The organism is Sediminicoccus sp. KRV36, from assembly GCF_023243115.1.
Classification (GTDB): Bacteria; Pseudomonadota; Alphaproteobacteria; order Acetobacterales; family Acetobacteraceae; genus Roseococcus.
This window is the reverse complement of record NZ_CP085081.1, coordinates 1,697,736-1,809,144: the sequence shown is the minus strand read 5'-3', so window position 1 is coordinate 1,809,144 and position 111,409 is coordinate 1,697,736. Positions and strand designations below refer to the sequence as shown.

General features: G+C 68.2%; 111 protein-coding genes and 1 tRNA gene (2 of these 112 only partly in view). 54 read left to right on the top strand and 58 right to left on the bottom strand.

Going from position 1 to position 111,409, the window contains the following annotated elements; all coding sequences use genetic code 11:
- From LHU95_RS08225 to LHU95_RS08210, 4 genes are all read left to right on the top strand, one after another.
- Positions 1-728, top strand: the 3' portion of a protein-coding gene (locus LHU95_RS08225) for an ABC transporter substrate-binding protein (RefSeq protein ID WP_248710884.1). It extends 313 nt beyond the left edge of the window; only the last 728 of its 1,041 coding nucleotides appear in the window; its start codon lies beyond the left edge, outside the window; its stop codon occupies positions 726-728.
- Between the two features lie 73 nt (positions 729-801).
- Positions 802-1,650, top strand: a complete 849-nt coding sequence (locus tag LHU95_RS08220; RefSeq protein WP_248710883.1) for an ABC transporter permease — start codon at positions 802-804, stop codon at positions 1,648-1,650.
- Positions 1,647-2,441, top strand: coding sequence for an ABC transporter permease (locus LHU95_RS08215; protein ID WP_248710882.1), 795 nt, complete (start codon positions 1,647-1,649; stop codon positions 2,439-2,441). Before LHU95_RS08220 ends, LHU95_RS08215 begins: the two co-directional genes overlap by 4 nt.
- A gap of 34 nt (positions 2,442-2,475) precedes the next feature.
- A complete protein-coding gene (locus tag LHU95_RS08210) occupies positions 2,476-3,516 on the top strand; it encodes an ABC transporter ATP-binding protein (RefSeq protein ID WP_248710881.1) in 1,041 nt (346 codons plus the stop codon).
- 101 nt (positions 3,517-3,617) lie between these two features.
- Here the strand turns inward: LHU95_RS08210 and LHU95_RS08205 are convergent, their stop codons facing one another.
- Both LHU95_RS08205 and LHU95_RS08200 read right to left on the bottom strand, forming a co-directional pair.
- Entirely contained in the window at positions 3,618-4,271 is a 654-nt protein-coding gene (locus tag LHU95_RS08205; protein ID WP_248710880.1) for a DUF1028 domain-containing protein, read from the bottom strand.
- A gap of 9 nt (positions 4,272-4,280) precedes the next feature.
- On the bottom strand, positions 4,281-6,575 hold the full coding sequence (locus LHU95_RS08200) for a penicillin acylase family protein (RefSeq protein ID WP_248710879.1): 2,295 nt from the start codon (positions 6,573-6,575) through the stop codon (positions 4,281-4,283).
- Between the two features lie 83 nt (positions 6,576-6,658).
- On the opposite strand from LHU95_RS08200, the gene LHU95_RS08195 reads away from it, so the two are divergent.
- From LHU95_RS08195 to LHU95_RS08185, 3 genes are read left to right on the top strand one after another with little or no spacing between them, the layout of a single operon-like run.
- Complete coding sequence (locus tag LHU95_RS08195) at positions 6,659-8,209, top strand: ABC transporter substrate-binding protein (protein WP_248710878.1); 1,551 nt, start codon at positions 6,659-6,661, stop codon at positions 8,207-8,209.
- Entirely contained in the window at positions 8,206-9,507 is a 1,302-nt protein-coding gene (locus LHU95_RS08190; RefSeq protein WP_248710877.1) for an aminotransferase class III-fold pyridoxal phosphate-dependent enzyme, read from the top strand. The genes LHU95_RS08195 and LHU95_RS08190 overlap by 4 nt, the downstream gene beginning before the upstream one ends.
- Complete coding sequence (locus LHU95_RS08185; protein WP_248710876.1) at positions 9,508-9,927, top strand: DUF1772 domain-containing protein; 420 nt, start codon at positions 9,508-9,510, stop codon at positions 9,925-9,927. It abuts the gene before it with no gap.
- Positions 9,928-9,934: 7 nt separating this feature from the next.
- Here the strand turns inward: LHU95_RS08185 and LHU95_RS08180 are convergent, their stop codons facing one another.
- A complete protein-coding gene (locus LHU95_RS08180) occupies positions 9,935-10,348 on the bottom strand; it encodes a RidA family protein (RefSeq protein ID WP_248710875.1) in 414 nt (137 codons plus the stop codon).
- The gene (locus tag LHU95_RS08175) at positions 10,332-11,048 is read right to left on the bottom strand and encodes a GntR family transcriptional regulator (RefSeq protein ID WP_248710874.1); all 717 of its coding nucleotides are present in this window, start codon (positions 11,046-11,048) and stop codon (positions 10,332-10,334) included. The genes LHU95_RS08180 and LHU95_RS08175 overlap by 17 nt, the downstream gene beginning before the upstream one ends.
- Before the next feature lie 177 nt (positions 11,049-11,225).
- On the opposite strand from LHU95_RS08175, the gene LHU95_RS08170 reads away from it, so the two are divergent.
- From LHU95_RS08170 to LHU95_RS08155, 4 genes are all read left to right on the top strand, one after another.
- Positions 11,226-12,017 (top strand): ABC transporter substrate-binding protein, encoded by a 792-nt coding sequence (locus tag LHU95_RS08170; protein ID WP_248710873.1) that lies wholly within the window; start codon positions 11,226-11,228, stop codon positions 12,015-12,017.
- A complete protein-coding gene (locus tag LHU95_RS08165) occupies positions 12,017-12,703 on the top strand; it encodes an amino acid ABC transporter permease (protein WP_248710872.1) in 687 nt (228 codons plus the stop codon). Before LHU95_RS08170 ends, LHU95_RS08165 begins: the two co-directional genes overlap by 1 nt.
- Before the next feature lie 118 nt (positions 12,704-12,821).
- Entirely contained in the window at positions 12,822-13,907 is a 1,086-nt protein-coding gene (locus tag LHU95_RS08160) for a radical SAM protein (protein ID WP_248710871.1), read from the top strand.
- A gap of 403 nt (positions 13,908-14,310) precedes the next feature.
- On the top strand, positions 14,311-15,012 hold the full coding sequence (locus tag LHU95_RS08155) for a hypothetical protein (RefSeq protein ID WP_248710870.1): 702 nt from the start codon (positions 14,311-14,313) through the stop codon (positions 15,010-15,012).
- On the opposite strand, the gene LHU95_RS08150 is transcribed toward LHU95_RS08155, so the two are convergent.
- Positions 14,952-15,641 (bottom strand): hypothetical protein, encoded by a 690-nt coding sequence (locus LHU95_RS08150; protein ID WP_248710869.1) that lies wholly within the window; start codon positions 15,639-15,641, stop codon positions 14,952-14,954. The two genes, LHU95_RS08155 and LHU95_RS08150, sit on opposite strands and share 61 nt — an antisense overlap.
- A gap of 363 nt (positions 15,642-16,004) precedes the next feature.
- Here LHU95_RS08150 and hpnJ point away from each other — a divergent pair, with 363 nt between their 5' ends.
- The 9 genes from hpnJ (at position 16,005) to LHU95_RS08105 (ending at position 24,482) form a co-directional block, all read left to right on the top strand.
- The gene (gene hpnJ / locus LHU95_RS08145; RefSeq protein WP_248710868.1) at positions 16,005-17,438 is read left to right on the top strand and encodes a hopanoid biosynthesis associated radical SAM protein HpnJ; all 1,434 of its coding nucleotides are present in this window, start codon (positions 16,005-16,007) and stop codon (positions 17,436-17,438) included.
- 68 nt (positions 17,439-17,506) lie between these two features.
- Entirely contained in the window at positions 17,507-18,634 is a 1,128-nt protein-coding gene (locus LHU95_RS08140; protein ID WP_248710867.1) for a kelch repeat-containing protein, read from the top strand.
- Complete coding sequence (locus tag LHU95_RS08135; RefSeq protein WP_248710866.1) at positions 18,631-19,638, top strand: alpha/beta fold hydrolase; 1,008 nt, start codon at positions 18,631-18,633, stop codon at positions 19,636-19,638. Before LHU95_RS08140 ends, LHU95_RS08135 begins: the two co-directional genes overlap by 4 nt.
- A 40-nt stretch (positions 19,639-19,678) precedes the next feature.
- Complete coding sequence (locus LHU95_RS08130; RefSeq protein ID WP_248710865.1) at positions 19,679-20,500, top strand: CoA transferase; 822 nt, start codon at positions 19,679-19,681, stop codon at positions 20,498-20,500.
- Positions 20,497-21,237 carry a CoA synthetase gene (locus LHU95_RS08125; RefSeq protein WP_248710864.1) on the top strand — a complete coding sequence of 247 codons (741 nt, stop codon included), beginning with the start codon at positions 20,497-20,499 and terminating at the stop codon, positions 21,235-21,237. Before LHU95_RS08130 ends, LHU95_RS08125 begins: the two co-directional genes overlap by 4 nt.
- Positions 21,238-21,312: 75 nt before the next feature.
- Positions 21,313-21,990, top strand: coding sequence for a nitroreductase (locus tag LHU95_RS08120; protein WP_248710863.1), 678 nt, complete (start codon positions 21,313-21,315; stop codon positions 21,988-21,990).
- Positions 21,991-22,055: 65 nt separating this feature from the next.
- On the top strand, positions 22,056-23,330 hold the full coding sequence (locus tag LHU95_RS08115; protein ID WP_248710862.1) for a CaiB/BaiF CoA-transferase family protein: 1,275 nt from the start codon (positions 22,056-22,058) through the stop codon (positions 23,328-23,330).
- Positions 23,331-23,340: 10 nt separating this feature from the next.
- Complete coding sequence (locus tag LHU95_RS08110) at positions 23,341-24,081, top strand: hypothetical protein (protein ID WP_248710861.1); 741 nt, start codon at positions 23,341-23,343, stop codon at positions 24,079-24,081.
- A 143-nt stretch (positions 24,082-24,224) separates the two neighbouring features.
- Complete coding sequence (locus tag LHU95_RS08105) at positions 24,225-24,482, top strand: hypothetical protein (protein WP_248710860.1); 258 nt, start codon at positions 24,225-24,227, stop codon at positions 24,480-24,482.
- Here LHU95_RS08105 and LHU95_RS08100 read toward each other — a convergent pair.
- The 3 genes from LHU95_RS08100 to LHU95_RS08090 are packed head-to-tail and all read right to left on the bottom strand — an operon-like array spanning position 24,466 to position 26,398.
- Positions 24,466-24,855, bottom strand: coding sequence for a hypothetical protein (locus tag LHU95_RS08100; RefSeq protein WP_248710859.1), 390 nt, complete (start codon positions 24,853-24,855; stop codon positions 24,466-24,468). The two genes, LHU95_RS08105 and LHU95_RS08100, sit on opposite strands and share 17 nt — an antisense overlap.
- Positions 24,852-25,730 carry a phosphatidylcholine/phosphatidylserine synthase gene (locus tag LHU95_RS08095; RefSeq protein WP_248710858.1) on the bottom strand — a complete coding sequence of 293 codons (879 nt, stop codon included), beginning with the start codon at positions 25,728-25,730 and terminating at the stop codon, positions 24,852-24,854. Before LHU95_RS08095 ends, LHU95_RS08100 begins: the two co-directional genes overlap by 4 nt.
- A complete protein-coding gene (locus LHU95_RS08090; RefSeq protein WP_248710857.1) occupies positions 25,727-26,398 on the bottom strand; it encodes a phosphatidylserine decarboxylase in 672 nt (223 codons plus the stop codon). Before LHU95_RS08090 ends, LHU95_RS08095 begins: the two co-directional genes overlap by 4 nt.
- Before the next feature lie 48 nt (positions 26,399-26,446).
- Between LHU95_RS08090 and LHU95_RS08085 the strand changes: the two genes are divergently transcribed.
- On the top strand, positions 26,447-26,851 hold the full coding sequence (locus tag LHU95_RS08085) for a hypothetical protein (protein ID WP_248710856.1): 405 nt from the start codon (positions 26,447-26,449) through the stop codon (positions 26,849-26,851).
- 15 nt (positions 26,852-26,866) lie between these two features.
- Here the strand turns inward: LHU95_RS08085 and cls are convergent, their stop codons facing one another.
- From cls to LHU95_RS08070, 3 genes are all read right to left on the bottom strand, one after another.
- The gene (gene cls / locus LHU95_RS08080) at positions 26,867-28,294 is read right to left on the bottom strand and encodes a cardiolipin synthase (protein ID WP_248710855.1); all 1,428 of its coding nucleotides are present in this window, start codon (positions 28,292-28,294) and stop codon (positions 26,867-26,869) included.
- Positions 28,295-28,397: 103 nt separating this feature from the next.
- Positions 28,398-29,255, bottom strand: a complete 858-nt coding sequence (locus tag LHU95_RS08075; RefSeq protein ID WP_248710854.1) for an isocitrate lyase/PEP mutase family protein — start codon at positions 29,253-29,255, stop codon at positions 28,398-28,400.
- Positions 29,256-29,306: 51 nt separating this feature from the next.
- Positions 29,307-30,278 carry a tripartite tricarboxylate transporter substrate-binding protein gene (locus LHU95_RS08070; RefSeq protein ID WP_248710853.1) on the bottom strand — a complete coding sequence of 324 codons (972 nt, stop codon included), beginning with the start codon at positions 30,276-30,278 and terminating at the stop codon, positions 29,307-29,309.
- Between the two features lie 123 nt (positions 30,279-30,401).
- On the opposite strand from LHU95_RS08070, the gene LHU95_RS08065 reads away from it, so the two are divergent.
- A complete protein-coding gene (locus LHU95_RS08065; RefSeq protein WP_248710852.1) occupies positions 30,402-31,877 on the top strand; it encodes a phospholipase D family protein in 1,476 nt (491 codons plus the stop codon).
- Positions 31,878-31,991: 114 nt separating this feature from the next.
- Positions 31,992-32,405 carry a hypothetical protein gene (locus LHU95_RS08060; protein ID WP_248710851.1) on the top strand — a complete coding sequence of 138 codons (414 nt, stop codon included), beginning with the start codon at positions 31,992-31,994 and terminating at the stop codon, positions 32,403-32,405.
- 47 nt (positions 32,406-32,452) lie between these two features.
- On the opposite strand, the gene uvrB is transcribed toward LHU95_RS08060, so the two are convergent.
- Positions 32,453-34,678, bottom strand: coding sequence for an excinuclease ABC subunit UvrB (gene uvrB / locus LHU95_RS08055; protein WP_283094297.1), 2,226 nt, complete (start codon positions 34,676-34,678; stop codon positions 32,453-32,455).
- A gap of 69 nt (positions 34,679-34,747) precedes the next feature.
- On the opposite strand from uvrB, the gene LHU95_RS08050 reads away from it, so the two are divergent.
- Both LHU95_RS08050 and LHU95_RS08045 read left to right on the top strand, forming a co-directional pair.
- Positions 34,748-34,987 (top strand): hypothetical protein, encoded by a 240-nt coding sequence (locus LHU95_RS08050; RefSeq protein WP_248710850.1) that lies wholly within the window; start codon positions 34,748-34,750, stop codon positions 34,985-34,987.
- A 2-nt stretch (positions 34,988-34,989) separates the two neighbouring features.
- Entirely contained in the window at positions 34,990-35,385 is a 396-nt protein-coding gene (locus tag LHU95_RS08045) for a carboxymuconolactone decarboxylase family protein (RefSeq protein WP_248710849.1), read from the top strand.
- Between the two features lie 29 nt (positions 35,386-35,414).
- Here LHU95_RS08045 and LHU95_RS08040 read toward each other — a convergent pair whose 3' ends face one another.
- Positions 35,415-35,774: a DUF6481 family protein gene (locus LHU95_RS08040; protein WP_248710848.1), complete on the bottom strand. Its 360-nt coding sequence runs from the start codon at positions 35,772-35,774 to the stop codon at positions 35,415-35,417.
- Between the two features lie 95 nt (positions 35,775-35,869).
- Here LHU95_RS08040 and LHU95_RS08035 point away from each other — a divergent pair, with 95 nt between their 5' ends.
- Positions 35,870-37,510, top strand: coding sequence for an NAD(P)/FAD-dependent oxidoreductase (locus LHU95_RS08035; RefSeq protein ID WP_248710847.1), 1,641 nt, complete (start codon positions 35,870-35,872; stop codon positions 37,508-37,510).
- On the opposite strand, the gene LHU95_RS08030 is transcribed toward LHU95_RS08035, so the two are convergent.
- The 5 genes from LHU95_RS08030 to LHU95_RS08010 form a co-directional block, all read right to left on the bottom strand.
- Complete coding sequence (locus LHU95_RS08030; protein WP_248710846.1) at positions 37,501-38,493, bottom strand: lysylphosphatidylglycerol synthase domain-containing protein; 993 nt, start codon at positions 38,491-38,493, stop codon at positions 37,501-37,503. The genes LHU95_RS08035 and LHU95_RS08030 overlap by 10 nt on opposite strands.
- A gap of 202 nt (positions 38,494-38,695) precedes the next feature.
- On the bottom strand, positions 38,696-39,364 hold the full coding sequence (locus tag LHU95_RS08025; protein WP_248710845.1) for a glutathione S-transferase family protein: 669 nt from the start codon (positions 39,362-39,364) through the stop codon (positions 38,696-38,698).
- 45 nt (positions 39,365-39,409) lie between these two features.
- Positions 39,410-43,936 (bottom strand): glutamate synthase large subunit, encoded by a 4,527-nt coding sequence (gene gltB / locus LHU95_RS08020; protein WP_248711523.1) that lies wholly within the window; start codon positions 43,934-43,936, stop codon positions 39,410-39,412.
- A gap of 89 nt (positions 43,937-44,025) precedes the next feature.
- Positions 44,026-45,462 (bottom strand): NAD(P)-dependent oxidoreductase, encoded by a 1,437-nt coding sequence (locus tag LHU95_RS08015; RefSeq protein WP_248710844.1) that lies wholly within the window; start codon positions 45,460-45,462, stop codon positions 44,026-44,028.
- 187 nt (positions 45,463-45,649) lie between these two features.
- Complete coding sequence (locus tag LHU95_RS08010; protein ID WP_248710843.1) at positions 45,650-46,588, bottom strand: complex I NDUFA9 subunit family protein; 939 nt, start codon at positions 46,586-46,588, stop codon at positions 45,650-45,652.
- A 121-nt stretch (positions 46,589-46,709) separates the two neighbouring features.
- Here LHU95_RS08010 and LHU95_RS08005 point away from each other — a divergent pair.
- Positions 46,710-46,797: transfer RNA gene (locus LHU95_RS08005), tRNA-Leu, on the top strand.
- Between the two features lie 53 nt (positions 46,798-46,850).
- Entirely contained in the window at positions 46,851-47,489 is a 639-nt protein-coding gene (locus tag LHU95_RS08000) for a ribonuclease D (RefSeq protein WP_248710842.1), read from the top strand.
- A gap of 133 nt (positions 47,490-47,622) precedes the next feature.
- On the opposite strand, the gene LHU95_RS07995 is transcribed toward LHU95_RS08000, so the two are convergent.
- From LHU95_RS07995 to LHU95_RS07950, 10 genes are all read right to left on the bottom strand, one after another.
- The gene (locus LHU95_RS07995; RefSeq protein WP_248710841.1) at positions 47,623-48,081 is read right to left on the bottom strand and encodes a RidA family protein; all 459 of its coding nucleotides are present in this window, start codon (positions 48,079-48,081) and stop codon (positions 47,623-47,625) included.
- A 176-nt stretch (positions 48,082-48,257) separates the two neighbouring features.
- Entirely contained in the window at positions 48,258-48,848 is a 591-nt protein-coding gene (raiA, locus tag LHU95_RS07990) for a ribosome-associated translation inhibitor RaiA (protein WP_248710840.1), read from the bottom strand.
- Between the two features lie 88 nt (positions 48,849-48,936).
- Complete coding sequence (gene rpoN / locus LHU95_RS07985; RefSeq protein ID WP_248710839.1) at positions 48,937-50,394, bottom strand: RNA polymerase factor sigma-54; 1,458 nt, start codon at positions 50,392-50,394, stop codon at positions 48,937-48,939.
- A gap of 75 nt (positions 50,395-50,469) precedes the next feature.
- Positions 50,470-51,252 (bottom strand): LPS export ABC transporter ATP-binding protein, encoded by a 783-nt coding sequence (gene lptB, locus LHU95_RS07980; RefSeq protein ID WP_248710838.1) that lies wholly within the window; start codon positions 51,250-51,252, stop codon positions 50,470-50,472.
- Entirely contained in the window at positions 51,249-52,232 is a 984-nt protein-coding gene (locus LHU95_RS07975) for an LptA/OstA family protein (RefSeq protein ID WP_248710837.1), read from the bottom strand. The genes lptB and LHU95_RS07975 overlap by 4 nt, the downstream gene beginning before the upstream one ends.
- Positions 52,229-52,909, bottom strand: coding sequence for an LPS export ABC transporter periplasmic protein LptC (gene lptC / locus LHU95_RS07970; RefSeq protein ID WP_248710836.1), 681 nt, complete (start codon positions 52,907-52,909; stop codon positions 52,229-52,231). The genes LHU95_RS07975 and lptC overlap by 4 nt, the downstream gene beginning before the upstream one ends.
- Before the next feature lie 13 nt (positions 52,910-52,922).
- Positions 52,923-53,900, bottom strand: coding sequence for a KpsF/GutQ family sugar-phosphate isomerase (locus tag LHU95_RS07965; protein WP_248710835.1), 978 nt, complete (start codon positions 53,898-53,900; stop codon positions 52,923-52,925).
- 93 nt (positions 53,901-53,993) lie between these two features.
- The gene (locus LHU95_RS07960) at positions 53,994-54,527 is read right to left on the bottom strand and encodes a demethoxyubiquinone hydroxylase family protein (RefSeq protein WP_248710834.1); all 534 of its coding nucleotides are present in this window, start codon (positions 54,525-54,527) and stop codon (positions 53,994-53,996) included.
- Positions 54,524-54,994: a disulfide bond formation protein B gene (locus LHU95_RS07955; RefSeq protein WP_248710833.1), complete on the bottom strand. Its 471-nt coding sequence runs from the start codon at positions 54,992-54,994 to the stop codon at positions 54,524-54,526. Before LHU95_RS07955 ends, LHU95_RS07960 begins: the two co-directional genes overlap by 4 nt.
- A gap of 276 nt (positions 54,995-55,270) precedes the next feature.
- Positions 55,271-56,263, bottom strand: a complete 993-nt coding sequence (locus LHU95_RS07950) for a catalase family peroxidase (RefSeq protein WP_248710832.1) — start codon at positions 56,261-56,263, stop codon at positions 55,271-55,273.
- 149 nt (positions 56,264-56,412) lie between these two features.
- Between LHU95_RS07950 and LHU95_RS07945 the strand changes: the two genes are divergently transcribed.
- The 7 genes from LHU95_RS07945 to LHU95_RS07915 all read left to right on the top strand — a co-directional run bounded on the left by LHU95_RS07945 (position 56,413) and on the right by LHU95_RS07915 (position 62,611).
- Positions 56,413-57,039, top strand: coding sequence for a glutathione S-transferase family protein (locus LHU95_RS07945; RefSeq protein ID WP_248710831.1), 627 nt, complete (start codon positions 56,413-56,415; stop codon positions 57,037-57,039).
- Complete coding sequence (locus LHU95_RS07940) at positions 57,036-57,413, top strand: cupin domain-containing protein (protein ID WP_248710830.1); 378 nt, start codon at positions 57,036-57,038, stop codon at positions 57,411-57,413. The genes LHU95_RS07945 and LHU95_RS07940 overlap by 4 nt, the downstream gene beginning before the upstream one ends.
- A 239-nt stretch (positions 57,414-57,652) precedes the next feature.
- Positions 57,653-58,441, top strand: a complete 789-nt coding sequence (locus LHU95_RS07935; RefSeq protein ID WP_248710829.1) for a transglycosylase SLT domain-containing protein — start codon at positions 57,653-57,655, stop codon at positions 58,439-58,441.
- A gap of 267 nt (positions 58,442-58,708) precedes the next feature.
- On the top strand, positions 58,709-59,740 hold the full coding sequence (locus tag LHU95_RS07930; protein WP_248710828.1) for an amino acid ABC transporter substrate-binding protein: 1,032 nt from the start codon (positions 58,709-58,711) through the stop codon (positions 59,738-59,740).
- 69 nt (positions 59,741-59,809) lie between these two features.
- Positions 59,810-60,994 (top strand): ABC transporter permease subunit, encoded by a 1,185-nt coding sequence (locus LHU95_RS07925; protein ID WP_248710827.1) that lies wholly within the window; start codon positions 59,810-59,812, stop codon positions 60,992-60,994.
- Position 60,995: 1 nt separating this feature from the next.
- On the top strand, positions 60,996-62,063 hold the full coding sequence (locus LHU95_RS07920; protein WP_248710826.1) for an amino acid ABC transporter permease: 1,068 nt from the start codon (positions 60,996-60,998) through the stop codon (positions 62,061-62,063).
- Between the two features lie 167 nt (positions 62,064-62,230).
- Positions 62,231-62,611 (top strand): hypothetical protein, encoded by a 381-nt coding sequence (locus LHU95_RS07915; RefSeq protein ID WP_248710825.1) that lies wholly within the window; start codon positions 62,231-62,233, stop codon positions 62,609-62,611.
- On the opposite strand, the gene LHU95_RS07910 is transcribed toward LHU95_RS07915, so the two are convergent.
- The 7 genes from LHU95_RS07910 to LHU95_RS07880 all read right to left on the bottom strand — a co-directional run bounded on the left by LHU95_RS07910 (position 62,589) and on the right by LHU95_RS07880 (position 70,210).
- Positions 62,589-63,770: a TIGR03862 family flavoprotein gene (locus tag LHU95_RS07910; RefSeq protein ID WP_248710824.1), complete on the bottom strand. Its 1,182-nt coding sequence runs from the start codon at positions 63,768-63,770 to the stop codon at positions 62,589-62,591. The two genes, LHU95_RS07915 and LHU95_RS07910, sit on opposite strands and share 23 nt — an antisense overlap.
- On the bottom strand, positions 63,767-64,669 hold the full coding sequence (locus tag LHU95_RS07905) for an alpha/beta hydrolase fold domain-containing protein (RefSeq protein WP_248710823.1): 903 nt from the start codon (positions 64,667-64,669) through the stop codon (positions 63,767-63,769). The genes LHU95_RS07910 and LHU95_RS07905 overlap by 4 nt, the downstream gene beginning before the upstream one ends.
- A gap of 12 nt (positions 64,670-64,681) precedes the next feature.
- Positions 64,682-66,286, bottom strand: coding sequence for an ABC transporter ATP-binding protein (locus tag LHU95_RS07900; protein WP_248710822.1), 1,605 nt, complete (start codon positions 66,284-66,286; stop codon positions 64,682-64,684).
- Positions 66,283-67,116, bottom strand: coding sequence for an ABC transporter permease (locus tag LHU95_RS07895; RefSeq protein WP_248710821.1), 834 nt, complete (start codon positions 67,114-67,116; stop codon positions 66,283-66,285). The genes LHU95_RS07900 and LHU95_RS07895 overlap by 4 nt, the downstream gene beginning before the upstream one ends.
- On the bottom strand, positions 67,113-68,081 hold the full coding sequence (locus LHU95_RS07890) for an ABC transporter permease (protein WP_248710820.1): 969 nt from the start codon (positions 68,079-68,081) through the stop codon (positions 67,113-67,115). Before LHU95_RS07890 ends, LHU95_RS07895 begins: the two co-directional genes overlap by 4 nt.
- A gap of 89 nt (positions 68,082-68,170) precedes the next feature.
- A complete protein-coding gene (locus LHU95_RS07885) occupies positions 68,171-69,769 on the bottom strand; it encodes an ABC transporter substrate-binding protein (RefSeq protein WP_248710819.1) in 1,599 nt (532 codons plus the stop codon).
- A gap of 54 nt (positions 69,770-69,823) precedes the next feature.
- The gene (locus tag LHU95_RS07880; RefSeq protein WP_248711640.1) at positions 69,824-70,210 is read right to left on the bottom strand and encodes a hypothetical protein; all 387 of its coding nucleotides are present in this window, start codon (positions 70,208-70,210) and stop codon (positions 69,824-69,826) included.
- Between the two features lie 317 nt (positions 70,211-70,527).
- Here LHU95_RS07880 and LHU95_RS07875 point away from each other — a divergent pair, with 317 nt between their 5' ends.
- The 4 genes from LHU95_RS07875 to LHU95_RS07860 all read left to right on the top strand — a co-directional run bounded on the left by LHU95_RS07875 (position 70,528) and on the right by LHU95_RS07860 (position 75,498).
- Complete coding sequence (locus LHU95_RS07875) at positions 70,528-71,778, top strand: glycosyl hydrolase family 8 (protein WP_248710818.1); 1,251 nt, start codon at positions 70,528-70,530, stop codon at positions 71,776-71,778.
- Complete coding sequence (locus LHU95_RS07870; protein ID WP_248710817.1) at positions 71,775-72,929, top strand: hypothetical protein; 1,155 nt, start codon at positions 71,775-71,777, stop codon at positions 72,927-72,929. The genes LHU95_RS07875 and LHU95_RS07870 overlap by 4 nt, the downstream gene beginning before the upstream one ends.
- Positions 72,930-73,105: 176 nt before the next feature.
- A complete protein-coding gene (locus LHU95_RS07865) occupies positions 73,106-74,347 on the top strand; it encodes a glycosyl hydrolase family 8 (protein ID WP_248710816.1) in 1,242 nt (413 codons plus the stop codon).
- Positions 74,347-75,498, top strand: a complete 1,152-nt coding sequence (locus LHU95_RS07860) for a hypothetical protein (RefSeq protein ID WP_248710815.1) — start codon at positions 74,347-74,349, stop codon at positions 75,496-75,498. Before LHU95_RS07865 ends, LHU95_RS07860 begins: the two co-directional genes overlap by 1 nt.
- A 149-nt stretch (positions 75,499-75,647) precedes the next feature.
- On the opposite strand, the gene LHU95_RS07855 is transcribed toward LHU95_RS07860, so the two are convergent.
- Positions 75,648-76,484 carry a VOC family protein gene (locus LHU95_RS07855; protein WP_248710814.1) on the bottom strand — a complete coding sequence of 279 codons (837 nt, stop codon included), beginning with the start codon at positions 76,482-76,484 and terminating at the stop codon, positions 75,648-75,650.
- Positions 76,485-76,545: 61 nt separating this feature from the next.
- Here LHU95_RS07855 and LHU95_RS07850 point away from each other — a divergent pair, with 61 nt between their 5' ends.
- The gene (locus LHU95_RS07850) at positions 76,546-77,946 is read left to right on the top strand and encodes a protein adenylyltransferase SelO (protein ID WP_248710813.1); all 1,401 of its coding nucleotides are present in this window, start codon (positions 76,546-76,548) and stop codon (positions 77,944-77,946) included.
- Between the two features lie 13 nt (positions 77,947-77,959).
- On the opposite strand, the gene LHU95_RS07845 is transcribed toward LHU95_RS07850, so the two are convergent.
- From LHU95_RS07845 to LHU95_RS07800, 10 genes are all read right to left on the bottom strand, one after another.
- A complete protein-coding gene (locus LHU95_RS07845; RefSeq protein WP_248710812.1) occupies positions 77,960-78,928 on the bottom strand; it encodes a tripartite tricarboxylate transporter substrate binding protein in 969 nt (322 codons plus the stop codon).
- A gap of 95 nt (positions 78,929-79,023) precedes the next feature.
- Complete coding sequence (locus LHU95_RS07840; RefSeq protein ID WP_248710811.1) at positions 79,024-80,715, bottom strand: putative 2-aminoethylphosphonate ABC transporter permease subunit; 1,692 nt, start codon at positions 80,713-80,715, stop codon at positions 79,024-79,026.
- Positions 80,708-81,766: an ATP-binding cassette domain-containing protein gene (locus LHU95_RS07835; RefSeq protein WP_248710810.1), complete on the bottom strand. Its 1,059-nt coding sequence runs from the start codon at positions 81,764-81,766 to the stop codon at positions 80,708-80,710. The genes LHU95_RS07840 and LHU95_RS07835 overlap by 8 nt, the downstream gene beginning before the upstream one ends.
- A 9-nt stretch (positions 81,767-81,775) precedes the next feature.
- Positions 81,776-82,804: a putative 2-aminoethylphosphonate ABC transporter substrate-binding protein gene (locus LHU95_RS07830; RefSeq protein WP_248710809.1), complete on the bottom strand. Its 1,029-nt coding sequence runs from the start codon at positions 82,802-82,804 to the stop codon at positions 81,776-81,778.
- Between the two features lie 146 nt (positions 82,805-82,950).
- Positions 82,951-84,708 carry a single-stranded-DNA-specific exonuclease RecJ gene (gene recJ / locus LHU95_RS07825; RefSeq protein WP_248710808.1) on the bottom strand — a complete coding sequence of 586 codons (1,758 nt, stop codon included), beginning with the start codon at positions 84,706-84,708 and terminating at the stop codon, positions 82,951-82,953.
- A gap of 14 nt (positions 84,709-84,722) precedes the next feature.
- Positions 84,723-85,715: a class II fructose-bisphosphatase gene (gene glpX / locus LHU95_RS07820; protein WP_248710807.1), complete on the bottom strand. Its 993-nt coding sequence runs from the start codon at positions 85,713-85,715 to the stop codon at positions 84,723-84,725.
- 79 nt (positions 85,716-85,794) lie between these two features.
- On the bottom strand, positions 85,795-86,442 hold the full coding sequence (locus tag LHU95_RS07815; protein ID WP_248710806.1) for an SIMPL domain-containing protein: 648 nt from the start codon (positions 86,440-86,442) through the stop codon (positions 85,795-85,797).
- Complete coding sequence (locus LHU95_RS07810; RefSeq protein WP_248710805.1) at positions 86,442-87,734, bottom strand: homoserine dehydrogenase; 1,293 nt, start codon at positions 87,732-87,734, stop codon at positions 86,442-86,444. Before LHU95_RS07810 ends, LHU95_RS07815 begins: the two co-directional genes overlap by 1 nt.
- Complete coding sequence (locus LHU95_RS07805) at positions 87,731-88,945, bottom strand: LL-diaminopimelate aminotransferase (protein WP_248710804.1); 1,215 nt, start codon at positions 88,943-88,945, stop codon at positions 87,731-87,733. The genes LHU95_RS07810 and LHU95_RS07805 overlap by 4 nt, the downstream gene beginning before the upstream one ends.
- An 83-nt stretch (positions 88,946-89,028) precedes the next feature.
- Positions 89,029-89,568, bottom strand: coding sequence for a hypothetical protein (locus tag LHU95_RS07800; RefSeq protein ID WP_248710803.1), 540 nt, complete (start codon positions 89,566-89,568; stop codon positions 89,029-89,031).
- Between the two features lie 191 nt (positions 89,569-89,759).
- Here LHU95_RS07800 and phaC point away from each other — a divergent pair, with 191 nt between their 5' ends.
- Positions 89,760-91,562 carry a class I poly(R)-hydroxyalkanoic acid synthase gene (gene phaC / locus LHU95_RS07795; RefSeq protein WP_248710802.1) on the top strand — a complete coding sequence of 601 codons (1,803 nt, stop codon included), beginning with the start codon at positions 89,760-89,762 and terminating at the stop codon, positions 91,560-91,562.
- 10 nt (positions 91,563-91,572) lie between these two features.
- Here phaC and LHU95_RS07790 read toward each other — a convergent pair whose 3' ends face one another.
- The 6 genes from LHU95_RS07790 to LHU95_RS07765 form a co-directional block, all read right to left on the bottom strand.
- On the bottom strand, positions 91,573-92,187 hold the full coding sequence (locus tag LHU95_RS07790) for a hypothetical protein (protein ID WP_248710801.1): 615 nt from the start codon (positions 92,185-92,187) through the stop codon (positions 91,573-91,575).
- Positions 92,188-92,195: 8 nt separating this feature from the next.
- Positions 92,196-92,744, bottom strand: a complete 549-nt coding sequence (locus tag LHU95_RS07785; RefSeq protein ID WP_248710800.1) for a hypothetical protein — start codon at positions 92,742-92,744, stop codon at positions 92,196-92,198.
- Complete coding sequence (locus LHU95_RS07780; protein WP_248710799.1) at positions 92,741-93,295, bottom strand: hypothetical protein; 555 nt, start codon at positions 93,293-93,295, stop codon at positions 92,741-92,743. Before LHU95_RS07780 ends, LHU95_RS07785 begins: the two co-directional genes overlap by 4 nt.
- 29 nt (positions 93,296-93,324) lie before the next feature.
- On the bottom strand, positions 93,325-93,882 hold the full coding sequence (locus tag LHU95_RS07775) for a hypothetical protein (RefSeq protein WP_248710798.1): 558 nt from the start codon (positions 93,880-93,882) through the stop codon (positions 93,325-93,327).
- Between the two features lie 67 nt (positions 93,883-93,949).
- Positions 93,950-94,471, bottom strand: a complete 522-nt coding sequence (locus LHU95_RS07770) for a gamma carbonic anhydrase family protein (protein ID WP_248710797.1) — start codon at positions 94,469-94,471, stop codon at positions 93,950-93,952.
- Positions 94,468-95,052 carry a transposase gene (locus LHU95_RS07765; RefSeq protein WP_248710796.1) on the bottom strand — a complete coding sequence of 195 codons (585 nt, stop codon included), beginning with the start codon at positions 95,050-95,052 and terminating at the stop codon, positions 94,468-94,470. The genes LHU95_RS07770 and LHU95_RS07765 overlap by 4 nt, the downstream gene beginning before the upstream one ends.
- Positions 95,053-95,238: 186 nt before the next feature.
- On the opposite strand from LHU95_RS07765, the gene LHU95_RS07760 reads away from it, so the two are divergent.
- On the top strand, positions 95,239-96,684 hold the full coding sequence (locus LHU95_RS07760; protein ID WP_248710795.1) for a YcjX family protein: 1,446 nt from the start codon (positions 95,239-95,241) through the stop codon (positions 96,682-96,684).
- Positions 96,681-97,595 carry a DUF697 domain-containing protein gene (locus LHU95_RS07755; RefSeq protein WP_248710794.1) on the top strand — a complete coding sequence of 305 codons (915 nt, stop codon included), beginning with the start codon at positions 96,681-96,683 and terminating at the stop codon, positions 97,593-97,595. Before LHU95_RS07760 ends, LHU95_RS07755 begins: the two co-directional genes overlap by 4 nt.
- An 85-nt stretch (positions 97,596-97,680) precedes the next feature.
- Here LHU95_RS07755 and argC read toward each other — a convergent pair whose 3' ends face one another.
- From argC to rplM, 3 genes are all read right to left on the bottom strand, one after another.
- Positions 97,681-98,622 carry an N-acetyl-gamma-glutamyl-phosphate reductase gene (gene argC, locus LHU95_RS07750; protein ID WP_248710793.1) on the bottom strand — a complete coding sequence of 314 codons (942 nt, stop codon included), beginning with the start codon at positions 98,620-98,622 and terminating at the stop codon, positions 97,681-97,683.
- A 99-nt stretch (positions 98,623-98,721) separates the two neighbouring features.
- Positions 98,722-99,225 (bottom strand): 30S ribosomal protein S9, encoded by a 504-nt coding sequence (gene rpsI, locus LHU95_RS07745; protein ID WP_248710792.1) that lies wholly within the window; start codon positions 99,223-99,225, stop codon positions 98,722-98,724.
- A 3-nt stretch (positions 99,226-99,228) separates the two neighbouring features.
- Positions 99,229-99,723: a 50S ribosomal protein L13 gene (gene rplM / locus LHU95_RS07740; protein WP_248710791.1), complete on the bottom strand. Its 495-nt coding sequence runs from the start codon at positions 99,721-99,723 to the stop codon at positions 99,229-99,231.
- 169 nt (positions 99,724-99,892) lie between these two features.
- Between rplM and LHU95_RS07735 the strand changes: the two genes are divergently transcribed.
- The 11 genes from LHU95_RS07735 to LHU95_RS07685 all read left to right on the top strand — a co-directional run bounded on the left by LHU95_RS07735 (position 99,893) and on the right by LHU95_RS07685 (position 109,716).
- A complete protein-coding gene (locus LHU95_RS07735; protein WP_248710790.1) occupies positions 99,893-100,840 on the top strand; it encodes a tripartite tricarboxylate transporter substrate binding protein in 948 nt (315 codons plus the stop codon).
- Positions 100,841-100,924: 84 nt separating this feature from the next.
- Positions 100,925-102,628 carry a dihydroxy-acid dehydratase gene (locus LHU95_RS07730; protein WP_248710789.1) on the top strand — a complete coding sequence of 568 codons (1,704 nt, stop codon included), beginning with the start codon at positions 100,925-100,927 and terminating at the stop codon, positions 102,626-102,628.
- Positions 102,629-102,632: 4 nt separating this feature from the next.
- Positions 102,633-102,992, top strand: a complete 360-nt coding sequence (locus tag LHU95_RS07725) for a hypothetical protein (protein WP_248710788.1) — start codon at positions 102,633-102,635, stop codon at positions 102,990-102,992.
- Positions 102,993-102,996: 4 nt separating this feature from the next.
- The gene (locus tag LHU95_RS07720) at positions 102,997-103,827 is read left to right on the top strand and encodes an NAD(P)H-binding protein (RefSeq protein WP_248710787.1); all 831 of its coding nucleotides are present in this window, start codon (positions 102,997-102,999) and stop codon (positions 103,825-103,827) included.
- 19 nt (positions 103,828-103,846) lie between these two features.
- On the top strand, positions 103,847-105,025 hold the full coding sequence (locus LHU95_RS07715) for a M20 aminoacylase family protein (RefSeq protein ID WP_248710786.1): 1,179 nt from the start codon (positions 103,847-103,849) through the stop codon (positions 105,023-105,025).
- A complete protein-coding gene (locus LHU95_RS07710) occupies positions 105,018-105,566 on the top strand; it encodes a chromate transporter (RefSeq protein ID WP_248710785.1) in 549 nt (182 codons plus the stop codon). Before LHU95_RS07715 ends, LHU95_RS07710 begins: the two co-directional genes overlap by 8 nt.
- Positions 105,563-106,081, top strand: a complete 519-nt coding sequence (locus LHU95_RS07705; protein WP_248710784.1) for a chromate transporter — start codon at positions 105,563-105,565, stop codon at positions 106,079-106,081. The genes LHU95_RS07710 and LHU95_RS07705 overlap by 4 nt, the downstream gene beginning before the upstream one ends.
- Positions 106,081-106,611, top strand: coding sequence for a chromate transporter (locus LHU95_RS07700; protein ID WP_248710783.1), 531 nt, complete (start codon positions 106,081-106,083; stop codon positions 106,609-106,611). Before LHU95_RS07705 ends, LHU95_RS07700 begins: the two co-directional genes overlap by 1 nt.
- Entirely contained in the window at positions 106,608-107,150 is a 543-nt protein-coding gene (locus tag LHU95_RS07695; protein ID WP_248710782.1) for a chromate transporter, read from the top strand. The genes LHU95_RS07700 and LHU95_RS07695 overlap by 4 nt, the downstream gene beginning before the upstream one ends.
- A gap of 55 nt (positions 107,151-107,205) precedes the next feature.
- Complete coding sequence (locus tag LHU95_RS07690; protein ID WP_248710781.1) at positions 107,206-108,258, top strand: alpha/beta fold hydrolase; 1,053 nt, start codon at positions 107,206-107,208, stop codon at positions 108,256-108,258.
- Positions 108,259-108,417: 159 nt separating this feature from the next.
- Complete coding sequence (locus LHU95_RS07685; RefSeq protein WP_248710780.1) at positions 108,418-109,716, top strand: pilus assembly protein N-terminal domain-containing protein; 1,299 nt, start codon at positions 108,418-108,420, stop codon at positions 109,714-109,716.
- 26 nt (positions 109,717-109,742) lie between these two features.
- Here the strand turns inward: LHU95_RS07685 and LHU95_RS07680 are convergent, their stop codons facing one another.
- From LHU95_RS07680 to LHU95_RS07670, 3 genes are all read right to left on the bottom strand, one after another.
- A complete protein-coding gene (locus LHU95_RS07680) occupies positions 109,743-110,555 on the bottom strand; it encodes an aspartate dehydrogenase (RefSeq protein ID WP_248710779.1) in 813 nt (270 codons plus the stop codon).
- A 121-nt stretch (positions 110,556-110,676) separates the two neighbouring features.
- The gene (gene cynS, locus LHU95_RS07675; RefSeq protein ID WP_248710778.1) at positions 110,677-111,159 is read right to left on the bottom strand and encodes a cyanase; all 483 of its coding nucleotides are present in this window, start codon (positions 111,157-111,159) and stop codon (positions 110,677-110,679) included.
- Positions 111,156-111,409: the final stretch of an ABC transporter ATP-binding protein gene (locus LHU95_RS07670; protein ID WP_248710777.1), read on the bottom strand. The gene runs 598 nt beyond the window's last position; only the last 254 of its 852 coding nucleotides appear in the window; its start codon lies off the right edge, out of view; the stop codon is at positions 111,156-111,158. The genes cynS and LHU95_RS07670 overlap by 4 nt, the downstream gene beginning before the upstream one ends.

The following is a 111,409-nucleotide window of genomic DNA, read 5'->3' as shown; positions in this document are numbered from 1 at the left end:
ACATGTCGAAGATCCCTAACGCCGCCAATCTGGTGGAGCAGGCGAAGATCAGCCCAGGGCATATCGGCACCTGGGCCTATGTCTACACCATCGGCTACCGGCCTGATCTGCTGCCCGGCGTGAGCTTCGGCTCCTGGGCCGATCTCTGGTCCCCCGCGCTGGTGAACAAGCTGGCGGCACCGGATTTCGACCCCTCGCACATCATGGTGGTCGCTGCCATCCTGGAAGGCGGCGATGCCGCGACCTGGGAGCGCGGCCAGGCCCGGCTGCGCGCGCTGCGCCCCAATTTCCGCGCCTTCTACACCAATGACGCGAACAGCCAGCAGCTGATCGCCTCGGGCGAGACGCCGGTGCAGGTCATCCTCTCGATGAACGCGCACCACATGGCCTCGCAAGGTGTCAATCTGCGCCTCGCGATCCCGCGTGAGGGCGCGGTGCTGGGGGTGGATTGCGTCTCCATCATGCGCGGCAGCCGCCGGCAGGAGCTGGCCTATCAATTCGTGAACACCTGCCTCGATCCGCAAATCCAGGCAGCCATCGCGGCGGACAAGAAGGGCAGCCCCACCGTGACCAATGCGGTGCTGGACCCGGCCGTGGCCGCCCTGCCCGGCGTGTTCACCACGCCCGAGCAATGGCGCACCCAGGCACTGGTGATTGACCACCGCCTGCGCGCCGAAAAGACCAATGAATGGCGCCGCTGGTTCCAGGAAAACATCATCGCGCGCTGAGGCGTCTTCACATGCGTGAAGCCGCCTCAGCCCCTATCGGGCCGGCACCTTTGCCCTTGCGCGCGATGCACGGATGAAACGCCCCTTCCTGAAGCTGTTCATCACCCCCGCCGCACTGGTTGCGGCGGGCTTCCTGCTGGCCATGGCGGCGGTGCTGCAATACGCCTTCCTGGCCTTCATCCCCGGCGAGTTGCAGCCCGGCGGCTTCTCCCTCCAGAACTTCCGCGAGATGATGAAGCCGCTCTATGCGGGCGTCTTCTACGACACGGTGAAGCTGTGTTTCCTGACCGCCGTGCTGGCGCTGCTGGCAGGCTATCCGCTGGCGCTCGCCCTGGTGCGCGCACGCAACCCTTACGTGAAATCCGCCATCCTCATCATCTCGGTGACACCGCTGTTCCTGGGCGAGGTGATCCGCACCTATGCCTGGATCATCGTGCTGGGCAATCGCGGCTTCGTGAATGGCTCTCTGATGGCACTCGGCATCATTGATGCGCCCATTCCGCTGCTGTTCACGCGGCTCGGCGTCGTGGTGGCGCTGGTGCATGTGACGCTGCCGGTGGTGGTGATCATGCTCGCCGCCGCCATCGCGCATATTGACCGGGATTTGGAGCGCGCGGCCGCCGCCCTGGGGGCCAAACCCTTCCGCGTCTTCGCCACGGTTACGCTGCCGCTTTCCATGCCCGGCATCATCGCGGGGCTGACCACGGGCTTCGCCTGGACCTTTTCGGCCTTTGCCACGCCACAGCTGATCGGCGGCGGGCGGGTGAACATGGTCTCCAACCTGGTTTACGCGCTGGGCTTTTCCTCGTTCAACTTCCCCTTCGCCGCCGCGCTCTCGGTGGCGGGACTGGTGCTGACAGCCCTGGCGCTCGCCGGCTTCCGCCTCCTGCTGCGGCCGCTGCACAAGGTCGGCCTCACGTGATCCTGGGGTTTCGGCTTCTGGTTCTGGTGCTGCTGGCCTTCGTGCTGATGCCGGCCGCCGTCGCGATCATGGCGGCCTTCGATGCGCGTTCCATCATCGCCTTCCCGCCGCAAAGCTTCTCCTGGCGGTGGTTCGAGCGCGCGCTGAATTACGAGGATTTCCAGACCGGCTTCGCGCATTCTGTCTTCGTGGCATGCATCGCCTCAACCCTTTCCGTCATCATCGGCAGCATGGCCGCCTATGCGATGGATCGCTACAGCTTCCGCGGCAAGGCCACGCTGGAGGCGCTGCTGCTGGCTCCGCTCGCCATCCCGCATTTCACCATCGGGCTGGGTGCGTTGATCCTGGCCGCACAGCTCGGCCAGTCGCGCGGCTGGCCAGTGGTGATCCTCGCGCATATCGTCCTCGTGCTGCCCTTCGTGCTGCGCAGCCTTTATGTCTCCCTGAAGAACATTGATCCGCGGCTGGAACTGGCTGCGCTTTCGCTGGGGGCGAAGCCTGGGCGCGTCATCTGGACGGTGACGCTGCCGGCCCTCGCGCCGGGCCTCGCCGGTGGCTGGCTGTTTGCCGCCATCCTCTCCTTCAACGAATTCACCGCATCGCTGTTTGTGACATCCCAGCGCACCCAAACCCTGCCGGTCGCGATGTACAACTACGTGCGCGAATACGCCGACCCATCCATGGCGGCGATCTCGGCGCTCTACATCCTGGTGACGACCATCCTGCTTGTCATCGCCAATCGCTTCCTCGGCCTTGGCCGCATTCTCGGGACTGAAGATGCCAAGCACTGAAAGAGGGGGAGCTGAAGCCCTCCGCCTGGATGGCGTGACCAAGCGCTTTGGCGCCGTCACCGCCCTGCATGAGGCCTGGCTGAAGGTCCGGGACGGTGAGTTCATCACGCTGCTCGGCCCCTCCGGCTGCGGCAAGACGACGCTGCTCAACCTCATCGCCGGCTTCCTGGAGGCCGATGCGGGCGAGATTTTCATCGGCGGCAAGCTCGTCACCACCCTGCCCGTCTGGGAGCGCGATCTGGGGATGGTGTTCCAATCCTACGCGCTGTTTCCGCACATGGATGTGGCCCGCAATGTCGGCTACGGGCTGCGTGCCCGCGGCGTTCCGAAAGCTGAGGAAGCCACCCGCGTGGCCGAGGCTTTGGGCCTGGTGCGCCTCTCAGCCCTGGCGGACCGGCGGCCGAAGCAGCTCTCCGGCGGGCAGCAGCAGCGCGTGGCACTCGCCCGCGCGCTGGTGATCCATCCGCGCCTGCTGCTGCTGGATGAGCCCTTCTCCGCGCTGGACCGCAACCTGCGCGCCGAGATGCAGCTGGAGCTGAAGGAAATCCAGCATCGGCTGGGCGTCACCACCATCTTCGTCACGCATGACCAAAGCGAGGCCATGTCCATGTCGGACCGCGTGGCCGTGATGTCGGAAGGGCGCATCCTGCAACTGGACACGCCCGAGGCGATCTACAGCCGCCCCACCCATCCCTTCGTCGCCGGCTTCATCGGCGATGCGACGGTGCTGCCCGGCCGCCTGCTGGCCCGCGATGACAGCAGCGCAGAGGTGGAGGCAGCCGGGCTGCATTTCACCGTGCCAGCCGAAACGCTGGGCGCAGCGCAGCCCGGCGCCGCCATCTCGCTCTATATCCGGCCCGAGCATGTGCAGCCGATCGAGGAAGGCCCGGGCCTCGCGGGCACCGTCGTCAGCCGCGCCTTTCTGGGTGACCGTGCGGAGCTGTTGGTGGAATGCGGCGCGGCGGGGCGGCTGCTGCTGCGCGTCCCGGGCCAGACGGCGACCTCCCGCTGGCCGGTGGGGGCGCCGGTGCGGATGGGGTTCGCGGGGGCGCAGCCGGTGGCGTTTGTCGCGTAGCGAGGGGCGCTGCCCCTCGCGCTCCCCGGCAGGAGGCGGGCCTTCTGCGCCACCATTTGTCGGGGGTGCTTGAAGCTGAGGGGGGGGGCAAAGCTCCTCTATCAAAACCCGGGCGCAGACTCCGCATCCAGCGCGCGCGCCACATAGGCCGCCTGCTGCGGCGCGTAGCGCGTCCAGAGCCGGCGCAATTCCGCCACCGGCTCCTCATGCCAATCCACGCGCAAATCCACCACGGGCCAGTCATAGCGGTCCGCCACCAGCATGCCGCCGCCGCGCTCATCATCGAACTCGCCGCCCGCTTCCAGCCCGGCTTCGAGGGCTTGCATCAGCCGTTCGGCCAGCGGTGCCCCCTCGCTGGCGGTGAAGGCTTCCACCATCGCCGCCGGCACGCTGGTATTGTCGAGGAGATTGCCCATCGAGACACAATCGCGCCCCACCGCCACGGCATGTTCCGGCATGGCCTTGGCGCCGGAAAACCAGGCGATGCCGCCCATGCGGTCCACCACCGCCACCTGCCGGTGCTCCACCCCGCGGGTGGATTTCAGCAGCGTCTCCAGCACCGCCTGCGCCCCCAGCCCCTGGCGCAGCAGCGTCAACCCCTGCGGCCCAAGTGCCGGGTCCGAGAGGTTCTGCGTGGCAACAGCCCCCAGCGGCCCGGCCCAGGCGCAGCGCGCGGCCGTAGCGATGGAGGAGGAGGTGACGATGGTCCCGAAGGCCCCCGTCACGGCGCAGCGCGCGGTCAGCGAATAGGTCATGCGCCGAGCCTAACCCCCAGCGCCCGGTCGGAGAAGCTGGCTGCGCGCGGCCACGATCCCCTCCCAGGCGTAGCGCATCGGCGTCATCTGCGCGGCGGCCCATGTCGCATGCTGGTCGCTGTAATGCGGGCTGGCGGGATGGCCGGAGGTGCCCAGAAAGACGGACCACAGGCTGTTCTCCCAGGCCCCCACATCGAAGGCATAGCGCGAGAGCGCGCCATATTGCGCGCGCGGGCCCAGCGGGGCGATCAGCCCATTGGCCATCACCGTATCGCCATCGCCGCCCAGTGCCAGGGCGGGCGGGTCCAGCACGCTGGCGGCCTCGGGGAATTGCGCGGAGAGCGGATGGGTGAAGCGTGGGCGATGCACCTCGCCCCAGGGCTGCGTCGGCAGGTCGGCGGCGACTTCCGCCAGCGCATCCCGCAACAGCGCATCCCAGCTGCCGCCGCGCAGCAGGCTCGCATCATCCTGGCGCAGCAGGGCGGGCAGCGCCCACCAGAGCTGCGTCAGCGGCGCAACGCCGGGGGCCGGCGCCAGATAGGGATGGCCCGCCAGCGCGCCCAAGCCACTCACCGCCGCGAAGCGCCGCGTCAGCGCGAGGCGGAAGGCGATATAGCGCGCGGCGGTGACCGAAGCCGCCAGCATCCGCGCATCCCAGGCGGCGATTTCCGCGCGCAGCGCCTCGGCCGCGCCCTCGCAATGCAGCACCGCCAGGCGCGCGACGAAATCCCCGGCGGGCTGGGATTGCACATCGCCATGGATGGCGGCCGCACCTTCGGGGCTGCGCATCGCGGCCTGCTCCAGCAGCGCCATGACGCGGCGGGCGCGATAGGGCGGGTGGCAATCCGTCAGCAGGTAATCGGGGTGATCCTCGGCCACGATGCGGTTATTCGCGGTGACGATGGCCCCACCCGGGGGATCATACAGCACCGGCATGTCCTCATGCGCGATCCAGCCCTGCCATTCATGCTGGCCGGTCCAGCCGGGCATGGGCAGCCAGCCATTTTCGCGGCCCCGCTTCGGCACGCGCGCGCGCAACAGCCAGCCGATGCGCTGCGTCGTATCGGCGGCCACCAGGTTGTGATCAATCAGGCCCCAGCCGCGCGTGGCCTCGAACAGGCCCTCGGCGGTGTCGGCGCGCAGCATGCGCGGCAGGCAATCAAAGGAGAGATCGGTCTCGGCGAATTGCACGGATTTGAGCGTGAGCGCATGGCCGCGCGCCGCGTCACCCGCGATCACGGGGCCGTGGCGCGTCTCGATCACCTCCACCTCGCGCGCGGCTTCGCCCCGCACGGCGATGCTCTCCATCCGGCGGCGCACCGGCTCCCAGGCATCCTGGAACAGGGCATGCGTGGCATCGGCATCGAAGCGCTCGACATAGACGTCGTGGATATCGGCGAAGCCGTGGGTGACGCACCAGGCCACGCGGCCATTATGCGCGAAATGCGGGAAGCCCGGCACGCCTGGCACCGTCAGCCCGATCACATCGAATTCCGGGCAGGCCAGATGGCCTTGCGCATACATGTTCGGCAATTCGAAGACGCGATGTGGATCACCCGCCAGCACGGGCCGCCCCGTCGTGCTGCGCGCGGCCGAAACCGCCCAGTTGTTGCTGCCGCCGCCCGTCGCATCGGGGGCCGCATCCTCCAGCAGCGCGGCCACGGCGGGGGCGAGGTCCGTGAGGCTCGCGCGCCAGCGCTGGGTGTCGGCGCCGTGCGGCATCAGCAGCATGTCGGCGCCGCCATCATCATAGCGCAGGCTGGTCACGCCCTCACCGGCCACGGGCAGGGCCGCCGCGCGCCACAGCTTGAACCAGACGGAGCCCATCAGCAGCCCCAGGCGCCGCATCACCGCGATGGTGTGCCAGCCCGCCCAGGGCTCCGGCGTCGTACCCAGCAGCTGGTATTCCAGGGCCAGCGGCGCGTCGCTGGCGATGAAAGCGTTGACACCCGCCGCATAGGCCTCGCTCATCGCGCGCGCCTCCGCACCCAATGCGGCCCAGTCGCGCTGGCTCACCCCCGCGATGTCCAGGCGGCGGGCCAGCGCATCGGCGCCAAACGCCGCTGCACCGAGCCATTCCGCGCTGCGGCCCAAGGCGCGGCGGCGGTTCAGCTCCATCTGGAACAGCCGGTCCTGCGCGTGGCAGAAGCCCTGCGCGAAAAACGCATCCGCCGTGGAGCCCGCGCGGATATGCGCGACACCAAGGCCATCCCGCCGCACCTCCACGGGGGCCGTGAGGCCGGGCACATGCAACTCGCCATCCAGCCTAGGCAGCGCCTTCTGCGCCATCTCCGCAACACTCATTCGGTCTCTCCTCCACTCGGCGCTGGACGCGCGATGGGGACAGCAAATACCCTCCGTGCCGAAACGACCAGGGAGAGACGGCGATGATGGCGATCACACGGCGAACAAGCCTCGCGGGCCTGGCCCTGCCATTCCTCGGCGGCGGCGCTCAGGCGGCCGGCACGCTGAACATCGTGCTCGAGAGTGAGGCGGTGATCCTGGACCCGCACGCCACCACCGCCGCCATCACCCGCACCTTCGCCACCCATGTGTTCGATACGCTCTACGCCATGGATGGCCAGGGCATGATCCGCCCGCAGATGGTGGAAGCCCATGAGGCCAGCGCCGATGGGCTGATCTGGAATTTTCGCCTGCGCGAGGGGCTGAAATTCCATGACGGCGCGCCCGTCACCTCCACCGATGTGGTCGCGAGCCTGGAGCGCTGGGCCCCGCGTGACAGCCTGGGCCGCATGCTCTGGGCCGCCAAGGCGGAGCTGGTGGCGACCGATGCGCGCAGCTTCCGCCTCACGCTCGCGCGCCCCTTCCCGCTTGTGCTGGATGTTCTCGGGAAACCAAATGCGCCGCTGCCCGTCATCCTGCCCGCGCGGCTCGCTGCCGTGCCAGTGGAGCAGCGCATCCGCGAGATCATCGGCAGCGGCCCCTTCCGCTTCAAGGCGGCCGATTGGCGCCCCGGCAATGTGATGGTGCTGGAGCGCTTCGCCGATTACGTGCCCCGCTCCGAGCCCGCGGATTTCCTGGCCGGCGGCAAGCGCGTGCACCTGGACGCCATCAACCTGCGCGTCATGCCAGACCAGGCGACAGGTGCCAGCGCCCTGATCGCGGGCGAGGTGGACTACATGCAGTATCTGCCCTTCGACCTGCTGCCGCGCCTCGAACGCGCGCGCGGTGTGCGCATGCTGGGCCTGGGCGGCATTCATCAGTTCCAGGGCAATTTCCGCATCAACCACGCGGCGACACCCATGGATGACGTTGGCGTGCGCCGCGTGCTGTGGCGCTGCGCCGACCAGGCGAGCATCCTGACCGCCATCGGCGTGCCGCCGCAATTCCGCGCACCGCCCTGCCCTTCCTTCTTCCTGTGCGACGCGCCGCTCGACAGCCGCGCGGGCGCCGCCGAAGCGAGCTTCGACCCGGCCGAGGCACGCCGCATGCTGGCCGCCACCAGCTATCGCGGCCAGCCGCTGACCTTCATGACCACCTCCGGCGGCATCAGCCAGACGGCGGCGCAGGTGATGATCCAGTCCATGCAGCAGGCCGGCTTCAACGTGACCGAGCAGCTGATGGATTGGGGCACGCTGCTGGCCCGCCGCGCCCGGCGCGAGGGCTGGCACCTGTTTTCCGTCTATGCGAACGGCACGGACATGTTTTCGCCGCTCACCAACTTCTACGTCTCCAACACCTGCGCCGATTATCCGGGCTGGGATTGCGAGCGGGACCAGGCGAGGCTGCTCACCGAATTCGCGCTCGCCCCGGATGCCGAGGCGCGCCGCCGCATCGCGGGCGAGATCCAGGCCATCGCCGTGCGCAACGTGCCCAGCGTGATGTGGGGGCAATTCACCATTCCCGCCGGCTATAGGGACCGGGTGCAGGACCTGCCGCGCGCCGCCTATCCGATGTTCTGGGGTGCCAGGGTTTGAGCCAGGACGCCGGGCTGCGCGCAGCCGACCATGATGGCGCGCTCCGCGCGACCAACCACGATCACGCGCTCCGCGCGACCAACCACGATGGCGCGCTCCGCGCGCGGGCGGCGAAGGTCATTCCCGGCGGCATGTGGGGGCATCTGGATGCCTCCAAGCTGCCGCAGGGCTACCCGCAATTCTTCACGCGCGGCGAAGGCGGTCATGTCTGGGACGCGGATGGGCGGCGCTTCGTGGACCTGATGTGCAGCTGGGGCCCCATCGTGCTCGGCCATCGGGACCCCGTGGTGGAGGCCGCCGCGCGGCGCCAGGCCGATCTCGGCGATTGCCTGAACGGCCCCGCGCCGGTGCTGGTGGAGCTGGCCGAACGCCTGGTGGAGCGCATCCCCGCCGCCGATTGGGCAATGTTCCAGAAGAACGGCACGGATGCCACCACCGCCTGCGTCACCATCGCTCGCGCCGCGACGGGCCGGGGCACGATCCTGATCGCCCGCGGCTCCTATCATGGGGCCGCACCCTGGTGCACGCCCGTCCCCCTCGGCACCACCAGTGCCGACCGCGCGAACCAGCTGCGCTTCGAATACAATGACGTGGCAAGCCTGGAGGCCGCCGCCAGCGCGGCGGGCACGGACCTCGCCGGCATCATCATCACCGCCTTCCGGCATGACAATGTGGTGGATCAGGAGCTGCCTTCGCTGGAATTCGCTGGGGCCGCGCGGCGGATTTGCGACCGCAAGGGGGCGGCGCTGATCGTGGATGACGTGCGCGCGGGGTTCCGCCTGCATCCGGGCGGGTCCTGGGAAGGCTTGGGCGTCCGGCCCGATCTCTCGGCCTGGAGCAAGGCCATCGCCAACGGACATGCGCTGGCCGCCGTGACCGGGCGCGATTCGCTGCGCGATGTGGCCGCGCGGATCTTCGTCACCGGCTCCTTCTGGTGTTCGGCCGTGGCGATGGCGGCGGCGGTGGCGACGCTGGCGGAGCTGGAGCGGCGGGATGTGGTGGGGCATATCGCCCGCCTCGGCCAGATGCTGCGGGACGGGCTGGCCGAGCGAGCGCGGGGGTTCCATATCGGGCTGCGGCAATCCGGGCCGCCCGCCATGCCGCTGCTGCTGTTCGAGGGCGATGTGGATTTCGCCGCCGGGCGGGCCTTCTGCGCGGCCACCCTCCAGGCCGGGGCCTATCTGCACCCGCGGCACAACATGTTCCTCTGCGCGGCGCATACCGAGGCCGATATCCAGGCCGTGCTGGACGCGGCCGAGGCGGGGTTCCGCGCCATCAAGCCCGCCCTGGTGGCCTGAATGCTCGGGCAGCTCGCGCTGGCCTGCGCCGCGCTGTTTGCCGGGGCGGCCCTCTACATCAACATCGCCGAGCAGCCGGCGCGGCTGCTGCTGGATGACGCGGCGCTGCTGGCGCAGTGGAAGCCCAGCTACGCGCGCGGCTTCGCCATGCAGGCGAGCCTGGCGGTGATCTCGGGCCTGCTGGGCCTGGCCGCGGCCTGGGCGCATGCGGATGCACGCTGGCTGGCGGGGGCGGCGCTGATCCTGGCGAACTGGCCCTATACGCTGTGGGGCATCATGCCGACCAACCACAGGCTGAACGCGATGCCCGTGGGGGATGCGGCCAGCCGCGCGCTGATCCGCCATTGGGGCTGGCTGCATGCCGGCCGCACGGCCTTGGGCGGCGGCGCGGTGATGGCCTATCTCTGGGCGATGGGCTGAGTGCGGCCTATCCGCGCAGCCCCACCACCGCCTCGATCTCCAGCTTCATGCCCGGGATGGTGAAGGCCGCGATGCCCACCAGGGTCGAGGCCGGGCGCACCGCGCCGAACCAGCGCTTGCGCACCGCGTTGATCGCCACCCGGTCCGCCACATCCGTGACGAAGACCGTCACCTTCAGCACATCCTCGAAGCGCGCGCCGGCGGCGGCCAGCACCGCGGCCATGTTCTCGAACACCTTTTCGGCCTGCACCGTCACATCGGCGCTGACCACGCGGCTCTCCTGATCCAGCGGCGATACGCCGGAGACGAAGAGGATATTCCCCCAGCGCACCGCATCCGTGTAGTGGCTCACCGGCTCATGCAGCGTCTCGACGCGGTATTCCTGGCGCAGGACCAGGCTGTGTTCAGGCGGCGTGTTCATCGCGAATCTCCGGCGCCCACAGGCGCGATGCGGCGAGCACGGCATCCCGCGTGCCCGCGATATGCGCCTCCAGCAGGGTGCAGGCCTGGGCAGCATCACGCCGCAGCGCCGCCGCCACAATCGCATCCTCCTCCGCCGTCAGCGCCTTGAGGCGGCGCGGCTGCAGCAGGGCGAGGCGGCGGTAGCGGTCGGCATGGTCATAGAGCAGGCCGCAGATCCGCAGCAGCCAGCCGGAACCGCAACCGCCGATCAGCGCCAGGTGCAGCGCGCGGTGCCGCGCCTCCCATTCCTCCCCGATCAGGGCGGCGCCGGCCGCCGCCCGGCGGGAGATGAGCGCGAATTGATGGTGGCAGCGCACCACCTCCCCCTCCCATTCATCGCCGGCGGAGAGGAGGCTGGCCCGCAGCGCCTGCGGCTCCAGCTCCCCGCGCCGGGCCATGATGTCCCGCCAATCCGCCGCCGAGACGGGGGCCACCCGAAAGCCGCGCTGGCTCTCCGCGATGACCAGCCCCGTGGCGGTGAGCGAGGCCAGCGCCTCCCGCAGGGGTGCGAGGCTGCAGCCATAGAGCTGGCAGAGCTTGCTGGTGCGCAGCGGCGCGCCGGGGGCCAGCCGCCCGGCCACGATATCGGCCCGCAGCGCGTGGCGAAGCGTATCGGCCAGGGTGGCGCCGCCGGAGGAGAATGTTTCGGGTTTGGCCATGCGCCTTTATCGGCGATCCCTGGATAATCGTCAAAGTGCAAAATTATCGATCATTTGACTGCGGGCCTGCATCGCCGCCGGGCAGCGCGAGGCGCCAATCCCCGCCACAGCCGCCCCCAGGCCCATGGCACGCGCCTTGCGTGGCCCCACGCCACACCCCCCGGAGACACCCTTGCCATGCGCCGCATCCTCATTGCCCTGATGGCCCTCGCCATCACCCCGGCCCATGGGCAACCCATCCCGGCGCCGCTGGTGACGCCGGGCACGCTGAGCTACGGCACCGCCGCCACCTACCCGCCCTTCCAGTTCCTGGACGAAGGGCGGATCATCGGTTTCAGCGTGGATTACGGCGAGGCGCTGAGCAGCCTGATGGGGCTGCGGCCGGCCATCATGAACATGGATTTCAACGGCCTGATCCCCGCCCTCCAGGCGCGGCGCTTCGACATCATCAACAGCGCCATGCGCATCACGCCCGAGCGCGCGCAGCAGGTGACGCTGATCCCCTACATGCGCATCGGCAGCAACATCGTGGTGCGGGCCGGCAATCCGCGCGGGATCAACGGGCGCGCCGATGTCTGCGGGCGCAGCATCGCCGTCGAGCTTGGCAGCACCATGGAAACCTACGCGCGGGAGGATGACGCCGCCTGCCGCGCCGGCGGCCGCCCCGGCCCCACTGTGCTGACCTTCCCCGGCCGGCAGGACGCGACCATCGCCGTGCGGCAGGGCCGGGCGGATGCGTTCTATGACACGACGCCCGCCGCCGCCCGTGCCGTGGCGCTGAACCCCGGCATCTTCGCCATCGCGGGCGAGACCTTCGGCTTCACCGAAAACGGCATCGCGCTGCGGCGGGAGGATGCGGCCCTGGCCACCGCCGTCATCGCCGCCATGCGCCAATTGGTGACCAACGGCACCTATGCCCGGCTGCTCGCCAAGTGGAACCTGCCGCCCGAGGTGAGCGTCACCCCCTGATGCCCTTCGACGCGCCGGAGCTGATTCTCCATTACCTGCTGAGCCCGCGCTTCTTCCACGCGGCGGGAATGACCCTGCTGCTCAGCCTTTGCGCGCTACTGGGCGGGATGGTGATGGGGCTGGTGCTGGCCATCCTGGCCGAGGTGCGGGCCCGGCCGCTGCGCGCCTTCGCGACCTTCTACCTCTGGCTGTTTCGCGGCACGCCGGTGCTGTTCCAGCTGCTCTTTGCGTTCAACGTGCTGCCCGGCTTCGGCATCGTGCTGCCCGGCTTTGCCTGCGCCGTGCTGGCGCTCTCGCTGAATGAGGGCGCCTATATGGCCGAGATCATCCGCTCCGGCCTGCGCGCCGTGCCGCCTGGCCAGCGCGAGGCGGCGCGCGCCCTGGGGCTGGACCGCGCGCAGACGCTGCGCCTTGTCGTGCTGCCGCAGGCGATCCGCGTCATCATCCCCTCGGTCGGGAACCAGTTCATCGGGATGCTGAAGCTTTCGGCGCTGGTTTCCGTCATCGCGGTGGAGGAGTTGCTGCTGGTCGCGAACCAGACCGCGGCCTCCAGCTTCCGCTATATGGAGGCGCTGACGGCGGCGGGGATCTATTACCTGGCCATCACCTCCCTGTTCATGGCGGGGCAATCGCTGCTGGAGCGGCGGATGGGGGCTGGCTTGCGGGTGGGGGCCGCGCAACGGTGACCTGCGCCGGATGAGCGGCGGCTTTGCTTGGCAGCGGGCCCGCTTTCGTGCAATCCGAAGGCCCGCGCCGGGCGCGATGTGACAAGGACCAGCGATGACCGCGAAACAATCAGGCCTGATGGATCTCTTGCGCCTGGTGCCGCAAGGCGGGCCGGCCATCCTCAACGCCTCCGTCACCAATCTGTGCAACGCCACCTGCGACTTCTGCAACTTCGCGCATGACAAGGGCTTCGTGACCGACCGGCGGACGATGGACGCCGACCTGTTCGCCGATGCGCTGGCGCATATGCGCCTCAAGGGCAATGTCCGCTTCGTGACGTTCATGGGGGGCGAGCCGCTGCTGCACAAGCGAATCGCCGAGATGGCGCGCACCGCCCATGAGATGGGCGTGCAGCCCACCATGGTGACCAATGGCTGGCTGCTGCCCGGGCAGCTGGAATCGCTGCGGGGGACGGGGATTTCCACGCTGTTCATCTCGATCGACAGCGAGGACGCCGCCGAGCACGAGAAGAATCGCGGCCTGAAGGGCGTGTGCGAGCGCATCAAGGAGAGCACGACCCGGATGCGGGAGATGGGGATCACGCCCATCGCCTCCGTCGCGATGACGCGGCTGGTGCGGGATTACGCGGCCCTGGGGCATTTCCTGAAGGAGCTGGGGTTTGCGGCGGTGACGTTTTCGTATCCGCGGAAGGCCGCACTCGGTTCCTCCTCGCTCGTCTATTCCGAGGATAGCGCGCTGGTGGACATGTCCGTGGCGGAGCTGATTGCGGCGTTTGACGGGGTGGAGAAGACGCGGGCGGTGATGCCGGTGTTCAACCCCAAGGAGGGCATCGCCGATATGCGGCGGCGGCTGACGGGCCAGGGCGAGCGATTCATCTGCCATGCGGGGTACAAGTATTTCTACCTCGACTGGAACTACGACCTGTGGCGCTGCGAGGATTGGAACAAGCCGATCTCCAAGGTGATGGACTACACGCCCGAGATGGCGGTGCGCGATGGCTGCCAGGCCTGCACCACGGATTGCTACCGCGATGCGAGCATCATGCTGCATTTCTCGGTGGCGCTGGGGGATAGCTTTGCGCGGCTGCGGGAGGGGAAGATTGGGGCGGCTCTGGGGGCTTTGGCGGATAAGCGGAATTTGGGGTCGTTGGGGGCGGTGATTAATCACGGGCGGCGGATCAGGGGGTTGATGGGGGCGGGGTGATCGGAACAGCGAGAACACCGCCTATGATCAATTGTTTGACCCGGGTGCTGAACCGTTAGTACATTCCAGTCAAACAATCAGGGACGTCTTTGGTGCCGGATATACCGTATCATAGGAAAGAGACACCCACGCAGACAAAGGAAATCGCTGCAAAACAGGAACAGTCTAAAGAAATATGGGGGCTTCCTGCAAGGGGCAGTTCTCTGCCGTCCGTCAAGGCGTATCCGGGAAGCTTGCCTGAAATACGAGGCATTGAGTTCACAACCAATGTGCTTCCTGGCCGCGGTAGCGCCCCGCACGAAGCTAAATGGTATCTTGAAACGTGCCCAGGCGTCGAACTCCGGACGGCCTGCGGCAAAGATTTCGCCTGTATCCCGGTTTCCACATTCAAGAATATGCAGCCATGACCGTTCGCGTATCTCAATTTGAACCCGAAAACGACATTATCGCACACGCTATTATTTGGCGCTCACTGGAGTATTGCACTCTTGTTATCCGAAACAGCGAAGATGATTTTGATAAATTCAAAGGATCTAGTTTCGTAATCGGAAATGACACGATATTTTATCTGCGAGTATACCAAGGTCATATTCAAGCTGATGTGACAGCGACTCTCTATCTATCTGACGAGATATATGATGAAGCCATTATTTCAGAGATGGTTCTGCGGATCATTCAGGAAATGCAGATACCCGAAACGGCGATAGCTTGGCGTAGAGGGCAGAAATTCCAGTTTGGAATTTTAGAGCGATCACCGCACGACCGCTTACTGGAGCGGGAAGCTCGCCTTCTAGTCCTTAAAATTGCGGCCAGCCAAAAAAGTCGCTCCATCTCTATTGCTGACTTACGTAGAGAAATCCCTAAATACTTTGATCTCTCAGCGGCCGACCGAACCCCATCACCGTCAAGGAGAAATGAAGTTGCTTGGCATATTGTCCTCCGCAACGCGACATCATCTCACAAGGACGGCCCCAAGACAATATTCGGTCAAGGTTGGGCCAAGAAGATACCAGGAGGCATTCAGGTAACTCGAATCGGCCTAGCCTACTTGAATAGCATTGGATTTTCTGATTTTGTTGCCGCCGATTTTGAAGAATTAGAATAACGCCGCTTGTATCCGAGGGGTAGCCACTTCAAACTTGTTTCGCGTGGCCTACTTTCTACGTCCCACACGAACCAAGCATAAGCAGTTGTACCGCTTCCCTTCACGACTGCACCCGCCGGATAAAAAGTAATACGTTCGCTAAATACCCATACGCGCGCCGGGGGCATATTCTGAAAGATATTTCTTTGGCGGTTGGCCCCCTCCAGAAATGCGAGGCGCAGCAGGAGGCACAGCTTTTTTGTCGATTGACGCAATCCAGCCTCCACAAACCCCTCTGCACTATTGTAGGGAGGGTTTGTGATAATGTTTTCTACGGTGTGCGACAATGCGAGAAAATCGACGCCACTCTTGCCAAAACCTCTGTCATAAAGGTCGCTCGCTTCAACAGGTAATCCGGTACAGGCGAGGACACGTGCCATGGTTCCGTCGCCGCATGCCGGCTCCCAAATCCGTCCTTCAAATCGCTCGCTGTCCACCAAAACGCGCGTCGCCCATTCAGGGGTCGGGTAAAAATCGGGGCCGTCGAGATCAGCTGACCGCTTGACCGGGGGCTTGAAGGCACCGTTGAGATTGTAGGTCGGATCCATGTTAAGAACGTAGGCGAAGCAGCCTTGGAAGGGAATCGTCATCCAACCAAAAGTCGCGCGCATGGCCAAGCTGGCTAGCTGTGCCGAGCAGAACGCCCAACCCAAGTCACTTTACCTCGACTTTTCCGGCATTTCTTCCTACCTTCTCATCCATGTGCTCTACCCTCCCCCTCCCCGTCCAAAGCTCCTCCCCGCCCCCGCCGCGCCCCCTCCGGCATTTGTCCGAAAACATCACGTCTCGCGGTAAGGGCGTAAGGCCGTAAGATGGTCAGGCCCCACCCTCGCCTGCGCACCCCAAGCGACTCCATCCGCCGCTGGACTTCCGCGGGCAAACCCGGCATCCGTTCGCTCTCCGGCCTTGGGGTTTGCCCTGGGGTCGCCTCTGACAAAAGGCTTGCTCCCGGCATGATGCGCACGCTCTTCCTCCAGGCTCCTTCCTTCGATGGCTTCGATGGGGGTGCAGGTTCGCGCTATCAGGCCCGGCGGGAGATCAAGTCCTTCTGGTTCCCCACCTGGCTGGCCCAGCCGGCGGCGTTGATCCCCGGCTCCAAGCTGGTGGATGCGCCGCCGCACAACCAGTCGCTGGCGGATGTCGCCCCCATGGCGCGGGATTATGACATGGCGGTGCTGCACACCTCCACACCCTCCTTCGCGTCCGATGTGAAGGTGGCCGAGCGGCTGAAGGCCGAAAACCCCAATATCAAGATCGGGTTGATCGGCGCCAAGGTTGCCGTCCAGGCGAATGAAAGCCTGCGCGATGCCCCGGTGGTGGATTGGGTGGCGCGCAATGAGTTCGATTTCACGGTGAAGGACGTGGCGTCGGGCATGGATCTCTCGGCCATCAAGGGGCTGAGCTTCCGTAACAGCGAAGGCGTCATCGTCCACAACCAGGACCGCGCCATGCTGGAAAACATGGATGATCTTCCCTTCGTGAGTGAGGTCTACAAGCGGGACCTGCAATACGAAAAGTATTTCATCGGCTATCTGAAGCATCCCTATGTCAGCTTCTACACAGGCCGCGGCTGCAAGAGCCGCTGCACCTTCTGCCTCTGGCCGCAGACGGTGGGCGGGCATCGCTACCGCACGCGCTCGGTCGGCCATGTGATCGAGGAGATCAAATACGTCCTCGCCAATTTCCCCGGGCTGAAGGAAATCTTCTTCGACGATGACACCTTCACGGATGATCTGCCGCGCGCGGAAGCCATCGCGAAGGAGCTGGGCAAGCTCGGCGTCACCTGGTCCTGCAATGCCAAGGCCAATGTGCCGCGCGCCTCGCTGAAGGTGATGGCGGATAATGGACTGCGCCTGCTGCTGGTGGGGTATGAGACGGGCAATCAGCAAATCCTGGTAAACATCAAGAAGGGCATGCGCATTGATGTGGCGCGGCAATTCACGAAGGATTGCCATGAGCTCGGCATCAAGATCCACGGCACCTTCATCCTCGGCCTGCCGGGCGAGACGAAGGAGACGATCCAGGAAACCATCCGCTTCGCGATCGAGACCAACCCCCACACGGTGCAGGTGAGCCTGGCGGCCCCCTATCCCGGCACCTTCCTGTGGGACCAGGCGGCGCGCGAAGGCTGGCTGGATACGGCCAATACCGAATATGTGGATGCGCATGGCGTGCAGATCGCGCCGCTCGCCTATCCGCATCTGGCGCATACGGAAATCTTCGACAGCGTGGAAACATTCTACCGGAAATTCTATTTCCGCGCGCCGAAGATCGCCTCCATCTGCGGTGAGATGATCCGTGACCGGCAGATGATGGTGCGCCGCCTGCGGGAGGGGGTGGAGTTCTTCCGCTTCCTGCGGGAGCGTGCCGGCAGCAAGGCCGCCTGAGGCCCCCTGCCACCCGGCGGCGCGGCGGGCTACAACCCGAGGCCTCACATATTGGGAGTCTTGCTTCGATGGATCGTCGTCATCTTCTCGGCGCCGGCGCGGCTCTTCTGGCGGGCCCGGCCTTGGCGCAATCGGCGCATCAGCATCATGCGCCGGCGCTGCGGCCCTTGCCCTCCTCGCCGCAGCCCTTTGCCAATGTGTTCCAGGGTGGCGCGCCGCATCACATCACGCCCCAGCAGGAGGCGCAGCGCGTCACGGCCTCACCCGCGCCAGCCGGCCCGCCGGGGCGCTGGGTGACGCGGGCCGACATGCCGATCCCGCGCAGCGAAATGGCCTGGGCCACGGCCTGGAATGGCCGCATGCATGTGGTGGGCGGCTATGGCGAGGGGCAGTTCAACCGCGCCTATCACACCGTCTATGACCCGGCTTCGGACCGCTGGTATGACGCGGCCCCGCTGCCGCGCGGCGCCAACCACGTGGCCGTGGTGGCCGATGCCGGCCGCGTCTATGCGCTGGGCGGCTTCATCGAGCAGAACCGCCTGTGTGACGACCACGCCTATGTCTATGACGTGGCGGCGGATCGCTGGCGGGAGATCGCCCGCCTGCCCCGCCCGCGCGGTGCCGCCGCCGCCACCATGCTGGAGGGCAAGCTGCACCTTATCGGCGGTGCGACGGACCCCGCGGATGAGCGCGCCAGCATCGCCTGGCACGAGGTCTATGACCCCGCGACCGATCGGTGGGAGCGCCGCCGCCCGCTGCCCGCCGGGCGCGACCATGTCGGCTGCGTCACCTATAACGGCCTGATCCATGTGATCGGCGGGCGCTTCAACACCTTCCAGTTCAACACCGACCAGCACCACGTCTATCTCCCGGCGCGGGATTTCTGGGAGGAGCGCGCGCCGCTGCCCACGCCGCGCTCCGGCCATGGCATGGTGATCTATCGCGACCGCTTCTTCTGCATGGGTGGTGAGGGCGGCATCATCGAGCGCGGTGTCGCACGCGATGCCAAGGTCTTCGGCCAGATGGAAAGCTACGACCCTGGCACCAACACCTGGCAAAGCCACGCGCCGATGCCGACACCGCGCCATGCGGTGGCGGCGGTGACCATCGGCGATGCCATCTATGTGGCGGGCGGCGGTGCCGTACTCGGCGGCATGGTGCAATCCGCGGTGCATGAGGCCTTCACCTTATCATGACCTGGCCCACGCAAACCGGCATCCATGCGCTGGGTGACATGCCCACTCTCTCGGGCGAGATGATCCGCGACGCCAAGCTGAGCTGGAAGGCGCATGGCACGCTCTCGCCCAAGCGGGACAATGTGATCCTCTATCCCACCAGCTATTCGGCGCTGCATCCGGAGCTGGAATGGCTGATCGGGCCGGATGGCATTCTCGACCCGACGCGCTGGTTCATCATCCAGCCGGACATGTTCGCCAATGGGCTGTCCTCCAGCCCTTCGAATGATGCGGCGTATCCGGCGCTCGTCACCTCCTGGGACAATGTGCAGGCGCAGCGGCGGCTGCTGACGGAGGTGTTCGGGGTGGAGCGCCTCCACTGCGTCTATGGCTGGTCCATGGGCGCGCAGCAGGCCTATCACTGGGCGGCGATCTTCCCCGGGGCGGTGGAGCGCATCATCGCCATTTGCGGCAGCGCGCGCACGGCGGTGCACAACCAGGTGTTCCTGCGCAGCCTGATGGCGGTGCTGGAAGCGGCACCCGAGCATATCGGCGGTGGGCGCTTCTCGGCCAAGCCGGTGGCCGCCTTGCGCGCCTTTGGCCGCATCTATGCGAGCTGGGCGCTGAGCCAGGATTTCTATCGCGCGGGGCGGCACCTGGCGAATGAGCCGAGCCTGGAAGCCTTCCTGGTCAACCAGTGGGAAGCCCGCTGGGGCATGCGCGATGCCGGCAATCTTTATGCCCAGGCGCGCTGCTGGGATGCTGGCGATATCAGCGCCAACCCGCTTTACGGCGGGGATCTCTCCCAGGCGCTGGCGGCGATCGAAGCGCGCGTGCTGCTGATGCCGGGCGAGACGGATCTCTATTTCCGCGTGGCCGACAATGCGCTGGAATTGCCGCATCTGCGTCATGGTGAGATGCGCGTGATCCCCAGCATCAACGGGCATCGCGCGGGCAATCCCCTGGGCCTGCCCGAGGATTTTGCCTTCCTCAAGGCTGCCACGCGGGAGTGGCTGGAAGCCTGACAACTTCCGGTCTAGCCTCGCGCCCAGGAAGGAACGCCCCATGACCCCAATGAGCCTGGACGCGATGGCCGCGAGCATCCCCGATGGGGCAATGATCGCGCTGCCGCCCGACAACTCCCTCCCCTCCGTCGCACTCGCCAAGGCGCTGATCCGCCGGGGTGCGCGCAAGCTGCGCCTGGTGGGCGTGCCGATCTCGGGCTTCGCCACCGATATCCTGATCGGCGCGGGCTGCGTGGAGGAGGTGCAGACCAGCGCGGTCACGCTGGGCGAGGCCGGCTTCGCGCCGCGCTTCTCGGCCGCACTCAAGGCCGGCACGTTGCGCATCCTGGACGCCACCTGCCCGGCCATCCACACCATGCTGCAAGCCACCGAGAAAGGCGTGCCCTTCATGCCGCTGCGCGGGTTGATCGGCAGCGACATCCTGGCCAACCGCCCGGATTGGCGGGTGGTGGAAAGCCCCTTTGGCACCGGCGAGAAAATCACGCTCCTGCCCGCGCTCAATCCGGATGTGGCCGTGTTCCACGCCGTGATGGCCGATAGCGTCGGCAATGTCTGGGTGGGGCGGCGGCGTGAATGCGCCACCATCGCCCATGCCAGCAAGCGCGCCCTCGTCACGGTGGAGCGTGTGGTGGAGGGCAACTTCCTCGAGGATGAGCGCCTCTGCCCCGGCGCCATCAACGCGACCTATATCTCGGGTGTGGCCATCGCCGAGCGTGGCGCGCAGCCGGCCGCCCTGCTGGATGAATACGGCTTCGACACCGAATACGTGCTGGCCTATGCCCGCGCCGCCAAGACCGAGGCGGGCTTCGCCGAATGGTGCGCCGAGCATGTGTTTGGCGGGCAAGCGGTGGCCGCCGAATGAGCTACCGGACCGAAGAACTTCTCGCCGTCTCCATCGCGCGGCTGATCCGTGCCGTGCCGACGGCGCATATCGCGGTGGGTGCCGCCTCGCCCATTCCGGCCGCCGCCTGCTGGCTCTGCGTGAAGCAGGGTGAGCCGCTTCGGCTTTCGCTGCTGCACAAGCGCACCGGCAATCCCTTCACCGAAGGCTCGCGCGAGTTGTTTGACCTGACGGGCCAGGGCCGCGTGGACCTGTTCTTCCTCGGCGGCGGGGAGATTGATGGTCAGGCCAATCTCAACCTCATCGGCACGGGCGATTGGCCCGGCCTGGGCGTCCGTTTCCCCGGCAGCTTCGGCTCGGCCTTCATGTATTTCATGGCCGGCCGCACCATCCTCTTCCGCGAGGAGCACAGCCCGCGCGTGCTGGTGGACCGCGTGGCCCATATCTCGGCGCCCGGCGTTTCGGAGCCGGGCGTCTACCGCCGCGGCCATGCGCAGGCGCTGGTGACCGGGCGCTGCATCTTCCACTTCCACCCGGAGCGCGGCCGCTTCTCCCTCGCCTCCATCCATGCCGGTGAAACGCTGGAGAGCATCCGCGCCATGACCGGCTTCGAATTCGATGTGGCGGAGGATGTTGGCGAAACCCCCGCACCGACCGAAGCGGAGCTCGCTTTGCTGCGCGGCGCCGTCTGTGACGAGATGCTGGAAACCTATCCGGAATTCTGCAGCCGCGTCTTCGGGCGCGCCAGGGCCGCCTGAGCCACGGAACGGCGATGCCGCGGGCATGAGGGGCAGCGCCCCTCCATGCCTCGCCCCTCAACCCGGAGACGCGCATTGGATTTCGAGACCCTCTCCCGCACCCGCCGCAGCGTGCGCGGCTACCGGGCGGACCCCGTGCCGCGCAGCGTGATCGAGGAGATCATCGAGGTCGCGAAGCGCGCCCCCTCCTCGATGAACACCCAGCCCTGGCATGTCCATGTGCTGACCGGCGCGCCGCTGGAGCGGGTTCGCCAGCGCAACATGGAAACCATGGCGGGTGGTGCGAAAGCCAATCGCGATATTGTCAGCCACGGCGAATATGCCGGCGTGCATCGCGCCCGGCAGGTGGCGGTCGCCGTCAAGCTCTTTGGCGCCATGGGCATCGCGCGCGATGACAAGGCGATGCGCCAGGATTGGGTGATGCGCGGCTTCCGCCAATTCGATGCGCCGGTCTCCCTGGTGCTGAGCTATGACCGCAGCCTCGATCCGGGGGCCGTCGTGCATTTCGACCTGGGCGCGCTCAGCTACGGCATCTGCCTCGCCGCCTGGGATCGGGGCCTCGGCACGGTGGTGAATGGGCAGGGCATCATGCGCTCCGAGATCGTGCGCGAGGAGGCCGGCATTCCCGAGGACCAGGTGATCATGACCTGCATCGCGCTCGGCTATCCGGAGGAGAGCTTTCCCGCCAATGGCGTGACCGCCGACCGCGAGCCGAACGCCAGTTTCGTTCACTTCGTGGGCTTCACGGAATAGTTCCGAGGTTCGACAAAATCGCGGCACCGGCGCATCTTGCGGCTGCGAGAGGGAGAAGAATTGCCATGGACATGCCAGCCACCACCGGGCCCGTGCCGATCGGCGCCGGCAACTCCACCGTGCCCGCAGGGGCGGGCAACGCGACCGGCCCTGGCGCGCTCTCCGGCCTGCGCGTCGTGGACCTCACCCGCGTGCTGGGCGGCCCCTATTGCACCATGATCCTGAGCGACCACGGGGCTGAGGTCATCAAGCTCGAACCGCCCCAGGGCGATGAGGTGCGCGACTGGGGCCCCCCCTTCAACGCCGATGGCGATGCCAGCTATTTCGTCGGCGTGAACCGCAACAAGCGGAGCGTCGGCCTTGATCTCAGCAAGCCCGAGGGGCGCGAGGTGCTGATGCGCCTGCTCGAAGGCGCCGATATCCTGGTCGAGAATTTCAAGCCGGGCAGCATGGAGAAATGGGGCCTGGGTTATGAGGAGGTTCTCTCCAAGCGCTTCCCGCGCCTGATCCATTGCCGCGTCTCGGGCTTTGGCGGCACCGGGCCGCTCGGCGGCTTCCCGGGCTATGACGCCATCCTGCAGGCCATGGTGGGCCTGATGTCCATCAACGGCACCGAAAATTCCGGGCCGACGCGCCTGGGCACCCCCATCGTGGATATCGCGACCGGGCTGTTCAGCGCCATAGCCATCCTGATGGCCGTGGTCGAGCGCGAGAAATCCGGCCAGGGGCAATATTGTGACATGACGCTGCATGATTGCGGCATGGCGCTGCTGCACCCGCATGCCGCCAATTACTTCCTGAACGGCAAGCGGCCCGTCGCCACCGGCAACCCGCACCCAAACCTGGCGCCCTATGCCAAGTTCACGACGAAGACCTGCGAGATTTTCGTGGGCTGCGGCAATGACCCGACCTTCCGGAAATTCTCGGAGTTCCTGGGCCTGCCGGAGCTTTGGCAGGATCCGCGCTTCAAGACCAATGGCCAGCGCGTCATCAACAAGGCGGCGCTGACCGAAATCCTGGATGCGCGCTTCGCCGGCGAGGATGGGCATGATCTCTGCCAGCGCATGCTCTCGGCCGGCCTGCCCGCCGGGCCGGTGCTGGGCGTGGATGAGGCGATGGCCGCCGCCCATACCGCGCACCGCCAGATGGTGACGGAAAAGGATGGCTTCGTCGGCCTCGGCACGCCCATCAAGCTGAGCCGGACGCCCGGCGGCACCCGCGCCGCCCCGCCCCGCTTCGGCCAGCACACGCAGGAGGTTCTGGCGAAGCTCGGCTTCTCCGGTGAGGAGATCGCCAAGCTGCACGAGGCCGGGGTGCTGGTGGAAAAGCGCCGCAAGTGAGCCGCGCGGCATGACTCTGCCGGAAATCCGGGAGGCGGATGCGCCGCCCGAAGTCGCAGCCATCTACGGCAAGCTGCGCGAGGCCTATGGCCTGCCGCTGGTGAACCTGATCTGGCGGCATTTCGCGACCCTGCCGGGCGTCCTGCCCTGGGCCTGGGCGAGTGTGGCGCCCGCCCTGCCCCTGGTACCGGCCGCCACGGCGCGGCTGGTCGCAGCACTGGAGCCGCTGCCCAGCCTTCCGCTTGGTGCTGGCGCGGCCGAACTCGCGGCACTCTACAACCGCGGCAATCTCAGCAATCTGATCGTCCTGACGGCGCTGCTGCGCGGCAAGCAGGGCCATGCCGAGGCCCCGGCCGGCCCGCCGCCCGCCATGCTGCCAGCCCCACCGCCCCTGCCCCGCCTGGATGCGCTCAGCCCCAAAGTGCTGCGTGAGGTCCTGGCCCTGGCGGGGCTGCATGGGCATGCGGGGGGCGTCATTCCCACGCTCTATCTGCATCTGGCGCATTGGCCCGAAGTGCTGGCGCCGCTCTACGCCGCCCTGTCCCCCATGATGGCGATGGGCGGCATCCAGAGCCTGCGGGACCGCGCGCTTGGCGCCGCATCGCTCGAAGCCACGGCCTTGCAGCCCTATCTCGCGCAGCCGCCCGAGCCGCCGGCCGAAGCCCTGGCCGCCGCGCGCGAGGCGCTGGCGCAATTCACCGGGCGGGTGATCGCGGAGATGGTGCCCATCGGCCTGATGCTGCGGCGATAACCCGACACCCCGCTTGGCCGGCGGCCGCGTGATGCGGCATGCTGCGCCGGATGAGGATGCTTCCTGCAACCCTGGCGCTGCTCCTGCTGCTCACCCCCGCGGCAAGCAACGCGCAACCAGGCCGGGCCTGCCTTGGGCCACGGATGCTGCAACTTCAGCCCGTGGTGGTGATCCCGGAGGCTGGGTTCTTCAGCTATCGCCTGCAGGTGTTCAATGCGGGGGCCGCGCGGCGGAATTTTTCCTACCACTTCCCGCTGCCCCTGCTGACGCCACCGCCTGGCGCGGTCTACGCCTTCGACATCCGGCCGCAGCAGAGCATCATCATCCAACTCGGCACCACGCAGCAGCGCGCCACGGAGGCGGCGCTGCAAGGCGCGCTGCGGATCACCTGCCACTCCTGAGCCAGTTGCGCGCGAATTCCTCCTGCGCCGGCGTCTCCACCGCGCGCGAATCATGTTCGGCGCGCACCCAGGCGACAGGGTCGCCCGGAACGCCGGCCTCGGCCGCGAGGCAGGCCAGGATGGTGCCGGTCCGGCCCAGCCCGGCGCGACAGCCGACATAGAAGAGACGATCCGGCTCGGCGGCCATCGCGGCGCGCAGGGCTTCCAACGTGGCGCGCAGCTCGGCCGGGTCAGGCAGGCCGAAATCCACGATATCCAGCGTCATGGCCGCCGCCGCCCGGTTCGGGGCGTGCGGGTCCAGGCAGAGGCCGAAGGCGCCCTCCGGCAGGGCGGTGAAGGGGCCGGCGGCGAACTGAACCCCGCCGATCTTCACGCGGCGGGCTGGGCCACGGGCTCCGCCGCGGCCTCCCGCATCGCTTCCGCCTCGCGCTTCAGCCGCGTGAAGGAACGCGCGGAGAAATACAGCATGCCGAAATACATCAGCCCGCCGAGCGAAAGCGCCGCCCAGGGCTCGGTCACCAGGAAGGCGATGAAGCCGCCGGTGCCCAGCAACAGCGGCAGCACCATCTGGGCCGGCACCTTGAAATTCTTGAAGGACCAGGAGGGCACGGTGCTGACCATCAGCCCGCCCACCAGGAACAGCATCACGGCGCTGAACAGCGGATGCCGCGCCGCCTGCGCGAGCCCGTCCCAGCCCCATTCGGCGAAGCCGAGCGAGGCAAAGAGCGGCAACAGCGCCAACCCCGCCCCGGCCGGCGCGGGAACGCCCGTGAAGAAGGCATGGGCATAGGCCGGCTTGACCTGGGGGATGGTCCCCGGCTCGGCAATGCTGGCCGCGTTGAACCGCGCGAGGCGCAGCGCGCTGCAAACGGCGAACATGGTGCAGGGGATGAAGCCGATCGGCCCCGCATTCTGCAGGGTCCAGAGATACAGGATCAGGCCCGGCGCCACGCCGAAACACAGGAAATCACTGAGGCTGTCGAATTCCGCGCCGAAGCGCGAGGTGCCCTTGAGCAGCCGGGCGATGCGCCCATCCAGCCCGTCGATCACCCCCGCCGCCACGATGAAGGCGGCGGCCTGGGCGAAGCGCCCTTCCAGCCCGAAGCGAATGGCGACCAGCCCGGCGCAAAGCCCCATCATGGTCAGCAGGTTCGGGATCAGCCGGTTGAAGGAGGGGCCACGATAGCGCGGCCGCTGCCGCGGCGTGTTGAAGCGGCGCAGCCGGCCGCGCAGCCCGGGCTTGCTCACGCAAGCTCCGCCAGGATGGATTCGCCGCCGATCATCGTCTGGCCCACCAGCACCAGGGGCTTCACACCGGGCGGCAGGTAGACATCGGTGCGGCTGCCGAAGCGGATGATGCCGAAGCGCTCGCCCGCCATGAGCCGGTCGCCCTCATGCGCGGAACACAGGATGCGCCGCGCGACCAGCCCCGCGATCTGCACGCAGGCCAGGTCCCGGCCATCGGGCAATTCGAAGCGCAGCGCATTGCGCTCATTCTCCTCGGAGGCCTTTTCCATGCTGGCATCCATGAACTTGCCATGGCGGTAGGAAATGCGCGTCACGCGGCCCTGCACCGGGCTGCGATTCACATGCACATCCAGCACCGAGAGGAAGATCGCGACGCGCCAGCGCGGCTCGCTGCCCATGTCCAGTTCGGCCGGTGGGATGGCGGGGCCGACGAGGACGACCTTGCCATCCGCCGGGGCCAGCACGAGGTCATGCCGCGCTGGGGGGACGCGCTTGGGATCGCGGAAGAAATACAGGCAGAAGGCGGTGAAGAAGGCGCCGATCCAGAACAGCCAGGAGCCGAGGATCAGCCCCCCCAGCAGCGCCACCCCGGCGCCGGCATAGATGAAGGGCCGCCCGGCCGGGTGCGGCGGAGCGAGGACGAGGGAGAGGCTGTTCGCGAGAGACATCGCTCGGTTTATCCTCTGTTCACCCATTCGCGGCAAGTTGTGCTTCGCATGATGACCCTTGGCCCCTTCGCCGTCGCCCGCGACGGCACGCTCTCCCCCCGCGCCCCGGGGCTCAGCCCGGCCATCCGCTTCGCCTGGCGCGGCCGGCTTTGCGAGGCCCTGATGCAGGAAGGCGGGTTGCGCCTGCGCGCCATCGCGGGCCGCATCCCCTCCACGGCGGAACCCGGCGCCGACCGCCATTCCACCATCCGCGCCCTGGCCGGCATTCCGCCCGACATGCCGCCGGGCTGGATGCTGCGCCTCACCGCGGATCACCGCCTGGCGGTCGAGACGCAGGCCCCTCACCGGGCCACCGCCGTCGCCCTCCTGGGCGAGATGGTGCGCTTCGCGCTGGCGCTGGACCCTTATCTGGACCGGCTGGAAGGCATCGGCGCCGCACCCGCCACCCCATGAGCGGGGGCTGCCAGCCTACAGAACGGGGCTGAGCACCGAGGCGATGTTGTTCCGCAACTGCCGATGCCACGGCCAGGCCGCCACATCGGCGGGCAGGACCGGGCGGCTGCGGGCGATGTAGCTCTCCTGCAGGGCGCGCATCGCGGCCGTGGCCTCGGCGTCGTACAGTAGGATGTTGTTCTCGTAGTTCAGGTCGAAGCTGCGGCGGTCCATATTGGCCGAGCCGATCAGCGTCACCTCGCCATCCAGCGTCAGGGATTTGGTGTGCAGCAGGCCGCCCTGATATTCATGGATCCGCACGCCCGCCTCCAGCAGATCGGCGTAGTAGCTCTGGCTGGCGGCGGCCACGGCGAAGTTGTCGTTGCGCGCGGGGAAGATGATGCTGGTCGCGACACCGCGATTGCCGGCCGCCCGCAAGGCCGCCTGCATGGCCTCATCCGGCACGTAATAGGGGGTGGAGATCACCAATTCCCGCCGGGCGGCGTAGATCAGGCTCTGGAACATCTCGGGCATGGCGGAGTGGCGCTCGGTCGGCCCGCTGGCCACCACCTGCGCGATGATACCGCCCGCCGCATCCGGGCCCGGCGGCTCCAGCAGGATGTCACGCAGGTCGTCATCGCCCCAGCTCATCCAGTCGCTGGCGAAGAGATGCTGGTTCTGCCGCGCGATCGGGCCTTCGAAGCGCATCACCGCATCCACCCAGGGCGCGAATTTCGCCTTGGGCAGGAATTCCGGATCGGCGCAGTTCTGGCTGCCGCACCAGGTGATGCGGTTGTCGATCACGATGATCTTGCGGTGGTTGCGCAGGTCAATCCGCCCATCCAGCGTGCGCAGGATGGGAAAGCCCAGCGGCAGCGCGCGCGCCAGCCGCACGCCGGCCGCGGCCATCGCCGCCCAATGCGGGCTGCGGATCATGGCGCGGGAGCCGATGTCATCCGCAACCGCCCGGCACGCCACGCCGCGCGCCGCGGCCCGCTTCAGCGCCTCGGCCACGCGCAGGCCATTGCCATCGGGCAGCCAGATATAGAACAGCAGATGCACATGCCGCGTCGCCGCATCGATATCGGCGACGATGGCGGTGATGGAGGCGTTGGAATCACCGATCAGCCGCGCCGTATTGCCCCCCACCGGCCCATAGCCGCTGATGGATTGGCCGACGCGGAACAACCCCTCCAGACGCTCCGGAATCGCCGGGGCCGCCGCGCCCTCGGCCAGGCCCATGCGGGCCGCTTCGGGCAATTCCGCCAGCACGCGCTGCATCCGCGCCGCCCGCCGGCGGCCGATATTGGTCTCGCCCAGCACCAGATAGGCCAGCATGCCCACCACCGGCACGGCAAGGGCCAGCACCACCCAGGCCACGCGGGAGGCTGGGTCGCGATGCGGCCGGAGCAGGACGCGGATGATGACCGCGCATTGCGCGGCCAGGTGCAGGGCCAGGATCATGCCCGCCAGCTTGCGGCGAAATCACCGGCCCCGCCAACCTCGCGGAATGGGACCCCGTGACGGCGATCTCCGCCCGGGCAGCGCCGCTGGGGCGATGGGCGCGCTACACCAGGAACGGCTTGCCCTGCACGTCATAATCCGGATAGCCGAGCGTGGTGCGCAGGACGGCCGGGCTGAGCGCGCTGGCACTCTCCGCCTCGCCCGCCAGCAGCGCGGCCAGCCCCGCCTGCATCCCCGCGATGGCAGGTGAGAGCATCGCCGTCGGGTAGGTGCCGATCTTCAGCCCCAGCGCCGCCGCCTCGGTCACCGAGGGAATGCGCCGCCCCGGCCCGGGCGAGAGCACCGCGAAGGAGGGCCTGCCCTTCGCCGCCGCCACCGCGCGGCGGAATTCCTCATCATCGGCCGGGCTGTCGAGGAACAGGATATCGGCCCCCTCCTCGACATACATCTCGATCCGCGCCACCGCCTCATCAATGCCCTGCGTCGGCCGGCAATCGGTGCGCGCCAGGATCAGGATGCCGGAATCCTTCGCGGCCTGCACAGCGGCGCGGATCTTCATGCGCGCTTCCTCACGCGGCAGGCAGGGCTTGCCGGAGGAGGTGAGCTGACGCGGCGTGATCTTGTCCTCGATGAGGATCGCGGCTGCCCCGGCGCGGCCATAGGCGCGCACGGTGCGCTGGACGTTCAGCGGGTTGCCATAGCCATGGTCGCCATCGGCCAGGATCAGCGTCTCGGGGGCGGCGCCATGCACCATGTTGAAGCTGTCGAACATCTCGCCGAAGGAAATCAGATCGAGGTCGGGGCCACCCAGCCGGCTCGCCGCCACGCAGGAGCCGGAGAGGAAGGCGGTCTTGTAGCCGGCCCCCGCGGCCAGCTTCGCGCTCAGCCCGTCCCAGACGGCGGGCATGACGACGAAGCCGGGTTCGGCAAGATGGGCGCGCAGGCGTTCGGGCGGGGTCATGGCATTCCTCAGCGTTTCTGTGGCCAAAGGCTAGGCGCTTGGCCCAACCCGTCAATCCACCGTGATGCGGCCGGTGCGCACGACGCGCTGCCACCGCGCGATCTCGCCTTCCTGGAAGGCCGCGAAAGCTGCTGGCGTGCTCGCCACGATATCAAAGCCCAGCTCACCCAGGCGCGCGGCGACGACGGGTGCGCGCAAACCCGCCACCGCCGCCGCATGCACCCGCTCGACCAGCGCGGGCGCCATGGCCGGCGGCCCGCCGAAGCCCTGCCAGGAATAGACCACGAAATCGCTGAGGCCGAGCTCCGCGCCCGTCGGCACCTGCGGCAGCAGCGGGCTGCGCGCCTCCGACGTGATCAGGATGGGGCGCACTCGCCCTTCGGCGATATGCGGCATGATCGAGCCGAGATTCTGGAAGGAAAGCTGCACCGTGCCCTGCAGCAGCGCGGTCGTCGCCGGCGCGCCGCCGCTGAAGGGGATATGCGTGATCTCCGTCCCCGTCGCCTGGCGGAACATCTCCATGGTGAGGTGATCGGAGGAGCCGGCGCCGCTGGTGGAATAGCTGGCATTGCGCCCGGGCGCCCGCAGCCAGGCCAGCACGCCCGGCAGGTCCGTCGCTGGAAGGGCGGCGCTGTTGATCACCAGCACATTGGGCGTGCGCACCGTCTGCATGATGCGGGTGAGCTGCGTGACGGGGTCATAGGCGAGGTTCGGCCGGAGGGCGACGTTGATCGCCCAGGTGCTGATCGGCGCATGCATCAGCGTATAGCCATCCGGTGCCGCGCGGATCACCTGGCGGGCCCCCACCTCACCCGTGGCGCCGGGGCGGTTTTCCACCGTGACGGGCCGGCCCAGCGCGCCCTGCATGGCATTGGCCATGGCGCGGGCGATGATGTCGGAGGAGGAGCCGGGCGCGAAGGGAACGATGATGGAGACACCCCGCGTCGGCCAATCCGCCTGGGCGAAGGCGGCGCCCGCAGGCAGCATCAGCGGCAGGGCCTGGAGCAGGTTGCGGCGGTTCATGGCGTGGTTCCCTCGGTTTTCCAAATCCTGCGACATGCGGGGCGCCACGGCCAGCCCCTGCAACCCGCGCGGTGCCGGCTGGTTTCTGCTATCCCCCCGCATGGCCTTCCCTCCAGCTGCAAGATGAGCACACCCAACCAGACCCTCCTGCAACGCAGCATCGCCGACGCAGTGCCGCATGCCGCGGGGCGCGTCAGCGGCGTGGCCCTGATGCGCGATGCCGGCGATGCCTTCGCCGTGCGGGCCGCCAGCGCGCGGGCCGCCGGCCGCAGCCTCGACCTGCAATATTACATGTGGCGCGGCGACGTGACGGGGCAGCTGCTCGCGCAGGAAGTGCTTGAGGCCGCCGATCGTGGGGTGACGGTGCGGCTGCTGCTGGATGACGTCTATGCCCTGGGCCGGGAGCGCACGCTGGCCGCCCTGGATGCGCATCCGCTGATCGAGGTGCGGCTGTTCAACGGCACGCGCTGGCGCCGCTTCGGCCGCCTCGGCTTTCTGCTGGAGCTGGCCTTTGGCGGGCGGCATCTGAACCGGCGCATGCACAATAAATCCTGGATCGCCGATGACTGCCTGGCGGTGGTGGGTGGGCGCAACCTGGGCGATGCGTATTTCGGCCTGGGCGCGCGCGGCGCCGTGCAATTCCGGGACCTCGATCTGCTGATCGCGGGGCCGGCTGCGCAGCAGGCGACGCACGTCTTCAACCGCTACTGGGCGAGCCCTCTGGCGCGGCCCGCGCGCCTCGCCGCCGCCACCGCCGAGCGCCAGGGCGGCTTGCCGGCGCTGCGCATGGTGCTGGCCTGCGCGGAGGATCGCCCGGCCGCGGATGCGCTGCTCGCCCGCCTCGGGGAGCCGGTGCTGGATGAGTTGGCCCAGGGGTCGGGGCTGCGGCTGCTGCCGCATCACGCCATCCAGGTGGTGGCCGACCCGCCGGCGAAGGCGAAGCGCGGGCTGCGGGCCCGCAAGCGCGCCCGCGCCGCTGGCGGCATCGCCGCCGAGATCGCCGATGCCTTGCGCCAGGCGCGGCAAGAGGCGCTGCTCATCTCGCCCTATTTCGTGCCGGGCCAGGCCGGGCTCAAGCTGCTGTGTGACCTGTGCGCGCGCGGGGTGCGGGTTTCCGTCGTCACCAATTCACTGGCGGCGACGGATGTGGTGGCCGTGCATGGCGGCTACGCGAAGTATCGCCAGGCCTTGCTGGCGGCGGGGGTGACGCTGTTCGAACTGAAACCCCGCTGGCCGGACGGAGAAACCAAGGGCAAGACCAGCCTGCTCGGCTCACGCGGGGCGGCGCTGCACACCAAGGCCTTTGCGGTGGATGGCGCGCTGGGCTTCGTGGGCTCCTTCAACCTCGATCCGCGCTCGGCCGCGCTGAACACGGAGATGGGCACCTTCGTGTGCGACGCCGTGATCGCCGGCGAAGTGGCGGCGGAACATGCGCGCCTCGCGGATCCGGCGGTGAGCTGGCAGGTGGTGTGGGAGGATGGGCGGATCGGCTGGCGCGATGGCGGCGTCGCGACCCTCCGGCAGGAACCAATGGCAGGCGCATGGCGGCGCGTGCTGGCCGGGCTGGTGCGGCGCCTGCCGGTGGAGGAGCAGCTGTGACAGGCCCGCGGGGTGCCGCATCGCATGATCGCCGCGCCGCGACATTTCCATGACATTCAATTTGCAGGCAGCGCAATAATCGCCTCTGATACAGATCCAACCCGGAGCATCGCCATGCGAAAGTTGATCCTTGCCTGCCTCCTTGTTGCTGGCTGCGCGGCTGGCGATGGCACGTCCAGTCCCCAGGCCACCGCCCCGACCGGCGACCCCTCTTTCGATGGCCGGTATACCGGGACGGTCTTATCCATCTCTCCGCCTGTCTGTGGTCAGCCCGGCGGCCGCATCGTGATGACAGTGGCAAATGGCGGGCTTTCGATGCGCCTCGGCGGGGGGCGCAACCTGCTGACAGCGCGTGTGAACCCGGGCGGGTCCATCTCCGATGTCACCTTCTCCGGTCCGGTCTGGGTTGGATCGTCATCGGGCAGCGGGCAAGTCACCGATGGCGAGGTCACGCTGCGTCTGTCCACGAGCGACCCTTCCTTCAGCGTCCCCTGCGCGTATCAGTACACTGCCCGCAAAGCCGCGTAGAACCAGCGCCGGACAATTGTGTCACGACGCCGATATTCTGGTCGAACTCACGGCCCCGACCGCCCGCGGCTTCCCCCGCGGGCCTTCATCTTCTTCGGGTCATAGCCCCCGCCCCCTGGCCCCATGGGCTTGGGCTTCCAGTCCTTCTTGGGCGTCGCCTCACGCAGGGAACGCCCGGCCTCATTGGGTGTCAGCGCGCTGCCCGATGGGGCGCTGCCCGGCGTGGCGATGTCCAGTTCCAGCGCCTCCAGCCGCTTGATCTCGTCGCGCAGCCGGGCCGCCGTCTCGAATTCCAGGTCGGCCGCCGCCGCGCGCATCTTCTTCTCCATCTCGGCGATGGCCGAGCGCAGGTCACGGCCGACGAATTGCGCCGTCGCATCGCCCTCCACCGCCTCCACCGTCACGTAGTCGCCCTGGCTCACATCGCGCAGCACATCGCTGATCTCCCGCTTGATGGAGGTGGGGGTGATGCCGTGCTCAGTGTTGTAGGCGATTTGCTTGTTGCGCCGCCGCTCCGTCTCCTCCAGGGCGCGCTTCATGCTGTCGGTCATGCGGTCGGCGTAGAGGATGACGCGGCCTTCGGCATTGCGGGCCGCCCGGCCGATGGTCTGGATGAGCGAGGTGGTGGAGCGCAGGAAGCCTTCCTTATCCGCGTCCAGGATGGTCACGAGGCCGCATTCGGGAATATCCAGCCCCTCGCGCAGCAGGTTGATGCCGATCAGCGCGTCGAACACGCCGCGGCGCAGGTCGCGGATGATCTCGATGCGCTCCAGCGTGTCCACATCGGAATGGAGGTAGCGCACGCGCACGCCCATTTCCGTCAGGTATTCGGTGAGTTGCTCGGCCATCTTCTTGGTCAGCACCGTGACCAGCACGCGCTCGCCCTTGGCGGCGCAGGCCTTGCACTCGGCCAGCAGGTCATCCACCTGATTTTCCACAGGGCGGATGTCGCAGACGGGGTCCACAAGGCCGGTCGGACGGATCACCTGCTCGGCGAAGACGCCGCCGGTGCGCTCCATTTCCCAGGGGCCGGGGGTGGCGCTGACGAAGACGGTCTGCGGGCGGAAACTCTCCCACTCCTCGAATTTCAGCGGGCGGTTATCTGTGCAGCTCGGCAGGCGGAAGCCGTATTCGCTGAGGATGATCTTGCGCGCATAGTCGCCCTTATACATGCCGCCGATCTGCGGCACGGTGACGTGGCTTTCATCCACCACCAGCAACGCGCCCTCGGGCAGATATTCGAACAGCGTCGGCGGCGGTTCGCCCGGATTCCGGCCGGAGAGATAGCGGGAATAATTCTCGATTCCCTTGCAGGAGCCGGTGGTCTCCATCATCTCGATATCGAAGGTGGTGCGCTGGTCCAGGCGCTGGGCTTCCAGCAGCTTGCCCTCCTTTTCCAGGATCAGCAGGTGCTCCTTCAGCTCCGCCTTGATGCGGCCGATGGCCTGCTGCATCGTCGGCCGCGGCGTCACGTAGTGGCTGTTGGCGTAGATGCTCACGCGCTCGAACTCGCCGGTGATTTCGCCGGTCAGCGGGTCGAATTCGCGCAGGGATTCGATGTCGTCGCCAAAGAGGTTGATGCGCCAGGCGCGATCCTCCAGCTGCGCGGGCCAGACATCCACGCTCTCGCCCCGCACCCGGAAGCTGCCGCGCTGGAAGGCCATGTCATTGCGGCGATATTGCTGCTCGACCAGGCCCTTCAGCAGCGCATCGCGGGAGATGCTGCCCCCCACTTCCAGCTTCACCACCATGTTGGAATAGGTCTCGACCGAGCCGATGCCGTAGATGCAGGAGACGCTGGCCACGATCACCACATCCCGCCGCTCCAGCAGGGATTGCGTGGCAGAGTGCCGCATGCGGTCAATCTGCTCGTTGATCTGGCTGTCTTTTTCGATATAGGTGTCGGTGCGCGGCACATAGGCTTCGGGCTGGTAATAGTCGTAGTAGCTGACGAAATATTCCACCGCGTTGTCGGGGAAGAAGCTCTTCATCTCGCCGTAGAGTTGCGCGGCCAGGGTCTTGTTGGGCGCCAGCACCAAGGTGGGACGCTGCACCGCCTCGATCACCTTCGCCATGGTGAAGGTCTTGCCCGAGCCCGTGACACCCAGCAGCACCTGGTCCCGCTCATTGCCCTGCACGCCGGCGATGAGTTCGCGGATGGCGGTGGGCTGGTCGCCATTCGGCTCGAAGGGGCTGACCACGCGCAACGGCTTGCCGGCGGGCGGCATGGGCTGGCGGATCGGCTGGAACGGCAGGGGGGCGATCATGTTCATGCCCCCAATATAGGATGGCGCGGCCGCCGCTGCGATGTCATATCCAGGGTCGAATCACAGGAATCCCGAATGCCCGAGGATGTGGACCCCGACGACAACTTCGTCAGCGATGACGCCTATGCGGCCGGCCGCGTGGCCTTCCAGGCGGGCGCCTCGGTGCTGGAAAACCCGATGGCCCAGACCGGCGATTGGGGAAAGGCCTGGTTCTCCGGCTGGCTGGACGCGCTGGCCGATGCCGTCACCGGCCATTCGCGCGAGCAGGGCGCCTATCGGCGGCTGCTGCGGCGCGACAGCGCGGAGCCATTCTGACCATGGACGAGAATGAAGCCCACGCCGCGCTCCGCAAGCGGGGCCGCGCCGAAATGCGGGAGATCCTGGGGGCCGCCTATACCGAGGCGCGTGACGCGACCACCACGCCCTTCAACGCGGCGATCCGGGCCCTTTCGGAGGAGATGGCCTATGCCACGCTCTGGACCCGGCCGGTGCTGGACCGCAAGCAGCGCAGCCTGATCACGCTGGGGATGCTCTGCGCGCTGAATCACCCGCATGAGCTGCGCATCCATCTGGTGGCGGCGCTGAACAATGGCTGCACGGCCGAGGAGATCAGCGAGGTCTTCACCCACGCCGTCGCCTATTGCGGCTTCCCGGCCTCGATAGACGCGCTACGCATGGCCGAGCAGGTGCTCAAGGAACAGGGCGCGCTGTAGGGCGCGCTGTCAGGCTCGCTCGGGGGGCCTCAGCGGCGCTTCTTGCGCGCCGCGTAGCGCGCGTCCCGCGCGGCCTTCTGCTCGACCAGCAATTGGGCGGCGCGGCGCTTTTCCTCGATCACCGCGCGGGCGGCTTCCTCGATGTCGCGCTGCTTCTGGGCGGCGGCCTCGGCCTTGGCGGCGGCGAGGGCGGCGGCCTTTTCATCGGCGCGGCGCTGTGCCTCGGCCTGGCGCAGCAGGCGCGCCTCACCGGCGGCCTTCTGCTCGGCCAGGCGGGCGATGACGGCGGGATCATCCGGGCCGGGCTGGGCGCGGAAGCGCTCCATCAGCTTGCGCTTGGCGTCGGCTGCGGAGGTCTGGCGATTGGCGAATGTGTCTTTGAAGCTCATCACGGGCTTCATAGCGCAGGCTTTCGCGCGCCGATATAGCCCCCTTTCGCATAGCGGACTTGACGCCAAGGCCCATCACGGCCGAGGGGAGGCGCATGCTTCGACTGACCGAAATCCGCCTGCCCCTCGATCATCCGCCTGAGGCGCTGGAAACCGCCATCCGCGCAAGGCTGGGTGGCGCCGAAATCCATGGCTTCACCATCTTCCGCCGCGGCTATGACGCGCGCAATCCACGGCGGATCATGCTGGCCTATACGCTGGATGTGGAAGCGCCGGAGGAAGCGGCGCTGTTGACCCGGGACACGGCCCTGCGCCAGGCGCCCGATACGGCCTACCGCTTCGTGGCGCGCGCGCCGGGCGGCCTGGCCGAACGCCCCGTCATCATCGGCACCGGCCCCTGCGGCCTGCTGGCAGCGCTGATCCTGGCGCAATCCGGCTTCCGGCCGATCATCCTGGAGCGCGGCAAGGTGGTGCGCGAACGCACCAAGGACACCTGGGACCTCTGGCGCCGGAACACGCTGCACCCTGAAAGCAATGTGCAATTCGGCGAGGGCGGGGCTGGCACCTTCTCGGACGGCAAGCTCTGGTCGCAGATCAAGGACCCCTTCCATTTCGGCCGCAAGGTGCTGGAGGAGTTCGTGAAGGCCGGCGCGCCGGAGGAAATCCTCTACGTCAGCAAGCCGCATATCGGCACCTTCCGCCTGGTGCAGATGGTGGAATCCATACGCGCCACGATCGAGGCGCTGGGCGGCGAATACCGCTTCGGCTGCCGGGTGGATGACCTCGACCTCGACGCGTCACGCCAGGTCCAGGGCGTGGTGCTGGAAGGCGGGGAGCGCATCGCCGCCCGGCATGTGGTGCTGGCCATCGGGCATTCGGCGCGGGACAGCTTCGCCATGCTGCATGCGCGCGGGGTTGCGATGCAGGCCAAGCCGTTTTCCATCGGTGTCAGGATCGAGCATCCGCAATCGCTGATTGATCGCAACCGCTTCGGCCCGCATGCCGGGCACCCCTTGCTGGGGGCGGCCGATTACAAGCTGGTGCATCACGCGGCCAATGGGCGCTCGGTCTACAGTTTCTGCATGTGTCCGGGGGGCACGGTGGTGGCGGCGGCGAGCGAGCCGGGGCGCCTCGTCACCAACGGGATGAGCCAGTATTCGCGCAATGAGCGCAACGCCAATGCCGGCATCGTGGTCGGCATCACGCCAGCTGATTACCCGGGTGGGCCGCTCGCCGGCATCGAATTTCAGCGCCACTGGGAGGAGGCCGCCTTCGCGGCCGGCGGCGGCACCTATGCCGCACCGGCGCAACGCGTCGAGGATTTCCTGGCCGGCCGCCCTTCCACCACGCTGGGCGATGTCATTCCCTCCTACCGCCCCGGCGTCACGCCGACCGATCTTGCCGCCTGCCTGCCGGATTTCGTGGTGGCCGCGATGCGCGAGGCGCTGCCCGCCTTTGACCGCCAGATCCCCGGCTTCGCCCTGGCCGATGCGGTGATGACGGGGGTGGAGACGCGCACCTCCTCGCCGCTGCGGATTCCGCGCGGGGTGGATTGCCAGAGCCTGAACACGCGCGGGCTGTATCCGGCGGGCGAAGGGGCGGGCTATGCGGGGGGCATCATGTCGGCCGGGGTGGATGGCATTCGCGTGGCCGAGGCGGTGGCGCTGGCCATGACCGATGGCGGGCCGGTGCGGGCCAGCGGCAGCCGGGCGGATGATGCGCTGACCTATGGCTGAGCGCGGGCGCCCCGCATCTCATCCTGCCGCCAGGCGATCAGCCCCGTGCTGCCCACCAGGATCTCCCGCGTGCGGCGCACCAGCGCGGCATTGGCGCTGGCTGCGAGCGGCACGCCCATCAGCATCCCCGCCGCGAGGATAGCCCCCTCCTGAACACCGGCCGAGCCTGGCAGCAGGAAGCCCGCATTGCGCAGCACCTGCGCGAAGCTCTCGATCACCAGCGCCTCGGCGAAGCTCACCGGATGGCCGATCAGCCAGAGCAGGACCATCATCTCGATGGCACCCATCATCCAGGAACCGAAATGCAGCGCCACCGCGCGGGCCAAGGCGGGACGGTTCGCGTGCAGGCGCAGCATCGCTTCCTGGAACTGGTCAATCCAGGCCGGGTCGAGGCGCGGCCAGCGGCGGGCCAGGCGCACCAGCAGGCGCCGCAAGGCGCGCAACGCTGGCGGTCGCTGCACCGCGAACAGGCCCACCACGGTCGCCAGGACAGCCGCGAGGCCGATCAGGAAGCCCGAGGTCTCGGCGTGCCGGTCCAGCGTCAGCAGCATGGCGAGGCCCAGCATGAGAAAGGGCAGCTGCGCCACGGATTCGAGAGCAATGCCGATGGTGGCCGTGCTCGTCGCCAATTCGGTCGGCACGCCGTCACGGATCATGAGGCGCGTCACGGCGGCCTGCCCCATCACCGCGCCGGCCGGCAGCAGGGAATCACCGGCCTCGCGGTACCAGCGCAGCCGGACCATGCGCCAGAAGGAGGGCCTGTGCTCGGGCGGCAGCAGGACGAGCCACGCCTTGGCGCCGAACATGAGCTGCGGCAGGTGCAGCGTGAAGGAGGCGAGCAGCGCCAGGGGCAGCGTCAGGAGGACAAGCCCCACCGCATTCACTTCGCCGCGGTTGATCAGGATCAGGCCAGCGAGCGCCAGCAGGCCCAGCACGAGCCCGTTGCGCAGCCCGCGGCGCCATGGCTTGTCGGCTTGGGTCAAGGATGACCGCCTTAGAGACCGTTTGGGAATGCTGGCGGGTCGGCTGCGCGGGTCTTTTCCGCCCCTGCCGTGTCGTGCCGAAGGCACGCCTCCGGCGTGACGCCAGACTTGCCGATGCAACCAGCATCGGCGGCGTCCGGCGCCTTGCAGGAGCGAAAAATCCCTCGCGCATCCTCCGCCGCCAGCATTCCCAAACGGTCTCTCAGAAATCCAGGTCGGCGTAGTGCGGCGGTGGTTCCAGCCCGCTGATCCGGTCGGCCAGGAGGGCGCGGAAACAGGGGCGCGACTTCACGCGGGCATACCAGTCGCGCGCCGACTGGTTGTGGCTCCAATCCACGTCATTGGCGTAGTCCAGCGCCGAGAGATGCCCGGCCGCCGCGAAATCCGCCATGCTGATCTGCGGCCCCGCGAGCCAGGTGTGGCGCTCGGCCAGGAAGCCGATCTCGTCCAGATGGGTCTTGAGATTGGCATAGCCCGCGCGGATCACGGCGCCATCCGGATGGCCATGCCCCAATTGCCGCTTCAGATGCCGCTCCCAGATCAGGTTGCGCGAGACCTCGGCGCCAAAGAGGTTGTCGAACCAGGAGAGCAGCCGCCGCACTTCCGCGCGTTCGGCCAAGGTGCGGCCGAACAGCGCGATATCGGGATAGGCCTCGTCCAGATATTCGCAGATGGCGTAGCTGTCGGCGAGGACGAGGCCGTTTTCCTCCACCAGCACCGGCACGGTGCAGGCGGGGTTCATCTCGATGAATTCGGGCCGCCGGTCCCAGACTTTTTCCACGCGCAGTTCGAAAGGGATGCGCTTTTCGGCCAGGGCCAGGCGCACCTTTCGCGAATAGGGCGAGAGCGGCAGATGATAGAGGATTCGCACCCCCCACTTATGCCATCTGCCGCCCGGTGAGTGAAGGCGGGGCCGTTACTCGGCGGCTTCCGCCACCTCGGTCATCGGCCGCGCCAGGTATTTGGCGTATTCCTTCGGCACGATGTGCCAGAAGGCGCCGCGCTCATTCTCCCAGTCATTGAGGATGCGCGCGGCGTGGCGGCTGCCCGTCTCAGCCACGTGGCGCTCGATGAGGCGCTTGAGCTCGCCCTCCCAATGCGCGGAAGCCAGGCGCTGCCATTGCAGCGTGTCCTTGTTCACCCGCCGCTCGAACAGCGCCAGCGGGTCATGGACGAAGGCCTGACCGCCGGTGAAGCCCGCGCCGAAATTGTCGCCCACCACGCCCAGGATCACGACGGTGCCGCCGGTCATGTATTCGCAGGCATTGGCCCCCACGCCCTCAACCACCGTGATGGCGCCCGAATTGCGCACCGCGAAGCGCTCACCCGCCTGCCCCGCCGCATAGAGCGCGCCAGCCGTCGCCCCATAAAGGCAGGTATTGCCGATGATGGTGTTCTCATTCCAGACGAGGCCGGAGGAGGGTGCGGGGCGGACCACGATGGTCGCACCCGACAAGCCCTTGCCCACATAGTCATTCGAATCGCCGAACACTTCGAGCTTGAGGCCCCGCACGCCAAAGGCGCCCAGCGACTGGCCCGCGCTGCCGCGCAGCCGGACCGTCAGATGCCCCTCCTGCAGGCCGCTCATGCCGTATTGCCGCACGATCCGGGACGAGACCTTGGTGCCGATGGCGCGATGCGTGTTCCGGATATTGTAGGCCAGCTGCATCTTCTCGCCGCGCTCGAACAGCGGGGCGGCGTCACGCAGCATGTCGGCGTCCAGCGTCTCGGGCACCTCATTGCGGCCTTCCAGCGTGCAATAGGGCGCATGCGGCCCGGCATCGGCCTTCACCAGCAGCGGGTTGAGATCGAGGTCATCCAGATCATCGGCGCCGCGGCTGACCTGCTTGAGCAGATCCGTGCGGCCGATCACTTCCTCCAGCTTGCGGAAGCCGAGGCTGGCCAGGATTTCACGCACCTCCTCCGCCACGAAGGAGAACAGGCTGATCACCTTTTCCGGCGTGCCGGTGAACTTGGCGCGCAGCGCATCATCCTGCGTGCAGACGCCCACCGGGCAGGTGTTGGAATGGCATTGCCGCACCATGATGCAGCCCATCGCCACCAGCGACGCCGTGCCGATGCCGAATTCCTCGGCCCCCAGCATGGCCGCCACCACCACATCGCGGCCGGTCTTCAGCCCGCCATCGGTGCGCAGCTTCACCCGGTGGCGCAGCCGGTTCAGCAGCAGCACCTGATGCGTCTCGGACAGCCCCATCTCCCACGGCAGGCCGGCATATTTGATGGACGTCACCGGGCTGGCACCCGTCCCGCCGCTATGGCCGGAGACGAGGATGGCATCCGCCTTGGCCTTGGCCACACCCGCCGCCACCGTGCCGATGCCCGAACGCGACACCAGCTTCACGCAGACCGTCGCATCCGGGTTGATCTGCTTCAGATCGTAGATGAGCTGGGCCAGATCCTCGATGGAGTAGATGTCGTGATGCGGCGGCGGCGAGATCAGCGTCACCCCCGGTGTCGAATGCCGCAGCTTCGCGATCAGCGCCGTCACCTTGAAGCCGGGCAGCTGCCCGCCCTCGCCGGGCTTGGCACCCTGGGCGACCTTGATCTCGATCTCGCGGCAATTGTTGAGATACTCGGCGGTGACGCCGAAGCGGCCCGAGGAGATCTGCTTGATCGCGGAATTGGCATTGTCGCCATTGGCGCGCGGCTTGGCGCGCTCGGGGTCTTCACCGCCTTCGCCGCTGTCGCTGCGCGCGCCGATGCGGTTCATCGCGATGGAGAGCGTCTCATGCGCCTCGGGGCTCAGCGCGCCGAGCGAAATGCCGGGCGAGATCAGCCGCTTGCGGATTTCCGTGATGCTCTCGACTTCCTCCAGCGCAATCGGCTTCAGCCCCTCCATGCGGAAATCCAGCAGGTCCCGCAGGGCCACCGGCGCCTGCTTGCGCACGCCTTCGCTGTAGCGCTTGAAGGTCTGGTAGCTGTCGGTCTCGACCGCGTGTTGCAGCGTGTGGATCAGCGTGCCGCCGAAGGCGTGCGCCTCACCCGATTGGCGCAGCTTGTAGAGGCCACCCACCGGCAGCGTGATCACCTCCGAGCCGAAGGCGCGCTCATGCAGCGCCAGCACACGCCGCGCGATGCCAGCCAGGCCAATGCCGGAAATGCGCGAGGCAACGCCCGGGAAGAACTCCGCCATCAACGCGCGGGAAAGGCCGATCGCCTCGAAATTCATGCCGCCGCGATAGGAGGAGATGACCGAAATGCCCATCTTGGACATGGTCTTGAGCAGGCCCTTATCCACCGCCTTCTTGTAGCGTTCGATCGCGGCCTCGACGCTGAGGCCCGGGAACAGGCCGCGGCGGTGGCGATCGGCGATCGAAGCCTCGGCCAGATAGGCATTCACCGTGGTGGCACCCGCGCCGATCAGCACGGCGAAGTAATGCACATCGAGGCACTCGGCGCAGCGCAGGTTCACGCTGGTAAAGGTCCGCAGCGAGGTCTTCACCAGATGCGTGTGCACGGCCGAAACCGCCAGGATCATCGGGATGGCGACGCGCTCGCGGCCCTGTGCTTCGTCGGTGAGGATGACGTGCTGGCAGCCACTGCGCACGCCCTCCTCGGCTTCGCGGCGGATCCTCGCCAGCGCCTGGCGCAGGCCGGCTTCGCCTTCGCTGACGGGGAAGGTGCAATCCACCTCGCAGACGCTGCTGCCCATGTAGTGCCGCATCGCGCCGAATTGCGCGCTGGAGAGCACGGGGCTGTCCAGCATCAGCATGTCGCACTGCGTCGGGTCCTCATCGAGGATATTGCCGAGATTGCCGAGGCGCGTCTTCAGCGACATCACCCGCGTCTCACGCAGGGAATCAATCGGCGGGTTGGTCACCTGCGCGAAATTCTGGCGAAAATAATGATGCAGCCCGCGATACTGGCTGGAGAGCACGGCAATGGGCGTGTCATCGCCCATGGAGCCGACGGCCTCCTGCGCATCCTCCACCATCGGGTGCAGGATCTGCTCCAGCTCCTCCAGCGTGTAGCCCATGGCGAGTTGCGTGCGGCGCAGCGTCTCGCCCGTCATCTGGGCGGGCTGCGGGCTTGCGGTCTTCACGATTTCGTCAATCGGCGTGGTGCGGCTGACCCATTGGCCAAAGGGCTTGCGGGCGGCCAGCAGGTCCTTCAGCTCGGTATCGAGGTAGAGGCGGCCTTCCTCCAGATCCACGCCGATGCATTGGCCGGGGCCGACGCGGCCCTTGGCCGTGACCGCATCCTCGGCGATCTTCACCATCCCCGTCTCGGAACCCACGATCAGCAGGCCGGATTGCGTCACGGTGTAGCGCAGCGGGCGCAGGCCGTTGCGGTCGAGCCCCGCGACGACCCAGCGGCCATCGGTCGCGCAGAGTGCGGCCGGCCCATCCCAGGGCTCCATCACCGCATTGCAGTAAAGGAACAGGTCATGGTGGCGCGGCGGCATGGTCGCGTTGTTGCCGAGCGATTCCGGGATCAGCATCGCCTTGGCCATGGGCGCATCACGCCCGCCGCGGACCAGCAGCTCGAACACATTGTCGAGGCTGGCGGTGTCCGAACCACCCGCCTGCACAACCGGCTTGATGTCCTCCAGATGGGCATCCAGCAGCGGGTGCGAAAGCCGCGTCTCGTGCGCCTTCATCCAGTTGACGTTGCCCGAGAGCGTGTTGATCTCGCCATTATGCGCGATCATCCGGAAGGGCTGCGCCAGGCGCCAGGTCGGGAAGGTGTTGGTGCTGTAGCGCTGGTGGTAGATGGCGAAGCGCGAGGTGAAGCGCTCATCCTGCAGATCGGGATAGAATTCGCTCAGCGATTCCGCGAGGAACATGCCCTTGTAGATGATGCTGCGCGCCGAGAGGGAGCAGAGATACAGCTCCGGAATCTGCGCAGCGATGGCCTGCTTCTCGATCCGCCGGCGGATGACATAGAGGTCCCGCTCCATCGTCGCGATGTCGCGCTGCTCGGGATCATGGATCAGGATCTGCTCGATCTCGGGGCGCGTCGCATTGGCCTTCTCGCCGATCACGGTCGCGTTGATCGGCACCTGGCGCCAGCCGTAGATGGCATAGCCGCTGGCCAGGATTTCCGTCTCGACGATCTGGCGGCAACGCTCCTGCGCACCGAAATCCGTCTTGGGCAGAAAGATCTGGCCGACGGCGATGGGGCCGGGCTTCACCCGGTCGCCACCATTGCGCACGGCTTCGGCGAAGAATTCCTGGCTGATCTCGACATGGATGCCGGCACCGTCGCCCGTCTTGCCATCGGCATCCACGGCACCGCGATGCCAGACGGCCTTCAACGCATCAATGCCCGCCAGCACCACCGCGCGCGAGGGCTTGCCGCTGAGCGATGCCACGAGGCCGACGCCGCAGGCATCATGCTCGGTCGTGTCGATGCCGGCGGCGTTCAGCAGGGCGGCGTTGTTCTCGAACGTCTCGATGTAGTTGTGTTCCATGGTCATCATCCCCTTGGCCGACCCATCCGCATTGCCGCGCCCCTGATTGCCGTGCACCTGATTGCCGTGCACCGGGGCGCTCTCGTCATCGGGCGGCATCATTCCGCCGCTTCCGCCAGGCTGGCCTTCGCTTTCACATAGGCCTCGATCTGCGCCGCCGCGTCCCGGCCGTCACGAATGCCCCACACGACCAGCGAGGCGCCGCGCACGATATCCCCACCGGCGAACACCCCGGGCAGGCCCGTCATCATCGTCTTGTGATCCACCTTCAGCGTGCCCCAGCGCGAGACCGGCAGGGCGGGCTCGTTGAAGGCCAGGGGCAGGTCCTCGGGGTCGAAGCCCAGCGCCTTCACCACCAGCGTGGCGGGCTGGACGAAATGGCTGCCCTCGATGGGTTCCACCTGCTGGCGGCCCGTGGCGTCCGGCAGGCCCAGATGCATCTTCACGGCGCGCACGCCCGTCACGTCCTGCGCACCCAGGAAGGCTTCCGGCGCGGAGAGCCAGAGGAAGTTCACCCCCTCCTCCTCCGCATTATTCACCTCGCGCATCGAGCCCGGCATATTCGCCTTGTCGCGGCGATAGAGGCAGGAGACCGACTTCGCACCTTGGCGCACCGCGGTGCGGACGCAATCCATCGCCGTATCGCCGCCACCGATCACGACCACGTCCCGCCCTTCGGCATTCAGGGCGCCGCTGTCGAATTCCGGCACGGCATCGCCCAGGCCCTTGCGGTTGGAGGCGGTGAGGTAGTCCAGGGCCGGCACCACGCCGCGCAGCTCGGCACCCGGCAGCTCGATATCGCGCGCCTTGTAGACGCCCGTCGCGATGAAGACGGCGTCATGCCGCTCGCGCAGTTCCTCGAGCGAGACATCCTGGCCGACCGCGACATTCATGTGGAACTGGATTCCGCCCGCCGCATATTGCTCCCAGCGGCGCAGCACCACGTCCTTTTCCAGCTTGAAGTTTGGGATGCCATAGATCATCAGCCCGCCGACGCGGTCATACCGGTCATAGACATGCACCTGGAAGCCGCGCACGCGCAGCCGTTCGGCGGCCGCCAGCCCGGCCGGGCCGGCACCGATGATGCCGACACTCCAGGGCAATTCGCGCAAGGGGGTGGGCGGCTTGATCCAGCCATTCTCCCAGGCCGTGTCCACGATGTATTTCTCGACCGAGCCGATGGTGACGCTGTCGAACCCCTTCTCGATGACGCAATTGCCCTCGCAGAGGCGATCCTGCGGGCAGACGCGGCCGCAGATCTCGGGGAAGGTGTTGGTGGCGGAAGCGACCTCATAGGCCTCCTCCATGCGGCCTTCGGCGGTGAGCTTCAGCCAGTCGGGGATGTTGTTCTGCAAGGGGCAATGCACCTGGCAGAAGGGCACGCCGCACTGGCTGCAACGGCTGGCCTGTTCGGCCGCCTTGGCGGGCTCGAAGCGGGCGTAGATCTCGTTGAAATCCTCGCGCCGCGCGCCGGCCGCACGCTTGTCGGGCGTCTGCTGTTGGAGGCGGACGAATTGCAGCATGCGCTCAGCCATCGGGGCATCCTCGAAGCGGATTTCGCCGCGAGGATGCGCGGCGCGCCATGCCCATAGCCAAGCTTTTCAGGGAACGCCAGAGGGAAAATGCCTATAAGGACAGCTTTACTGACATTAATTCGACATCCCGCCATCATCCAGTCACATTCGATTAACCGGACAAGCCGATTTAGGTCCGATACGGACTTTACCCGCCCGGGCGAACCCGCCGCGCCCCGCCAGGCTTGAAACGCTCCAGATAGGGCGGCACCAGCGCCTCCACCGCCCCGGGCTTGATCCCGAGATCCGCCAGGGTCAGCGCGCCAGCGGCCACGACATTATCGCGCTGCAACAAGATCAGCTGATCCCGCGTCAAAGGCGGGTTGGGCAGCAGCTCCGCAAAGCGCGTCTGCACCCGCGCGACGCCCAGCGGAATATCCAGCAGGCGCCGGTTGCGGCCCGTCTCCTTCACGATGAAGGCCAGCAATTCGCGGAAGCTCCAGGCGCGTGGGCCGCCGAGCTCATAGATCCGGCCCGCCGTCGCGGGGTCGGCCAGGGCGGCCATCACCGCATCCGCCACATCGCCGACATGCACGGGCTGGAACTTCGTCTCGCCGCAGATCACCGGCATGAAGGGCAGCAGCGTGCCGAGCTGCGCGAAGCGGTTGAAGAAGGCATCGCCCTCGCCAAAGACGATCGAGGGGCGCAGAATCGTAGCCTGCGGGAAAGCCGCCAGCAGCCCCGCCTCTCCCGCCGCCTTGCTGCGGGCATAGGCGCTCTCGCTCGCCGCATCGGCGCCGATGGCCGAGATATGCACGACGCGCTCGACACCCGCCGCCGCTGAAAGCCGGCCGATGCGCGCGGGCCCCTCGCCCTGCACCGCATCGAATCGGCCATGCAGGATGCCGACGCAATTCACGACGACGCCAGCGCCCGCGACGGCGCGCGCCACACCCGCCTCATCCGTCACATCGGCGGCGAGGCCCGCGATCTGGCCGACGCGTCCCATGGTGTGCATGCCGCGCGCGCCGAGCGGATCGCGCGTCACCACGCGCACCACCCAATCCGCGCGCGCCAGGCGCTGCACCACCTGGCGGCCGATGAAGCCCGCGCCGCCAAACACCGTCGCTACCTTGCGCATCATCACCATCCTCTGCCCGCACCCTCATATGGCGTGCGGCGCAGCACGCCAAGCGGGACAGGTGGGGGCGGGGTTGACGCCTCACGGAGCCACGTCTATCTCGCCCTCACTTCGCCGCTTAAACATTGCCCAGGTGGTGGAATTGGTAGACGCGCTGGCTTCAGGTGCCAGTGACCGTAAAGGTCGTGAAGGTTCGAGTCCTTTCCTGGGCACCAAAGTGTTTTCTGGCGCGATGCCGCCCACCAACCCATCGCGCGAGGCTGCCGTCATGGCGAAGACTCTCTTCACACCCGCCGGCGCCATTCATCTTCATCGCCAGGATCTGCCGCCGGACCTTTCCCTCGGCCCCGTCATCGCCTTGGATACGGAGACGATGGGCCTTGATCCGCGGCGGGACCGACTTTGCCTCGTGCAGCTTTCCTCCGGCGATGGCGTGGCACATCTGGTGCAGATCATCCCCGGCGGCGGCCCCTCGCCGAACCTCGTGCGGATGCTGGAAGATGCGGGCGTGGTGAAGCTGTTCCACTTCGCCCGCTTTGACGTGGCCGCGCTGTATCAGGGCATCGGCGCCACGGCGGCACCGCTGCGCTGCACCAAGATCGCCTCCAAGCTGGTGCGCACCTATACGGACCGGCACGGGTTGAAGGATCTGTGCCGGGACCTGCTGGGCGTCGAAATCTCCAAGCAGCAGCAGACCAGCGACTGGGGTGCGCCCGACCTCACGCCCGAGCAATGCGCCTATGCCGCCAGTGACGTGCTGCACCTGCACGCCCTCTGGGCGCGGCTGGAGGCCCTGCTGGTGCGTGAAGGCCGCCTGGCTCTCGCGGAGGAGTGCTACCGCTTCCTGCCGGCGCGGGGGAAGCTGGATCTGATGGGGTATGCAGAGCCCGACCTGTTCTCACACTAGCGCTTGTTCCGTTCGCAACGGCTCACGACACAACCTCCAACCCATTGATGTCCGAGCATCTTTATCCGTCCAAACGATCCCGTTCGAACGGATGATGCTCCAGGGGCTGGCCCGCATGCGCGGCGCGGTGTGGCTAACGCCGCGCGATCACCTCGATCTCGACCTTGGCGCGGAAGGGCAGGAAGGCCACGCCGATGGTGGAGCGCGCCGGGAACGGCTCGCGCACCCAGCGGGAATAGACGGCGTTCATGGTCAGGAAGTCGTTGAAGTCGGTCAGGAAGATCGTGACCTTGATGATATTGGCCATGGTCAGGCCCTCGGCGCGCAGAATGGCGTCGATCCGCTGCATCACGACTTCCGTCTGTGCCGTGACGTCCATATCGGCGGGAATGCCGCGCGCCGCCGCAGAATAGGCCAGCTGCCCGCTGATGAAGAGCAGGCCATTGGCCTCGATGCCGGGCGAGAGCGCCGCGGTCGGCGGGGAATCCAGGCCCGCACCGTTCAGGGTGCGCGGGGTTTGCGCAGAAGCCATGCCGGCAGAGGCCAAGCCCGCAACGGCCAGCAGCGCGAGGACGGTCATTCGAAGCAGCATGGCGTTCTCCGGGGCGATGGACGGCTCAGCGAGGGTCAACAGCCCGCAGCCTGATGTCAACGGCTCCCGTCGGACCTAGGCCGGTCGGCCATCACGGGGTTGGCGGGCCAGGTCTCAGGGACGGCTCCGGGTTCCCGCAGCGAGGGCGGCGCAAGCGCCGCCCTCGCATTCGGGGATCATCCCGGATCAATCCATCCGACATGCCCGTCCTGGCGGCGATACACCACGTTGATCCCGCCACTCCCGCGGTTGCGGAAGACGATCACCGGGTGACCGGCCAGTTCCAGCCGCATGGTCGCCTCCCCCACCGTCAGGAGGTGCAGCTCGCCCAGCGGCTCCGCCACCACGGCCGGGTGTTCGGCGCCGTTCACCTCAGCGACGTCTTCGCCCGCTTCCTCGGCCTGCACCACGTATTCACGCATCGTTTCCTGCGGTTCGCGCTGCGTCGCAGCACTGCGGGCGTGTTCATTCACGCGGCGTCGGTAGCGTCGCAGCCGCTTGGCGACATGCTCGGCCGCCTCGTCAAAGGCCTTATGCGCATCCACCCCCTGCCCTTCGCCGCGCATCATCAGCCCGCGCCCGGCATGGAGGTTGATGTCACAGGCGAAGTGCCCCCCGGCACTCCCCTTGGCATCCTTGCGGAAGGTGACCCGCGCTTCCAGCGCATGGTCGAAATACTTCGCCGTGATCGTGCCCAGCCCATCCTCGACATGGGTGCGCAAAGCATCGCTGGTGGCGACCTGCTTGCCGGCGACAGTGATATGCATGGTGGTCACTTCCCCTCAGTCATTCCGGGCGCGGGTCTAAACCCTTCGCCCGTGGCCAGCCGCCATCCGGCCAGCAGGGGGTGTCCCTTCAGGCCGTGACGGCCTTTTCGCGTTTGCGCTGCACCGAAGACGGGATGCGCATCGCTTCCCGGTATTTGGCCACGGTCCGCCTCGCGATGTCCACGCCTTCTTCACGCAGCCGCAATACGATCGCGTCATCCGAGAGCACGGTCTCCACCGTCTCGGCCTGGACCATGCCGCGAATGCGGTGGCGCACCGCCTCGGCGCTGACGGATTCGCCCCCGGCCGTGCCCTGGATGGCCGTGGTGAAGAAATATTTCAGCTCCAGCATCCCGCGCGGTGTCGCCATGTATTTATTGGCCGTGACGCGGCTGACGGTGCTTTCATGCATCTCCACCTCATCGGCCACATCGCGCAGAATGAGGGGCCGCAAATGGCCGACGCCGTGGCGGAAGAAACCATCCTGCCGGCGAACGATCTCGGACGCGACCTTGAGGATGGTATTGGCCCGCTGCTCCAGGCTCTTCACCAGCCAATTGGCACTTTGCAGCTGCTCGGCGAGGAAGCTTTTCTGTTCGCGGTCCTTCATGCCCACCGTGCAGCGGGCGGCGAAGCCGCGATTCACCAGCACGCGGGGCAGCGTTTCGGGATTGAGCTCCAGCACCCAGCCGCCCTCGTGGTTGGCGCGCATCAGCACATCGGGCTGGATGATGTTCAGCGGCTCGTCATCGCCGCCCGCACCGGGCTTGGGGTTCAGGCGGCGCAGCTCGGCCACCATCTCCGCCAGATCCTCGGCATCCACGCCGCAGACTTCCATCAGGCCGCGCATGTCGCGCTTGGCCAGCAGGGGCAGGTGGTCCAGCAGCCGCTCCATATAGGGGTCCCAGCGGCCGGCCTCCTGCAGCTGCACCATCAGGCATTCGCGCAGATCGGCGCAGAACATGCCCGTCGGCTCGAAGCGCTGCATGGCGCGGCGGACGCGCTCCACCACCGCCACCGCGCAGCCCAGCCGGGCGGCCAGGCTTTCGGCATCGAGGCTGAGCCGCCCCGAAGGCTCCAGCATGGCCAGCAGGGCGGAGCCGATCAGCCGGTCCCGGCCATCATCGAAATTCAGCCGGATCTGCTCGGCCAGGCGTTCGCGCAGATTGGGCCCGGCGGCCGCCATGGCCTCGATGCCCGAGAGGTCATCGCTGAAATCCATCCGCCCGCCGGCGCCGATGCTGGGCTGATACGCCTCCCCCTCATCCATCACATTGGAGAAATCGGCATCGAGTGGCGCCGCATCGCCCACGGCCAGCGTGTCCGACCCCGCGATGGCGGCCGAATCCGGCTGCGGCGCCACGGCCTCGGCCACGGCGATGCGCGTCTCGTCGCGCTCCAGCAGCGGGTTGCGCTCGAGCTCCTCCTCGACGAAGGCCATGACTTCGAGGTTGGAGGATTGCAGCAGCTTGATGGCCTGCCGCAACTGCGGCGTCATCATCAGCGACTGCGAATGGCGCAGATCCAGGCGCGGTCCGAGCGCCATGGCTAACCCCGCCGCGAAGCGGCGCACCGCCATGCAGGGAGGGTTGGTGTGGCGGCTGCCTGCATGGCGGTGGTCTTAGAGACTGAACTTCTCGCCGAGATACACGCGGCGCACGCCCTCATGCGCCACGATCTCGTGCGGCAGCCCCTCCATCAGCACCTGGCCATCATGCATGATGTAGGCGCGGTCAATGATCTCCAGCGTCTCACGCACATTGTGGTCGGTGATGAGCACGCCGATGCCGCGATTCTTGAGGTGCTTCACCAGATCGCGGATTTCCGAGACGGCGATCGGGTCAATGCCCGCCAGCGGCTCATCCAGCAGGATATAGGAGGGGTGGGTGGCCAGTGCCCGGGCGATCTCGCAGCGCCGCCGCTCGCCGCCCGAAAGGGCCAGGGCCGGCGCGCGGCGCAGATGCGAGATGCCGAATTCCGCCATCAGGCTTTCCAGCATCTGCTCGCGCCGCTCGCGCTGCGGCTCCACCACCTCGAGGGCGGCGGTGATGTTCTGCTCCACCGTCAGGCCACGGAAAATCGACGCCTCCTGCGGCAGATAGCCGAGGCCAAGCCGCGCGCGGCGATACATGGGCAGGCGCGTCACATCCGCCCCATCCATCATCACCGTGCCCTCCTCGGGCTGCACGAGGCCGGTGATCATGTAGAAGGTGGTGGTCTTGCCCGCGCCGTTGGGGCCAAGCAGCCCTACCGCCTCGCCCCGCTTGAGCGAAATGGAGACGTTGCGGACCACGGGGCGCTTCTTGTAGCGCTTGCCCAACCCGGTGGCGACGAGCCCGCCCGAGCCGTCAATCGTCGAGAGATTGGGTTTGGCCGTGGCGATCGGGCCGAGTTGGGAATTCATCGCGGTGATCCTTGGCCGGCCGGGCGCGTGGCCTCGGTCGGATTGGCCCCTTGCTGGGGCGTGATGATCCCCTGGACCCTTTGGCCAGGCTGGGAAATGATGCGCGAGACGCCGGTATTCATGTTGACCAGCGCCTCCCGCCCCGCGACGTGATTCTCGCCCCGGGTGATGCGCACATTGCCCAGCACCCGCGCGAGGCCGGTCACGGCCGAATAGACACCGCGCTCACCGCGAATGACCTCGGTTTCCGTGCGGATCTCGACGTTGCCGAACAGCTCCACCCGGTCGATCCGGCCCTGGCCGGGCGGCGGGCCGGCAGCGCCCTCGGTGCCGGGCCGGGCTGCCGGGCGGCCCGCGGGGGCGGAAGCGGGCGTGGCCGCCGCGGCGCCCGCGGTGGGTGCCGGGTCTTCCAGCATGTAGGCGACCAGCGTATCCGCCGCGATGCGGCGGCCATCCTGCGTCACCACCAGGGCCGAGCCCCGGCCCACGGCCATGCGCCGCTGTGTCCAGTATTCCAGGCTGTCCCGCGCCGTGATCACCTGCTGCGGCGTGGTGTAGCTGACCTCCCGCCCGGTCAGCACCAGCACGGACTGGTCCATGTCATAGACCGCGCGATCGCCGCGCGCGATGTCGGTGGCGGTGGAGATGCGCACATCGCCCTCCGCTTCCATCCGCCAGATTTCATTGCCGCCATTCAGCGGCGTCTCCCCCGGGGCGGCAGGCGCGGGGGCAGCGGAGGCGGGCGCACCCGCCGCTGCCTGCGGCCGGTAGCGCGCCAGCAGCCGGGCCGCATCCACCGTGGTGCCGTCCCGCACGGCCCGCGCATCGCCGCGCGCGATGACCACCTGCTCCACCTGGCGCCACTCGATGCCATTGGTGGCGGTGATATCCACAGGCCCGCCCTGGGACATGTCGATGCCCTGGGCGGCCACGCCGCCGGCCAGCAGCATGCCGGCCAGAATTCCCTGAGCGAGCCTCATTGCTGGCGTCCCTCCAAAATCGCGCGGGCGCGGCCGGTGAAGATCATCACCGCGCCGCGATCCAGCAGCTCAAAACCTTCCGATTCGACCGTGCCGAAGCTGCCCTGGACCTTGGTCGGCCGGTCGCCGGAGGCGGTGCCGGCATCCACCTGGACGGCCGCTTCCTCGGTGCGGAACAGGATTCCGCCATCATGGAACAGCCGCACATCGCCCGAGAGATCCAGGTGCTGGGCGGCCTTGTCATACCGGCCGTGATTGCTCTCGACATAGACCCAGGTGCCGTCCGTCATCAGGATATCCGCCTTCGGCAGATCGAGCAGCATCACCTCCTCCTGGCCGGGCTGGCGGGCCGAGCGGGAGGTGATGGTGTAGGGCCGGTTCAGCTCATCCACGCCCTGGAAGCGCGGCGCCACGAGTTGCAGCGCCTCCGGCGTCAGGGAAGGGCCGCGGCGGAAGGACAGGCGGCTGTCACGCCCTTCGATCTCGGGCCAGAAGACCAGCAGCCCGAGCACGGAGGCGGCCAGCAGCGGCATCACCAGCTTCATCGCCTGCACCAGGCGCTGGCGGCGCTGGATCTGCCCGCGGCTGGGCACCCGCCGCTCGCGCGAGGGGGTGAGCACGCGCCGGCGATCCGGCGAGGTCTCGCGGAAATCCGTGCGGCGGACCTTGTCGCTCATGGCGCGACGCCCATCAGGCGACACCGGCGCGCAGCAGGTCATGCAGGTGCAGGATGCCGATGGGCCGCTGCCCGGCATCCACGACAAAGAGCGTGGTGATGCCGCTCTCATTCATCAGCCGCAGCGCCTCGGCCGCCAGGGCATCGGGCGCGATGGTGCGGGGGCTCGGTGTCATCACCTCGCTCGCGCTGTGTGACAGCAGGTCACCGCCGGGCTTGAGGGCGCGCCGCAGATCGCCATCGGTGATGATGCCGATCAGCCGGCCGCCGCCATCGGTGATGCCAAGGCAGCCAAAGCGCCGGGCCGTCATGGCCAGCAGCGCCTCGGCCATCGGTGTCGCGGGCTGGGCCAGGGGAAGCTCCGCCGGGCCATGCATCAGATCCGCGACGCGCGAGAGCCTGGCACCCAGCTTGCCGCCCGGGTGAAAGACGCGGAAATCATCCGGGCCGAAGCCCCGCCGCATCAGCAGGGCCACGGCCAGCGCATCGCCCATGGCGAGCTGCATGGTGGTGGACGTCATGGGGGCGAGGCCGAGCGGACAGGCTTCCTCGGCCGGCGGCAGCAGCAGGGCCACGTCGGCCGCGCGGGCCAGGGTGCTGCCGGTGCGGGCGGTGATGCCGATCAGGCCGATGCCGAAGCGCCGCGTATGGGCAATGATGTCCGAAAGCTCCGCCGTCTCGCCGGAATTGGACAAGGCAAGGACGGCATCGCCGGCGACGATCATGCCCAGATCGCCGTGGCTCGCCTCGCCCGGATGCACGAATTGCGCGGGCGTGCCGGTCGAGGCCAATGTGGCGGCGATCTTGCGGCCGATATGGCCGGATTTCCCCATGCCCGAGACGACGACGCGGCCGGTCGCTGCGGCCAGCACGTCCACGGCGCGGTCAAAACCGGCATCGAGGCCCTCGGCCATCTGCGCCAGCGCCTGAGACTCCAGGGCCAGCACGCGGCGCGCCGCGGTCAGGCTCGATGGAGGGGGGGAATGATCCATACGCGTCTCTATGGGCGGGCGGCCCACGAGGGTCAAGACTTTGCTAGGCAAGGATCGTGCCAAAGAGTGACAACGCTTGGAAATCCCTGAAATTCAAACCTTTTCCGAAACCCGGATCGCCAGCTTGCATCCCATCTTGATCGCCGCCGAAAGCAGCCGGTAGCCCGGCGTCAGCTCCGCCTCATTGGCGAGTCCGATGTCGCGATGCTCCAGCTCCTCGGCGCGGAAGCGAGCGATATCGGCGCGCAGCGGGGCTTCATCCTCACCCAGGGCGGCTTCCTGGGCCTGGTAATGCTCATCAATCGCCTCCTCGACGGCGACGGTGCAAGCCATGGCGGCGCGTGACCCCAAGGCCGCCGTGGCCGCGCCCAATGCGAAGCCCGCGACATGCCAGATGGGCAGCAGGGCCGTGGGGCGGACGCGGCGCTCGGCGATCAGACGGGAGAAGGTGTCCAGGTGCTCCTGCTCCTGCTCCTGCATGTGGCGGATGGTGGCCTCGTGCCGGGTGCCGCGCAGCACGGCGAGCTGCCCCTGATAAATGCGCTTGGCGCCATATTCGCCGGCGTGATCCACCCGGATCACCTCTTCGAGATAGCGGCGGTCCGTCCGGGTGGTGGGTCCGGTCATGCACGGGGCTCCTTGGCAGCAAGCCGCCAGGCCAGAGTGGCGAGGCTGAGCCCATAGATCAGGTTCATCCCCGCCATGGAAAGGGGCAGGCCCGTAATCAAATAGGCCGGCTGGTCGCAAGGCTTGTTCGGGGTGGGGGCCAGGCTGCGCATCAGTTCCTCCACACTCGCCATCCCGCTGGCGCTGGGCGCCTGGCAGCCCGGCAAGGGCGAGGGCCACCAGCCGAACTCCACCCCCAGATGAAATGCTGCGATGGCGGCCGAGGCGCCAGCGGCCAACCCGGCGAGGCGCAGGGCCGGACGCCGCCACATAAAAATGGCAACCAGGGCGAAGCCCCCCGCCACCCAGTAGGGCCAGCGTTGCCACAGGCAGAGCTCACAGGGGGCAAGGCCGAACCACCCCTCGGAACCTCGCGCAAAGAGCGGCGCGCCGAAGGCCAGGATCGCAATAAGAAGGGCAGCTGACATGCCTCATGAGACGCCAGGCGGCTGCCAGCGGCAAGGGCCGCGGCGGAAGCATGCAGGGCGATCGGAACGCCGCCGCGGCGCGGGAATCTTCCGGAATCCTGAACGCCCTCGCATATTGGTTTGGGTGAAACCGCTGGCGGGCGAGGCCCACACCTCATCAACCTGCCCCCTGCCCCGCCATGGCCCGATGAAATGGCTCCCGGAGGTGCAGGAACATGAGGTTCCTGCCAGGGTGCTCGAGGGGTGGAACCCCTCGAACCTCCCCTCACGCTGGTCTCAGTTGGTCCGCCGCGAGAGCGATACGGCATAGGCCGCCGCCCGCGCCTGCAGCGTCGGGTCATCGCTGAGGCTGATGCCCGGCTCCTGGTCCAGCGTCATGAAGCTGATCGGATCACAGGGGCCACCGGGCCCTGCGGCCGCGGAGGTCACGGTCAGCCGCCCCACCACCGCGCGCGGGCGATCCTCCGGCCAGGCGATGGTCGGGTTGGTCAGGTCATCACCGGCGGCGGGAAATTGCAGCACCATGTCGAACTCGACGGGGCCCTGGGCGATGCGCTGGCGAATCTCATCGGCCAGGAAATCACGCGGCAGGGATTGCATCTGCTCGGCCGTCAGGCGCGCCACGCCGGCTCGGGGCTCGAAGACCCACCGCGCGTGGCGCACCTGCCCATCCTGGCCGCGGAAGCGGAAGGTGTTCACGCCGAAATAGGGCGTGGTGGCCCAGCTCGCCGGCGGCAGGGTGGCGGCGAGCCAGGCGCCTTGCAGCGTCACGGCGGGGTTGGCCGCGACAAAGGCCGCGATGCGTTCGGCATTCGGCCGGCCGGCCGCAGGATCCGGCGCGCGCACGCGCAGGTTCTCGAGGAAGGACTGGGGGGTGGGCGCGCCGAAGATCGGGGCGGAGATATTGGCCATGTCCCAGACATCGCCCGCCGCCGTCTCGAAGCGGATGCCCAGGCCGCGCGTGCTGCGCGCCCGGTCATCGGCCTGCGGATTGGCGCCAGCGACGCCGAAGCGGATGATGGTCGTCACGCGCTGGCCGTTGAAGACCGGCGCCACGGAAAGCCGCGTGCCTTCGGCGGTAGCGGTGAAATGCCCGGCCGCGCAAAGCCCCTTCGGGTGGCTCGGCCGATGGGTGCGCACCGGGCCGAGCACCCCTTCGAAGCCGTTGATGATCTCCTCGGGCGTGGGCTCGGCCTGGGCCGGCATGCCGCCCAGCATGGCGGCGAAGCCGCAGGCGGCGAGGGCGAGGCTGATGGAATGGCGTTGCATGGACGATCTCCTTTTCGCGTGCATGCCAGTTTCGGCGCCCCCGACGCAAAGGTTACGCGTCAATCCGCGTCGTTTTGGAAGGAAGGCCGGCACCCTTCCGCCCAGGCGCCACCTCGCCCTAAACTTCCCGCAGGTTCGGGAGAAACGCCATGTTGAAGATCTGGGGCCGCGCCAGCTCCTCCAATGTCATGAAGCTGCTTTGGCTCTGCGAGGAATTGGGAATTCCCTTCCAGCGGCTGGATGCGGGCGGCAGCTTCGGCCGCACGCGGGAGCCGGCCTATCTGGCGATGAACCCCAATGCGCGCGTGCCCACCATCGAGGAGCCGGACGGCTTTTCCCTGTGGGAGAGCAACAGCATCTGCCGCTACCTCGTCGGCACCCGCGCGCCCGGCCATGCCATGCACCCGGCCGAACCGCGCGCCCGCGCCCGCGCCGAGCGCTGGATGGATTGGCAGCTGGGGCATCTGAACGCGCCGATGACCACCATCTTCTTCACCTATATCCGGACACCCGAGGAGAAGCGCGACTGGCCCGCCACCCATGCCGCGCGCGACGAAGCCCAGGCCCTGTGGGACATGGTGGAGCAAGCCCTGGGCGAGGCGCCCTATCTGGGCGGCGAGCAGCCGAGCCTCGCTGACATCGCCCTCGGCCCCTATCTCCATCGCTGGCTGGCCCTGCCGATCACGCGGGCGCCGCAGCCGCGCGTCGTCGCCTGGCATGGGCGGTTGCTGGCCCGCGCCGGCTTCGCCCGCCATGTCGCGGTGCCGATGACATGAACAAGACGATTATTCGGCACGCCGATGGGCGTGATTTCACCCGCGGCCTGCGCGCCTTCTTTGAATATGGCGACCTGGGCATCGCCGAGGCGACCAAGGGCGGCTTCGGCGCCCATGTGATCCGTGCCATTCCGGGCGTCCATGCCGAGCCGCAATGGCACCTGCACGAGCTGGAATTCCAGATGGTCTGGATCGTCAAGGGCTGGGTGCGCTTCGAATATGAGGATATCGGCGAGGTAACGCTGACCGCCGGCACCAGCGTGCTGCAGCCGCCGCGCATCCGCCACCGCGAATTGGTGCATTCGGATGACCTGGAGCTGGTCGAGATCACGGCGCCGGCGCAATTCGAGACGCGGCTTGTGGACGGCCCCTGACAGCGCTCAGCGTTTTTGCCCCCGGCCTGGACGCTCGCTGGATTTTGGACAAAAAAAGTGGCGACGCATTGCTGCGCCGCCAAGTTTAGGGAGGAAACGTCCAAGAAAGCAGGCAAGAACCGAAGTTCCTGCCGCCTCCCAGAACATAGGTGGGAGATCGCTCGCATGCAAGCGATTTTTTGCATTGCAACATGGGATGAATGGGCCAGGGCTGGCATGCGGCTTGCGCAGGGCTCGGCATGCTCCGCATCCTCCCCCGCGCCGCCCTCACGCTCCTCTGCATCACGCTGAACGCGGCCGCTGGCCTGGCACAGCCGGCCGTGAACCCCAGTCCGGCGCCCGACCCGACGCTGCAATGCCGCGCCGCCATCGCCCGCGCCGAGCAGGATGCGCAGATCCCCGCCGGCCTGCTCCAGGCCATCGGGCGGGTGGAATCGGGGCGGCGCAACCCGGAGACGGGCACCTCCGGCCCCTGGCCCTGGACCATCAATGCCGAGGGACGCGGTCATTTCTTCCCCGACAAGGCGGCAGCAATTGCCGCCGTGCGGGAATTGCAGGGGCGTGGCGTCCGCATCATCGATGTCGGCTGCATGCAGGTGAACCTGCACCACCACCCCCGCGCCTTCGCCAGCCTGGAGGAGGCCTTCGACCCCGTCAGCAATGCCCGCTACGCCGCGCAATTCCTCACGCAGCTGCAGGCGGCGCGGAATGACTGGATCACGGCGGCCGGGCACTACCATTCCCACACGCCGGAGCTGGCCCAGGCCTATCGCGCCCGGGTCCAGGCCGCCTGGCCCGCCGCCCAGGCGCGCAACGCCGAGGATCGCGCGCTGGTGGGCATGAGCTTCGCCAGCCAGCGGCCGCTGCCGCCGTCCACGAGTCTCTCGCTCACGAATCGCGACGAGCGCGCCCAGATCCTGCCCATGTCCGGGAGCGGCGGGCGTGGGCTGGATGCGTATCGGGCCCATCCCATCCCGGTCACCGGCCGGCAGGTCGCGATGGTGCCGATGAGCCTGGTACGGCGATAGGCCGGCGCGGGCTCCTCCCGGAGGCCACTTCGCGCCATTCGCGTTGGAGCCGCCGGGTACAACCCGCGGGACAGTGCCTGAAGCAGTTGCCCGCATAGAGTGCGAATTTAAGGCATGCCGCAGGCCACTGCCCAAGCCACGGGCGGCCCATGGGCAGCGCGGTGATGACAATGGTTTAACCCACTTGAAACCCGGCCAGCTTCCAGGCACATGCCAGCCCAGCCGGGAGGGCATACCTTGCCGGAGCCAACGAAAAGGAATTTTCCGATGAAGTTGACCGCCTTCGCCGCCGCCGCGGCAGCTTTCGTGGCCTTCGGGCCGGTGGAAGCCCTGGCCGGCCGTGACCTCGACCAGATTCGCCAGCGCGGCACCCTGCGCTGCGGCGTCCAGGGCCCCTCCAATCCCGGCTTCGGCGTGCCCGACAGCCAGGGCCGCTGGCAGGGCTTCAACGTCGAGATCTGCCGCGCCGTCGCGATCACCATCTTCAACGACGCGACCAAGGTCGAGTTCGTGCCTGTCACCTCGCAGAGCCGCTTCCCGGCGCTGGCCGCGGGTGAGGTGGACATCCTCTCCAACAACACGACCTGGACGCTGACGCGCGATTCCAACGTGAACCGCTTCAACTTCCCGGCGGTGGTCTTCTATGACGGCCAGTCCGTGATGGTGCCGCGCCGCCTCAACGTCACCTCGGCCCGCGCGCTCAACGGCGCCACCGTCTGCGTGCAGCCCGGCACGACGACCGAGCTGAACCTCAATGACTTCTTCCGCCAGCACAATCTCCGCTTCACGCCCGTCGTCATCTCGGACCTGGACGAGCTGCGCCGCGCCTATGACAGCGGCCGCTGCGACGTGTTCACCAATGACTTCGCCGCACTCGCCGCGCAGCGCACGCTGCTGACCCGCCCGGCGGACCACGTGATCCTGCCCGAGCGCATCAGTAAGGAACCGCTGGGCCCCACCATCCGCCAGGGCGATGAGGAACTCACCAACATCGTCGCCTGGACCGTCTTCGCCCTGATCGAGGCCGAGGAAATGGGCATCACCATGGCCAATGTCGAGCAGATGGCGGCTTCCAGCACCAACCCGACGATCCGCCGCTTCCTGGGCGTCGAGGGCAATATGGGTGAGAGCATCAGCGCATCGCGCGCCGATTATGCCCGCCAGATCATTCGCCAGTTCGGCAATTACGGCGAGATCTACAACCGTCACCTCGGCCCCAGCACCCCGCTGGCGCTGGAGCGCGGCCAGAACAACATCTGGACGCAGGGCGGCCTGCTCTACGCCCCGCCGGCGCGTTGATCCCTTGGGGGCCGGGGCGCATGCTCCGGCCCCTTCGGTCTTTCCAGGTCGAGTGACAAAGGGCGCCGCATGAGCACCACCACCCCCATCATGCCAGCGGCCAAGCCGTTGATCCCGCTGCCGGCCGGCACCACGCTGCGCGGTGTGCTGTGGCAGGCGGGCCTCGCCTTCGCCGTGATCTTCATCGGCTGGTCGCTCTACAACAACATGCTGACCAACATGGCGGCCCGCGGGCTGCAATTCGGCTATGGCTTCCTCAATCGCTCAGCCGGGTTTCCCATTGGCGAAGGCCTGCTCGGCTATACCCCTTCGGACAGCTATGCCCTGGCGCTGACGCAGGGCTTCCTCAACACCATGCGCGTGGCCCTGGTGGGGATCGTGCTGGCGACCATCCTGGGCGTGTTGCTCGGCCTCGCGCGGCTGGCTGAAAATCCGCTGCTGCGCAGCCTGACCGGCGGTTATATCGAGGTGATCCGCAACACGCCGCTCGTGCTGCAGCTGGTCTTCTGGCATTCCATCATCCTGCAACTGCCTTCGGTGCGGCAGGCGCTGAACCCGATCCCCGGCTTCTTCCTCTCGCAGCGCGGGGTGAAGCTGCCGGCCCTGCTGGCCGAGCCCGCGCTCTATTCCTTCCTGCTGGCGCTGCTGACCGCCGCCATTCTCTGGTACGGCCTCGCCCGGCGCGAACGCGCGCGGCAGATCGAGACAGGGGAGCGCAAATCCACGCTGGTCCCGGGGCTCGCGCTGCTGATCGGCCTGCCTGTCGCGGCGGGCTTCGTCTTCGGGGCACCCACGGTCGAATGGCCGGAGCTCACCGGCTTCAACTTCGAGGGCGGGCTTTCGCTCAGCCCGGAATTCTTCGCGCTGCTGATCGGCCTGGTGGTCTATACCTCGGCCTTCATCGCCGAGATCGTGCGCTCGGGCATTCAATCCGTGCACAAGGGCCAATGGGAGGCGGCGCGCGCGCTGGGCCTTGCCTCCGGCACCATCATGCGCCTTGTGATCCTGCCGCAGGCCTTGCGCGTGATCATCCCGCCCATGACCTCGCAATTCCTGAACCTGACGAAGAATTCCTCGCTCGCGGTCGTCATCGGCTATCCGGATCTGGTTTCCGTCGCGAACACCTCGATCAACCAGACCGGGCAGGCGGTGGAGGTGATCACGCTGTTCATGGCCGTCTATCTCGCCATCAGCCTCATCACCTCGCTGCTGATGAACATGTACAACCGCGCCGTCGCGCTGAAGGAGCGCTGAGATGGCGGCGCCCATCCTGCCGAATTTCGGCGAACGCAGCGTCACCTTCGCGCGCGCCTGCTTCAACGGCCCCCTCAATATCGCCATCAGCGCCGCCTGCCTGGCCCTTCTGGTCTGGCTGGTGCCGCCGCTCTTCACCTGGGCGGTGCTGAACGCCACCTGGAACGGCAATGCCGCGGCCTGCCGGGAAGCCGGCGGCGCCTGCTGGGCCTTCATCCGCGAGAAATTCTGGTTCAGCGTCTTTGGCCTCTACCCCTATGAGGAGCGCTGGCGGCCGGGGCTGATGCTGGTGATCCTCGTCACCCTCGTCATTTCCTCCACCTTCCGCGCCTGCTGGAACAAGTGGCTGCTGGTGGCCTGGGTGGTGGCCGCCCCCACCATGCTGCTGCTGATGGGCGGCGGCGTCTTCGGCCTCAGCCCCGTCGCGACCCGGCTGTGGGGGGGCATCACCATCACCGGCATCATCGCCGTCTATGGGCTGGCCCTGGGCTATCCGCTGGCCATCCTGCTGGCACTGGGCCGCCGTTCCGACCTGACGCTGGTGCGCTGGTTCTCCACCGCGGTGATCGAATGCGTGCGCGGCGTGCCGCTGATCAGCCTGCTCTTCATGGCGGCGATCATGCTGCCGCTGTTCCTGCCGGACGGCATCACGCTGGACCGCCTGGCCCGCGTGCTGGTCGCCTACACCATCTTCACCGCGGCCTACATGGCCGAGGTGGTGCGCGGCGGGCTGCAGGCCATGCCGCGCGGGCAATACGAGGCGGCCGATGCGGTGGGCCTCAGCTACTGGCAGAAGATGCGGCTGGTGATCCTGCCGCAGGCGCTCTCCATCACCATCCCGAGCCAGGTGAACACCTTCATCGGCCTGTTCAAGGACACGACGCTCGTGATCGTGATCGGCGTGTTCGACTTCTTCACGACGCTGCGCTCGGCGCTGGGTGATCCGAACTGGCTGGGCTTCCCGACCGAGGCCTATGTCTTCGCGGCTGGGGTATATTTCATCCTGTGCTTCGCGATGTCGAAATACAGCCAGAGGCTGGAGCGGGATTTCCAGCCGGCGCAGCGGTGAAACCAAGGGGGCTTTGCCCCCTCTACCCCCACAAGGAAACTCAGTTTCCTTGACCCTCATCCGTGACCATTGGCTGGGCCGATCACAGGCATCGGGGCGGCATGATCGCCCTGGACGCCCGGGGCGGGCATGCTCTGGGCGATTGAAACACTCTGAGTGAGACACCCATGCGCAAGCTCCTCCTGGCCACGCCCCTGCTCCTGGCCACCCTGCCCGCCGCGGCGCAGCAGACGAACTGGACCGGCCCGAACCTCATCGTGAACGGCGCCACGGCCAATGGCTGCAACATCGAAATCTCCGAGGCCAGCCACTTCGGCACAGCCAATAACAGCATCCGGATCGGCTTCATCAACAACGGCCCGACCCCCGTGCGCGCCTATGCGCATGTGGTCCTCACCGGCCCGGCGGGAACCAAGGTGAACCCCGAATTCTCGATCGCCATGGCATCGGGCATCGGCGGAATTTCGAATCGGGTCGGCGGGCCGTTCGAAGGCTCGCTCGCCGGCACCAGGCTGACGGTCAACATCACCCGCTGCGTGGTTCGGTGACCCCATCGCGCAAGGCGGCCCGCGCCGCCGCGACCGCCGTGCTGAAACAGGCCTGCAGCAGGTAGCCGCCGGTCGGCGCCTCCCAGTCCAGCATCTCGCCCACGGCATAGACGCCCGGGCGGGCGCGCAGGCTGAAATCCGCCTCCAGCGCGGACCAGCGCAGCCCGCCGGCCGAGGAGATCGCCCGCTCCAGCCCCTGCATGCCCGTCAGGCGCAGCGGCAGCGCCTTGACCAATTCCGGCACGGGCGTCGTCACGCCGGCATGCAGCGCCTCCTGCACCAGACCCACCGCGACGGGCGAGAGGCCCGCCTGCTTGCGCAGCTGGTTGGAGAGGGACATGGCGCCGCCCGAGAGGTGGATCCGCTCCAGATCCGGCCGCAGATCGAGCGTGATTTCGGCCATGCCGTCCCGCGCCATGGCATCCCGCAAAGCCGCGCTGAAGGCGTAGATCAGCCCGCCCTCGATGCCATCGCGCGTGATCATCGCCTCGCCGCGTTGCGTCCGGCCCGCGAAGCTGAGTGCGGCGCGCTTCAGGGGCATGCCCTGGAATCGCTCGGCGAAATGCGGGCTCCAAGCCACCCGGAAGCCCATATTCGCCGGGCGAAACGGCGCCACATCAGCCAGCAGGCTGACCCAGCCACCATCGGAGCCAAGGCGCGGCCAGGAGGCGCCGCCCAGCGCGAGGATGGTGGCGGCGGGGGCGAAGCTCACCTCGCCCTCGGGCGTCGCGAAACGCAGAGCGCCGGCCTCATCCCAGCCGATCCAGCGATGGCGCCGGCGCAGGGTCACCCCCAGCCCCTCCAGCCGCGCGAGCCAGGCGCGCAGCAAGGGTGAGGCCTTCATGGCGCGCGGAAACACCCGGCCGGAACTGCCGGTGAAGACCGCCTGCCCCAGCCCCTCGGCCCAGGCGATGAGGGAGGCGGGCGGAAACGCCTCGATGGCCGGGCGCAGCGCCTCGGCGGCGGCACCGTAATGCGGCAGGAAGCGCTCCAGCGGTTCGGAATGGGTCAGGTTCAGCCCGCCGCGCCCGGCCAGCAGGAATTTGCGCGCTGGCTGCGCCATCTGGTCGAAGATGACGACCGGCTGCCCCGCCGAAGCCAGGATTTCCGCCGCCATCAGCCCGGCCGGGCCGGCGCCGATGACGGCAAAGGGCTTCACCGGTTGGCGAGCGCCAGCAGCGGAATGGTCAATTCCTGATCCGCCGTGCCGATGGCGAACACAGTGGAGAAGTGGTTGTGCCCCGCCATGTGCAGATAGGGCGGGCAGCGCCCGGCCAGGCACAGCGCCGCATTCAGCCGCGCCACCTGGTCCTGGAAGGGGCGCGGCTCCAAATCGGCCGAGGCCAGGAACAGCGGAATGGCCAGCCGCGTCAGCCCCGGAATGGCCGAGCGCTGTGCCAGCTTCACCGGGTCATTGCCGTAATACGCTGCCGTGGTGGGTGAGGCCGGATAGCTCGCCACATCATGCACGCCCGAGACGAGCATGGCGGAAGCCACACCGGGGTCGGCCGCATGCGCCGCCAGATAGTCGCCCACATGCGCGGCCCCGGCCGATTGCCCCATCAGCAGGATGCGCGCCGGGTCGCCGCCAAGGGCTGCGATATTCGCACGCACCCAGCTGAGGGCCGCCGCGAGATCCTCCACAACGGCCGGATAGGCATGCTGCGGCGCCAGCCGATAGGTGATGTTCACGCCCACCAGCCCCGAGCGCGCCGCCCATTGGCCGATATTGTCGTAGAAAAACGCGCCCGGCCGCGTCTTGTCGCCCCCCACGAAGCCGCCGCCATGCACAAAGACCAGCACCGGCCGCGAGCCAGGCCCGGGCGAAAACACATCGAGGCGGTGGCGCGGATCGGGCCCATAGGCCTGGTCGCGCAGCGGCTCCACCACTGCCGGCGGTTGCAGCGCGGCGAGAGCGGCGGCGGTGCGGGCCACGCCCTCGACGCCCATGCTGGGCCCGATCGCGCGGATCGCCGCCTGGGTCTCGGGCGGCAATGCGGCCATCTGGGCAAAAGCGGGCCCGGCCAGCAACAGCCCGGCCAGGATGAAACGCAGCATGGTCTGGCGTCCTCAGGTGGTGGCGAAACCCCGCCCCGGCACGGAAGCGAGCAGCGCCTTGGTATAGGCGTGTTCGGGCGCCTCGAACACTCGGCCGATCGGGCCATGCTCCACCACCTCGCCATCCTTCATGACGGCGACCAGGTCACAGACCTGCACCGCGACGCGCAGATCATGCGTGATCAGGATGATGGAAAGACCGAGCCGCGCACGCAATTCCGCCAGCAGCCGCAGCACCTGCGCCTGGACCGAGACATCGAGCGCCGAGACGGGCTCATCCGCCACCAGCACTTCCGGCTCCAGCGCCAGCGCGCGGGCGATGCCGATGCGCTGCCGCTGCCCGCCCGAGAATTCATGCGGATAGCGATCCACCCCCGATGGATCGAGGCCGACCAGCGCGAAGAGCTCGCGCGCGCGCGCCATGGCCTGATCGCGCGGCATGCCATGGATCATGGGGCCTTGCGCCACCAGCTCGCCGGCGCTGCGGCGGGGGTTGAGCGAGCCATAGGGGTCCTGGAAGACCATCTGCATGCGCTTGGCGCTGGCGCGCAGCTGCGCCTTGGACAGCCGCGCGAAATCCGTCTCGCCCAGGCGGATGGCGCCCGCTTCGGGCTTCACCAGCCGCATGATGCAGCGCGCCAGCGTGGATTTCCCGGAGCCCGATTCCCCCACAATGCCCAGCGTGCCGCCCTTCGGCAGGATCAGCGAGACATCGCGCACCGCGCGGGTGACGCGGCGCCCCCGGCCGAAGAAACCGCCATTGCGATAGGTCTTGCTGACATGCTCGATGCTGAGGATCGCCTCCGCCGAAATCGCGCGCGGCGGCGGTGCGGCCAGCGGCGGGACGGCGGCGATCAGCGCCTTGGTGTAGTCATGCTGCGGGTTCTGCAGCACATCGCGCGCGGCCCCCTGCTCCACCACCACGCCATGCTGCATGACGGCCACGCGATCGGCGATTTCCGCCACCACGCCGAAATCATGCGTGATGAACAGCACGGCGGTGCCCAGGCGCTGCTGCAAGTCCCGGATCAGCGAGAGGATCTGCGCCTGCGTCGTCACATCCAGGGCCGTGGTCGGCTCATCGCAGATCAGCACGCGCGGCTTCAAGGCCAGCGCCATGGCGATCATCGCGCGCTGGCGCTGCCCGCCCGAAAGCTCATGCGGATAGGCGCGGTAAGCGAGGCGCGGATCAGGGATGCGCACCTCCTCCAGCAGGGCCAGCACGCGCGCCTCGATCTCGGAGCCGGAGAGCCGCGTGTGGATGCGGAACATCTCGCCGATCTGGTCGCCAATGGGACGCAGCGGGTTCAGCGCCGTCATCGGCTCCTGGAAGACCATGGCGATGCCCGCGCCACGGATTTCGCGCATCTCGGCCTCATCGGCACTGGCGAGGTCCCGGCCGTCAAACAGGATGCGCCCGGCCTCGATGGCCACACGTGGCGGCAGCAGGCGCATGATGGCGCTGGCCGTCATGGATTTGCCGGAACCGGATTCACCCACGACACACAGAATTTCGCCCGCCCGCAATTCCAGCGAGACGTCCTGCAAGGCGCGCGGCCGGTCGGCCCCCTCCGGCAGCGCCACGGACAGACCCTGGAGCGAGAGCACAGCGCTCATCGGCCCTTGAGCCTTGGGTTCAGCGCGTCATTCAGCCCCTGCCCGACCAGCGAAACCGCCAGCACCGTGAGCAGGATGGCCACCCCCGGAATGGCTGAGACATACCACTGCACCCGCAACACATCGCGCCCCAGGCCGATCAGATTGCCCCAGGACGCGACGTTCGGATCGGAGAGGCGCAGGAAGGCCAGAGCCGATTCCAGCAGGATGGCGACCGCCATGACGACGCTCGCATAGACGATGACGGGCGGCAGGGCGTTGGGCAGGATTTCGCGGAAGATGATCTGCCGGTCCCGCATGCCCAGCGTGTGGCAGGCTTCGACGAATTCGCGCGAACGCAATGAGAGAAACTCCGCGCGCGTCAGTCGTGCCGGTGCGGGCCAGGAGACGGCGCCGATGGCGATGACGACGGTGAAAAGTTCCGACCCGAAGATGGAGACAAACACCAGCAGCAGCAGGAAATTCGGCAGCGTCTGGAAGGCCTCCACCACGCGCATCAGCACATCATCCACCCAGCCGCCGTAATAGCCCGCAATGGCGCCGATGCAGATGCCGATGGTGACGGCGATGGAGGTGGCGACCAGGCCGATCAGCAGCGAAATCCGCGCCCCGTGGAAAATCTGTGCCGCGATATCCCGCCCGGAATTGTCGGTGCCAAACCAGAAGCGCGGATTGGCGCCTGGCCATTGCAGCGGACGGCCGGCCAGGCTCAGCGGGTCGCGCGGGAAGAACCAATCCGCACTGGCCGCCATGAAGATGACCACGAACAGCAGCAGCAGGCCGATCACCGCGGCCGGGCTGCGGATATAGTTGCGCAGGAAACGCTTCATCGGCCCGCGATCCTCGGATCAAGCCGCGCATAAACGAGGTCCACCAGGAAATTCACCAGGATGACCAGCAAGGCCGAGATGAAGACAATGCCAAGCAGCGTGTTCAGATCCCGCTGCACCACCGCCTCATAGGCCAGGCGGCCGAGGCCGGGGAGCGAGAACACACTCTCCACCACCACCGAACCACCCAGCATGGTCCCGGCCTGCAACCCGATCAGCGTGACCATCGGCAGCATGGCGTTGCGCAGGACATGGCGGATCACGACGCGGGTTTCATCCAGCCCCTTGGCACGGGCGGTGCGCACGAAATCCAGCGTCAACACCTCCAGCATCGAGGCGCGCATGATGCGCAGATAGATGGCGAGGAAGATCAGCCCGAGGGTGAGTGTGGGCAGCACGAAATGCATGGCGATATCCAGCACGCGGGCGAGGCCCGTGAGACCGTCGCCGATGCTTTCATACCCGCCCGCCGGCAGCCATTGCAGATGCACGGCGAAGAGCACGATGGCCATCAGCCCGAACCAGAAGGACGGCGTGGCATAGAACAGCAGCCCCAGCGTGGAGATGACGGTATCCGGCCAGGAATTCACCCGCCGCGCCGCGATCACGCCGAACAGCAGGCCGAAGAAGAACGCGAAGGAGAGCGAGGCCGTCATCAGCAGCAGCGTCGCCGGCAGGCGCTCGAAGATCACGGTGGCCACCGGCTTGCCGTAGATGGTGGAAAAGCCGAGGTCGAAGCGCACCAGCCGCCAGAGATATTGCGCAAGTTGCGCGGCCACGGATTGATCAAGGCCGAGGGCCGCGCGCATCGCCGCCGCATCGCCGCCGCCGCCCATCTGCGCGATCAGCGCGTCCACCGCATCGCCAGGGGCGAGTTGCAGCAGCAGGAACACGCCGATGAGGATGATCACCAGGGAGGGGAGCGAGGCAGCAAGCCGCCGCCCCGCGAGGGACAGAATCCGCAAGCGAGCCTACCGGCCCGACCCTGACGCCGGACAACCCGGCGTCAGGTGCAGTGGCCCGGCAAACCCCGATTGATGACGCCCCCGCACCCTCAATTGGCCAGCCAGAGATCATGCCAGGAGGAAGAGCCCCAGCGCGGCGTATTGGCATGATTGCGCAGGCGGCGGCTGAAGGCCGAGAGGAAGATCTGCTCGATCGGCATCCAGAGCATCAGTTCAGTGTTGGCGCGGCGCACGAAATCCGCATAGCGCGCCTTGCGGCGAACCGGATCGAGCTCCGTCGCCGCGCTGTCGATGATGGTATCCAATTCGGCATCCGTGACACCGAACTGGTTGGTCCAGGGTGCCCCGCGCGGCGAGCCCGAGCGATACCAGACCGTGGTCGAGACTGCCGGATCATTGCGATACTGATGCCAGCCCGTGGCGAGATCGAAGTTGTGGTCGTTGTAGACGGTGCGCAGGAAGCCGGCCGCATCCAGCCGCACCACTTCCACCCGCACGCCAACCTCCTGCAGGCTCTGCTGGATGAAGGTGGTGAAGAGGGCGATATCCTCGCCCCAGGGTGCGGGGTTCAGACGCAGCGTGAAGCGCACACCCCCTGCCCCGCGCCGGTGCCCGGCCTCATCCAGCAGCCGGTTCGCGGCGGCGCGGTCGAAGCCGTATTGCGGCATGCCCGTCGGGTAGAAATCCGCGGAGGTTGAGGGGATCGGCCCGGTGCCCAGCTTCGCGTAATCGCCGAGGAAATTCTCGATGAAGAAGGGAATGTTCAGCGCATGCGCCAGCGCCCGGCGCACGCGCAGATCGGCGAGGATCGGGTTGCGCTGATTGAATTCCAGCGTGTTGGTGCGCGCATTGCCCTCATTGCCGCGCGTCGTCACCTCGAAGCGCGGATCGCGGCCGAGACGCGTCAAATCCGCCAACGCCAGCGACGAAAACGGGCTGTAGAGGATCTGCCCCGCTTCCATCTGCGCCGCCGCCGCCGAACGGTCGGTGATCACGCGCCACACCACGCGGTCAAGGTAGGGCAGGTTTTCGCGCCAGTAATTCGGGTTGCGCTCGGCGATGATGAATTGCCCGCGCTCATACTGCACGAATTTGAACGGCCCCGTGCCCATCGGCGCGGTATTGGCGGGGTTCTGCCGGATATCCGTGCCTTCATAGACATGCTTGGCCGAGATGTAGCCGAGGTCCGGCAGGGCGCGCAGCAGCAGGTTCAGCGGCATGGGCTGCGAGTATTTGAACACCGCCGTATGCGCATCCGGCGTCTCGACCGCTTCCAGGAATTGCTGGAGTGCGGTGCCGTAGTTCAGGATCTTCTTCCACATCTCCATCGCGGTGAATTGCACATCCGCCGAGGTGAAGGGCCGCCCATCATGCCAGGTGACACCCTGGCGCAGGCGGAAGGTGATGGTCTTGCCATCGGGCGTGGATTCCCAGGCGGTCGCCAGGCAGGGCGAGGGCACGCCTTGCGCGTTCAGATCCACCAGCGGCTCCTGGATCTTTCCGCCAACGATATAGACGCCGGTGGAAGCCTGCAGGCTCGGGTTCAGGATGCGCTGCTCGGTGGCGAAATGCACCGTCATGGTGCCGCCCCGGCGTGGCGTTTCCTGGGCCAGGGCGGCCTCGGGGAAGTTCACACTGGCGGCGATGGCGGCCGAGGTCAGCATCGCGGCGCGGCGGGAGAGGTCCATGCGCATCTTCCTGGTTTGGGTGCAACGCAGCATGGGGGCGGTGCCCGGGCCGCGTCAATTGTTCCACGGCGAGGAAGCGCAGCAACCCGCCCCTGCTTTGCGCCATGACGACGCACTCCGCCGAAAGCCCGCCGGATCAGCTTGCAGGCGGTGACGGCCAGCGAAGATCTCGCACCTGGCCGCCCGATCCCTCGGTGCCTGCTCCGGCGCAGCCCGGCCGATCGCCTGATCCAGCCGAAGACCTCCTCGATCCGCTTGCGGATGCGCTGGCTGGTCAGGTAGCCCTCGGTTCGGCTCATCAGCCCGCAGCACGGCCAGCACCAGAGCCGGTGCCGCGCCGATGAAGGCGATATCCTGGGCCGGGTCATAGAGGGTTTCGCCATTCAGGCCGGTGGTCACCAGGAAGCGCAGGCGGGGCGCCTCGGGCGGCCATTCCAACATCTCCGCCGTGTCGGTGGCACTGTCGAGGTCTTGCCGCAGCTCCGGGCGGCGACGATGCTGGCCTGGCCGGAGCCAGCCGGCCCCAGCAGCCAAAGGACAGGACCCGGCGCGATTCGCGGATCAGTTGGGGTGGTTTCGCAGGCCATGCTCACCTTTTCCCGCGGGAGGCGCGGCGCACGCCCGAAGCGCGCCGGGACGCCACGGGCTGCAAAATGGCGGGAAATCCGGCACAGGGCGTTGCGTTATCGCAATCATGCAAATCCTGAGACGTGCTAGCTTTCAGTTTCGGGCTGTCGGAATGGCGGCAGGGAGGTCCGATGCGCCATCGCGCCTTGCTGTGGTATGCCTTCGTCTGCCTGGGGCTGCTCGCGGGGCCAGGCATGGCGTGGGCTGCCTTCACCGCGCCGCCGCTCTCCGAATGGCAGGCCTTCACCAGCCGCTATCTCGGCGCCGATGGGCGCGTGATTGACACCGCCAATGCCGGCATCTCGCATAGCGAGGGCCAGGGCTATGGCATGTTCTTCGCCGCGCATTTCGGCGACCGCCGGCGCTTCGAACTCATCTGGGAATGGACGCGGGCCAATCTCTCCCGGTCGGAGGACAGCCTCTTCATGTGGCGCTTCGATCCGCATCACCGCTTCCCGCCCGATTCCAACAATGCGACGGATGGCGATCTCTATATTGCCTGGGCGCTGCTGCGCGCGGCGGAGCGTTGGGAGGTGCCGGAATACCGGGCCCGGGCCACGCGCATGGGGCGGGATCTGCTGCGCTGCTGCGTGGTGGAAAGCCAGGGCCGCCGGCTGCTGCTGCCCGGCGCGGCCGGGTTTCGCGAGTCGGAGGGCGTGATCGTCAACCTCTCCTACTACGCCTTCGGCGCCATCCGCGCCTTGTCCCGCGCGGTGCCCGATCCGGATTGGGCGGCGCTGGAGCGTGACGCCCTGGCGCTGATGCGCCAGGCGGAATTCGGCCGCTGGCGCCTTCCGCCGGACTGGCTTTTCCTGCCCGCCTCACCCGGCTCGGGGCCGACCCTGGCGGTTGGCCGGCCCACGCGCTTCTCCTGGGATGCGATCCGGATCGCGCTCAACCTGGCCTGGACCCATCCGGAGGAGCCGACGCTGGACGCCGCGCGCCGCTTCTGGAGCGACCCGGCCTTCAACGGCCGAATCCCCGCCTGGGTAGATCTGCGCAGTGACCGCGTAGCGCCCTACACCGCCCATGCCGGGGTGCAAGCCATCTATGGCCTGGCCCGTGCGCGGGCGGGGGATGGCAGCGTAGCGCCGCCGCTGGTCGCCGATGCGCCGGATTACTACGGCGCCGCGCTGATCCTGCAGGCGCGCATCGCGGCCGCGACCCCGCCCGAGGCGCCAGCCTTCATCCCGCTGCCGCTCCCCCCGCCCGCGCCACCGCCCGAGCGCCGTGCCTTTGGCATCGGCCTGCCGGTCATTCCCTGGCGGCTGCGCCCCCTGCCGACAGAGCCCGCCGAACCCAATTGGGCCCGCCCGGCCTTCCTGGTGCCCGGTGGCCCGCGCGCCACGCCGCCAGAACTTGTGGATCGGAGCCGCCGATGAACGGATTCTCCCGCCGGGCGCTCCTCGCCGCCGGGCTTGGCTGTCCCGTCGCCCTGCGCGCCCAGCCGCCCCCCCCCGCGCTGCGTGTCGTCGTGGCCGCTGACAGCCCCGAACCGCTGCTGGCTGTGCTGCGCGATTTCGCGCGGCAAAGCCCCCGGATGGTGGGCGAATTCTCGGTCCAGGGGGCGCAGGCCGGCTGGATCGCCGGCGCCTTCGCGACCGAGCAGCAGGCCGGCCGCGCCCTGACGGATGCCGTGCTGACCGACAATGTCGGGCTGGTGCTCGGCGCGGCCCAGCAGCTCTGGCAGAACCTTCCCGCCGATATGCGCGCGCTGGGCGGGGCGGAGGTGGCGCGGCGCAACGGGCTGATGTCCCCCCTCGCGGGGGAGATCGCGACGGTGGTTTCGGCGGCACCCGGCGGGCCGCTGCTGCTGCACAGCCTGCATGATCTGCCCGCCGTGCCCCGGACCGCCGCCGCGCTGCTCGATTTCGCGCGCGAGCGGCCGCGCCGCTTCCTCTATGCCAGGCCCGGCGAGTCCCAATTGGGGCTGCAATTCATCTCGGCCCTGCCGCATCTGCTCGGCGATACCGACCCGGCCGACCCGGCCCGCGGCTGGGCACGCAGCTGGGCCTATCTGGAGGAGCTGGGCGAGCATGTCAGCTTCTACGCCAGCTCCAGCGCCGCTGCCGTCGAGGAATTGGCCAGTGGCCGCTGCGAGCTGCTGCCCGCCCTGCTCACCACCTATCTGCGGGAGCGCGCCAATGGCGGCCTGCCGGAGCAGGTGCGATTCACCCTGTTCGACAATGGCCCCTTGATCCCGCTCGGTCTGTTCCTGGCCGTGCCACAGCGGGTTTCTGTGACCTTGCTGCCCGCGATCAGTAGCCTCGCCGATTTTCTGCTGCGGCCCGAGATCCAGAGGCAGGGCTTCGGGCGCGGCCTGCTGCCCGGTGCCGCGGCCGAATTGAGCGTGGCCGCCGATGGCATGTTGAGCCCCATCGAGCGCGCCGCCTGGGACACCCTTCTGCCGCCGGTGACTGCCGGGAGTATCGCCGGGGCGCCGCTGGTTCCACCGCTTTCCCCGGACCGGCTGGCCTACATGATGCGGCGCTGGGATGAGCAGATTGGCGCGCGGTTTCGTCGGCCGCGCTGAGGCGGCGGGCCGCGGCATGTCACCTCGGCTGCCGGTCGGACTCATGGGGTCGAGGTTACATTTTCATTCGGTTTTCAGAATGAACTAGGTCGCAACTCCATGCCGGACGCATAGTCCCCCGCATGGTCAGGCTGCCCCGCCCCGTCCATGATCGGTTGCACCCAGGAAGCCTGGGGTTGTTCTGGTGTGTGCTGGTCTTGCTGGCCGGCTTAGCCCCACCTCTCTCCGCGATCGCCTCCTCCACCGCCACGCCCGCCTCGGAATGGACGAGTTTCATCCGCCGCTATGTGCTGGAGGATGGCCGGGTGATTGACACCGCCAATGGCGGCATCTCGCACAGCGAGGGTCAGGGCTATGGCCTGTTCTTCGCCGTCCATTTCAATGATCGCCCGCGTTTCGAAGCGATCTGGAACTGGACCCGGGAGAACCTCGCCCGGCCGGGCGATGGGCTGCATGCCTGGCGCTACGACCCGCATCGCGAGATCCCCGTGGCGGATCAGAACAACGCGACCGATGGCGATATCTTCATCGCCTGGGCGCTGCTGCGCGCGGCCGAGCGTTGGCAGGTGCCCGAATACCGCGCGGCGGCCGAGCGCATCGCGCGCGGCGTGCTGCGCTGCTGCGTGCGCGAATTCGAAGGGCGGCAGCTTCTGCTTCCCGGCACGCGCGGCTTTACCTCGCGCGAGGGCGTGACGATCAACCTCTCCTACTATGCCTTTCCGGCCTTGCGGGCGCTGTCCCGCGTGGCACCCGATCCGCGCTGGGCGTTGCTGGAGCGTGATGCGCTGGGCATCCTGCTCTGGGCCAGTTATGGCCGCTGGCGCCTGCCGCCGGACTGGATGCTGATCCCCGTGGGGGGTGGCCGGCCGTCGCCAGCCCTCAACTGGCCGGGGCGGTTTTCCTGGGATGCGCTGCGCATCCCCCTCAACCTGGCCTGGCAGCACTTGGATGGGCCGACGCTGACGGCGGCGCGGCTGTTCTGGGACTCCCCCAGCCACGCCTTCCACCCGCCAGCCTGGGTGGATTTGCGCACTGGCGAGATCGCGCCCTATCGCGGCCATGCGGGCATCCAGGCAGTGCAGGCCCTCGCCCGGCTGCGTGCGGGCGAGGACGGGCTGCCCGCGGTTCGCGTGGCCCAGGCGCCGGACTACTTCGGCGCGGCACTGGTGCTGCAGACGCGGATCGCCACAACCATGCCGCTGGAGGCGCCCGCGCTGACTCCGCCGATCCCCATTCCAGAATCCCCGCCGGACCCCGGCTTCATCGAACAAGGGCGGGCTTTCCTGGCGCGGATCTTCGCACGGCCGGAACGCGAAGCGAGCGCATCGCCGCCCCCAAGCTACTCCCGCCCGCCCTTTCGCAATCCGTCCGGCATTCGCGGCACGTCACGGGTGGTGTTCGCGCAGGGGGCGCCGTGATGCTCCTCTCCCGCCGGGCCGTTCTGGCTTTGCCCCTCGCCTGCCCCCGCATTGCGCGCGGGCAGGACTTGCCGCTTGCGCTGCGCGTGGTGGTGGCAGGGGAGAGTCTGCCGCGCATGGCCCCCCTGGTGGCCGGCTTTGCCGCGGCGAAACCGGAGCTGATCCGCCAAGTGGATATCCTGCGGGCCGAGCCGGCCTGGATCGGCGGCCCCTTCGCCGAGGTCGTTCGCGCCGGCCAGCCCATCGCCGATGCGGTGCTGACGGATACGGCAGGCCTGGTCATCGGCGCGACGCGGGAGCTCTGGCAGCCGCTCCCCGCCCCCCTCCGCCGGGTGGGCGGGCCGCTGGGGAGCCGCAGTGCCGAGCTTCTGGCGCCGCTGGCCCAGGACATCGCCGTGGTGGTGGCGGCCGCCCCGGGTGGACCTTTGCTGCTGCACCGCAGCGCCGCGCTGCCCAACCCGCCGCGCACGGCCCCCAACCTGCTGGAATATGCGCGGCAGAACCCGGGACGCTTCCTCTACCCCCGCCCGGCGCAATCCCTGCTGGGGCTGCAATTCATCTCGGCCCTGCCCTATCTGCTGGGCGACATGGACCCGGGCGATCCGCAGAAGGGCTGGGAGCATACTTGGGGCTTTCTGGCCGAACTCGGCCGCCATGTGCCCTATTACCCCACCTCGGCCACGGCGGCGCTGGAGGAAATGGCCGAAGAGGGCTGCGACATGCTGCCCGCCCTGCTGTCCACCTTCCTGCGCGAGCGCACGACGGGCCTGCTGCCGGAGGATACCCGCTTCGAATTGTTCGAAGACGGACCGCTGTTGCCGCTCGGCCTGTTTCTCGCGGTGCCCCGGCATGTCCCACCCGAACGGCTTCCCGTGGTTGCGGCACTGGCCGAGTATTTGTTCCAACCGGAGGTCCAGCTGAATGGCTTCGGGCGTGGCCTGCTGCCCGGCAGCGTTCCTGAATTGGCCGTTGTGGCGGATGGCGTGCTGAGCACGACGGAACGCGCAGCCTGGAACCAGCTCTTGCCGCCGGCGACCGCCGAACGGATCGCCAGGCGGCCACTTGCCCCGCCCCTTTCGCCGCTTTCCCTCGCCTACATGTTGCGCCGCTGGGATGAGGAGATCAGCGCGCGTTTCAGATCCCCGGATTGAGGCGCCCGGCGCATCGCCATGCTGCGAACGCCGACACCTGAGGCACCGCGCCGCGCGTCGGTGCGCGGTCCTCACGGGGATAGGCGGCTGGAGCCTGGGCGACCCTTTCAGGGCCTCTTTGCCCCGATCCCCGTGTCGGCGAGGGGCCGCTAAACGGCGAGGAAGCGAAGCAACACGCCCGTGGCGCGCGTCGCGACGGTGCCGTCCACCGAGACACCCAGCGCCCGCGCGGCACCCGCATAATCCCGCGTGCCGAGCACCAGGGCCGCAGCACCCTCGGCCGGCAGCCCCTCCAGCGAAATCCCCGGATGGCGCAGGGCGAGGATGGCGCGGTCCAGAAACACCAGATCGGCCCGGCCTGGCCCCGTTGGCACCACCCAGCCGCCATCCACATCCTGCCGCGGGGATTGATCCAGCAGCGCGCCCATCTCGGCGGCGGCGGCGGCCGGATCGGCCGTCAGCATTTCGAGGCGCAGGATGCGGGCGGCGCCATTCGCGTGCTGCTGCAACGCGGGCACCCAGACATTCTCCCGCGTCAGATGCTGGCAGGCGAAGATGCGCAAACCGCCCGGCCGCAGCCCCACCGGCCAGCGCATCACGTTGAAGCGCGCCTCCGCCATGGCCCCGCCCGGCAATTCCACCGGCCGGCCAAACGCGATGGGGCCCAGGGCTGCGATGCCGCGCGCCTGCAATTCCGCCACCCCCGCCGCCGCATCCAGCGCCGTGAAGGCCGCGCGCTCGATCCCCTCCTGCGTGGCCAGCCATTCGCGCATGGGGGCGTTGTGCTCGGTCGGTGCCAGCACGCCGAGCAGCTCCAGGTAATCCTCACCGAACATGATGGTGTAGTTGGCCGAGCCCATATGCGGGCTATGCGTGCCGCGCGGCGAGACGGTGAAGCCCAGCGCCCGCCAGGCGGCGGCCGCCGCATCCAGGTCCCGCACCGAGACAACGACGTGATCCAGCCCGATGATGTGTTGCAGCGCCATGGAGACCTCCCGTGTTCGAGGAGAGCTTACCCATAACCCCAGTTCTGCGATAACTGCCCGCATGCCCATCAGCCCCGGATTCCGCCCCGCCCGCACCCACGCAGCACTTGGCGGGGAATTCTTCGATGTGGTGGAGGCAGCCCGCTTCCCGCAGCACATCCTGCGCCACCGGGAGCAGCGCTGGGCCGCGCGGGTCGGGCTGGATGGGCTGAGCGATGCCGAATGGATCGCCCATTTCGGCCGGCTCGAGCCCCTGCCCGGCAGCTTCGAGCAGCCCCTCGCGCTGCGCTACCACGGCCATCAATTCCGCCACTACAACCCTGATCTGGGCGATGGGCGCGGCTTCCTCTTTGCCCAGATGCATGACCTTGAGGATGGCCGCCTGCTGGATTTCGGCACCAAGGGCAGCGGCCAGACGCCCTGGTCCCGCACCGCCGATGGGCGCCTCACGCTGAAGGGCGGCGTGCGTGAAATCCTGGCGACGCGGCTGCTGGAGGCCTTGGGCGTCAACACCTCGAAAAGCTTCTCCCTGATCGAGACGGGCGAGGATCTGCAGCGCAATGACGAACCCTCCCCCACGCGTTCCGCGGTGCTGGTCCGCCTCAGCCATTCCCACATCCGCATCGGGACGTTCCAGCGCTTCGCCTATCTGGGCGATGCGGCCGCGATCAGCGCGCTGCTGGCCCATGCGGTGCGGCACTACATCCCCGAAGCCACAGCCGAGGCCGAGCCCGAGCGCGCGGCGCTGTTCTTCGCCGAAGTCTGCCGCCGCGTGGCGCGGATGGGCGCGCAATGGATGGCGGCCGGCTTCGTGCATGGCGTGCTGAACACCGACAACATCAACATCACCGGCGAGAGCTTCGACTACGGCCCCTGGCGCTTCCTGCCGACCTACGACCCGAAATTCACGGCCGCCTATTTCGATTATGGCAGCCTCTACGCCTTTGGCCGCCAGCCCGAGACGCTGCTGTGGAACCTGGCGCGCCTGGGCGGCTGCCTCTTGCCGCTGGCGGGCGAGACGGACCTCAAGGCCCGGCTGGAGGAATCCCTGCATGGCTTCGGCGGCCTGGTGCAGGCTGAGTTCGCGCGCTGCGTGCTGTGGCGGCTGGGCCTGAAGCCCATCGAGGCGGAGCGGGATGCGGCACTCTCCGGCCTGTTCTTCACCGCGCTGCTGGAGAGCGAAGCGCCCTTCGAGCGCGCTTTCTTCGACTGGCGCGGCGGGCGCATCCGGGACTATCCGCATGCCGCCTGGGCGCCGGTGCGTGCGGCCCTGGCCGGTTACGAACGCGCCGCCGGCGATCACCCGCATTTTGAAGGCCCTGGCCCCGCGACGCTGCTGATCGAGGAGGTGGAAGCCCTCTGGGCGCCGATCGCCGAGAGCGATGACTGGGGCGCCTTCCACGCCAAATTGGCGCAGATCGAGATGGCGCGGCTGGCCTATCGGGGCGGCGCGGACACGTAAGCCGGGCGGCGCGCTACTCCGGTGTCGCGCCCGAAATCCGCACCATCTCGGCCCAGCGCGGCTTTTCCCGCTGCAAGCGCTCCGCCGCGGCCTCGGGGGTTGAGCCGGTCAGCCGGGTGCCGATGGCGATGGCCCGCTGCTGCAAGGCCGGGTCCGCGAAGGCGGTGCGGATTTCCTGGCTGAGCTTGTCCACCACCGCACGCGGCGTGCCCATGGGCGCGGCCCAGAGATGCCAGGGGCTGACGTTGAAGTTATCCAGCCCCGCCTCGGCCATGGTCGGTACATCGGGCAGGGTCGGCCAGCGTTCCGGCATGGTCACGGCCAGGGCGCGGATGCGCCCCTCCTGGATCACCGGCCCGTAGCTCGCGAGGTTGTCCACCGCGATCTGGATATCGCCGGAGAGCATGGCCGGAATGGTCTGCGCCGCCCCCCGGAAGGCCACATGCGTCGCCTGGATGCCGCCCCGGTTGAGCAGATAGGCGCCCGAGAGATGGATGGTCGTCCCCACGCCGGAGGAGCCATAGCTGATCCCCTGCGGGCGCTCCCGCGCCCAGGCCAGGAACTCCGCGATGCTGCGCGCCGGCACATATTGCGCCGGCACCACGGCCACATTGGGCAGGTCCCACATGGCGCTGATCCATTGGAAATCACGCTCGGGGTCGAAGGGCAGTCGCGTGAACAGCATCGGGTTGATCACGACATTGTGCATGCTGACCGTGCCGATGGTGTAGCCATCCGGCGTGGCCCGCGCCAACGCCTCGGTGCCGATATTGCCCGAGGCGCCGCTGCGGGTTTCCACCACGAAGCTCTGGCCCAGGCGCTGGGTCATCACCTCGCAGGTCAGCCGCGTCATCACATCGAGCGAGCCGCCGGGCGGGAAGGCGACGATGACGCGCACCGGCCGGTTGGGCCAGGCGGGCTGGGCGATGGCGGGTGCCGCCAAAAGCGTGGGGGCGGCCAAGAGCGCGCGGCGTTGGATCATCGTTTCATCTCCCGTTTCGGGGAGGTTATCAGGGCCCGCTCCAGCCCCGCACGAAGAATCTTGGCGCCGTGCGCATCTCAGGCGCGGCGTCTGCCCTACCCGCGTGCCCGCCAGCCCACCTTGCGGCTCACCACCCGCACCAGCCCGATCTGCGCCAGCTTCACCGAAGCTGTGATGCCAAGGATCACGCAGGCCATCGCCGCCGCCGCCGCCACCTGCCCCGCCTCATCCATCTGCACCACCGCGACCGAGGCGGGCTTGCTGCCCGGCCCATAGAGGAACACCACGGCCGAGACGGTCGTCATCGCGTTCACGAAGATATAGACGCCGATCTCCAGGATGGCCGGCAGGCTGATCGGCACCACGACACGGCCGAAGGTGATCCAGCGCGGCACCCGCAAGCTGGCCCCCACCGCCTCGAATTCCGGATCCAGTTGCCGGATGGCGGTGACGGCCGTGAGGTGCGCGACCGTGTAGAAATGCACCACGCAATTCAACACCAGGATGGCGAGCGTGCCGTAGAGAAACCCCAGCGGATTGGCCGGGTGGTTGAAGAACAGGATGTAAGCGAGGCCGAGTACCAGCCCCGGCACCGCCAGCGGCGCGATGGCGGCGATGCGCACAAAGCCCGAGACCGCGCCACCCGCCGCCCCACGCTCCAGCAGATAGGCCGTGATGAAGACGACCGGCGTGCCGAACACCGCCGCCAGCCCCGCCATGGCGAGCGAGGTGGTGAGCGACCCCCAGCCCTCCGAATCAAACCGGGCGAAGTCGTAATTCGCCCAGGTCAGCGTCATGTTGTAGGGCCAGAAGCGGATCAGCGAGCCCCAGACGGCCATCGCGACAATGCCGATCAGCACCGCCGCAATCACGAGGCACAGCGCGAATAGCGGGCCATCGCGCGCGAGGCGCGGCCGCGCGACGTACAGCACCGCCCGCCCCGAAATCGCGCCCGATTGCATGCGCTGCGCCCAGCGTTCGGCGAAGAAGGAAAACAGCGCGGGCAGCAGCAGCACGATGGCGACCACCGCCCCCATCGAGAAATTCTGCTGGCCGATCACCTGCTTGTACACATCGGTTGCCAGCACCGGGAATTGGCCGCCAATGACCTTGGGGATGCCGAAATCCGTCATCACCAGGGTGAAGACCACGACCGCCGCCGAGACCAGGCCATAGCGCGCGGCCGGCAGCGTCACGTCGCGGAAGATGCGCGCATGGCCCGCCTTCAGCGTCTGCGCCGCTTCGAACAACCGCGCATCCGCCATGCCAAGCGCCACGGCAAGGATGATGGCCGCATGCGGGAAGGTGTAAATCACCTGCGCCATGACGATGCCGGGCGCGCCGTAGATGCTGGAGCCCTCTGGCATCAGGAAGCGCAACAGCCCCTGATTGCCGAACAGGTAGATCAGCGACAAGGCGGGCAGCAGCGAGGGCGCGAGGATGGGGATCAGCATCACCGCGCGAAACAGCCCGCGCGCCGGCATGCAGGACCGCGCCAGCCCATAGGCGAAGGAAAAGGCCAGCGGCACCACGATCACCGTGGTCAGCGCCGCCGTCCAGACGCTGTTCCAGGCGGAGACGAAGAGCGAAGGCGTCCTGACATAGGCGATGAAATGCGCGAGGCCGACAAACTCATCCTGCGTGCCCATGAAGGCGCGGGCCAGCAGCATGGCGAGCGGCAGAACCAGGCCGATGGCCAGCAGCGCGGCCGCCAGCCACAGGCCCGCGCGCAGGATCGCGGCCTCGCTCACGCGGGGGGCCGCGCCGGCCCGCAGGGCGTCAGACATCCTCGGCGAAGACCATCAGCTTGTCGGCGGGCAGCGTGACGGGCAGCTGGTCCCCCACAGCCAGGCCATGCAGGTCCCGCGGGGCGATCTCCGCCTGGAGATCCAGCCCCGCTGTGTGCAATTCAAGGCGGCAAACCGAGCCGAGGAATTCGATGGCGCGCAGTTCCGCCATCAGCGCGCCCTCCCCACCCAGGGACACATCCTCCGGGCGGATGAAGACGCGCAGCGGCGCACCCTCGGCCAGGCCATGCGCGGCGTGGGCAGGCAGGACCATGCCCGCCGCGAGGCGCAGGCCACCCGGTGCCGCCACCGCCGCGAAGCTGGCGCTGCGCCCCACGAAGCCCGCTACGAAAGGATTGGCGGGTGTCGCGTAAACCTCCTGCGGGGTGCCCACCTGCATGACGCGGCCGCGATCCATCACGGCCACGCGATCCGCGAGGCTCAGCGCCTCCTCCTGGTCATGCGTGACCATGACGGTGGTGACGCCCAGGCGCCGCTGCACCGAGCGCAATTCCTGCCGCAGGTGCAGCCGCACAATGGCATCCAGCGCCGAAAGCGGCTCATCCAGCAGCAGCAGCCCCGGCTCATTCGCCAGGGCGCGGGCGAGGGCCACGCGCTGCTGTTGCCCGCCCGAGATTTGCGCCGGAAACCGCTCGGCCTGGGGCGTCAGGCCGACCATGGCCAGAAGCTCCGCCACGCGCTCCGCCGCGCGCGCGCGCGGCCAGGCCGGGCCGCGCAGCCCGTAGCCGATATTGGCCGCGACCGTCATGTTGGGGAACAGCGCATAGGACTGGAACACGATCCCGAAATCGCGCTGCGCGGGCGGCAGCCGGGTGATGTCCTGGCCGGCCTGGAAAATCCGGCCACGGCTGGGCTGGTCGAGGCCCGCGATGCTGCGCAGCAAGGTGGTCTTGCCGCAGCCCGAAGGGCCCAGCAGGCACAGGAACTCGCCCTGCGCCACCTCAAGCTCGATATCCTGCATGGCGGTGAAGCGGCCGAAATCGCGGCCAAGCCCCACCACCTTCAGGAAGGCATCGCGCTGCTGCAACATCCCCCGGGCTCAGTTCCGCGGGGCGGATTTATTGTCGAAGCGGCGGGTCCATTCCGCCAGGATGCGCTCCCGCTGCGCGCCCATCTCGCGGAAATTCACATTGACCAGCCGCTGCTCGAAATCGGCCGGATAGCCCTGCACGCTCGGCGTGACACCAGGCAGCGCGAGCAGGGCGTAGAAGCGGCCGTAGACTTCCATCGCCGGCCGGCTGACCGCGAAATCCGCGAGGCGCTGCGCCGCCGCGAGGTTGCGGGTGCCGCGCAGGATGGCGGTGGCCTCCAGGTCAAAGCCCACGCCATCCGTCGGCACGATGATGTCAATCGGCGCGCCCTGGTTGCGCAGGGTCACGGCGCGCATGTCGAAGGAGAGCCCCGCGCCATATTCGCCGCGCGCCGCGTTGTTGCAGGGGGCCGAGCCGGAATGCGTGTAGACCTGCACATTCTCATGCAGGCTGGTCATGAATTGCCAGGCGCGGTCCTCGCCCATCGCGCCGATCCAGCCGGCGATGGTCAGGAAGCCCGTGCCCGAGGATGCGGGGTTGGGCATCACCACCTGGCCGCGCAGCGCGGGGTTCAGCAGATCAGCCCATGTGGCTGGGCGCGGGAGGTTGCGCTGCCGCGCGACGGCGGTGTTGAAGCAGATGGCGGAGACGAAGGCATCCATGCCCGTCCAGGTCATCGGGCTGCGGTCGCTGCGCATCGCGGGGCGCAGCGCCTCGGCGCCACGCGGCGTATAGGGCTCCAGCATGTCGAGCGCCTCCATCTGCAGCAGCGAGAAGGCGGAGAGGCCCCAGACCACATCGGCGCGGGGATTGGCGCGCTCGGCCAGCAGGCGGGCGGTGATGACGCCGGTGCTGTCCCGCACCCAGGCGATCTCGATATCGCGCACCGCGGCCTCGGCGGCGGTCTTGAAGGGGGCAAGCTGCTCGTTCTCCAGCGCGGTATAGACCGTCAGCCGCGTGCGCTGCTGGGCTTCGGCCGGAAGGGCTATGGCGCCGAGCACAAGGGCCGCGGCAGTGGCGAGAAGACGGCGATGCATGGGTGGGGCTCCTTGAATGCGCGGATTGGTACGCATCTTCCGGAGCCTAGCGGATGATCTTTCCGTGACGGCGGGATTTATGGCGCCAATCCCTGCCCCTTCATCCGCCGTGTGACCACTCCGCAGGCAAAACGCCGCCGCATGGCTCAGAGCCGCGCCGCATCCGTCACGAAGAAGCTGGCGCTGGTCTGCTCATTCCAGACTTCCGCCCGCAAATGCCCGGCCAGCATCAGCGGCGCGCCACCCTGGGCCAGCAGGGCCTCGGCCAGCGGGCCTTCCTTGGCGCGGAAGCAGATGGCCTTGAGCCGCCCGCCATCCTCGCCCTCCAGGAAGGCGCGGATGGTGGCCCCCTCCTTGCCGACGCGGCTTGATTTCACGACGCGGGCGCGGGTCAGGCCGAAGGCCGGCTCATCATTGCCGGCGCCAAACGGGGCGAGGCGGCCGATGCCCTGCGCCAGTTCCGCCGTGGCGCCGCGCACGGTGAGCGCACCTTCCAGCACCTGGTCGGCCGCGCCGGGCAAATCCCTGGCCGCAGCCAAGCGTTCATTCAGATGCGCGTGCAATTCCGGCAGGCGGCTCGCCTCGATGGTGAAGCCCGCGGCCATGGCATGCCCGCCGCCGGCGATCAGCATGCCCGATTGCCGCGCCGCGATGATGGCCGCCCCCAGATCCAGCCCCGGGACCGAGCGTCCCGAGCCCTTGCCCTTGCCATTCTCGAACCCCGCGACGCAGGCGGGCCGGTTGAACCGCTCCCGCACGCGCCCCGCGACGATGCCGACCACGCCGGGGTGCCAGCCCTCATCCTGCAACAGGAATACCGCATGCCCGGCGGCCTGCTGCGCCTCGGCCTGGAGCATGGCGGCATGCAGCACCCCGGCCTCGACCTCCTGGCGCTTGCGATTGACCGCATCCAGCCGCTCGGCCATGCCGCGCGCCTCGATCGGGTCCGTTTCCAGCAAAAGCCGCAGGCCGAGATCGGGGATGGAAATCCGCCCCCCCGCATTGATGCGCGGCCCCAGCACAAAGCCCAGCGTATGGGCCGAGGGCGCATCGCGCACCGCGTTCAGCTCCATCAATGCCGCGAGGCCAGCACGCTCCCGCCGCGCCAGAATGCGCAGGCCATGCTGCACGAAGGCGCGGTTGACGCCGATCAGCGGCACCACGTCACACACCGTGGCCAGCGCCACCATGTCGAGCATCTCGCGCAGGTCAGGCTCGGGCCGTGTCGCGAAGAAGCCGCGCCGGCGCAATTCGCGCTGCAGGGCGATGGCGGCCAGGAAGGCCACACCCGCCGCGCAAAGCTGCCGCAGGCCCGAGGGGCAATCCAGCCGGTTCGGGTTCACCGCCGCCACCACGCGCGGCGGCGGGCCATCCGCCTTGTGATGGTCCAGCACGACGATCTCGGCGCCGGCCCCGGCCAGCGCCTCATGCGCCGCGATGCCGCAATCCACGCAGATGATGAGGGTGGCGCCGCGCGCCACCAGCCCCGCGATGGCCGGGCCATTGGGGCCATAGCCCTCGGCCAGGCGGTCCGGCACATAGGGGATGACGGTGCAGCCCAGATGCCGCAGCGCCTGCACCATCACGGCACCCGAGCAGGCGCCATCCACATCATAGTCAGCGAAGACGGCGACGGTCTCGGCCCGCTGCACGGCATCGGCCAGGCGCGCGGCGGCCAGGTCCATTTCCAGCAGCACCGAGGGGTCGGGCAGCAGGGCGCGGAGCGTCGGCTCCAGAAAGAGGCCGGCGGAATCGGGATCGAGCCCGCGCGCGGCCAGCAGCCGGCCGACAATCTCGGGCAGGTCCAGCTGCTGCGACAGGGCGGCCGCCATCCGGGGCTCGCTGTGCCGCCAGATCCAGCGGCGCCCGGTGAGGCTGCGCTCGACGCCGAGCGCCGTCTCCATTCAGAGGGCGTCCATCAGACCGGCTTCAACTTGAAGTTATGGCGCCCTTCGACGTAGCGCACCGTGCCCGACTTGCTGCGCATCACGATGGAATGCGTGACGGCGCCGCCAGGAAACAGCCGCACGCCGCGCAGCATCGGCCCGCTGGTGACGCCGGTGGCCGCGAACATCACCTCGCCATTCGCCATGTCGGTCAGGGAGTATTTGCGGTTGGGATCGGCGATGCCCATTTCCTTGGCGCGGATCACCTGGCCCTCATCCTCGAAGATCAGCCGGCCCTGCATCTGGCCGCCGATGCAGCGCAGCGCCGCCGCCGCCAGCACGCCCTCGGGCGCGCCCCCCCAGCCCAGATACATGTCCACGCCCGTTTCGGGCTGCGCGCAGGCGACGACGCCGAAGACATCGCCATCCGGGATCAGCATCAGGCGCGCACCGGCGGCGCGGCATGCCTTGATGATGTCCTTGTGGCGGTCCCGGTCCAGCGTGCAGACGGTGAGTTCACCGATGGGCACGCCCTTGGCCTTGGCCAGCGCCTCCAGGTTTTCCGCCGGCGTGCGGTCCAGATCCACGATGCCATCGGGATAGCCCGGGCCGATCGCGATCTTGTCCATGTAGCAATCGGGCGCGTGCAGGAAGCCGCCGCGATTGGCGAGTGCAACCACCGCCATGGCGTTCGGCCCGCCCTTGGCGGTCAGCGTCGTGCCCTCCAGCGGGTCCACCGCGATATCGGCCAGCACGCCGCCGCCGGTCTTGGCGTAGAGGCCAACCTTCTCGCCGATGAAGAGCATGGGCGCCTCATCCATCTCGCCCTCGCCGATGACCACGGTGCCCTGGATGGCGACGCTGTCAAAGGCGCGGCGCATGGCCTCCACCGCGGCGCCATCGGCCGAGTTCTTGTCCCCCTTGCCGACCCAGAAGCTGGCGGCCAGGGCCGCAGCCTCGGTCACGCGGACCAGTTCCAGGGCCAGATTGCGATCGGCGACGGAGCCGGGCTTGGTGTCGGACATGGTGTTTCCCTTTTTCTCGCCGGGGCTGATCGTCCCGGCATACTTCATGTCGGGACGTGAAGCAGCCCCGCAGGCAAGTCTAGCGGCGGAGCAGCAGATCCGCGGTGACACGGGCGGTGACGGTGATGTCCTCGGCGGTGACGCTGGGTGCGGTCGCACTCGCGGCCCGGGCCGACATCATCATCGGCTGGCCCTCGGGTGCTGCCTCCACGTAAAGGTCCCGCATGGCGGAAACGCGCAGGCCAAGGTCCCGCGCGATGGCGGCCCCACGCTCCTGCACGGAGCGAATGGCCGCGCGGGTCGCGTCATCGCGGCCCTGGCGCGCGGCGGCGGGGCTGAGTTGCCAGCTGATCTGGTCCAGCAGCAGTCCATCGGCCTGCAACCGCCCGACCAGTGCCACCAGCGCCTCCGGCCCGCGCAGGTTCAGGGATTGCTGCGCGATGACCTCCTGCTTGTCGCGATCGGTGCGGGCTGCGTATTGGCCGTTGGTGACGCGAGCACCTGGCACGGCCCGCGCGGCGGTGAGGGCTGCGGCCATGGCGCGGTTCACCTGTTCCTGTGCCTCGGCCGCGGTATCGGCGCGCGCCTCGATCCGCAGCGAGGCGATCAGCTCATCGGGCGGCACCGCGACGCTGCCGGTCTCCGAAACGCGCAGCCGCGTCTCCGACTGGGCCATGGCGGAGAGCGGCAGGATCAGCGCGGCCAGCAGCAGAAGCGGGCGGATCATCACAGCACCTCGATGCGGATCATGGCGGGCGGCTCCACCACGCTGGGCAGGGCGGCGATGCGGGCCAGCGCCGATTGCATCTCCGCCTCCTCGCATTCATGGGTGACGAGCACGACGGGCACCGCCTCGCCCGGGGCGCGGCCGCGTTGCAGCATGGATTCCAGGCTGATCCGCGCATCGCGCAGCGCGCCCGTGACATCGGCGATGACGCCGGGCTGATCCAGCACCATCAGCCGCAGGTAGTAGGCGCCGCGATGCCGCTCCATCGGCAGGCCGGGCGTGGTGTCGAGTGTCGCGGAAGCCGCGCCCCAGACCGGGGCCGAGCGCCCGCGCGCGATGTCGATCAGATCGGCCACCACCGCACTCGCGGTCGGGCCGGCGCCGGCGCCGCGGCCTTGCAGCACCACGCGGCCCACCGCATCGCCCTCGGCCATCACGGCGTTGAAGACGCCATCCACGCTGGCAATGGGGCTCGCCTCCGGCACCATGCAGGGATGCACGCGCGCGGTCACGCCACGCTCATCGCGGGAGGCGATGCCCAGCAGCTTGATGCGATAGCCGAGCTCCCCGGCCAGCGCGATATCGAGGGCCGAGACATTGCGGATGCCCTCGATATGCAGCGCCTTGAGATCCACCTGATGGCCGAAGGCCAGCGCGGCCAGGATGGCAAGCTTGTGCGCCGCATCCACGCCATCAATGTCAAAGGCCGGGTCGGCCTCGGCATAGCCCAGTTCCTGCGCGGTCTTGAGCACGGTCGCGAAGGGCAGGCCCTTCACGCGCATCTCGGTCAGGATGTAGTTGCAGGTGCCGTTCAGGATGCCGGCGACGCGGCTGATCCGGTTGCCGGCCAGCCCCTCGCGCAGGGCCTTGATGGCCGGGATGCCGCCAGCCACCGCCGCCTCATAGGCGAGCGGCACGCCACGCGCCTCGGAGAGTTGTGCCAGTGCGGCGCCATGCGTGGCCAGCAACGCCTTGTTGGCGGTGACGACCGGCTTGCCGGCCTCAAGGGCGGCTTCCACCAGCGACCGCGCCGGCCCCTCGGAACCGCCGATCAGCTCGACCACCACCTCGACCTCGGGGTCGGCGGCCAGGGCCACCGCATCCTCGTGCCAGCGCAGCCCCGCGACATCCACGCCGCGATCCCGGCCGCGATCCCGTGCCGAGACGGCCACCACCTCAATGCGCTGCCCGGCGCGCGCCGCGATGAGATCGGCATTGGCGCGCAACAGGTTGATCAGGCCGGCACCCACGGTGCCCAGGCCGGCCACGCCGAGTTTCATCGGCACGCTCATACCGCCTGCACTTCCTCGGTGGGGGCGACATTGTCGCCTTGGAGGAAGCCGCGAATGCCGCGCAGGGCCTGGCGGATGCGGTGGTTGTTCTCGACCAGGGCGATGCGCACATGGCCATCGCCATGCTCGCCAAAGCCGATGCCGGGTGCCACGGCGACCTTGGCCTTTTCCAGCAGAAGCTTGGAGAAACCGACGGAACCCAGATGGCGGAACTTGTCCGGGATCGGCGCCCAGAGGAACATCGAGCCCTCGGGCGGCGGCACATCCCAGCCGGCCTGGTGCAGCCCCTTCACCAGCACATCGCGCCGGTCCTTGTAGAGGGCGCGCATCTCGGCCACGCAATCCTGCGGGCCATTCAGGGCAGCCGCCGCGGCAATCTGGATGGGGGCGAAGGCGCCGTAATCCAGGTAGGATTTCACTCGCGCCAGCGCGCCGATCAGCCTTGGGTTGCCGGCGGCGAAGCCCATGCGCCAGCCCGGCATGTTGTAGGTCTTGGAAAGGCTGGTGAATTCCACCGTGCAATCCATCGCCCCCGGAATTTCCAGCACGGAGGGCGGTGGGTTGGCCGGGTTGAAGTAGAGCTCGGCATAGGCAAGGTCGCTCAGGATGAACAGGTCATGCTGCAGCGCGATCTTCACCAGCTCCTTGTAGAATTCGCGCGTGGCGAGCAGCGCCGTCGGGTTGGACGGGAAGTTCACGATGAGGGCGGTGGGCTTCGGCACGGAATGCTTCACCGCGCGCACGATCGCCTCCAGCATCGCATCATCCGGCGTGTAGGGGATGAAGCGGGCCGAGGCGCCGGCGATGATGAAGCCGAATTGATGGATCGGGTAGGAGGGATTGGGCACCAGGATGGTATCCCCCGGCGAGGAGATCGCCTGCGCCAGATTGGCCAGCCCCTCCTTCGAGCCGAGTGTGGCCACCACCTCCGTCTCCGGGTCCAGCTTCACGCCGAAGCGGTTGGCGTAATAGCCCGCCAGCGCCTTGCGCAGCCCGGGAATCCCCTTTGACATGGAGTAGCGATGGGTGCGCGGGTCCTGCACCGCCTCGATCATCTTGGCGACGATATGCGGTGGCGTCGGGCTGTCGGGATTGCCCATGCCGAGATCCACGATGTCCTCGGCATTCGCGCGGGCCTTCGCCTTGGCGGAGTTCACCTCGGCGAAGACATAGGGCGGCAGGCGGCGGATGCGGTGGAATTCTTCGGCCATGATGGCCCTCCCGGAACAGTCGAATGGGGGGTGTTTAGATCAGTCCCGCGCAGGCGGCAAAAGCGCGGCGGCGGGACCTGGCATCATCGCCGCGGCGGCAGCGGCGGTGCGGGCGCCAGCAATTCGGGGGATGGCAGATCGGGCACCGCGCCGGGGGTGATCCATTCATCCAGCGGCGGTTCGGGGGCGGCGGCCGGGCGCGGGCCCATGCCCCTCGGCGCGGCTGGCGGGGCCGCCGTGGTCCAGGGAATCGCAGGCGCGCGGGCCAGGGCGACGGGGCGTGGCGGCCCGGCCGGGATGGGCAGCACGCCACCGGCGGCACCCTCCGTCAGCGTCGAATCCGCGCGGCGGTCGGGCAGCGGCTCGTTCAGCGCATCCCGCTGGCCCTGCAGGCGCGTGGTGATCGCCAGCCGTACGGCCGGGTCCGGCCGCTCAGGGATCGGCGGCACCGAGGCGAGGTTGGGCGAGGGGCGGTCCATCCCCGGCGGCGGCAGGCGGGACTCGGCGGCAGCACCCGAGATGTCCCGCCCGATCAGGCGCAGGTTGATCTGGCCCGGCACGGCGCAGGCGGAAAGCAGCAGCGGCGCCAGCCAGGCGAGCAGGCGCGCTTGCCGCAGCGGCAAGCGGCCTCTACCCTTGGGGGCATGCTGGGCGAAGGTTGCAGGCTTTGGCGTCACGCGGCGTCCCTTTGGGCTCGTTCGATCCATAGCGCCTCCGGGCCCGGCCGCGAAGTGAGACGTTGCGCGCGCCCCATTGCGCGCAACCCAAGCATGCGCGACGACAACTCCACTGACCGGGCGGGAATGAGCACCAGATGACCGAATCCTCAGGCGGCAAGCCGCCCGAATTCCAGATGCCCGATCCCGCGCTGGTCTCACGGACGATGGCCGAGGTGGCCGAGCGCGGCCAGCGCATCGTGCAGGATTTCCTGAAGCGCCAATCCGATGGCACCGGTAATCCGGACCCGCTGAATATCGGCGGCGCCTTCATGGAAATGACCACCAAGCTGATGACCAACCCGGCCCGGCTGGTCCAGGCGCAGATGGGCTTCTGGCAGGACTACCTCACCCTCTGGTCCAACACCGCCCGGCGCATGATGGGCGAGAATGTGAATGCCGTCATCGAGGAACCCAAAGGCGACCGACGCTTCAAGGATGACGCCTGGCGCGAGAATGAGGTCTTCGACTTCATCCGCCAGTCCTACCTGCTGTCCGCCCGCTACTTCACCTCCGCGGTGAACAGCGCGGATGGGCTTGATGCGAAGACAACGCAGAAGGTGGATTTCTACACGCGGCAATTCGTGGATGCGATGAGCCCGGCCAATTTCGTCATGACCAACCCCGAAGTCCTGCGCAAGACCGCCGAGACCGGGGGCTCGAACCTGCTCAAGGGCCTGTCCAACCTGCTGTTCGACCTGGAGCGCGGCAAGGGCAAGCTGCGCATCCGAATGACCGATGACAGCAAGTTCAAGGTGGGCGAGAACATCGCCGTCACCCCCGGCAAGGTGGTGTTCCAGACGCCGCTGATGCAGCTGATCCAGTACAACCCGACCACCGAGAAGGTGCTGAAGCGCCCGCTCGTGATCTTCCCGCCCTGGATCAACAAGTTCTACATCCTGGATCTGCGGCCCAAGAACAGCTTCATCCGCTGGGCGGTGGACCAGGGCCATACCGTCTTCGTGGCGAGCTGGGTGAACCCCGATGAGGCGCTCGCCGAAAAGGGCTTCGACGACTACATGCAGGAGGGCGTGCTGGCGGCGCTGGACGCCATCGAGCAGGCGACGGGCGTGCGTGAGGTCAACGCCATCGGCTATTGCCTGGGCGGCACGCTGCTGGCCACCACCCTCGCCTATATGGCGACCAAGCGGGACAACCGCATCAAATCCGCCACCTATTTCGTGACCATGACCGATTTCGAGGAAGCGGGCGAACTCGGCGTCTTCATCGATGAGGAGCAGCTGAAGGCACTCGAGGAGAAGATGGGCAAGCGCGGTTTCCTCGACGGCCGGGAAATGGCGACGACCTTCAACATGCTGCGCGCCAATGACCTGATCTGGTCCTTTGTCGTGAACAACTACCTGCTCGGCCAGGACCCCTTCCCGTTCGACCTGCTCTACTGGAATGATGACAGCACCCGCATGCCGGCCCGCATGCACAGCTTCTATCTGCGCCGGATGTACCAGCAGAATGACCTGTGTAAGCAGGGTGCCATCGAATTGCTCAACACCAAGATCGACCTGCGCAAGATCAAGGTGCCGAGCTATCTGATTTCCACGCGTGAGGATCACATCGCGCCTTGGAAAAGCACCTATCGCGGCACGCAGCTCTATAGCGGGCCGGTGCGCTTCGTGCTGGCGGCCTCGGGCCATATCGCCGGCGTGGTGAATCCGCCCGATTCCGGCAAGTACAGCCATTGGGTCAATGAAAACCTGCCCGCGAGCCCGGATGAATGGTTCGCCGGCGCGACGGAGCTGGCCGGCAGCTGGTGGCCGGACTGGCACCGCTGGATCACGGCGCTGGACCGCACCATGGTCCCGGCCCGCCAACCGGGCGACGGCAAGCTGACGCCGATCGAAAACGCGCCGGGCAGCTACGTCCGCGTGATGGTCAACGACTGACCGCGCGGCATCAGTAGCCGGTCTCAAAACCCAGGCTCATCGAGCTGGCGCCAAAGGCGGGGACATCGAAGCCGATCCGGTTGTCGGGCCGGCCTTCGACCACCAGCAGCGCCGCTTCGTCGCGCACGGCGACGGTGGCCAGCGCCGCATCCGGAAAAGCCCCGGGCTCACGCAGGCGGCTGAGGACAGGACGCCCCTGCCCGGTGAAGACCGGGCCGGAGAGTGCCGCCTGCGCCGCCACCTCATCGCCCCGCCGCAGCGCGCGATAGGCGGTGAGCAACGCGGCGAGGGCGGCTTCCGGCCTGGCATCCGGGGCAATCCCGAGCGCATTGCGCCCTTCGGCGACCGCGCGCTGCGTGCCGAACATGAAGGAGTTGGGCAGCTGCGCGAGGCGCCCGCCGGGGCGGAACTCAGCACCCATCCATTCGAGCCGCGCCACGGCGAGTGCGGTGGCCGCCGGGCGGCCATTCAACGCGGCGCCGGCGCCATCGAAATCCAGCACGGCCGCGTTCAGGATCAGCGGCAAGGGCTGCGCCGCGATGCGGCCGGCCAGCTCCACCGGCGGCTCGGCCCGCGGCGGCGTGGTCAATTCCGCGCAGCCAACGGCCAGCAGGGCGAGAAACATCCAGGCCCTCACCGCCGCCACCGCCCGACGGGGAACTGCGCCTCGGCCTGCAGGCGCGCGGCGGCGGAGGCGGCGCGCGCGGTCTGCGGCAAGGGCGGCATGGCGCCGAGCCGCGCCGTGCCCGCCGCGCCATCCGGCGTGAACAGACCGGCCGGCAAGGCGACCATCTGGCCCTGGGCAGAGGCGCGGGCCACCGCGTAGAGGCTGTCAATCACGGGCTGCGCCGGCTGGGCTGGCTCGATGCCCAGCGCCGCCCGCCACTCGGCCCGCGCCTGGGCCAATTGCCAGGGCAGCAGCGGGTCGCGCTGCTGAAAGCGCGGGTCGAACGGCAGGGCCGCTGCCAGGAACTCCATATCCGCGATGGCACGCGCCATGTCGCCCGGCTGGCCGCGCAGCCTCGTCTGATCGGCAAAGGCATAGGCCGAACGCGAGACGGCGGCCCGCGTCGGATCACCCGCGCCATCCACCGAATCACGCGGCAGCCGCACGGGGTCGGGCACGGCCACGCCCGCGCAACCCGCCAGCAGCGGCAAGGCGAGGAGCGCGCGGCGGATCACAGCGCGAGGCGCCCGCCCGTCACCGCCTGCAGGCTCTGCTGCGCCGTGGCCGCGGCGGAGGCGGTGCTGGGCATGCGCGGCAGCGCCGCCAGTTGCGTCAGCGTCGCCGTTCCGCCCTTGCGAAAGAGCGTGCTGGGCAGGGCCGAGGCAGCGGCATCCGGCTGCCCGGCATCCAGCGCCCGGCTTGCCGCGAACAGCGCATTGATCACAGGCTGGGCCGGCGCGTCGGGCGCGATGTCCAGCACGCCGCGCCATTCCCGCCGCGCCGTCGCCAGGTCGGGCACCAGGGTCGAGGAGGCGGCGGTCAGGTTGTTGTTCTGCGGCAGGTCCACCGCCAGGAATTCCATCTGGGCGATGGCGCGGGCGGCATCGGCGGGGCGGCCGGCCGCCGGATGACGCTCGGAGAAGACCGAGTTGGTGCTGAACACCGCACCCCGGGCCGGGTCCCCCGCGCCGATCGTCGCATCGCGCGGCAGTCGGGCCGTATCAACGGGCGGGGTGCTGGCGCAGGCGGCCAGCAGGGGCAGGGCAAGAAGTGCAAGGCGGAACATGTCAGTCATCCTCAGGATTTCAGGTCGTGTCATGGGTGCGCGCCACCGCTGCCGCCCACGCCGCCAGGCCCGCCGCCGCTGGTTCGCTCGCTCTCGACCCGGTAGAGCTCGCGCTCGGCGAGGTTCGCGGCATTGCGGGCCATGGGCAGATCGGGCGGGGCGTTCAGGCGCGCGAGGGCTTGGCCCGGCTCGGTGAAGAGGCCGGGCGGCAGGTAGATCTCATTGCCGCGCTCCAGCGCGCGTGAGGCGCCAAACAGGCCATCCGTCACGGCTTGCGGCGTAGCACCCGGCGCCACGCCGAATGCCTGGCGAATCTCATCGCGCGCGGCATTGAGTGCCAGGCCGGTGGTGGGCGAATACTCGCTCCAGCGCACGCCCCAGCGGTAATCCGCCGCCATGAACTCCACCAGCGCCGCCGCGCGCAGCTTGGCCGAGGGCGTGCTGGCCTGGCCGAGGGTATAGGCGCTGCCGAGGATGGCCGAGCGCATCGGGTCCGCCGCCAGCGGGATCGCATCCGGCGGCAGGCGCACCGAGGGCGGCAATTCCCCCGTCGCGCAGGCGGCGAGCGGGAGGAGCAGCGCGGCCAAGGGGGCTTTGTTCGTGGCTTTGTTCAGCATTGGTTCAGCTTACCCCCAGCGTCAGAGTGTCGCCAAGTTACGAAATACCACGGTGGCGCCCGGCCAATTCCACATAGTGCGGCGCCGTCCGGGCGAAACCCGCCCGCGCCTCCGGCGTGAGAACACGCACCAGCTTGGCCGGGTTGCCCATCCACAATTCCAGCGCCGCGATGCGCTTGCCCGGCGGCAGCACCGAGCCCGCGGCGAGCACGCCGCCCGCCTCGATCACCGCATCATCCAGCACCGTGGCCCCCATGCCGACAAAGGCGCCATCCTCCAGCCGGCAGGCATGGATGATGGCGGCATGCCCCACCGTCACATCGGCGCCGATGATGGTGGATTGGCGGCCGGCATTCACATGGATGATGGTGCCATCCTGGATATTCGTGCGGGCACCAATGCGGATGATGTTCGTGTCCCCGCGCAGCACGCAATGATACCAGATGCTGGCTTCCTCGGCGATTTCGACATCGCCGATCACGGCCGCCGTCGGCGCCACCCAGGCGCGCGGATGCACCAGCGGCGTCTTACCCTCGAAGGTGTAGAGCGGGCCGCTCATGGCATCATCAGCCGGATGCGGCGTGACATGTGCGGCCGGCCACCGGCCATTCCCATCAGATTGCGCAAGGCCTTCCCCCATTTCAGCACGAAGCGGCCGAAGTTTTTCCGATGGCGCATTTGCAGGGCCACCAGGGTTTTGGACAAATCCGGGTCAGGCACCATCCAGGCCGGGCCCGGCAAGGCGCCGAGAAAACCCAGCCGCCGCGCCAGCACGATAATCCCGAGACCCCGGATCCGATAGGCCCGCCGCGCCGCACGAAAGATCACCCGCCGCAGACCCTGCAACGGATGGCGGGGGCCCAGATCATGCAGCGCCTGCAACAGCCGCTCCCACAGCCCGGCCTGGGTCAGCCGCCGGAAATACCGCGCGACGGTGCCAGCCTGGCCATATTCCGCCGGAACCTCGCGCCAGGGGGCATCCGTCGCCAGCAGGTGGAACATACCGTTCATGCGATGGCGCAGATCGGGCAAGGGCCGGCCCAGGGGGACTCCATTCGGGGCGGCGCGGGCCAGATGCGGGCGCAGCGCATCCCATTGGCGGTCGGTGAGGTTGTGGAAGGGGATGCGTTTCTTGAACATAAAGGGAACATAACGCAGAAAATGGCCGAAAATCAAGGAAAATGAGGGGCTCTGCCCCTGGCCCCGGCCGGGTGAACACCTGCGGGGTTGTCACAGGCTTCCCGCACCTTTCCGTTTTGGCGTGGAGCCTGGGTTGGTGCTCATGGCCATTCATGCCCATCTGGATCACGCATGAGGAGCTTTGGCATGAGTGGCGTCTGGGCCCAGCTGCGCGACGGAACACTGGCCGTCGGCGATGCGGCCTGGAACGCGGCGAATGTCGAGACCTACAGGCTGGCCGTCACCGGCCTCAGCCGCGCCGGCAAGACCGTGCTCATGGTCTCGTTGATTAGCAACCTGCTCGCCATGGCGCGCGGCACCGAGGGGACGCGCTGGAACACCCTTCCCAAGCTTGCGGCGCGGCTCAGCGACGGCAAGGGCGGCTCCCGCCTGCTCGGGATGGAGATCGAGCCCACCGGCACGCAGCGCATTCCCCGCTTCGACTATGAAGGCCTGCGGGACCAGATGGCCTCGGGCGAGGCGCCCGCCTGGCCGCCCGTGACCGACCGGCCTGCCCTTATCACCCTGCGCCTGTTGCTGGCACCCAGTTCGCTCATCGGCAAGGCCAAGGGGCTGCTGCTCGGCCCGCGGCTCGTGCGGCTGGAACTGCTGGACTACCCCGGCGAATGGCTCGCTGACCTGCCGCTTCTGGAGCAAGGCTACGAAGCTTGGTCGGCCGAGGTCCTAGCCGATCTGCGCCTGCCGCCGCGCTCCGGCTTCGCGGCCCCCTTCCTGGCCTTCCTGGAGACACTCCAGCCCGATGCCGCCGCATCCGAGGAGGTGGCCGCGCATGGCTTTCGCCTCTATCGCGACGCGCTGCGCCGTTGCCGGGAGGAGGCGGGGCTGCGCTGGTTGCAGCCCGGCCGCTTCCTCATGCCCGGCCCCTGGGGCGAGGTGCCGCTGCTGCATTTCTTTCCATGGACCGGCGCGCCGGCGCCACGGCGCGGCACGCTGGGCGCCCAGCTGCGCGACCGCTTCGACGCCTACAAGACCGAAATCCGCACGACCTTCTTTGAGCCCTATTTCAGCGAGTTCAACCGCCAGCTCGTCCTGGTGGACGTGCTGGGCGCGCTCTTTGCCGGCAAGGCCGCCTTCGAGGATGCGCGCCGCTCCCTGCACAAGATCGGCGACAGCTACGCAAAGCTGCTGGAAGGCGGCTGGTTCGGCGGCCGGAAGATCGAGGCGGTCGCTTTCGCGGCCACCAAATCGGACCACGTGGATGAGCACCAGCGCAGCCATCTGCGCCTGACGCTGCGCAACATGGTCAGCGCGGGCCAGGCTTCCGTCACCGAGGAGGCGCGGCGCAGCTTCCATGCCGTCTCGGCGGTGCGCTGCACCCGGGATGGCGACTTCACCGATGCGGATGGCCGGGTCCAACGCGCCGTCTTTGGCGTGCCGCTCGGCGCCAACCGGGAGCGTCCCTTCAAGCCCGGCACCGTGCCCGCCGGCGAAGTGCCCGAGAGCTACTGGAGCAACGCCTATTTCGTGATGCCGCAGCTGCGCCCACCGGCCTTTCGTGGCGGCGACGCGCACCCGATCGAGAATCTGAACCTGGACGACATCCTGGTCGCCCTTCTGGGAGACGCGCTGTGAGCGAAGGCCCCCGCTTCCTGGACGAGCCGGCCAGGCCCCCCTTGGCCGTGCAGCCGCCGCCGGCCGGCCCCGGGGAGCGCGGCTGGGTGGAGGGCGTGCAGGGGCGCGAAGGGCCCCTCACCCACGCGGCGGTGGATGCGCTGGCGGATGCGCGGGTGCCGGGGCCGCAGGGCGCACTGGCCCTGGGGGCCCTCGCGCTCCTCGTGCTCATCCTGGGAGTGGCCGCACTGGATCTTGCCGGCTTTGTGGCAAGGCAATTCGCCGTGGCCACCTGGCTCGGCGTCCTGACCCTTGCGCTGGTGCTGGGCGCGGGCGGCGTCCTGGCCGGGGCGATCTGGCGGGAGTGGCGCGGCTATGCCGCGCTGGAGCGCGTTGACCGGCTCCGAGAGGGCTTGCAGAGCCAGGATGCGGCCAGGGCCCGGGCCGCTGCCGAACAATGGCTCCTCTCGATCGGTGAGGGGCCGGCGGCGCGCGAGGTCATGGCAGGCGCGGCGGATGCGGCCACGCTGCGCGCCCTGCTGCGCGCGGGGCCGCTGACCCGGCTGGACCAGGACACCGCGGCCGCCGGCCGGGCAGCCGCATTCCAGGTGCTGGCCGCGACGGTGGTGAGTCCCTGGCCGGGCATGGATGGCCTGATCGTCGCGTGGCGCGGCCTGCGGCTGGTGGGACAGGTCGCCCGCATCCATGGGATGCGCCCGGGCACGCTGGGAACGCTGCGGCTGTTTCGGCGGGTGATTCTGGATGCGGCGAGCGTGGCCGCCGCGGATATCGCGGTCACGGCGCTGACAGAGGCGGTGTTCAATGCGCCGCTCGGCGCGGCCTTGGCGGGTCAGGCGACGGGCTCGGCCATTGCGGCGCGGCGCATGCTGCGGCTCGGCTTCGCCACCGCCCAGGTATGCCGCCCGGTCTGAGAGCCAACGAACCAGCCTGCGGGGCAGGCGTGAACATCAGCCAGGCCGGGTGCGCGCGAGGGGACTGCTCCCCTCGCCCACCGCCTCACGCCGCCAGGGGCAGCGCCTGCGCCACATCCACGCCCAGCATCAGCCCCAGATTCTGCACTGCCGCCCCCGAGGCGCCCTTGCCCAGATTATCCAGCCGCGCCACCAGCACGGCCTGGTTGTGCCTGGCATTCCCATAGACCCGCAGCTCCAGCATGTTGCCGCCGTTCAGCGCCTCCGGCTCCAGCCGGGCGCTGGCCTCGGCGGGCAGCACGCGCACCCAGCCGGAGGCCGCATAGCGCGCGGCCAGCACGGCTTCGAGGTCGGCGGGCTTGGGCTTGCCCGGCAGCGCATCGAGGTGCAGCGGGATGCTGACCAGCATGCCCTGCGCGAAATTGCCGACGCTGGGCACGAAGATCGGCCGCAGGGACAAGCCGCTATAGAGCTGGAGTTCCGGCACATGCTTGTGCTCCAGCCCCAGCCCGTAGAGGAAAAAGGGTGCGGCCGTGCCCGCATCGAATTCGGCGATCATCGCCTTGCCACCGCCGGTATAGCCCGAGACGGCATTGACCGTGATCGGGTGGCCGGCGGGGATGATGCCCGCATCCACCAGCGGCCGCAGCAGCGCGATGCCGCCGGTCGGGTAGCAGCCGGGATTGGCCACGCACTTCGCCGCCGCGATCTTTGCCGCATGGCCCTCGGTCAATTCCGGGAAGCCATAGACCCAGGCGGGGTTGGTGCGGTGCGCCGTGCTGGCATCCAGCAGCTTGGGCGCCGCATCGCCCATCTCGGCCGCCATGGCGGCCACTTCCAGGGCGCCGGCATCGGGCAGGCACAGCACCACGGCATCCACCTGCTCCATCAGGCGGCGCTTGGCGGCCGGATCCTTGCGATCCGCATCGGCGATGGAGCGGATGGTCAGGGCCGGGTGGTTTTCCAGGCGGGCGCGGATCTGCAATCCGGTGGTGCCGCTTTCGCCGTCAATGAAGATGCTCGCCATGTGAGGCCTCCGTGGAGATCGCAGTGTAGCAGAAAACGAAAAAGGGGCGGGCCCTCGCGGACCCGCCCCTCTGACAGGGATGCAGCGATGCTGCCCGGATCAGCGCTTGCTGAACTGGAAGGAACGTCGTGCCTTGGCCTTGCCGTACTTCTTGCGCTCGACCGCACGCGGATCGCGCGTCAGGAAGCCGGCCTTCTTGAGGATGCTGCGCAGCTCCGGCTCGTAATTCACGAGTGCGCGGCTGATGCCATGGCGCACCGCGCCGGCCTGGCCCGAAAGGCCACCACCGGCGACCGTCGCCACCACATCGAAGGTCTGGTAGCGGTCCGCCACCAGGAAGGGCTGGGCGATCAGCATGCGCAGCACGGGGCGCGCGAAATACTGCGTCGCCGGCTTGCCGTTGATGGTGTAGGCGCCCTTGCCCGGCATCACCCACACGCGGGCGACGGATTCCTTGCGGCCGCCCGTCGCGTAGGAGCGGCCCTGCGCGTCACGCTTCGGCAGGACGGGGGCGGCCATCGGCTCGGCGCCGGCGACAACGGCCGTGCCCTGCACGAGGGTCTTGAGATCAGCGAGGGAATTGGCTGTGGTCTGCTCGCTCATGACTTAGGCCACCTTGTTCTGCGAAGCCGCGATCGCGGTGTTCTTGCGGTTCATGCCCGCGACATCGAGCACGGTGGGGTTCTGCCCGGCATGCGGGTGGGTGGTGCCGGCATATACATGCAGGTTCTTCATCTGCTTGCGGCCCAGCGGCCCGCGCGTGATCATGCGCTCGACGGCCTTGGTCATCACCCGCTCGGGGTAACGGCCATCGAGGAGTTGGCCCTTCGAGCGCTCCTTGATGCCGCCGGCGAAGCCGGTGTGCCAGTAGAACATGGACTGTTCGGCCTTGTTGCCGGTCAGCTTCACCTTGCCGGCATTGAGGATGACGACATGGTCGCCGCAATCCACATGCGGGGTGAACTGGGGCTTGTGCTTGCCGCGCAGCCGATTGGCGACGATGGTGGCGAGACGGCCGAGGACGAGCCCTTCGGCGTCAATCACCCACCAGTTCTTCGTCACCTCGGCCGGCTTCAGCGAGCGGGTCTGTGTGCTGAGCATGATAACCTTCAAATACGCTTGATCGAGGCGGGTATGTGACGCACCCGGCGCGCAACGTCAAGCTCCAGGCGCGATTTTCTGCCGTGGTAGCAGGATACCACAGTCTATCGCGCTTGCATCCGGGCCCATGCCCGGCAAGGCTGCCCTGAAATCAGGGAGAAACATCGCCATGCCCATCAGCCGCCGCGCCATGCTGGCCGTGCCCTGCCTTGCCACGCCGGCCCTTGCGCAATCCAGCACCACGGCGGTGCTGGTCCCTTATGCGCCGGGCGGTGCCTCGGATGTCGTGGGGCGCATCCTGATCGAAGGGCTGGCCCAGCGGCTGGGCGGGAGTTTCGTGATGGATCATCGCCCCGGCGCTTCCACCACCATCGCGGCGCGCCAGGTGGCGCGTGCCGCGCCGGATGGGCGGACGCTGCTGCTGGGCACCATCGTCACCTTCACCATGGCGCCGCTCGCCATTCGCAATGCGGGCTATGACCCCGTCACGGATTTCAGCCAGATCAGCGCGCTGTGCGACACGCAATCCGTGCTGGTGGCCAACCCCCGCTGGGAGAGCCTGCCGCAACTCCTGGCCGGCGCCCGTGCCCGGCCGGGGCAGCTCTCCTATGCCAGCTGGGGCATCGGCACCACGGCGCATCTGCCCATGGTGGACCTCACCGCCCGCGCGGGGGTCGAGATGATCCATGTGCCCTATAATGGCGCGCCGCCCGCGCTGACGGACACCATCGCCGGCCGCACCGATTGCATGATCGCGCTGCTGGCGGCCTGCCGCGGGCATATCGAATCCGGGCGGCTGAAGGCGCTGGGGGCGGCCACACCCGGGCGCATCGGCGCGCTGCCCGAGCTTCCCACCATCGCCGAGCAGGGCTTTGCGGGCTTTGGCGGCGTCGCCTGGTATTCGCTGCAGGGCCCGCCTGGCCTGGCCGAGCCGGTCAAGGCCCGCCTCACCCAGGCGGCAGTCGAAACCTTCGCCGAGCCGCGCACCCTCGCCTTCATGGAAAGCCAGGGCCTGGGCCCGACGCCGATGGGCGAAGCGGCCCTGGTGGCGCGCATCCGCCGCGAGTTGGAACTGCACCGCGAATTGATGCGCAAGGCGGGCATCAACCCGGAATAGGCCGGCAGGTTGAAATATCCGAGGGCTTCGCCTGGGGGGCCATCCGGCATAAGACGGTGGAAAGCCGCAGCAGGAGACGCCCCTTTGACCGACACGCCAGAAGCGCCCCTTCCCAAGGGCCTCGGCCGGAACGCCGCCAATTACGGGGACCGCGAATTCGCCCTCTATCTGCGGCGCAGCTTCGCGGCCTCGATGGGCTATTCGAAGGACGCGCTCAGCCGCTCCGTCGTCGGCATCGTGGATACGGCGAGTGACCTGAACAATTGCCACCGCTCCGTGCCCGACCTGATCGAGGCGGTGAAGCGCGGCGTCATGCTCGCGGGCGGCCTGCCCATGGCCTTCCCGACCATCAGCCTCTGCGAGCCCTTCCTGACCCCCTGCTCCATGCATTACCGCAACCTCATGGCCCTCGACACCGAGGCGATGGTGAGCGCGCAGCCCATGGATTCCGTCGTGCTGGTCGGCGGTTGCGACAAGACGGTGCCCGCGCAGCTCATGGCCGCGGTCAGCGCCGATGTGCCCGCCGTCATGCTCGTCACCGGGCCGATGAGCGCCAATCGCTATCAGGGCGAGCGCCTGGCCGCCTGCACGGATTGCCGCCGCTACTGGGCGCGCTACCGCTCGGGCGATGTGAGCGAGGAACGCATCAACGAGGTCGAGAACGCGCTGGCCGTCACCGCCGGCACCTGCGGCGTCATGGGCACGGCCAGCACCATGGCCTGCCTCGTCGCCACACTGGGCTTCATGCCGCTGGAGGGGGCCAGTGCCCCCGCCGTGCACAGTGACCGCCTGCGCATCGCCGAGGAAGCCGGGCGGCTGGCCATGGGCCTCAAGGTGCGCCCCAGCGAGATCCTCAACATCGAGGCGGTGGAGAACGCCATGCGCGTGCTGCTGGCGCTCGGCGGTTCCACCAATGCGCTGGTGCATCTGGCCGCCATCGCGGGCCGCGCGGGCCTGCGCGTGGACCTCAAGCGGCTGGATGCGATGAGCGACGAAACCCCCGTCCTGGTGGACCTGAAGCCCACGGGCGAGGGCTACATGGAGGATTTCCACTTCGCCGGCGGCATGCGCGCCCTGCTGTGGGAAATCCGTGATCTGCTGCATCTCGGTGCGAAGGACGTCTATGGCCGGACGCTCGCCGAGCGCATCGGCGATGGCACGCATTTCGTGGACCGCCAATACATCAAGGCGCGGGAAAATCCGGTCTCGCCGGTGGGCGGGCTGGTCGCGCTGTTTGGCTCGCTGGCGCCGGATGGCGCGATCCTGAAGCGCTCCGCCGCCACGGAATCGCTCTTCGAGCATGAGGCGGAGTGCATGGTCTTCAACGGCGTCGAGGATCTGGCCGCGCGCATTGACAGCGATGATCTCGATGTGAGCGCCGACACCATCATGGTCCTGAAGAATGCCGGCCCGCTCTCGCCCGCCGGGATGCCCGAGGCAGGGTATCTGCCGATTCCGAAGAAGCTCGGCCGGCAGGGCGTAAAGGACATGGTCAGGATGAGCGATTGCCGCATGTCAGGCACCGCCTTCGGCACGGTGGTGCTGCATATCGCGCCCGAAGCCGCGGCGGGCGGGCCGCTCGCCTTTGCCGAGACGGGGGATCGCATCCGGCTTTCGGTGAAGGAGCGACGGCTGGAATTGCTGGTGGATGAAGCGGTTCTCGCCGCCCGCCGCGCGGCATGGAGCCCCGCACCCGCGCCCAAGCGTGGCTGGGACCGCCTCGTGCATGAGCAGGTGCTGCAAGCGCCTGAGGGCGCCGATCTGCGCTTCCTGCGCGCGGAGGGCTGAGGCGATGCGCCGGCACCTCCTGCTGGCCTGGCTGGCGGTGGTGCCGGCCGCCGCCCATGCCCAGAGCACGACCGCCCATGAGCATCCGGGCCAGATCTGCTGGGCGCTCGCCACCTCGGCCACGCCCACGGCCGAGATCGCGCAGCGCATCGCGGAGGAACGCTGCCAGCGCGGCGATGCGCTGATGGTGATCGGCCTCACGCGGGAGGCCCTGCCCATCGCCGCCAGCTTCTGCGACCTCAACCACCCCATCAGCCTGGAGCAGCATCAGGAGGGCGGGCAGACCAGCCGCGCTCTGCTTTGCACCTATGCCGGCCAGCGCCGCATGGGCCGCAACGGGCAAGAGCGCCCGCGCGGGCGTTGAGCGCATGATCGCCGTCATCGGCGCTTCCGGGCGCTCCGGCGCCACGCTCTGCCGCGCGCTGAACCAGCCCTTCCGCGCCGTGGTGCGCGATGCGGCGAAGTGGGCCGGGCTCGGCATCGCCGCCCCATACGCCGTGGCCGACCTGCACGACGAAGCCGCCCTGCGCGCGGCGCTGGCCGGTGCTTCCACCATCATCTCATGCGCCCATGCGCGGCACGCCGCCGCCATCCTCGCCGCCGCGCCGCCTGGCGCCCGCTTCGTCTTCATGGGCAGCACGCGCCGCCATTCGCGTTGGCCCGATGCGCATGGGGACGGCGTCCGCGCAGGGGAGGCCGCCTTCCTCGCCAGCGGCCGGGCGGGATACATGCTGCACCCCACCATGATCTATGGCGCGGAGGGCGAGGATAATGTCCAGCGCCTGGCCGCCCTGATGCGCCGCCTGCCCATCCTCCCGCTGCCCGGCGGCGGCACCGCGCTGGTGCAGCCCATCCATCAGGCGGATGTGACCCGCAGCCTGATCGCCGCCGCCGCGCGCACCAATTCCACGCCCGAGGTCATCATCATCGCCGGCCCGGAAGCGTTGGCCTATCGCGATTTCTGTGCGGCCGTGGCACGCGCCGCCGGGATCGCGCCGCGCGCCGTGCTGCCCCTGCCCGCCGCGCTGCTGATGGCGGCCAGCCCGCTGACCCGTGCCCTGCCCTTCCTGCCCCGCATCGGCGCCGATGAAATCCGCCGCCTGACCGAGGATAAGGCTTTCGACATCACCGCCATGCGCGAAACGCTCGGCGTGAACCCCCTCCCCCTTGCGGAAGGCCTCGCGCGGACGTTTTGTTGAGGCAACAGGAGTCTCCCTCATGCCCATCATCAATCGCATCGCCGAATTCCATCCCGAAATGACGGAATGGCGGCAGGATTTCCACCGCCACCCGGAACTTGGCTTCGAGGAGCATCGCACTGCCGGCATCGTTGCGGAAAAACTGCGCGAATTCGGCTGTGACGAAGTGGTCACCGGCATCGCCAGGACCGGCGTCGTAGGCGTCATCCATGGCCGCAATGGCAAGACCGGCCGCGCCATCGGCCTGCGCGCCGATATGGACGCACTCCCCATCGAGGAAGCGACCGGCCTGCCGCATGCCTCCACCATCCCCGGCAAGATGCATGCCTGCGGCCATGACGGCCACACCACCATGTTGCTGGGGGCCGCCAAATACCTGGCCGAAACCCGCAATTTCGAGGGCACCGTCCATGTCGTCTTCCAGCCGGCCGAGGAAAACCTCGCCGGTGGTGGCGTGATGGTCGAGGAAGGCCTGTTCGACCGCTTCCCGATGGAGCGCATCTTCGGCCTGCACAACATCCCCAACATCCCGGCAGGCCATTTCGCCTGGCGCGAGGGGCCGGTCATGGCGGCCGTCGCCAATCTGGAGGTGACCATCACCGGCAAGGGTGCCCATGGCGCCATGCCCTTCCAGGGCAATGATCCCATCGTGATCGCGGCCAGCATCGTGCAGGCGCTGCAAAGCATCGTGGCGCGCAACCTCGATGCCGCGGATGCGGGCGTGATCACCATCGGGCATATCCAGGCCGGCCACACCTACAACGTCATCCCCGAGACGGTGCGCATGCTGGGCACGGCGCGCTGGTTCACCCCCGAAGTGGGAGACCTGCTGGAGGCACGCTTCAAGGCGCTGGTCACCGGCATCGCGGCCAGCTTCGGTGCGACGGCCACCGCCGCGTTCCTGCGCGCCTATCCGGCCACGGTGAATGAGGCCGAGAGCACGCAACTTGCCCGCCGCGCCGCCTTGGCCGTGGGGGGTGAGGCGCGCGTGGCCCATATGGCCAAGCCCACCATGGGGGCCGAGGATTTCGCCTTCATGCTCAACGCCAAGCCCGGCGCCTATCTCATGCTGGGCGGTGGCCGGACGGAGCAGGATGCGGGCGTCCATCACCCGCTCTACGACTTCAACGACGAGATCCTGCCCATCGGCGCCAGCTATTGGGTGACGCTGGCCGAGCAGTTGCTTCCGCGTGGATAAAGTCCCGGGAAAACTCGAACTCTTCCTGGGCTACGCCAAGATCGGCCTGCTGGGCTTTGGCGGTGTGGGCCCCTGGTCCCGCCATGTGATCGTGGAGGAGCGCAAATGGCTCTCCGAGCGCGACTATGCCGAGGTGCTGGGCCTCGGCCAGATCCTGCCGGGCCCGAATGTGGGCAATGCCTCGGTGATGATCGGGCGGCGCTTCCATGGGCTCACGGGCTCGCTGATCGCGACCTGCGGGCTTTACATCGGCCCGCTCTGCATCCTGATCATCCTCTCCGTCCTGTATGAGCTGTATGGCGCGCGGCCGGGGGTTGCGCCCTTCATGCAGGGCGTGGCGGCGGCGGCGGCTGGCATGGTGATTGGCACCGCCATCAAGATGGGGCAGAATCTGCGCCCGCCGCCGGAGCTGATCGCGGTTGGCCTGCTGGCCGTGGCGGGTGCGGCCTTCCTGCGCCTGCCGCTCCCCTTGATCGTCGTGGTGCTGGCGCCGCTGGGCATCTGGCTCTCGCTGCGGCGCAGCTGGAAGCCCGCGCCATGACACTGCTGCTGCAAATCCTGCTGGCCTTCGGCACGCTTTCGCTGCTGGCCATCGGCGGTGCGAACGCCGTGCTGCCCGAGATGCATCGCTTGGTGGTGGAGGTGCATGGCTGGATGGATGATGCGACCTTCAGCCAGCTCTTTGCCCTCGCCCAGGCCGCACCGGGGCCCAATATCCTTGCCGCTTCCGTGATGGGCTGGCACATCGCGGGCGGTGCGGGCATGGCCATGGCCACCATCGGCATGCTGCTGCCGGCTGCTATCCTGGCCTTCGCCATGCAAGGCCTGACGCACCGTCTGCGCGGCAACACCTGGCTGAAGCCCGCGCAATTCGGACTGGTGCCGCTGGCGGTCGGGCTCATCGCGGGTTCGGGCGTCATCATGGCGCAGGCGGCGGGGACGAATTGGCTGAGCTTCGCCATCATCGCCGTCTCCACCGTGTTTGTCTGGCGCACGAAATACTCGCCGCTCTGGGTGCTGGCGGGCGGGGGTGCGCTGGGGTTGCTGCTGCTCTGATGCCACCAACCAACCGCGAGCTTTTCCTCACCTATCTGCAAATCGGCCTGACCAGCTTTGGCGGCGTGAATGCCTGGGCGCGCCACATGCTGGTGGAAAAGCGCGGCTGGCTGACCGAGCAGGAATATGCCGAGACGCTGGGCATCGGCCAGGTGCTGCCCGGCCCCAATGCGCTGAACACGGCGATCGGCGTGGGGGTGCGCTTCGGCGGCGCGATGGGCGCGGCTGCCTGCGCGCTCGGCCTGTTTGCCGGGCCCATGGCGCTGCTGGCTGGCATCGCCGCCCTGTATGACGCCTATGGACAGCTTCCCCTGGTGCGCGCCACGCTGACCGGCATTGCCGCCGCCGCCGCCGGCATGGTGCTGGGCACCGCCATCAAGATGGGCGTGAAGCTGAAGCCCACCCTGCCGCTGCTGGCCGTCGGCCTGGCTGCCCTGGCACTCGCCTTGCTGCGCGCGCCCCTGCCCTTCGTGGTGCTGGGCCTGGCCCCCTTTGGCCTGGCCGCAGCCTGGTTGGCGCTTCGCCGATGAGCGAGGGCGATGACCTCTGGCCGCTCGTCTGGGGCTTTCTCGGCATTTCGCTGCTCTCGGTCGGCGGCGGTGTGGCGGCCCTGCCGGAGATGCACCGGCTGATGGTCGAAACCCATGGCTGGATGGATGACCTCGCTTTTTCCAAACGCTACGCCCTGGCGCAGGCCGCACCTGGTCCGAATGTGATGGTGGTGGGGCTGTTCGGCTGGCACGTGGCGGGCATCACCGGGATGTTCGCCGCCATGCTGGCCATGTGCGGACCGACCTCGATCCTCGCCTACGCGTTTTGCCGGCTGCGGGGGCGGCTTGGCGGCGCCTTCGGGATGCGGGTCTTCGAGCGCGGGATGGTGCCCATCGCGGTCGGCCTGATTGCCGCCTCCGGCCTGTTGCTGGCGCAGGGGGCGGCCTGGGGCACCGGGGGTGCGCCGCTGGCCATCGCGATTTCCATCGGCAGCACGCTCTTTGTCTGGCGCAGCAGGCGCAGCCCGCTTTGGGTGCTGGGCGTGGGCGCGGTGCTGGGGGCCGTGTTCCTGCGCTGAGTGTTTCGCGCTGACTTCCATGGTGTGGCATGGCATATTGGTTGTGGAGGCCGCCATGAACACAACCGTTTTCTTCGCCACCAACCGCCAGCGGGCCAATGACGGCACCAGGGCCACGGATTACGCGGGCGAGAGCGGCCCCGCCGGCCAGCCCGGCCGCATCACCCATGCCATGGGCTTTGTCGAGGGCACCGACCTCGCACAGCTGCAAGCGGGGCGCCTGGCCAGCATCCAGGGCGTCGCGGCGGATGATTTCAGCGCGGCTCTGCAGGCCGACCTTACCAGCGGCCGCAACCTGCTGGTCTTCATCCATGGCTTTGCCAACAGCTTCACCGACAGCATCACCCGCGCCGCCTTCAACCGGGAATGGCTCGCTGCCTCCGGCGTGGCGGCGGCCGATTGCAGCGTCGTCTCCTTTTCCTGGCCGTCACGCGGGGTGGTGGTGGACCCGGCTGACATCATCGGCGGCATCGCCATGGGGCCCTTGACGCTGGCGCTGAAGCTGCTGGGCATCACCGCCTCACCCCTCGCGCAGGCCTATCTGGATGACCAGGCGGCGGCCGCGGCCTCGGCGGCGGATCTGGTCAGCTTCCTGGACCGGCTGCGCCCCTCCTTTGCCAAGGTGCGGCGGCGGGGCGGGCGGGTCTTCCTGCTGGCGCATTCCATGGGGAACTGGGCGATGGAACATGCGCTGAACCGCTGGGCCGCCATGGGCCTGCCGCGGTCCATCCTGTTCGATGAAGCGATCAGCGTCTCGGCCGACAGCCCCTATGCCGAGAATGGCGTGGGGCCGGCCTGGCTGGGGCATCTGGGCCAGCTCTCGGGGCGGGTCAGCCTCTATCACTCAGCCGGCGACCAGGTGCTGCGCCTGAGCCAGGTGGTGAATGACCTCCAGCGCCTGGGCCGCAGCGGCCCCACGGACCGCACCGACCAGGCGCGCTATCCCCGGGACCGCTGCCGCTTCGTGGATTGCGAGAACCTGGCCGATACGGGCCCGGGCCTCAGCCTGGATTCCAGCCATCAATTCTACCGCCGCATCCCCGCCGTGCGGGATGACATGGCGCGGGTGATGGCGGGCAAGGGGGCGGGTGGGCGCGTGGTGCTGTGACGGAGGCGGATGGGCTCCGCCGACCGCGACCCCGTGGCCGAGAAACGGGTCGTATTTCTGGACTGATGCCGATTTTTATTGACTGATCTTTATATGCCTGAAACGCTTTCACGGCGTCGAAGCGTTGCTCCGCCCGCACACGGCGCGAAGGAGCATGCAATGCCAGGCACCTATACGCTTCCGGAAATCACGATCACCGGATTCAGCATCCTCAACTCCGTCGGGTTGGGCTGCCAGAACCTCCCCGAGGATGTGAAGGAGGTCAAATGGATGCTGAACAATATCAGCGTCGAGCTGGGCGGCGCTGCCCGGACGCTGAATGACGAGGACGGCTTCGCCCGTGGGCCGGATTTCGACAAGCTGGTGAATGCCATCAAGGTCTTTCAGCTTCGGCATTTCAAGGGGCAGTTCACGCCCGACGGCCAGGTGCAGCCGAACCGGGCCACCTTCCGCAAGCTGCAGGAGTTGCAAGGCCGCCGCGCCACCGGGCAGCAGGGGGACGGCATCAAGGTCCAGCCCGATACACCCATCGGCGGTCCTTGCGACACATTCGGCTTCAGCCTCGCGCGGCTCGACAAGACGAAGCCGGGGCCGGCCGGGGATTGGGATCGGATCAATCCGGCGCTGCCGCCCGTTCAGATGGTGCCGTTGGGAGGAACCCGGACCCTGAATTTCCTGGCCTCCAGCATGGTGAATGGAACCCTGGAGCTGGAATCCATCAGCGATCTCAAGATCAGCAACACGAATATCGCGGAAATCGTCAGCGTCTCGGACGGGAATGTCGTGGTGAAGGGCACCTGCCCCGGTCGCACCACGCTGACGGCCAGGGACAGCCGGCGGCGAACGCTGGATGTGGCCCTCGACGTGCGGCGCCTGTTGAGCTTCAAGGTGGATGTCTACCACCTGGGCGCTCCGCGCGTGAGGGGCGCGCTGGACATGCTCGCCAACAAGATCGTCTTCGGGCTGAACAGCGTCTACAACAGCCAGGCCAACATGATGTTCACGCCGGGCCCGAACCGTGTGGTGGTTCCCTCGATCACCATCGGCGGCACCGCGCGCCACGTCTCAGCCGATAGCCGGATCGTGGTTCATGACCCCGGCGAGCCCTTCGCGATCCCGCGAACCCCCAACGATATCGTCATCCAGAGCAGCCATCTCTTCGCGCTTCGCCGGGACGCCCTGAACCTGAGCGTCTTTGTCCATGAGCGGATCCTGAGCTCGAAGAATCTGCATCACGGCGGCGAAAGCTGGATCGGCAGCCGGACGAGCTGGTTCCGGATCCTGCCCGACATCGCGGCGATCAACGCCGCCAGCCTGCTCAGCCACGAGGCCGGCCATTCGCTTGGCTTGCAGCACGTGACGACGCCCAACAATGCGGGCTTCCTGATGCACCCCAACCTGCCGGGCAACAACATCATCATCCCGGCCGAGACCCTGGCCGACCTGCCAGGCGGTTGAACCGGGCGCGGCGCCCCCCCCCCCCCTCAGCTGCCGACCTTCAGCGTGCTGGTCATCCCGCGCAGGCAAGCCAGGATGCTCAGCGGCGTGATCTTGCCGGTGCGCGGATTCTCCACGCTCGGCACATTCTCGATGGTCATGGTCAGGCGCACCTCTTCGGATTCGACGCGGATGGTGTGCTGGTTGCGCGTCATCGCCGGGTCCGCCCAGATTTCCACCATGGTCCGCTCCGGGCCGATGCCGGCGAGTGCCAGGGCCGCCGCGACATTCACATTGGCCGGGAAGCCCTGCGCGGCGTCAAAGGCATTGCCCTTGAAGATCATCGTCGGCGTGGTGATGGCCAGCACGTCGATCTTCTGCCGGTCCAGATAGGGCGCACCCACGAGGCCACCCGGCGGCTTGCGCGTCTCAATGGTGACGGAGGAGACATGGCCCTCGGCCGCCGCGCGCACGGCATCGAGGCCGAGCAGCGCGCCGGTGGGGACGATGATGCGGGCCCCCGTTTGCTTCGCGCGCTCCACCAGATGCATGCGCGGCAGCAGCGCGCCGCAGGAGGAGGGCACGAAGATGCGGCCGCGTTCGATGGCGGCCAGGGCCACTTCCTCGAACACGGCGGCGGGTGCGGCTTCCACGACGATATCGGCAAGCTCGGCCAGGGCCGCGAGCGGCACGATGGCGGGCTTATGCGCGAAGCCCGCGATATTGGCCGCGGCCTTCTGCTGGTCCCGCGCGCTGACGGCAACGAGGCGCAGCCCCTGCACGCCCTTGTCCAGCGCGCGCGCCAGATGCAGCCCGATGGCACCCAGGCCGGCAATGCCGACCGTCAATTCCGCAGACATGAAAAACCCCTCCGAAGTGACCCTTCGGAGGGGTAAAGCACCAGATCAGGCCGGCGCGAAGACTGGCCTTGGCCGAGAGGATGATTCACCGCTTCGGCGAAGTGCCTCAGCGGATCATGCGCTACTCCTCCTTGAAGCCGTAATCCGGAATGCCCTGCTCATTGCCGTAATACTTGTAGGGCAGGAACTTGCCGGACATGGTGATCTTCACGCGGTCACCCTTGGGGTTGGCCACACGCTCGAAGTCGAAGTCGAAATCAATGGCGGACATGATGCCGTCGCCGAATTCCTCCTCGATCAGCGCCTTCCAGGCCGGGCCGTTCACCATCACCATCTCGTAGAAGCGGTAGATCAGCGGGTCCGTCGGCGGCATCGTCGTGCCGCGATAGGGCACCTCATTCAGCATCCGCTCCTCCACCTCGGAGAGGCCGAACAGCTTGGCCGCCTTGGCGGCCAGCGGCTTCACCAGCTTCATCTGGCCCAGCAGCGCGCCGACGACGAGGGTGGGCGACATGCCGCCGATCTCCTCGCAGATCTGCTTCCAGGTCCAGTTCTTCTCGCGCTTGATGTCGAGAATTTTTTCGGTGAGTTGGGCGCGCGTCATCGCGGGTTCTCCGTAGGGCCGCCGAGATGCACGGCGGGTGGGTTTCTGGCGTCGTAATCGGCGGGGGCCGCGCCGGCCAGCGTCCGGCTGCGCGTGATCAGGAAATCCATGATGTGATCGCGCAGCGGATGATAGCCCGGCATGTGGTGCAGATCGGCCCGCGTGCGCGGCCGCGGCAGATGGTTGTGCACCACCTCCGCCACCCGCGCCTCGGGGCCGTTGGTCATCAGCAGGATGCGGTCGGCCAGCA

What these genes read in the sequence shown, in the direction of transcription:
- cynS (WP_248710778.1), bottom strand. Translation starts at nt 111,159, where the DNA reads ATGACGCGCGCCCAACTCACCGAAAAAATTCTCGACATCAAGCGCGAG.
- LHU95_RS07960 (WP_248710834.1), bottom strand. Translation starts at nt 54,527, where the DNA reads ATGACCGGACCCACCACCCGGACGGACCGCCGCTATCTCGAAGAGGTG.
- LHU95_RS08075 (WP_248710854.1), bottom strand. Translation starts at nt 29,255, where the DNA reads ATGACCCCGCCCGAACGCCTGCGCGCCCATCTTGCCGAACCCGGCTTC.
- LHU95_RS07770 (WP_248710797.1), bottom strand. Translation starts at nt 94,471, where the DNA reads ATGAGCGGCCCGCTCTACACCTTCGAGGGTAAGACGCCGCTGGTGCAT.
- LHU95_RS07720 (WP_248710787.1), top strand. Translation starts at nt 102,997, where the DNA reads ATGATCGCCGTCATCGGCGCTTCCGGGCGCTCCGGCGCCACGCTCTGC.
- LHU95_RS07705 (WP_248710784.1), top strand. Translation starts at nt 105,563, where the DNA reads ATGACACTGCTGCTGCAAATCCTGCTGGCCTTCGGCACGCTTTCGCTG.
- gltB (WP_248711523.1), bottom strand. Translation starts at nt 43,936, where the DNA reads ATGATGACCATGGAACACAACTACATCGAGACGTTCGAGAACAACGCC.
- LHU95_RS08070 (WP_248710853.1), bottom strand. Translation starts at nt 30,278, where the DNA reads ATGAACCGCCGCAACCTGCTCCAGGCCCTGCCGCTGATGCTGCCTGCG.
- LHU95_RS07765 (WP_248710796.1), bottom strand. Translation starts at nt 95,052, where the DNA reads ATGTTCAAGAAACGCATCCCCTTCCACAACCTCACCGACCGCCAATGG.
- LHU95_RS08195 (WP_248710878.1), top strand. Translation starts at nt 6,659, where the DNA reads ATGATGGCGATCACACGGCGAACAAGCCTCGCGGGCCTGGCCCTGCCA.
- LHU95_RS07695 (WP_248710782.1), top strand. Translation starts at nt 106,608, where the DNA reads ATGAGCGAGGGCGATGACCTCTGGCCGCTCGTCTGGGGCTTTCTCGGC.
- LHU95_RS07810 (WP_248710805.1), bottom strand. Translation starts at nt 87,734, where the DNA reads ATGAGCGTGCCGATGAAACTCGGCGTGGCCGGCCTGGGCACCGTGGGT.
- LHU95_RS08045 (WP_248710849.1), top strand. Translation starts at nt 34,990, where the DNA reads ATGGACGAGAATGAAGCCCACGCCGCGCTCCGCAAGCGGGGCCGCGCC.
- LHU95_RS07905 (WP_248710823.1), bottom strand. Translation starts at nt 64,669, where the DNA reads ATGCTGCGTTTCATCCTGGCCGGGCTGTTGCTGGCCGGGCCCGCTTTT.
- phaC (WP_248710802.1), top strand. Translation starts at nt 89,760, where the DNA reads ATGACCGAATCCTCAGGCGGCAAGCCGCCCGAATTCCAGATGCCCGAT.
- uvrB (WP_283094297.1), bottom strand. Translation starts at nt 34,678, where the DNA reads ATGAACATGATCGCCCCCCTGCCGTTCCAGCCGATCCGCCAGCCCATG.
- LHU95_RS07685 (WP_248710780.1), top strand. Translation starts at nt 108,418, where the DNA reads ATGCCAGGCACCTATACGCTTCCGGAAATCACGATCACCGGATTCAGC.
- LHU95_RS08185 (WP_248710876.1), top strand. Translation starts at nt 9,508, where the DNA reads ATGCTCGGGCAGCTCGCGCTGGCCTGCGCCGCGCTGTTTGCCGGGGCG.
- LHU95_RS08180 (WP_248710875.1), bottom strand. Translation starts at nt 10,348, where the DNA reads ATGAACACGCCGCCTGAACACAGCCTGGTCCTGCGCCAGGAATACCGC.
- LHU95_RS08115 (WP_248710862.1), top strand. Translation starts at nt 22,056, where the DNA reads ATGGACATGCCAGCCACCACCGGGCCCGTGCCGATCGGCGCCGGCAAC.
- LHU95_RS07860 (WP_248710815.1), top strand. Translation starts at nt 74,347, where the DNA reads ATGCTCCTCTCCCGCCGGGCCGTTCTGGCTTTGCCCCTCGCCTGCCCC.
- LHU95_RS08065 (WP_248710852.1), top strand. Translation starts at nt 30,402, where the DNA reads ATGAGCACACCCAACCAGACCCTCCTGCAACGCAGCATCGCCGACGCA.
- LHU95_RS08150 (WP_248710869.1), bottom strand. Translation starts at nt 15,641, where the DNA reads ATGACGATTCCCTTCCAAGGCTGCTTCGCCTACGTTCTTAACATGGAT.
- LHU95_RS07940 (WP_248710830.1), top strand. Translation starts at nt 57,036, where the DNA reads ATGAACAAGACGATTATTCGGCACGCCGATGGGCGTGATTTCACCCGC.
- LHU95_RS08125 (WP_248710864.1), top strand. Translation starts at nt 20,497, where the DNA reads ATGAGCTACCGGACCGAAGAACTTCTCGCCGTCTCCATCGCGCGGCTG.
- lptB (WP_248710838.1), bottom strand. Translation starts at nt 51,252, where the DNA reads ATGAATTCCCAACTCGGCCCGATCGCCACGGCCAAACCCAATCTCTCG.
- LHU95_RS07715 (WP_248710786.1), top strand. Translation starts at nt 103,847, where the DNA reads ATGCCCATCATCAATCGCATCGCCGAATTCCATCCCGAAATGACGGAA.
- LHU95_RS07780 (WP_248710799.1), bottom strand. Translation starts at nt 93,295, where the DNA reads ATGTTCCGCCTTGCACTTCTTGCCCTGCCCCTGCTGGCCGCCTGCGCC.
- LHU95_RS07975 (WP_248710837.1), bottom strand. Translation starts at nt 52,232, where the DNA reads ATGAGGCTCGCTCAGGGAATTCTGGCCGGCATGCTGCTGGCCGGCGGC.
- LHU95_RS07725 (WP_248710788.1), top strand. Translation starts at nt 102,633, where the DNA reads ATGCGCCGGCACCTCCTGCTGGCCTGGCTGGCGGTGGTGCCGGCCGCC.
- LHU95_RS08130 (WP_248710865.1), top strand. Translation starts at nt 19,679, where the DNA reads ATGACCCCAATGAGCCTGGACGCGATGGCCGCGAGCATCCCCGATGGG.
- LHU95_RS08000 (WP_248710842.1), top strand. Translation starts at nt 46,851, where the DNA reads ATGGCGAAGACTCTCTTCACACCCGCCGGCGCCATTCATCTTCATCGC.
- LHU95_RS07955 (WP_248710833.1), bottom strand. Translation starts at nt 54,994, where the DNA reads ATGTCAGCTGCCCTTCTTATTGCGATCCTGGCCTTCGGCGCGCCGCTC.
- LHU95_RS08175 (WP_248710874.1), bottom strand. Translation starts at nt 11,048, where the DNA reads ATGGCCAAACCCGAAACATTCTCCTCCGGCGGCGCCACCCTGGCCGAT.
- LHU95_RS07805 (WP_248710804.1), bottom strand. Translation starts at nt 88,945, where the DNA reads ATGGCCGAAGAATTCCACCGCATCCGCCGCCTGCCGCCCTATGTCTTC.
- LHU95_RS08050 (WP_248710850.1), top strand. Translation starts at nt 34,748, where the DNA reads ATGCCCGAGGATGTGGACCCCGACGACAACTTCGTCAGCGATGACGCC.
- raiA (WP_248710840.1), bottom strand. Translation starts at nt 48,848, where the DNA reads ATGCATATCACTGTCGCCGGCAAGCAGGTCGCCACCAGCGATGCTTTG.
- LHU95_RS07885 (WP_248710819.1), bottom strand. Translation starts at nt 69,769, where the DNA reads ATGGACCTCTCCCGCCGCGCCGCGATGCTGACCTCGGCCGCCATCGCC.
- LHU95_RS08220 (WP_248710883.1), top strand. Translation starts at nt 802, where the DNA reads ATGAAACGCCCCTTCCTGAAGCTGTTCATCACCCCCGCCGCACTGGTT.
- LHU95_RS07690 (WP_248710781.1), top strand. Translation starts at nt 107,206, where the DNA reads ATGAACACAACCGTTTTCTTCGCCACCAACCGCCAGCGGGCCAATGAC.
- rplM (WP_248710791.1), bottom strand. Translation starts at nt 99,723, where the DNA reads ATGCTCAGCACACAGACCCGCTCGCTGAAGCCGGCCGAGGTGACGAAG.
- LHU95_RS08090 (WP_248710857.1), bottom strand. Translation starts at nt 26,398, where the DNA reads ATGTCTCTCGCGAACAGCCTCTCCCTCGTCCTCGCTCCGCCGCACCCG.
- LHU95_RS07735 (WP_248710790.1), top strand. Translation starts at nt 99,893, where the DNA reads ATGCCCATCAGCCGCCGCGCCATGCTGGCCGTGCCCTGCCTTGCCACG.
- LHU95_RS07850 (WP_248710813.1), top strand. Translation starts at nt 76,546, where the DNA reads ATGCCCATCAGCCCCGGATTCCGCCCCGCCCGCACCCACGCAGCACTT.
- LHU95_RS07855 (WP_248710814.1), bottom strand. Translation starts at nt 76,484, where the DNA reads ATGGCGCTGCAACACATCATCGGGCTGGATCACGTCGTTGTCTCGGTG.
- LHU95_RS07995 (WP_248710841.1), bottom strand. Translation starts at nt 48,081, where the DNA reads ATGCTGCTTCGAATGACCGTCCTCGCGCTGCTGGCCGTTGCGGGCTTG.
- LHU95_RS07840 (WP_248710811.1), bottom strand. Translation starts at nt 80,715, where the DNA reads ATGTCTGACGCCCTGCGGGCCGGCGCGGCCCCCCGCGTGAGCGAGGCC.
- LHU95_RS07760 (WP_248710795.1), top strand. Translation starts at nt 95,239, where the DNA reads ATGAGTGGCGTCTGGGCCCAGCTGCGCGACGGAACACTGGCCGTCGGC.
- LHU95_RS08135 (WP_248710866.1), top strand. Translation starts at nt 18,631, where the DNA reads ATGACCTGGCCCACGCAAACCGGCATCCATGCGCTGGGTGACATGCCC.
- cls (WP_248710855.1), bottom strand. Translation starts at nt 28,294, where the DNA reads ATGATCCTGGCCCTGCACCTGGCCGCGCAATGCGCGGTCATCATCCGC.
- LHU95_RS07895 (WP_248710821.1), bottom strand. Translation starts at nt 67,116, where the DNA reads ATGAAGCGTTTCCTGCGCAACTATATCCGCAGCCCGGCCGCGGTGATC.
- LHU95_RS08060 (WP_248710851.1), top strand. Translation starts at nt 31,992, where the DNA reads ATGCGAAAGTTGATCCTTGCCTGCCTCCTTGTTGCTGGCTGCGCGGCT.
- LHU95_RS07815 (WP_248710806.1), bottom strand. Translation starts at nt 86,442, where the DNA reads ATGATCCGCCCGCTTCTGCTGCTGGCCGCGCTGATCCTGCCGCTCTCC.
- LHU95_RS07930 (WP_248710828.1), top strand. Translation starts at nt 58,709, where the DNA reads ATGAAGTTGACCGCCTTCGCCGCCGCCGCGGCAGCTTTCGTGGCCTTC.
- LHU95_RS08105 (WP_248710860.1), top strand. Translation starts at nt 24,225, where the DNA reads ATGCTGCAACTTCAGCCCGTGGTGGTGATCCCGGAGGCTGGGTTCTTC.
- LHU95_RS08015 (WP_248710844.1), bottom strand. Translation starts at nt 45,462, where the DNA reads ATGGCTGAGCGCATGCTGCAATTCGTCCGCCTCCAACAGCAGACGCCC.
- LHU95_RS07925 (WP_248710827.1), top strand. Translation starts at nt 59,810, where the DNA reads ATGAGCACCACCACCCCCATCATGCCAGCGGCCAAGCCGTTGATCCCG.
- LHU95_RS07945 (WP_248710831.1), top strand. Translation starts at nt 56,413, where the DNA reads ATGTTGAAGATCTGGGGCCGCGCCAGCTCCTCCAATGTCATGAAGCTG.
- LHU95_RS07900 (WP_248710822.1), bottom strand. Translation starts at nt 66,286, where the DNA reads ATGAGCGCTGTGCTCTCGCTCCAGGGTCTGTCCGTGGCGCTGCCGGAG.
- LHU95_RS07870 (WP_248710817.1), top strand. Translation starts at nt 71,775, where the DNA reads ATGAACGGATTCTCCCGCCGGGCGCTCCTCGCCGCCGGGCTTGGCTGT.
- LHU95_RS07920 (WP_248710826.1), top strand. Translation starts at nt 60,996, where the DNA reads ATGGCGGCGCCCATCCTGCCGAATTTCGGCGAACGCAGCGTCACCTTC.
- LHU95_RS08110 (WP_248710861.1), top strand. Translation starts at nt 23,341, where the DNA reads ATGACTCTGCCGGAAATCCGGGAGGCGGATGCGCCGCCCGAAGTCGCA.
- rpoN (WP_248710839.1), bottom strand. Translation starts at nt 50,394, where the DNA reads ATGGCGCTCGGACCGCGCCTGGATCTGCGCCATTCGCAGTCGCTGATG.
- LHU95_RS07835 (WP_248710810.1), bottom strand. Translation starts at nt 81,766, where the DNA reads ATGTTGCAGCAGCGCGATGCCTTCCTGAAGGTGGTGGGGCTTGGCCGC.
- lptC (WP_248710836.1), bottom strand. Translation starts at nt 52,909, where the DNA reads ATGAGCGACAAGGTCCGCCGCACGGATTTCCGCGAGACCTCGCCGGAT.
- LHU95_RS08160 (WP_248710871.1), top strand. Translation starts at nt 12,822, where the DNA reads ATGGATCTCTTGCGCCTGGTGCCGCAAGGCGGGCCGGCCATCCTCAAC.
- LHU95_RS08035 (WP_248710847.1), top strand. Translation starts at nt 35,870, where the DNA reads ATGCTTCGACTGACCGAAATCCGCCTGCCCCTCGATCATCCGCCTGAG.
- LHU95_RS07875 (WP_248710818.1), top strand. Translation starts at nt 70,528, where the DNA reads ATGCGCCATCGCGCCTTGCTGTGGTATGCCTTCGTCTGCCTGGGGCTG.
- LHU95_RS07680 (WP_248710779.1), bottom strand. Translation starts at nt 110,555, where the DNA reads ATGTCTGCGGAATTGACGGTCGGCATTGCCGGCCTGGGTGCCATCGGG.
- glpX (WP_248710807.1), bottom strand. Translation starts at nt 85,715, where the DNA reads ATGTCCGACACCAAGCCCGGCTCCGTCGCCGATCGCAATCTGGCCCTG.
- LHU95_RS08155 (WP_248710870.1), top strand. Translation starts at nt 14,311, where the DNA reads ATGACCGTTCGCGTATCTCAATTTGAACCCGAAAACGACATTATCGCA.
- LHU95_RS07880 (WP_248711640.1), bottom strand. Translation starts at nt 70,210, where the DNA reads ATGTTGGAATGGCCGCCCGAGGCGCCCCGCCTGCGCTTCCTGGTGACC.
- LHU95_RS08200 (WP_248710879.1), bottom strand. Translation starts at nt 6,575, where the DNA reads ATGAGTGTTGCGGAGATGGCGCAGAAGGCGCTGCCTAGGCTGGATGGC.
- LHU95_RS07950 (WP_248710832.1), bottom strand. Translation starts at nt 56,263, where the DNA reads ATGCAACGCCATTCCATCAGCCTCGCCCTCGCCGCCTGCGGCTTCGCC.
- LHU95_RS07845 (WP_248710812.1), bottom strand. Translation starts at nt 78,928, where the DNA reads ATGATCCAACGCCGCGCGCTCTTGGCCGCCCCCACGCTTTTGGCGGCA.
- LHU95_RS07830 (WP_248710809.1), bottom strand. Translation starts at nt 82,804, where the DNA reads ATGCATCGCCGTCTTCTCGCCACTGCCGCGGCCCTTGTGCTCGGCGCC.
- hpnJ (WP_248710868.1), top strand. Translation starts at nt 16,005, where the DNA reads ATGATGCGCACGCTCTTCCTCCAGGCTCCTTCCTTCGATGGCTTCGAT.
- LHU95_RS07700 (WP_248710783.1), top strand. Translation starts at nt 106,081, where the DNA reads ATGCCACCAACCAACCGCGAGCTTTTCCTCACCTATCTGCAAATCGGC.
- LHU95_RS08205 (WP_248710880.1), bottom strand. Translation starts at nt 4,271, where the DNA reads ATGACCTATTCGCTGACCGCGCGCTGCGCCGTGACGGGGGCCTTCGGG.
- LHU95_RS07965 (WP_248710835.1), bottom strand. Translation starts at nt 53,900, where the DNA reads ATGGATCATTCCCCCCCTCCATCGAGCCTGACCGCGGCGCGCCGCGTG.
- LHU95_RS08170 (WP_248710873.1), top strand. Translation starts at nt 11,226, where the DNA reads ATGCGCCGCATCCTCATTGCCCTGATGGCCCTCGCCATCACCCCGGCC.
- LHU95_RS07790 (WP_248710801.1), bottom strand. Translation starts at nt 92,187, where the DNA reads ATGTTTCTCGCCCTGCTGGCCGTTGGCTGCGCGGAATTGACCACGCCG.
- LHU95_RS08140 (WP_248710867.1), top strand. Translation starts at nt 17,507, where the DNA reads ATGGATCGTCGTCATCTTCTCGGCGCCGGCGCGGCTCTTCTGGCGGGC.
- LHU95_RS07935 (WP_248710829.1), top strand. Translation starts at nt 57,653, where the DNA reads ATGCTCCGCATCCTCCCCCGCGCCGCCCTCACGCTCCTCTGCATCACG.
- rpsI (WP_248710792.1), bottom strand. Translation starts at nt 99,225, where the DNA reads ATGAGCGAGCAGACCACAGCCAATTCCCTCGCTGATCTCAAGACCCTC.
- LHU95_RS08085 (WP_248710856.1), top strand. Translation starts at nt 26,447, where the DNA reads ATGATGACCCTTGGCCCCTTCGCCGTCGCCCGCGACGGCACGCTCTCC.
- argC (WP_248710793.1), bottom strand. Translation starts at nt 98,622, where the DNA reads ATGGCGAGCATCTTCATTGACGGCGAAAGCGGCACCACCGGATTGCAG.
- LHU95_RS08040 (WP_248710848.1), bottom strand. Translation starts at nt 35,774, where the DNA reads ATGAGCTTCAAAGACACATTCGCCAATCGCCAGACCTCCGCAGCCGAC.
- LHU95_RS07915 (WP_248710825.1), top strand. Translation starts at nt 62,231, where the DNA reads ATGCGCAAGCTCCTCCTGGCCACGCCCCTGCTCCTGGCCACCCTGCCC.
- recJ (WP_248710808.1), bottom strand. Translation starts at nt 84,708, where the DNA reads ATGGAGACGGCGCTCGGCGTCGAGCGCAGCCTCACCGGGCGCCGCTGG.
- LHU95_RS08165 (WP_248710872.1), top strand. Translation starts at nt 12,017, where the DNA reads ATGCCCTTCGACGCGCCGGAGCTGATTCTCCATTACCTGCTGAGCCCG.